Here is a 115343-nt window from a genome sequence, read left to right as displayed (position 1 = left end):
CAAACCGTTGCCGCCACGGGTTCGCGCATGGGTCTACAGCCTATCGCTGGCGGTGTATTGCACCAGCTGGACATTTTTCGGGGCCGTAGGCCAGGCGGCTGAACAACTCTGGTCGTTCTTGCCGATTTATCTGGGGCCCGTGCTGCTGTTGGTCTGCGCACCCTGGGTGCTGCAAAAGATGGTGATGATCAGCAAGCAGGAAAACATCACCTCGATTGCCGACTTTATTGCCGCGCGCTACGGCAAATCTCAGTCTCTGGCAATTGTTGTCGCATTGATCTGCCTGGTCGGGGTGTTGCCTTATATCGCCCTGCAACTCAAAGGCATCGTACTGGGGGTGAACCTGCTGATCGGCGCCGGAGCCGACACCACGGGCACCCGCGCCCAAGACACCGCGCTACTGGTGTCATTGGTTCTGGCGCTGTTCACCATTGTGTTTGGTACACGCAACCTCGACTCCACCGAGCACCACCGGGGCATGGTGCTAGCGATTGCGTTTGAAGCGCTGGTCAAGCTCTTCGCATTTCTAGCCGTCGGCGCGTTTGTGACCTACGGCCTCTATGACGGTTTCGACGACCTGTTTAGTCAGGCCATGCTGGCGCCGCGGCTTGAGCAATACTGGAAAGAAACCGTCAACTGGCCATCGATGGTGGTGCAAACCGGCGTCGCCATGATGGCAATCATCTGCCTGCCCCGGCAATTCCACGTAACCGTGGTTGAAAACATTGAGCCGCAAGACCTGCGACTGGCCAAATGGGTGTTCCCGGCCTACCTCATTTTGGCGGCGCTGTTTGTGGTGCCGATTGCCCTGGCAGGGCAAATGATGCTGCCAAGCTCCGTGCTGCCCGATTCGTTCGTGATCAGCCTGCCACTGGCGCAGGCGCATCCGGCGCTGGCAGTGCTGGCGTTCATCGGCGGCGCCTCGGCAGCCACCGGCATGGTGATTGTGGCCAGCGTGGCGCTTTCAACCATGGTGTCCAACGACATGCTGCTGCCCTGGTTGTTACGACACAAGAACGCCGAGCGTCCGTTTGAAGTGTTTCGACACTGGATGCTGTCGGTACGCCGCGTTTCGATTGTGGTCATTCTGCTGCTGGCCTATGTCAGTTACCGCCTGCTGGGCTCAACCGCCAGCCTCGCCACAATCGGACAGATTTCCTTCGCCGCCGTGACTCAACTGGCGCCTGCCATGCTCGGCGCGCTGTACTGGAAACAAGCCAACCGTCGTGGTGTTTTCGCGGGGCTCGCGGCGGGGACATTCATTTGGTTCTACACCTTGGTGCTGCCGCTGATCGCCCATAGCATGGGCTGGCGCCTGGGGCTTTTTCCAGGGCTGGCGTGGCTGCACAGCAACCCGCTGGGCCTATCCATCACCCCGCTTACCCAAGGTGTGGTGCTGTCGCTGGCGGGTAACTTCACCCTGTTTGCCTGGGTTTCGGTGCTGTCGCGCACACGCGTCTCAGAGCATTGGCAGGCCGGCCGTTTTATCGGCCAGGAAATCAGCAGCCACCCCAGCGGTCGCTCGATGCTCTCGGTACAAATCAACGACCTGCTGACCCTGGCAGCGCGTTTTGTTGGCGAAGAGCGCGCCCGCCAGAGCTTTATCCGTTTTGCCTATCGACAGGGCAAAGGCTTTAACCCCAATCAAAACGCCGACGGCGAGTGGATCGCCCACACTGAACGGCTGCTGGCCGGGGTACTCGGCGCGTCATCAACCCGCGCGGTGGTTAAAGCGGCCATTGAAGGCAGGGAAATGCAGCTTGAAGACGTAGTCCGCATTGCGGATGAAGCGTCAGAAGTCTTGCAGTTCAACCGTGCATTGCTGCAAGGCGCGATTGAAAACATCACCCAAGGCATCAGTGTGGTCGATCAATCACTGCGGCTCGTGGCCTGGAACCGCCGCTATCTGGAACTGTTCAACTACCCCGAAGGGCTGATCAGTGTCGGTCGGCCGATTGCCGACATTATTCGTCACAACGCCGAACGCGGCCTGTGCGGCCCAGGTGAAGCCGAAGTGCACGTGGCACGTCGCCTGCACTGGATGCGCCAAGGCCGGGCGCACACCTCTGAGCGCTTGTTCCCCAATGGCCGGGTGATTGAGCTGATCGGCAACCCCATGCCGGGCGGCGGGTTCGTCATGAGTTTTACGGACATTACCGCGTTCCGCGAGGCCGAGCAGGCACTCACCGAAGCCAACGAAGGCCTGGAGCAGCGGGTAGCCGAACGGACGCGCGAGCTGTCGCAACTCAATCAGGCACTGATCGAAGCCAAAGGCATAGCCGAAGCTGCCAACCAATCGAAAACCCGCTTTCTGGCTGCCGTCAGCCATGACCTGATGCAGCCCATGAACGCCGCACGGCTGTTCTCGGCGGCCCTGTCGCATCAAGAAGATTTAAGCCCCGAAGCGCAAAAACTGGTGCAGCACCTGGACAGTTCGTTGCGCTCGGCCGAAGACTTGATCAGCGACTTGCTGGATATTTCCCGCCTGGAAAATGGCAAGTTCACACCTGACATCAAGCCTTTTGCGATCAATGATCTGTTCAACACCTTGGGTAATGAATTTACCGCCCAGGCACAGGAGCAAGGCCTCAAGTTCAGGGTTCGCGGCAGCCGCTTGCGGGTCAACAGCGACATCAAATTGCTGCGGCGTATTTTGCAGAACTTCCTGACCAACGCGTTTCGCTACGCCAAAGGCCCAATATTGCTGGGCGTACGCCGCCGTCACGATCAGTTATGCCTGGAAGTGTGGGACCGCGGCCCCGGCATCCCGCAAGACAAGCTGCAGGTCATTTTTGAAGAGTTCAAACGCCTGGACAGCCATCAGACGCGCGCCGAAAAAGGTCTGGGTCTGGGTCTGGCGATTGCAGACGGCCTGTGCCGAGTGTTGGGTCACACGATTAAAGTGCGCTCATGGCCAGGTCAAGGCAGCGTATTCAGCGTCAGCGTGCCGCTGGCGTCAGCTCAGAGCGAGCCGAAAAGCATCGCGACTGAACACAAAGGCCAATCCGTCACAGGCGCGCAAGTGCTGTGCATTGATAACGAAGACAGTATTTTGATTGGCATGCACAGCTTGCTGACGCGCTGGGGTTGCCGGGTCTGGACCGCCAGAAACCGTGATGAGTGTGCTGCCTTGCTCAACGACGGCGTGCGTCCGCAACTGGTGCTGGTGGACTACCACCTGGACGATGGCGAGACGGGAACCGATCTGATGGGCTGGCTGCGTGCCCAACTGGGTGAGCCCGTACCCGGCGTGGTGATCAGCGCTGACGGGCGCCCGGAGATGATTGCGCACGTTCATGCGGCAGGCTTGGAATACCTGCCAAAACCGGTGAAACCTGCCGTGCTCAGAGCGCTCCTGAGCCGGCATGTGCCGCTGTAGCAAAGAGCTTGCTCGCGATCAATAAAGATCAAACGATCGCGAGCACGCTCGCACCTATAAAAAGCGCATCAGCTACTCCGCTGGGTGCGCTACGCCGTCAACGTCGGTCATGGCACGCTCCAGCAGATCCGCCGGTAAGCTTTTACTCGCCCGCGCGCCCAGCAACTTGAGCTGCTCACTGCGGCTTACAAGGTTCCCACGTCCGTCTGTCAGTTTGTTGCGGGCCGCTGCGTAGGCTTTGTCCAGCTGTTGAAGGCGATTGCCGACCTCATCCAGGTCCTGGATAAACAGCACGAACTTGTCATACAGCCAGCCTGCGCGCTCAGCAATTTCACGGGCGTTTTGGCTCTGACGCTCTTGCTTCCACAGGCTGTCGATAACCCGCAACGTCGCGAGCAACGTGGTCGGGCTGACGATCACAATGTTGCGATCGAAGGCCTCTTGGAACAGGTTGGGCTCAGCTTGTAACGCAGCAGAAAAAGCCGCTTCGATAGGCACAAACAGCAACACGAAATCCAGGCTGTGCAGCCCTTCAAGGCGCTTGTAATCTTTGCCGGCAAGGCCTTTGACATGGTTGCGCAACGACAATACATGCTGCTTGAGCGCCGCCTGACCGATCACTTCGTCGTCGGCGCCGACGTACTGCTGATAGGCCGTGAGGCTGACCTTGGAGTCGACCACCACCTGTTTGTCACCCGGCAACATGATCAGCACGTCTGGCTGAAAGCGCTCACCGTCCGGGCCTTTCAAGCTGACCTGGGTCTGATATTCACGCCCCTTTTCAAGCCCCGCGTGTTCAAGCACCCGCTCCAGAATCAACTCACCCCAGTTGCCCTGGGTCTTTTGACCTTTCAAGGCACGAGTCAGGTTGGTGGCCTCATCACTCAGACGCAGGTTCAGTTGCTGCAAGCGTTCCAACTCTTTACCCAGTGAGAAGCGCTCACGGGCTTCCTGCTGATAGCTTTCCTCGACACGTTTTTCGAACGACTGAATCCGCTCTTTGAGCGGGTCGAGCAATTGCCCGAGGCGTTCATTACTGGTCTGCGCAAAACGCTGCTCGCGCTCATCGAAAATTTTGCCTGCCAGCTCCGAAAACTGCGCCCGCAGCTCATCTCGCGAACCTTGCAAGTCGCTCAGACGTTGCTGGTGGCTGTCTTGCTGCTCGCGCAACTCGGCGCTTAGCGCAGCGGCTTGGGCGTCAAGACGACGTAACTCGGACTCTTTCTGCGCACGCTCCAGGCTCCAGGCATGGGACGTATCACGGGCGTTGTCGCGCTCCAACTGGAGTAACTCGACCTCGCGACGCAGCGCGGCCAGCTCCGCTTGCTTGGCGGCATTGGCCTGCCCCAGATCACTGATCTCATCACGACTGGCATCCAGTTGGGCATTCAAACCTTCTTGAGCCAACTGCGCCATGTTCAAGCGCTCATCCAGCAGAATCAGCTCTGCCTGATGCCCGCTGGCACGCCGCTGCAACTGCCAGACAAGCGCCAGCAACGGCACACCTGCCAGCGCCAGGCCCAGCAAAACGCTGTTCAGGTCCAAGGCCATAACCACTCCGCACACAGTAAAAGAGCAAGGTTAACCAAGCTCAAGGATCGAAGACAGCTCAGTCTTCGATCTTGCTCAGTTCCTGCTGTGCAAGGCGGTCGCCAGCACGTGCGGCCTGACGCAACAGTTCGTAACCAATGCGCTGATCACGGGCACTCCCGCAGTCACGGCACATCAATTGCCCCAAACGGCTTTGCGCCAACACAACGCCTTGGCGGGCGGGCTGCTTGAGCAAATGACCGGCCACATGCTTAACGCTGGGGTTAGCGCCCAGGCGAGGGTTGTCCAGCAACCAGACCGCAATCCGCAAAGAAAAGCGTTTTGGGGCTTCGGGTGGTGTGTTGGAACGAGCAACAGAGGAAGTAGATGTGCGAAACTTCATAAAACACTGTAGGGCAGAACAGAAGGCGCGCCACTCTACTCCTTTTTTCGCTGGGGTAAAGCCGTAAAAAGTCTATACCCGCGTTCTAGAGCAAGTGCGCGGGACAATCCACAGATCCTGTGGATAAGTCAGTGGACAACCCCCGATTACCCCCCGCAAACGCCCACCCAGCGGGGCTTCGAGTCAAACTGTCGATTTTTTCACCAATTAAAAAAAACGATGTTTTTCATTGACTTAAATTTGCATAACAGGCTAGACGCCTGTGTAGATCGTTATCAGAAGCGGTTTTGGCAACTGCACTGCAAATGTGCACAAGTTCACATCCCACTCAATGAAGGGGGCAGCAGCAGAGCTGAAAATGTAGGAACACGCGCAGGCAAAGCTCCAGGAGCAAAGTGCATTGCAGCAGCTAATACCTCAGCCACCACGCTGGAATAAAGTACAAAGTCGGCTACTACCAGAGTCAACAACACGGGAAATCAACGCTGCCATCACCTTGCACCCCTCGCACTTCGCGACGGTGACAGCATGTATTTTCACTAGCACACTTGCATTTCAAATTTCAACCGGATAGTATCCGCAACGTTAGTACCAAGCTGAAAGTCAATTCGGGCCGAACAAATCCCTCAGCGACCTCCGAAAAAGAGAAGTCACGCTGATAAAACGGGATCGACCCCCTCGATGGTTTACAGGTAAGTCTTGCGTCGATACAGCCTTTGAGCACACAAAGGGTATCGCGAAGTTTTTAATCTGACCGAACCAACCTGCAAATTGATCAGGATCTTCACCCGGAGCACGGAACCTTAGCTCCTGTTGTGATTGCCTGCCCTCCTAAGTACCTACCTGCCAGCACAAGCGCCACATACTTAATGCGCTCCAACTGGCGGCTTTGTTCCAGTCAGGTTCTTCGTCCAGCCAAAGAAGGCGCGACGTCACTGGAACGTTTTAACGCAGCACGGATCATATCCGTGTCATTTGTAGGAACACCTAATAACTATGTCTACTCAAATCCACACTCAGGATGCCATTCGCACCCTAACCAACGCCTTTGCTCCAATGAACTGTCTGATTATGGCCGCTCGCAAAGGATGCTTCAGCTTTACCCTGGTCAACGAACACGGCATCGCTCGTCACAGCGAGCGCCTGTATCCCGATCAATATTCCAGCGCAGAACCTCTGCAGGCTGTGATCGAGCGTACTCGTCAGGCATTGACTGCCTAAGTACCCAGCAAGCGTTTACACAACAAGCCCTGCCTGATTAGCAGGGCTTTTTGTTGCCTGCGATTTGTGACATATCCAGCATCGCTTAAGTACTTGCGGATATATCGCCAACACCTAGAAGCTATAAATGATTTAAAAACATAACTTTACAGCATTAATATGACACTACACTTCAACTCAAGCGGCCTGTTCCGCTTCCGGCTCCCCCACACGACTCATTGCTGCCAAGCACTCGAGGGTCGCCGGCCATTTTCAGCCGTCGAGGACGATATGGGGATCGCTGCCAGGGAGTTGAGCCTTTATGTCATTCGGCCAACGCTTCTTTATCTAGGCCAAACCAACCCGGATGCCGAAGCTTTGTTACTGGGCATTGCAGCCAGCCAATCGAGTTTGGGATCGGCGCTGCATAACCGCCGCGGTCACGGCCTTTACGGCATCCGCGAGCCTCGCCACAGCGCATTGTGGGATGTGTATCTGGCCCACGATCCGGATTTGGCCAGTCAGGTACGTGGACTGGCCAGTCAGCATGCTTTTCTGCGCAGCCCTCATCTGGAATTGACCGTTAATTTGCGTTACGCCACCGCCATTGCCTGGCTGCTTATTGAAGAACAAAAAACCGCCATTCCGCACCTCGATGACGTACTCGGCATGGCAAGAATATGGCGCCAAGTATTTGAGCCACAAGGACGTTTACGCGATTACGTCAAAGCTTGGCATAACTGCGTTACCCCCCTCAATCAGGTTGCTTGATGTGCAAGCCTCCTACAAAAAACTACAAATGACCCAAAACCGGTCGGATTGTCCTACAAAACAACGTGATCTTCTGCGATTAAGCCTATAGCGCTTACACAAAAATGTTGGTAGTTTTCGTCCGGTGATCAAAAGGAGTTCTAATAATGAAAAAAGTAATGCTCAAGACCACACTTAGCCTCGCCGTTACTTTGGCTTCCAGCCAGATTTTCGCCAGCGGCTTCGCCCTGAACGAACAAAGCGTTAGCGGTATGGGGACCGGTTTCGCGGGTCGTTCATCTGCTGCTGACGATGCAAGTACCGTTTTCGGCAACCCTGCCGGTATGGCGCGCCTTGATGGACAGCAAATCACAGGTGGTTTCGCCGTCATCGACGCGTCGACTGACATCAAAGATGCCAAAGGCAGCATCTCCGGCACCAACAAAGGAGACATGGTCCCGTTTACCGGCGTGCCAATGGGCTTCTACACCAACAAGCTTAATGATCAATGGTCTGTCGGTTTCGGTGTCTACGCACCGTTCGGTCTCGTCACAGACTACGAAAGCAGCTTCCAGGGCCGCGGCTTTGGCAGCAAAAGCGAAGTGAAAGTTGTCACCCTGCAGCCAACTGTCAGCTACGCGTTTAACGACAAGGTGTCTATCGGTTTCGGTCCGACCATCAACCGAATTTCCGGCACCCTTGAGTCCGAAGTCAGACTCACTCCTAACCCGTTAGCTGGGGCAGGGGATAACAATGTGAAAATCAAGGGTGATGACACAGCTCTCGGTTTCAACGTTGGCGTACTGGTACAAGCAACCGACACAACGCGTGTGGGCTTGACTTACCACTCCCAGGTTAAATACAAACTGGAAGGCCACACTGAAATCACAGCCAGCAGCGACCCTTTCACTGCGGCACGACTGAAAAGCGACCGCTATGACGCCTCGCTGAAAATCGACACGCCAGAGTCCTATGACCTCTCGGTAACTCAAGACCTGAGTGATGCCTGGAAAGTGTATGCAGGTACCACCTGGACTCGCTGGAGCCGTCTGAAAGACATTACCGTTGAAAACAAAGGCGTTACAGGCGCAACCAACTCCGCCCTGTTTAGCACCATCACGGAAGAACAGAACTGGCACGATACGTGGGCCTATGCCATTGGTACTTCGTATCAGTTGAACAAGCAGTGGGTATTGCGTACCGGTCTGACTTGGGACCAATCGCCTACCAACAATGAAAACCGCTCGCCACGTATCCCGACCGGCGACCGTACTATTTTCAGCTTGGGTGCCGGCTATGCCGTCAATGACAACCTGGTTATTGACGTGGCTTACTCTTACCTCAAAGAAGAGTCGGTCAAGGTTAACGACGCCAAACCCGCTCTCGGCAGCTACTACAGCTCCAAGTACGAAAACAGCGCTAACGGCTTCGCAGTGGGCGCAACGTACAAGTTCTAATTCACCACGAGCCTGAACCACTCGCCGGCTGAACCAAAAAACCCCGCTCTCTTCATTGAGGCGGGGTTTTTTGTGTAGGAACTAAGGCTTTGAGGCGATGGCTTTTTCTATAGCTTCAACCAGTTCCGGGTTGTCCGGCTTGGTCAGACTAGAGAAGCTGGCAATGACCTTGCCTTGTCGGTCGACCACGTACTTGTAGAAATTCCACTTCGGCGCGCTGGTTTGCTCCGCCAGCACCTTGAACAGATGAGTCGCGTCAGCGCCGCGAACCTTTTGCGGCTCAGTCATGGTGAAGGTTACACCGTAATTGACGTAGCAGACCTTGGCGGTCTCCTCGCCATCCTTGGACTCTTGCTTGAAGTCATCCGATGGCACACCAATCACTTCCAGCCCCTGCCCCTTGAAGCGTTGATTCAACGCCTCCAGCCCTTTGAACTGCGGCGCAAAACCGCAAAAGCTCGCCGTGTTCACAATCAACAGAGGCTTGCCAGCGAAGTGCTGGCACAGATCGATAGACTCTTTGGCACGCAGCTTGGGCAACGAGCCCTCCAGCAATGGCGGGCAATCGGCCGCCCAGACAGAACCGGCGCACGCTAACAGCAGTACAGGCATCGCAATCCAGCGCTTTAGCATCATAAGTGTCCTTTAACGAAGGGGCAGGGACAGAACTTACTCGTCCCCGCCCTCCCCTAGCAAGCACCCATGCCTAACTGAAGCAATGCGAGTCCGCCCTGATGCCACCCCCACCACGTCAGCGCCAGCAGCACAAAGCCCGCAGTGGCTGCACCGAGCCAAAGCCACGTTGAATTCACGCCGCACTCCCTTGTGCTTGTAAACGCGCTACCGGGCGCTCACGTATCGGCCAATTCAAGGCTGCTGCCAACAAGCTCAGCAAAATGGAACCTTGCCAAATCAGGTCATAACTGCCGGTTCGATCATAGACCACCCCGCCCAGCCAGCCACCCAGGAAGGCACCCAACTGGTGGAACAGGAAGACGATCCCGCCCAGCATCGATAAGTTGCGCACTCCAAACAGAGTCGCAACCGTACCGTTGGTCAGCGGTACCGTCGACAGCCACAAAAAGCCCATGGCCATGCCGAACAGGTTAGCGCTGAATTGCGTCAGCGGCGCCCACAAAAACAGCACGATCACCACGGCTCGCGCCAGGTACAACGCCGTCAGCAAGCGGGGTTTGGAGATACGCCCGCCCAACCAGCCCGCCGTGTACGTACCAAAGATATTAAACAGGCCAATCAACGCCAAGACGGTGGTACCCACGGTGGCAGGCAGATGCTGGTCAACCAGATAGGCCGGCAAGTGGATGCCGATGAACACCACCTGAAACCCGCACACAAAAAACCCAAACGCCAACAACCAGAACCCCGAGTGACTGCACGCTTCGCGCAGCGCCTCTTTAAGTGTTTGCTCGCCGCCCAGACTTGGCATCGGACGATCCTTGAGCATGCTCACCAACGGCACAATCAATGCCACCATCAGCCCCAGCACCAGCAATGCCGACGACCAGCCGAGCCAGCCGATCAGGCCCAGCGTACCCGGCAACATGGCAAATTGGCCAAAGGAGCCAGCAGCACTGGCGATCCCCATGCCCATGCTGCGCTTTTCCGGGGGCAAGGCACGCCCTACGACACCCAATATGACCGAGAACGAAGTGCCAGACAGACCGATACCGATCAACAAACCAGCACTGAGCGATAACGTCAGTAACGAATCAGACATGCCCATCAGCACCAGGCCTGCGGCGTACAACACGCCACCTATCAGCACGACTTTGGCCGCGCCAAAGCGGTCGGCCAATGCACCGGTAAACGGCTGGGCCAGACCCCAGATCAAGTTCTGCAGGGCAATGGCAAAGGCAAAGACCTCACGCCCCCAGCCAAACTGCGCACTCATTGGCGGCAAAAAAAGGCCGAAGCCATGCCTGACACCCAACGACAGCGCCAAAATCAGCGCACTGCCCACCAACACCCACAGACTCGCCCGCCACACCGATGTCATTATTATTCTCCGCAAGCGGGTATATACCCATTTTTATTCGTACAACGGGTGCTTAATCAGCACCCGCCAGCTCATCCAATAACTGCAAGAGTTGTTCGCGCCGCTCTTCGCCCAAACGCTCGATCAAACGTTGCTGCGCGGCCTCCCAGGCTGGCCAGGCAGCGCTGAAACACTTTTCCCCTTCTGCCGTCATGCACACCAGCCGATTACGCTGGTCCCGGCCCTCAGACAGCTTCACCAGCCCGGCGCTTTCAAGCACCCGCAGGTTACGCCCCAACGTACTGCGATCCAGCCCCATGGCCTCAGCCAGGCTAGAAATGCTGGGCTGATCAAGTCGTTTGAGATTACTCATCAACGAAAACTGGGCAACATTGATTCCGAAGCCATCCAGGGCCCCGTCGTAATGCTTGCTGATGCCCCGCGACGCACGCCGCAGGTTGGTACATAAACACTGGGTTGGTAACATTTTTTATGTATATACCCGCAATAAAAGAGAATCAATATTTAAAACACCCTTCGGCAGCACCCAAGGGGTTATCAAGCAACGATTAGTGCCACCCCTACCAAGACCAGCACTTCAAGCAACTCCAGCAGTGCACCCGCCGTATCACCGGTGGTGCCGCCCAAGCGCTTGATCATCACGCGGCGCAGCCATACAAAGCCTGACGCTGCCAACACCATGACCCAAAACCCGGCCAGCGCGACACTGGCCAACGCACTCACCCCCAACACCCACCAGCCCGCCTTACGCGGTAAATGGTCGGCCAGGGCTTGCCCCAAACCACCCGGCCGTACATAGGGTGTGGTCAGAAACACGGCCAGCAAGGCGCTGCGCCCGATCAGCGGGACGATCAACAAGACAGCGGTGTGCTGCTGCTCGATCAGCGCCAGCAACGCGCAAAACTTGAGCAGCAACACCAGGACCAGCGTGACCACGGCAATCGGACCGCTGCGAGGGTCTTTCATGATGGTCAGGGTGCGCTCGCGATCCCCGAAACCACCCAACCAGGCGTCCGCGCTGTCCGCCAGACCATCCAGATGCAACCCGCCACTGAGCAATACCCAAGCCGTTAGCAGCAGCGCCGCGTGCAACATCAACGGCGTGCCCGTCAGTACGCTGTTCAACGCCCATAACAACAGACCAAACAGCAGCCCAACCAGCGGATAGAACAACAGCGAACGCCCCAGTTCCTGAGGCTGCGGCATGCCAGGCAAGCGAATCGGCAGGCTGCTCAAAAACTGCAAGGCGATCCACAGTGGCAGCATGCTCAGCGCCCCTCGCTCAATACACCATGCGCGTCGACCTGCAACTCGAACAGCGCCCCATTGACCACGTGGATCTGTAGCAACTGTTCACGGGGCAAGCCACGTGCCTGTGCCAGCAGCAACTTCATCACCCCGCCATGACAGACCACCAACACCCGTTCGCCCGGATGCGCTTGCTGCAGGCGATTGACAGCTGACAACACACGCCTCGAGAACTCATGCACCGGTTCGCCATCAGGCGGAGTGAATGCGTAGGGGTCAGACCAAAACAAGCCCAGTGCCTCGGCATCGGTTTCCATCAGCGCGGCTGCGCTTTGCCCTTCCCATGCGCCAAAGTGCAGCTCTTGCAGGTCTTTGTCGAAGGACACGGGCAATCGGAGTTGCTCGCCCAACTCTCGGGCGAATAAGGCACAACGCTGCAAGGGCGAGCTGACGATACGGTCCCACGGGCCTTGCCCCTGAACGGCTGCACGCATTTGCGCCCAGCCCGGCGCAGTCAGCGCATCATCCAGGCTGCCGCGCAGGCCGCCGCCCAATTCGGTTTCACCATGACGCAGCAAGTCCAGGGTGATGCTCATGCCGAACGATCCGCGACAGCGGCTTGGGCAAAAGTTGCCATCTGCCCGTGCAGCTCACAGGCCAGACGCACCAGCGGCACCGCCAGCGCCGCGCCACTGCCTTCGCCCAGGCGCAACCCCAGATCAAGCAACGGCTGGGCCTGCAAACTGTCGAGCACATGGCGATGCCCCTGCTCGGCGCCACGATGGCTGAACACCAGCCACTGGCGGCACTCCGGGTTCAAGCGCACGGCCACCATGGCCGCGACAGTGCAGATAAAGCCGTCGACCAGCGCCACGATTCCGGCTTGCGCGCACGCGACATAGGCACCGGCCAAGGCCGCGATCTCAAACCCGCCCAAACGAAACAGCGTCTGCAACGGGTCGTCGAGGTAACCCTCATGAAACGCCAGCGCCCGCTCAATCACCTGCGCCTTATGGCTGACCCCGGCCGCATCCAGCCCTGTGCCCGGCCCGGTCAGCAAAGAGGCAGAACAGTTCAGCAAGGCACTGGCCACAGCACTGGCCGAGGCGGTGTTGCCGATGCCCATCTCGCCGCCGACAAACAGTTCAGTGCCCTGCTCTTTCGCCCGCGCGATACTCTCGCGACCGGCAGCCAGCGCTTTCAAGCCTTGCGCATCGCTCATGGCCGGGCCCGTGGCGAAGTTCGCCGTGCCCGCACCCAGTTGTAAATGCCGTACACCCGGCAGATTGAGCATCGGCGTCACTGTGCCCAGGTCCACCACATCCAAATGCGCGCCCAACTGGCGGGCCAACACGCTGATTGCCGCACCACCGCTGACAAAGTTGTGCAACATCTGCCCGGTGACCGCCTGCGGATAAGCCGACACACCTTCGGCGACAACGCCGTGATCACCGGCAAAAATTGCAATCCACAACTGATCAGCTCGCGGCTTCACACGCCCTTGCAACCCGGCCAGCTGCACAGCCAGGGTTTCCAGTTGCCCCAGCGAACCGGCAGGTTTGGTCAACTGCTGCTGGCGCTCGGCCGCGGCTGCTTGCATGTCATGGTCAACCGGTTTGCACGGGTGCAGCCACCACGGAGTATTCATAGAGCAGTTCCTTTCAAGGTCAGGGGCAGGCCCGCCACGGTCAGCACCACTCGCTGACAACGCTCGGCCAAGGCTTGATGCAACCAACCGGCTTCATCGACATAGCGGCGAGTCAATTCGCCCAGCGGCACGACACCCATTCCGGTTTCGTTGCTGACAATAATAATCTCGCCCGGCAATTGAGCCAGGCAGTCCAGCAGCGCATCGCGCTCGGTGCTCAAACGCTGCGGGTCTTCAAGCATCAGCAGGTTGGTCAGCCACAACGTCAGGCAATCCACCAACAGGCACGTATCGGCCCGCGCGTTGTCACGCAGGACACGCGCCAGTTCGAGCGGCTCTTCAATCAAGCCCCACTGTTGAGGACGACGTTCACGATGATGGCGCACCCGCTCGCTCATCTCACCGTCCAGCGGTTGGCTGGTCGCAATATAAATGACGGGGCAGCCCGAATCGGCTGCAAGCTTCTCGGCCAAGCGACTTTTACCCGAGCGGGCGCCACCCAAAATCAGTTGCAGCATGTCAATAAACCTCTAAAGGCTGACGCCTCCCCTGTAGGCGCGAGCTTGCCTCGCGATCTTTTATTCTTCAAAACGATCGCAAGGCAAGCTCGCGCCTAAACGGGATTTAACGTTTCAGATCCCGCACAGTTCGCGCAGGTACGCGGTATCAAGGTGTTTCTCGACCATGTCTGCCAGGCGCTCGATGTCGCGCTCGCGCAGGGCGTGGTAGTCCACCTGCTGCACGTCCTGCAAACCGGCCCAGCGCAACAAGGCGCTACAGGCGGCGGGCGACTCGAATAAGCCGTGCAGGTAGGTGCCAAGGATTTGCCCGTCAGCACTTTGCGCACCGTCACAACGGCCATCATCCAGACGCACCACCGCTTGTTCCAGCGCCACGCCCGTGGTGACGCCAGCGTGAATTTCGTAGCCGCTGACCTCGGCGTTCTCCAAGACCAAACGTCCACGCACATTACGCAGTTGTTTCTCGGCCGCCAGTTCGGTGCGCAATGCCAGCAAACCCAAGCCATCGCTGGAGCCCGCCGTGCCTTCTAGCCCCAGCGGATCATCCACCTGCTCGCCGAGCATCTGCAAGCCGCCGCAAATGCCCAGCACTTTGCCGCCGTAGCGCAAATGCCGACGGATCGCCGCGTCCCAACCATTGGCGCGCAAATAGGCCAAATCACTGCGCACGCTTTTTGAGCCTGGCAGGATGATCAAGTCCGCGGGAGGAATAGGCTGACCCGGCCCGACAAACTGCAAGTCCACCTGCGGGTGCAGGCGCAACGGGTCGAAGTCAGTGTGATTGCTGATGCGCGGCAACACCGGCACCACCACTTTGAGCACCTGGTCAGCCTTGTCGGTCTGGCGCTGATCGATGCCGTCTTCGGCTTCAAGGTGCAGGTCCAGCACGTAAGGCAGCACGCCGATCACCGGCTTGCCTGTGCGCTGCTCCAGCCAGTCGAGGCCCGGTTGCAGCAAAGCAATGTCACCGCGAAAGCGATTGATGATGAAACCTTTGACCCGCGCCTGCTCGGTCTCTGACAGCAGTTCAAGCGTGCCAACCAAATGCGCAAACACCCCGCCTCGGTTAATGTCGGCAATCAGCACCACCGGACAATCCACCGCTTCGGCAAAGCCCATGTTGGCAATATCACCGGCGCGTAAATTGATTTCGGCCGGAGAGCCCGCGCCCTCAACCATGACCACCGGGTACGCGGCGCTCAAGCGTTGATGCGAGGCCAGCACTGCCTGCATGGCGATGGCCTTGTAGTCGTGGTAGGCCACTGCATTCATGCTGGTGACCGCGCGACCATGAATAATCACTTGCGCGCCGGTATCGCTATTGGGCTTGAGCAGCACCGGGTTCATGTCGGTGTGCGGCGCCAGCCCGGCAGCCTGCGCCTGAACGGCCTGGGCGCGGCCAATCTCGCCACCTTCAGCCGTCACGGCACTGTTGAGCGCCATGTTCTGCGGCTTGAAAGGCACGACGCGCACACCTTGGCGGGTCAGCCAGCGGCACAAGGCCGTGACCAACGTACTTTTTCCGGCATCGGACGTGGTGCCCTGCACCATCAATGTGCTCATGACACTCCCTTAGTGGACACTTGGGTATAGGCCTGCAACGCCTGTTCCAGCCTCAACCAGTCGGCCTCATCGCCAGGCAGGCCAAACCGTACGCTGCTGTTGCTGGTAAACAGGCGCAGCAAAATCCCGCGCTGCGCCATAAAGTCGTAAAGACGCTCGGCATGCGGCGTGATCAGCCACTGGAACAGGGCGCAACCGCCTTGCGCAAGCAAATCATGCAGGCCCAGCAATCGCTGCAAGCGCCCACTGGCCAGCGCCGTGCGTTCGCGCTGCAGGGCTTGGTTAGCGGTGTCCAGCAGGCACGCCTGCCCCACAATGCGGGTCGGGCCACTGACAGCCCAGGGCCCGACCTGTTCGGCCAACAGCTTGAGCAACCTGAGTTCGGCCAGCACAAAGCCTAAACGCACGCCTGCCAGGCCAAAAAACTTGCCGAATGAACGCAACACAATCAACCCGGTGCGCCAGGTCTCAGCCGCCAGGCTCAAGTCGGGGGTGTTGTCCATGAAGGCTTCGTCCACCACCAGCCAACCACCGCGCTGCGCCAGCCGTGCGTGCCATTCCAGCAAACGCTCGGGGGACAGGTTCAAGCCCGTGGGATTATTGGGGTTCACCACCACCAGCACATCCAGCGTGTCGAGGTAAAAGTCGACTTCCTGATCCATAACTTCGCGCACGATGTGTCCGCTGCGCCGCCAGGCTTCGGCATGTTCGGCGTAACACGGCGACAGCACGCCCACCTTGCCACTGCGGCGCAGCCGCGGCAGTAATTGGATCGCACATTGCGAGCCCGGCACCGGCAAGACATTTTGCGCGCCGTAATACAGGCAGGCCGCTTGCTCCAGCCCGTCATCGGTTTCCGGCAAACGCGCCCAGGCCCGTTCCGGGATAGGAGGAATCGCAAAAGGCCAGGGTGCCAGACCGCTGGACAAGTCCAGCCAGGCCGACTCGGCAATGCCGTAGTGCAAGGCCGCCTGACGTAAACGCCCGCCGTGCTCAAGCATAGAACTCACTCCCCACACACAGGATCAGTAACCACAGCCACACACCGCGTTGTACCAACTGCCAGCCGCGGCCGATTGAGTCAGCGTCGGCCGGCACGCCTTCACCCAGCTGTGGACGTTCGTGCAGCTCACCGTGATAAATCGCCGCACCGCCCAGCTCGACACCCAGCGCACCTGCCCCCGCCGCCATGACCGGCCCGGCATTGGGGCTGTCCCACTGCGGCGCCTGTTCACGCCAGCACTTCATCGCCAAGCGCGTCTTGCCCAGCAAGGCGTAGGTCAACGCCACCAGTCGTGCAGGAATATAGTTAAGTACATCGTCAATGCGCGCGGCGGCCCAGCCAAAACGCTCAAAACGCTCGTTGCGATAGCCCCACATCGCATCCAGGGTGTTGCTTAAACGGTAGAGCACCACGCCCGGCGCGCCAGCCACTGCAAACCAGAACAAGGCGGCGAACACCGCATCACTGCCGTTTTCCAGCACCGACTCTGTGGCCGCGCGCGCCACTTCGGTCGAATCCAGCTCACTGGTTTGCCGACTGACCAAATACCCGACCCGCGTGCGGGCCTCGTCCAGATCATTGGCGCGCAACGCCTCGGCAACCGGCTGCACGTGTTCACCCAGGCTGCGCATGCCCAACGCGCAGTACAGCGCCACAATCTCCACCAGCCAGCCGATATAAGGCAGCCACGACAAAGCGGTGGCCAGAAGGGTCAGAGGCAATACCGCCAGCACCCAGGCGGTCACGCCATGGCTACGCCAGCCCCGCCCACCCGAATTGAAACGCTGCTCGATACGGTCAGCCATGCGGCCAAACGCAACCAGCGGATGCCAGCGTTTAGGCTCGCCGAGCAGCGCATCCAACGCCACCCCGGCAACGCACAACAACGCCACACTCATGGCTTTACTCCCCAAAAATTCTCGTAGACCAACTCACTCAGCGGACGCGCTTGCGCCCACCCCTCCAGCACCAGCATGGGCGCCGGATAAAATGCCTCGACCGGGCCCAGGCACAACACCGCCAGTGGCTTGGCACCTGCGGGCAACCCCAGTAAATCCGCCAGGGCCTGCGGCTCGAACAACGACACCCAGCCCATGCCCAGGCCTTCCACGCGCGCGGCCAGCCACAGGTTTTGAATGGCGCAAGACAACGACGCCATGTCCATTTCCGGCAGCGTACGGCGGCCGAAAATATGCTTTTCGCGGTCATCCATCAACGCCGCCACCAGCACCTCGGCGCAATCGTTGATGCCTTCAACCTTGAGGGTCATGAATTCATCCGACCGCTCACCCAGCGCCTCGGCGGTGCGGACCCGCTCGTCTTCAACGACCGCTTGAATCTTGCCGCGCAGTTCGCGGTCAGTGATGCGGATAAACCGCCACGGCTGCATCAGGCCCACACTCGGCGCCTGATGCGCGGCTTCCAGCACACGTGCCAACAACTCAGGGGCCACGCTGCCCCCGCTGAAATGCCGCATGTCGCGGCGCTCAGCAATGGCCCGGTACACCGCGGCCTTCTCTTCAGGACTAAATGCGTTGTCGCTCATGACACCTTCACGGCGCACGGCGCGAACAACGCAGCCATGGCCTGGGGATTGGACGGAAAGTAAAAGTGCACATAAGACGCTGTCATACGCCCTTCGCGATACACCGCCTCCGCACCACGCCCGCCATTGGGGCTCAGGCCACGTGCGACAGGCTCAAGTTCGGTGCTGGTCAGCGAGTGATGATAGGTGTGTCCGCGCAACAGGCCTTCGGGCATCTCAACGGCCTGCAAAGCCAGAGCCGCCAAGCGTTTTTGCATGGTCGCCTCGCCCTTGAGCAGGCCGACCAACTCGGCGCGCTGACCGTCGACGTCGGTCAAGGCATCCAGCAGATAGAGCATGCCGCCACATTCGGCCAGCAAGGGCTTGCCTGCTTGATGGTGAGCACGGATTGCATCCAGCATCGACGTGTTGCGCGACAGCTCAAGGTGATGCAACTCGGGGTAGCCGCCCGGCAAATACAGACTGTCAGCGCCAGGCAGCTGCGTGTCGCGAATCGGCGAGAAAAACACCAGTTCGGCGCCCATGTCGCGCAACAGCGCCAGGCTCGCGCCATAGGTAAAGGCAAAGGCTTCATCGCGCGCCACAGCAATCCGCACCCCGGCCAGTAACGGCTCAACGGCAACAGGTTGCGGGGCTGCAAACTCCACCGCCGGTGGCAGCGCTACCTCGCAGGTGCTGGCCAGGGCGTTGGCCGCCGCATCGAGGCGCGCATCCAGGTCATTCAATTCGCTGGCTTGCACCAGACCTAAATGCCGGCTTGGCAGCTCAATCCCGGTCTCGCGGGACAATGCGCCGTACCAGCGCAAGCCTTCAGTCAGGCTGCCTTCGAGCAACTGCGCATGACGCACCGTACCGACCCGGTTAGCCAGCACCCCGGCAAACGGCAGGTCCGGCTGATAACGCGCCAGCCCCAAGGCCAACGCGCCGAAGGTCTGGGCCATGGCGGTGCCATCAATCACCCCCAACACCGGCACGCCGAAATGACGCGCCAGATCGGCGCTGGACGGCGTGCCGTCGAACAGCCCCATCACGCCTTCGATCAGAATCAGGTCCGCTTCACCGGCCGCTTCCCACAGCAAGCGACGGCTTTCATCGGCGCCAACCATCCACAAATCCACCTGATACACCGGCGCACCGCTGGCGCGCTCGAGGATCATGGGGTCGAGGAAATCCGGGCCACATTTGAATACCCGTACCTTGCGCCCTTGATTGCGATGCAATCGGGCCAAAGCGGCGGTGACGGTGGTCTTGCCCTGACCGGAAGCCGGCGCGGCGATCAGTACCGCCGGGCAATGACGCGACTCTCTCATGCTTGAACACTCACAATTCAATGCCTTTCTGGGCCTTGATCCCGGCCTGAAATGCATGCTTGATCACACCCATTTCAGTTACGGTATCGGCCAGATCAATCAGCTCAGGTTTAGCGCCACGCCCGGTGACCAGCACATGCTGCATCGGCGGACGGGCTTGCAGGTCGCTCAGCACTTGCTCGAGGTCGAGGTAGCCGTGTTTGAGTGCAATGTTCAGCTCATCCAGCACCACCAGCCCAATGGACGGATCACGCAGCATCTCGCGAGACACTTCCCACGCCGCCTCAGCTGCCACGATGTCACGCTGGCGGTCCTGAGTTTCCCAGGTAAAGCCTTCGCCCATCACGTGATAGCGCACTTGTTCAGGAAAGCGACGGAAAAACATCTCTTCGCCGGTGCTGTTACGGCCCTTGATGAACTGCACCACGCCGCATTGCAGGCCATGGCCCATGGCCCGGGCCAACATGCCAAAAGCCGAACTGCTTTTGCCTTTGCCATTGCCGGTCAACACCAGCAACAGGCCACACTCGTTAGGGGCACTGGCAATGCGCTCGTCCATCACTGCTTTTTTGCGCAACATGCGCGCCAGATGACGCTCGTCGCGTTCGGGGGATTCGTTCATGGCAGCTCTCCGTTGGGGCTGAATTAAGCAAACGGGAGGCGGGAGGATTCATTAAAAAACGACACACCTACGCCCGCCGCGAGGGTGCTGGATGGATCAGGCCGGTCTCCGGGCTCATGAGCGGGGCGTTTTTACACATAAAACGCAGCCTCACCACGCGCCTTCCCGTGCATTAAACACAGTGGCATCGGGCGTGATGTTGACTCATTTACCGTTGCGGGGGCAGCGCCGGGATCAAAGCGGTTGTGTGGTTAAACACGCTTTCACCGGCTTCCCTGTTTCACTCGGCCAACCTTGAGTTGCAGAGCACCTGAAACAAGCCGCGAAGGTTAGAGGGTTGGGGGTGGAGCGTCAATTAAAGGTGCGGGTCCGCTTGCCAAAGGATTACTGCGACCTGAACCTTCGCCAACTACGCTCCTCTATGACTAACACGACAAAAAAACTCATGGAGATCCACATGCTTAAACGCCAGCACGCTGTTGTCATCGTTTTAGCGGCAGGGTTGGCAGCCTGCGGCGAGAGTTCGACGCTGCAAGTCACCGACGGCACCGGCCCCTCACCCAAGCTGCCAGAGCCGAACAAGACGCTGATACCCACCGTTAACATCGCCCCGGCCATTGGCTGGCCAGCGGGCACCAAGCCGGTGGCAGCAGAAGGTTTGCAAGTGCAGGCGTTTGCAGATGGCCTTGACCATCCGCGCTGGCTGTATGTGCTACCCAATGGCGATGTACTGGTCGCCGAGACCAACGCGCCCCCCAAGCCCGATGACAGCAAAGGGATTCGTGGCTGGGTGATGGAAAAAGTCATGGGCCGGGCCGGGGCGGGTGTTCCGAGCGCGAACCGGATCACCCTGCTGCGCGACGCCAATCACGATGGCGTGGCTGAAACCCGTACGGTGTTTATCGACAACCTGAACTCACCATTTGGCATGACCCTGGTGGGCAACGACCTGTATGTAGCGGATGCAGACAAGCTGCTGCGCTTCCCTTATCAAACAGGTGAGAACTCGATCAGCGCGCCACCGACCAAAATTGTCGACCTGCCGGGCGGACCGATAAACCATCACTGGACCAAAAACGTCATCGCCAGCCCCGACGGCAAAAAGCTCTACGTGAGCGTGGGCTCCAACAGCAACGTTGGCGAAAACGGCCTGGACAACGAAGAAGGTCGCGCCGCGATCTGGGAGGTCGACCCCGCGACGGGTAGCCACCGTATTTTTGCCTCAGGGCTGCGCAACCCTAATGGCATGGACTGGGAGCCCAAGACCGGCAAACTGTGGACCGCAGTGAACGAACGCGACGAAATTGGCAGCGATCTGGTGCCCGACTACATCACCTCCGTGAAGGATGGCGGCTTTTACGGCTGGCCCTACAGCTATTACGGGCAACATGTCGATACGCGGGTCAGCCCGCAAAACCTCGATTTGGTCGCCAAAGCAATTGCGCCAGACTACGCAGTGGGCCCGCACACGGCCTCGCTGGGCCTCAGCTTTGCTAAAAACAGCCAGTTGCCGAACTTTACCGACGGGGCGTTCATTGGCCAGCACGGCTCATGGAACCGCAAGCCGCACAGTGGCTACAAGGTGATTTTCGTGCCGTTTACTGACGGTAAACCTGCAGGCATGCCGATTGATGTGCTGACCGGATTCCTCAGCGCAGACGAAAAAGCCATGGGCCGACCGGTTGGGGTTGTGATCGATAAGCAGGGGGACTTGCTGGTGGCCGATGATGTCGGCAACAAGATTTGGCGGGTGTCGGGCAAGTAAGCCCTAAGATCAAAAACGCCCTCACCCCAGCCATCTCCCGAAGGAGAGGCCTGGGGTGAGGAGCTTGTGCTTTAGATTAAGGCAACTGCGCCAAATGCTGCTCGGTCGGCAGGACGCGCTTGGCGTTCAAATAGGCTTTTTGCCAGTAGGCTTTGTTCAGGCTGTCCAGCTTGACCGTGCCGCCCGTGGCGGGCGCATGCACGAAGCGGCCTTCACCCACGTAGATTCCGGCATGGCTAACCTGCGTGCCGCCGCCTGTGGCGAAGAACAGCAAGTCACCCGTTTGCAGTTGATCCTGGCCGACACTCTGCGCCCGCATCACGATCATTTCGCGCGTGGTTCGCGGCAACGAGATACCCGCGACGTCGTTATAGACGTACTTGATCAAGCCACTGCAATCAAAACCCGAGTCCGGAGTATTACCCCCCCAGCGATAAGGCGTGCCGACCAAACTGAAGGCACGGAACAACACATCCGCAGCCATCGGAGACGTTTCATCGGGTTTGGAAAATATCGGCTTTTGGGCGACCACAGGGGCTGGCGCCGGACGGTTGGCGCAAGCACTGAGCAGTGCTGCTAACGTGATAAGTGCAACGCGAGCCATAGTCGACATAAACAGAACGTTCCTGCTTCTGGATACGGCTACTGGGGCCGCGAAACCTGAAGCCGCGACAGGGGGCACCTGCGCGGCTTCAAGAATTTAACATTGCGACTGAATTCTAGACCTTAGAGGCCAAACTTCAAGTAAGACTTTAACTTTACTTGCGGGCCACTACGCTGGTTGGCGCCATCGCCAGCGCGCGCTTGGCTTCAATAAAGGTCTTGTTCCAGTAGCTGTCACCCAGGCTGTCGATCCGCACACCACCGCTGCGGCGGCTGCTGGAGTGGATAAACTGGTCGTCACCCAGGTAAATCCCGGCGTGGCTGACGCGCCCACGGCCATTGGTGCTGAAGAACAGCAAGTCACCTGGTTTAAGGTTGTTTCGTGCGACCAACGGTGCATTTACGTTGATCATTTCACGCGTCGAGCGCGGCAATTGCATGCCCGCCTCTTCTTTGAACAGATAGCCGATGAAGCCACTGCAATCGAAACCGGCTTCAGAGGTGCCGCCAAAACGGTAACGGGTACCGATCAAGGACATACCGCGCTCAAGAATGCTGTCAGCCAAGGCTGGCAGTTCGTAAGGCTTGCTGTTTGCGGCAAATTGAGCCAGTTCTTTTTCAGTCGCCAGTTCTTCCTGATAAAGAGCGGAAGCCTGCGACGAAGATGACTTTTGAACCTGAGTGTCGGTCACTTGCTGGGACACTGGCGTGTGCGCAGCGCAGCCGAACAGCAGGGTAACAAGTGCGAGAGGCACGAGGGGTGCGAAGCGCTTTAGCATGGGCACGACCGTGGCTTGTCAGAAAAGTAGCCGCGACTATGCCTTCTATGATCCTCATTTGCAAATTCAATCGATATAAATGTGACTTAGTCGATTTCACGTGACATCTAAGGTTTTACACCCCTGACAATAGATTTTGCGTAGACACCCCGTCTGACACGCAGGTTTTCTGGCGCCTGAAAGCTGCCAACCCCTGCGCAATCAGCTTGTCTGACGATCTTTTATGCCAAAAAAAATCGCCAGCACGCTCGCGCCGACAGGGAATGTTTTCAGCACTTACCAGCCAAGCGTTTCTTTCAAGAAGGGGATTGTCAGCTTGCGCTGTGCCTGCAAGGAAGCCTGATCGAGGCGCTCGAGCAATTCGAACAACGCACTCATGCTGCGCGTACCGCGAGTGAGGATGAAATGCCCGACTTCATCAGTCAGGTGCAGCCCGCGGCGCGATGCGCGAAGTTGCAAGGCACGCAATTTGTCTTCATCAGACAAGGGGCGCATTTGAAAAACCAGCGCCAGGGTGAGGCGTGATTTGAGGTCGGCCAGTTTGATCGGCAGTTCACGCGGCGAAGCCGACGCGGCGATCAACAGACGGCGCCCGCTGTCACGCAGACGATTGAACAAGTGAAACAGCGCTTCTTCCCAGTCAGCCCGTCCGGCCACCGCCTGAAGGTCATCCAGGCAAACCAGCTCGTACTGTTCAAGATTGTCGAGAATCTCGATGCCGCGATCGAGTAACTCAGCCAACGGCAGATACACCGCTGGCTCGCCCAACTGCTCAAAACGCAGGCAGGCGGCCTGCAACAAGTGCGTGCGTCCTACACCCTGCTTGCCCCACAGATAGATCAGACTTTCAGTCCAGCCGGCGTCGGCTTCGCACAGACGCTCGACATAGCCGAGTGCAGCGGCATTGGCGCCTGGATAGTAATTTATGAAGGTAGCGTCATCACGCAGACGCACACCTAGGGGCAGCTGAATCGGTTTCATGCTGACTGAACAGTTCAAACGAACCGTTAGTGGCCTCTGTGTAAAGTTTGCAAAGTTTATACCCGTGTAGCCGGGCGCACAATGTAACAGACCACGAGCAAAATCAAAGGTTTGCGTTAGCGTCTTGAATTGAATGGTGTTTTTTTGGCAAAACTGGCCAGACAAGAAGCAAAAAGACGAGCCCATGGAAAATGAACTCGCCTCTTATTAGGGTTGGATGGCGCTACAACTCAGGTTCTTCATCCCCTTTGTAAGCCTGCGAATCCTTGTACATATCGTGCATATGGCGCACCAGCACCATAATCACTGCCGCCACCGGCAATGCCAGCAACACGCCGGTAAAGCCAAACAATTCGCCACCCGCCAGAATTGCAAAGATCACGGCCACTGGGTGCAGGCCGATTCGGTCGCCCACCAGCAACGGTGTAAGCACCATCCCCTCCAGCGCCTGACCGACCATAAACACCGCAACAATCCCCAACATCGGGTAGAGGTCGCCGCCGAACTGGAACAGGCCCGCGATCAGCGCCGCACCAATACCGATGATGAAGCCCATGTACGGCACGATGGCTGCCAGACCCGCCATCAAACCAATCAACAGCCCCAACTCCAGCCCGACCAGCATCAAGCCTGCCGAGTAGATAACGCCCAGCGCCAGCATCACCAGCAACTGCCCGCGAACAAAGGCACCGAGTACGTCGTGACACTCTTTGGCCAGCGACACGATTTGCTCTTCGCGATCACGCGGCAGCAGATTACGGATCTTGGCCAGCATGATGTCCCAGTCGCGCAGCAGGTAAAACGCGACCACCGGAATCAGTACCAGATTGGCCAAAAAACCCACCAACGCAAGGCTCGAAGCGGTCGCCTGCGACAACACCACACCGACGATGTCGCCCGCCTGGCCCATGTGCTCGGTAATCGCTGCCTTGATCTTGTCGAAGTTCCAGAAACTATCGCCCAGACCAAACTTGGCTTGCACCCACGGCATGGCCGTGTGCTGCAACCAGTCGAGCACCTGCGGCGCCAGTTGATAGAGTTTCATCAATTGCTTGGCCAAAAGCGGAACCAACACCAACAGCAACGTCACCAGAATGACGGTAAACACAGAGAAGACTGTAATAGTCCCCCAAGTTCTTGAAATGCCGAACCTTTCGAGACGGTCGACGACCGGATCGAACATGTAGGCAAGAACGATGGCTATCAGAAAAGGCGTCAGGATCGGGTGCAAGAAATACACAAACAGCGCTGCCACCAGCGCTCCCCCCCACCACACCCACCGGCGCGAATCCGTCATAAATGCCTGTCCTTATATATAGAAGAGAAAGATCTACCAGCTAAAGCGTAGCTTCGGCCCTGACGCGGCCACTGCACCCGGGGCATGCCCATCAGCCGCCACCGACTGAACCTGATCTGCCGGCACTTCATGCAACTGTGCAAGCCCCAGCTGCGAACGCAATTGTTCGGTGCTGCCGTTGACCTGATAAACAATACGATCGCCGTCCACGCTAATAAGTTGCCCACCAAACGGCTCAAGCAGACGACCCAGCTGGGCATAGCGCTCCAGCGTCATGCCCTGCACCTGAAGCAACTGCTCGGTTGAAACGCCCGGCTTGACCGCATAATGCGCAGCCAGTCGTTCACTGACCTGCAGCAGCACGGCATCCGCCAATGCCGCCTGATCGGCAGCCGATGCGCTGCCTTGCTCTTGCTGATCCCCCACCCACAGGCGCCATTTGGCTTGCCATTGGCCGCCGTCTTCATGGGCATGCACCGCCAACAGCGCATCGGCGCCGTAGCGCTCGGACGCTTCTTTCAACGGCGCCGGGTTAGAGCCTTCAAGGTTTTCAGGCGTGCCGACCAGTTGCTCGCTCAGGTCAGCCAGCGGCAAGCGCAGCGGCAGCCCGCGATGTTGCGCCGCACGACGCAAGGGCTCGGCAGCCGACTGGCCGTCACCGACCAGGCTGGCACCCTCGACCGAATCGTTGAGCCACCAGCCCAGTAGCGCGGGCCGGTTGGTGCCCCACAGCGACAAACCGGCCTGGCGCAAGGCGCGATCGGTGCTCACCGGGTCAAAGTCCACTTGCAGGGCTTCAGGCGGGCCAGCGTCATAGCCGTACTGGCTGATGATTTGCTGCGGGTCTTTGCGGATCGCTTCCAGCGCCGGGCTTTGGATCGCCTTGGCATCGCCCGTAAGGCGCAACACCAAGGTTTCAAGGGCTTTTTGAGTGGCTTGTGCGCGCTCATCCGGCGACTGACTAGCCACCGGCTCACGCACTTGATACAGACCCGTCAGGATTTGGGCATGACTCGCAAGACTAAACAATGACAAACAGCCTACAGCTATAAATTGATGAAAACGCATGAAAGATTCCTGACGGCAAAAGGCAATATTAAAAGGCCGCATAAAAACACTCGATAACGCTTCAGACAGGCTTTAGGCCAAATCATTCACGTCCAGATTGCAGTTTTATGCGGTCATAAACACTCAAAACTGATTGGCTATACCTTATACAGGGCCGCGCAAAGCAACCAGTACGTCTAAAAAAGGTTTTTTTCGACAGATATAACCCTGCCTGTCGGCCCGAGGATGGCCGCTGCCCTTCAAGCCTGATAAAATCGCGCGCCTTCGCAGACCGGCGACAGCCGGGCACCCTGCAAATGCTCTGTTCCATGAAGTGAGCACTTGCAAGCGGGCCCCCTGAGATCGGTCGATACCCCCGAATCCCCCCTAAAGGCCTGGATTATGAGCAAGCAACCCTCCCTGAGCTACAAGGACGCCGGTGTAGACATCGACGCCGGTGAAGCATTGGTCGAACGCATCAAGAGCGTGGCCAAGCGCACTGCGCGCCCGGAAGTGATGGGCGGCCTCGGCGGTTTTGGCGCCCTCTGCGAAATCCCGGCGGGTTACAAGCAGCCTGTTCTGGTTTCCGGTACCGACGGTGTAGGCACCAAGCTGCGTCTGGCACTGAACCTGAACAAGCACGACAGCATCGGCATCGACCTGGTGGCCATGTGCGTTAACGACTTGATCGTGTGCGGCGCAGAGCCTCTGTTCTTCCTCGACTACTACGCCACCGGCAAGCTCAACGTAGAAACCGCGACCCAAGTGGTCACAGGTATCGGCGCTGGCTGCGAATTGTCCGGTTGCTCGCTGGTAGGCGGCGAAACTGCAGAAATGCCAGGCATGTACGAAGGCGAAGACTACGACTTGGCCGGTTTCTGCGTGGGCGTGGTCGAGAAGTCAGAAATCATCGACGGCTCCAAAGTGGCAACCGGTGACGCCCTGCTCGCCCTGCCATCTTCGGGCCCGCACTCCAACGGCTACTCACTGATCCGCAAGATCATCGAAGTGTCGGGTGCCGACATCGAAAACATCCAGCTCGACGGCAAACCACTGACCGACCTGCTGATGGCCCCGACCCGAATCTACGTCAAGCCGTTGCTCAAGCTGATCAAAGAAACCGGCGTTGTCAAAGCCATGGCCCACATCACCGGTGGTGGCCTGCTCGACAACATCCCGCGCGTTCTGCCTAAAGGCGCACAAGCAGTGGTTGACGTGGCTAGCTGGCAGCGCCCGGCCGTCTTCGACTGGCTGCAAGAAAAAGGCAACGTCAACGAAACCGAAATGCACCGCGTGCTGAACTGCGGCGTGGGCATGGTGATCTGCGTGGCTCAGGCCGACGTTGAAACCGCACTGAACGTACTGCGTGAAGCAGGCGAGCAGCCTTGGGTTATCGGCCAGATCGCTGCCGCTGCCGAAGGTGCACCACAGGTTGAGCTGCAAAACCTCAAGGCGCACTAATGCCTGATACCTGTGATGTGGTGGTGCTGCTTTCCGGCACCGGCAGCAACTTGCAGGCCTTGATCGACAGCAATGACGTCAAGGACAGTCCGGCCAACATCCGCGCGGTGATCTCCAACCGCGCAGATGCCTACGGCCTGCAACGCGCTAAAAACGCGGGTATCGACACCCGCGTACTGGATCACAAAGCATTCGAGGGCCGCGAGGCCTTCGATGCGGCACTGATCGAAATCATTGACACCTTCAACCCGCAACTGGTGGTTCTCGCCGGATTCATGCGCATCCTCAGCGCAGGCTTCGTGCGGCACTATCAGGGTCGCCTGCTCAACATCCACCCTTCCCTGCTGCCTAAGTACAAGGGTTTGCACACGCATCAGCGGGCGCTGGAAGCCGGTGACAGCGAGCATGGTTGCAGCGTGCACTTTGTAACCGAGGAACTCGATGGCGGGCCTCTGGTCGTACAGGCAGTGATTGCGGTAGAGTCCAACGACTCGCCGCACAGTCTGGCGCAACGGGTTCACACCCAGGAGCACCTGATTTATCCGCTTGCAGTGCGCTGGTTTGCCGAAGGTCGCTTGTCACTTGACGAGCAAGGCGCATTATTAGACGGTCAATTACTCGCGGCCAGCGGCCACCTGATACGAACCTAGGAGACATTATGCGTCGTGCCCTGCTCCTCGCCCTCAGCCTGCTGGCTATTCCAGCAGTGCAAGCGGCAGAACTTAAACCTTTCCAGGCCAGCTACACCGCTGACTGGAAACAGTTACCCATGAGCGGCTCTGCCGAGCGCAGTCTGACCAAAGACGCCAACAACGTCTGGACCTTGAGTTTCAAGGCCTCGATGATGATCGCCAGCCTCACGGAATCCAGCACCTTCACCGTCAAGAACGACAGCCTGATCCCAACCACCTACACCTTCGAGCGTGGCGGTCTGGGCAAGACCAAAAAGATTAGTCTGGACTTCGACTGGGCGGCCAACATGGTCACCGGCCTCGAAAACAAAACCCCGGTCAAGGTTCCGCTGCTCAGTGGCATGCTCGACAAGTCGACTTACCAGTTGGCCCTGCAGCGTGATGTCGCTGCCGGCAAAAAAAGCATGAGTTACCAGGTAGTGGAGGGAGAAGACGTAGACACGTATGACTTCCGCGTCCTTGGCAGCGATAAAGTCCAGACCAAAGCCGGCACGATTGACGCCATCAAGGTTGAACGCGTGCGCGACCCGACACAAAACAAACGCACCACCATTATGTGGTTCGCCAAGGACTGGAATTATCTGCTGGTCGCCTTGCAGCAGGTCGAAACTGACGGCAAGGAATACAACATCATGCTGCAAGACGGCACGGTGGACGGCAAAACGGTCAAGGGCAACTGAGGCCGCTACACGCCTTAAGCTGCAAGCTTCAAGATAAACCTCGCTTCGGCGGGGTTTTTTGGTTTTTGGGTTCGCGCGCAATTATCCCCTGTAGAAAGCTCGCTGCGCAGGAGCGATTGAGTGATCTACACGGCCTTGAACATGAAAGATTTGTCATAAAACTATCGGCAAAACACGTAAACACCACGCCGTTAAAGGGCTGTAGAGTTTTGCGGTTTTTAACAACATGACAGCGCTGCAAAAAGCTATTTACTTAGGAGGCTAACAAATTCTATAAAGAAGTCCTGCGACGTCTTGCCGCAGGCCCTTATCAGAATTTGGAGCAAGCAGATGACTATCAAAGTAACTGAACGCGACGATTCACGTATGTTCCATCAGCTTGTCGCTCACGGCGTGCACCTGTGGGATGTTCACCAGGAAGACGTATTGGTTGGCATGTTCCACCGCGAGAGCGACGCTCATAACTATAAAGCTGAGCTGGAAAAGCTTGAAGCGCAGAAAAAAAACCACGCCTGAGTCACTGAAACTACTGTCTTGAAAAACACAAACCCCGCCGAAGCGGGGTTTGTTTTGTCCGGTTTACAGGCTGGCTGCACCCAACTACCCGGTTACCACATCAGGTCGTCAGGGATCTGATACGCCGCGTACGGATCGTCTTCTTCTGGTGTCTTCGGCTCTACCAGAATGTTGAGCTGGACGATCCGGCGCGGATCGCGCTCCTGGATCTTCAGCGCCGCCTCACGCGGGATCACTTCGTAGCCGCCCTGATGCTGCACAATCGCCAGCGAGCCATTGGCCAGCTTGTTACGCATCAAGGTGTTGACCGACAGGCGCTTAACCTTTTTGTCGTCAACAAAGTTGTAGTAATCCTCGGTGTTCAGCTTGGGCAGACGCGACACTTCGATCAATTGCTTGATCTGCGCAGCACGAGCCTTTTGCTCGACCTTTTCCTGTTGCTGACGATTCAATTCCTGGTCGCGCTTGACCTTCTCGGCCTTGGCTTCTGCGGCCAGGCGCTGTTGAGTATCGTCCAGCTCGATCTGGCCTTTGTGGGCCAAACGCTGCTGCTTTTGCTTTTCTTTGCCTGCCTGTTTGGCCTGCTTCTCGTTGACCAGTCCGGCTTTGAGCAACTGGTCGCGTAGGGAAATGCTCATCTACTTACTCACTTAGGCAAACTCAGCCGCAGCTGGGTACATTCTTTTCCTGGCGCTTGGCTTCGCCCCACAGAGCGTCCAGGTCTTCAAGGGTGCAATCTTCTATGGGACGCAGGGTATCGCGCAATGCCTGCTCGATAAACCGGAAACGTCGGTCAAATTTAGCATTCGCGCTGCGCAAAGCAGTTTCCGGGTCAACTTTTAGATGCCGCGCCAGATTGACCACCGAAAACAGCAGGTCGCCAATCTCATCGTGGATCGCGGCCGTATCGTCTTCAGCCATGGCCTGGAGCACTTCATCCAGCTCTTCACGCACCTTGTCCAGCACAGGCAAGGCCGCTGGCCAGTCAAAACCGACCTGCGCCGCACGCTTTTGCAACTTGGCCGCACGGGACAAGGCAGGCAGCGCCACCGGCACGTCATCGAGCAACGACAACTGCTGCGGCGAGTCAGATTTTTCTGCGCGCTCCTCAGCCTTGATTTGGTCCCAGCGCTCCTTGACCTGCTCTTCGCTCAGGCGCGGTACATCCAGCGGTGCATACAGATCGCCGGTCGGAAAAACATGGGGATGGCGACGAATCAACTTGCGGGTAATGCAGTCGATCACCCCGGCAAATTCAAAGCGTCCTTCCTCGCGGGCCAGTTGGCTGTAATACACCACCTGAAACAGTAAATCCCCGAGCTCACCCTGCAGATGCTCAAAGTCGCTGCGCTCAATGGCGTCAGCCACTTCATAGGCTTCTTCCAGGGTGTAAGGGACGAGGGTAGCGTAGGTTTGTTTGATGTCCCACGGGCAGCCAAATTGCGGGTCACGCAGGCGGGCCATGAGATTGAGAAGGTCGTCGAGGGTGTACATCAATAGTCCTTGTACAAAACCCTGTAGTCGCTGCCGCAGGTTGCGATGGGTTGCGTAGCGACCCTGCTTTACAAAGCGAAGGTCCTTCGGCCCTTATCGCAGCCTGCGACAGCGACTGCACGGGTTGGCGCTGTTTGGCTAACGCGGCTCGCTACGCCCGATACGGCGGGTTTCGATGATGTTTGGCAGTTGCGAGATTCGCCCCAGCAAACGCCCCAATGCATCCAACCCCGGAATCTCGATGGTCAGGGTCATCAGCGCCGTGTTGTTCTCTTTGTTCGAGCGGGTGTTGACCGCCAAAACATTGATGCGCTCGTTAAGCAGCACTTGCGACACGTCGCGCAGCAGGCCAGAACGATCGTAGGCACGGATTTCAATGTCGACCGGGTACGTCGACACCGGGATCGGCCCCCAGTTGACCTGAATGATCCGCTCCGGCTCACGACTGCCCAGTTGCAGCACCGAGGCGCAGTCTTGACGGTGAATGCTCACGCCACGCCCTTGAGTGATGTACCCGACAATCGCATCGCCCGGCAGCGGCTGGCAGCAGCCAGCCATTTGGGTCAACAGGTTGCCCACGCCTTCGATCTGGATGTCGCCGCGCTTGCCCGGCTTATAGCCCGTGGCTTTACGCGGGATGAGCTCCATCTGTTCGCTGCCGCGTTCCGGCTCAACCAGTTGCTGCGCCAGATTGATCAGCTGTGCCAGGCGCAAGTCGCCGGCACCCAACGCCGCGTACATGTCCTCCGCGGTTTTCATGTTGGCTTTTTCGGCGAGTTTTTCGTAATCCACCGCTGGCAAGCCCAGACGGCCCAGCTCGCGCTCAAGCATGGTTTTACCGGCCGCGACGTTTTGATCGCGGGCCTGCAATTTAAACCAGTGAACAATCTTTGCCCGCGCCCGCGACGTGGTGACATACCCCAGGTTCGAGTTCAGCCAGTCGCGGCTCGGCGTGCCGTGCTTGCTGGTGATGATCTCGACCTGCTCGCCGGTTTGCAGGCTGTAGTTGAGCGGCACAATGCGCCCGTTGATCTTGGCGCCTCGGCAGTTATGGCCAATTTCGGTGTGAACCCGGTAGGCGAAGTCCAGCGGAGTCGCGCCCTTTGGCAAGTCGATGGCATGCCCGTCGGGCGTAAAGATGTACACCCGATCCGGCTCGATATCGACCCGCAACTGATCGGCCAGACCGCCGATGTCGCCCAGTTCTTCGTGCCATTCCAGCACCTGACGCAACCACGAGATTTTCTCTTCGTACTGGTTGGACCCGGCCTTGACGTCGGTGCCCTTGTAACGCCAGTGCGCGCACACACCCAACTCCGCCTCTTCGTGCATGGCGTGGGTGCGAATCTGCACTTCCAGCACCTTGCCTTCAGGCCCGATCACCGCCGTGTGCAACGAGCGATAGCCGTTCTCTTTAGGGTTGGCGATGTAGTCGTCGAACTCTTTGGGAATGTGTCGCCACAACGTGTGAACGATCCCCAGCGCGGTGTAGCAATCGCGCATTTCCGGCACCAGCACTCGCACCGCACGCACGTCATAGATCTGGCTGAAAGCCAGGCCCTTGCGCTGCATTTTGCGCCAGATCGAATAGATGTGTTTGGCCCGGCCGCTGATGTCAGCGTCAACCACCCCGGTGGCTTCAAGCTCGGTGCGCAACTGGTTCATCACGTCGCTGATAAAGCGCTCGCGATCAAGGCGGCGCTCATGCAGCAACGTGGCAATCTGTTTGTACTGCTCAGGTTCGAGGTAGCGGAAGGACAAGTCCTCCAGCTCCCATTTGATATGGCCAATGCCCAGGCGGTGCGCCAGCGGCGCATAAATATCGAATACCTCGCGCGCAACGCGAATGCGCTTTTCGTCCGAGGCACTTTTGACTTCACGGATTGCGCAGGTACGTTCAGCCAGTTTGATCAGTGCTACGCGCACGTCATCAACCATCGCCACGAGCATTTTGCGCAGGTTTTCGACCTGGCCCTGAGAGCCCATGACCATGGATTGACGAGGGCTAAGACTGGCGCTGATAGCCGCCATGCGCAGCACGCCATCAATCAGCTTGGCCACGACCGGGCCAAAGCGCTGGCTGACCGCCGGCAGCAGGATCTGCCCTTCGCGCACGCCGCGATACAAAATTGCAGCGACCAGAGAATCCTGGTCCAGCTTGAGATCAGCCAGGATTTCAGCGATTTCCAACCCGGTTCGAAAGCTCGACGCGCCCTCCGACCACAGGTTTTTCGCGGCATTGGCTTGCTGTTCGGCCTCACGTGCAAACTCACACGCTTCTTTCAAGGCTTCACGGTCCAGCGCCACATCGACACTCACCGCATGATCAAGCCATGCCTCGAGGTTGAGACTGCCGTCGGTGTTGATCGGCTGGTGTGCTCTGACCTGTACCATCTTGCTTACCTTCCCTACAGCGCACGTTTAATACGCTGATATCACCGACCCGAATCCCAACCGCACGCCCCTGGGTAAAGCAGCGTACGGTTGCGGGCCCGTCGAAATAGACAGACGTCCTAGTCTGCTTCAAATAACGCCATCGCCTCGACATGCGCGGTTTGCGGGAACATATCGAGGATTCCGGCACGTTTTAACCGATACCCCTGTTTCATCAACTCAACCGTGTCGCGGGCCAACGTGGCCGGGTTGCACGACACATACACCACACGCTTGGCCCCAAGGCCCGACAACTTGCGCACCACCTCATACGCCCCGTCACGCGGCGGGTCGAGGAGCACGGCGGCAAAGCCCTGCCTGGCCCATGTTGCATCCACCAAAGGCTGCGACAGGTCGGCCTGAAAAAACGCTGCATTATGCAGCTTGTTACTGGCCGCGTTTTGCGCGGCACGTTCGACCATCGTCGCAACCCCTTCGACGGCCACCACTTCGCGCACCTGACGCGCCAACGGCAATGCGAAATTACCCAGCCCACAGAACAAGTCAAGAACCCGTTCGTCGGCCTGTGGCGCCAGCCAGTCCAGCGCTTGCGCAACCATGGCTTCGTTGACCCCGGCGTTGACCTGAACAAAGTCACCCGGCCGGTACGCCAACTCCAGATCCCATTTCTCTAAACGGTAGCCCAAGGTCTGGCTCAAATCGACCGGTTGTGGCTCGCCGTCTCCATGTAGCCACAATTGGGTATGATGGGTGGCGCAAAAATTCTGTAAAACCTGCAGATCGGCTTCGCTCAGCGGCGCCATATGGCGCAGCAACACCGCTATCGCCGAGCCGCTGAACAACTCGACATGCCCAAGGGCTTTCGGATTGCTCAACTGACGCAACATGGCCGGCAACCCACTCATGATAGGTTGCAAAGCCTGTACCAGTACCAAACAGTGGTCGATGGCGACGATGTCCTGACTGCCTGCGGCCCGAAAACCGACATCCAGTCGCTTGGCCCGCGCATCCCAACGCACCGCAATGCGGGCACGGCGGCGGTAGCCAAATTCAGGTCCGGTCAACGGCTGCGCCCATTCTTCAGGCTCGACGCCAGCAACACGGTTCAACTGCTCGCTGAGCATGCGCTGTTTCAGTGCAAGTTGCTCGTTATGGGGCAGATGCTGAACGCTGCAACCCCCACATTTTCCGGCATGCACACACGGCGCAACGCGACGAATATCGTTGGCCTTGAACACGCGTTCGGTGCGCGCTTCGACGACTTTGCCATGCGCACCCAAAACCCGAGCTTCGACCTCTTCACCGGCCAAAGCCCCCGATACAAACCAGGTACGGCCTTCAACAAAGGCAATACCACGGCCGTCGTTGGCCAGACGTTCGAGGGTCAAACGCTGTTTTTTGCCGGTAGGCACTGGCGTGGCCTTGGTCCCGCCAGTGGGCTGAAAACGCAGGCCTCTCTCTTGCTTAGCCATCAGTTGGGCGCATCGTAAAGGCCGGTCGACAAGTAACGGTCGCCACGGTCACAAATGATGCCGACGATCACGGCGTTCTCGACTTCTTGCGACAAACGCAACATCGCTGCCACCGCACCGCCCGAAGACACACCGCAGAAAATGCCTTCTTCGCGAGCCAGTCGACGCATGGTGTCTTCGGCTTCGCGCTGGGCCATGTCGACAATCCGGTCAACCCGACTGGCTTGATAGATTTTCGGCAGGTATTCGGTCGGCCAGCGACGAATACCCGGAATCGCGGCGCCTTCCATTGGTTGCAACCCAATGATCTGCACGTTGGGGTTTTGCTCTTTGAGGTAACGCGAGACCCCCATGATGGTACCCGTGGTGCCCATCGAGCTGACGAAGTGGGTGATCGTGCCTTGGGTCTGACGCCAGAGTTCCGGGCCGGTGCTGGTGTAATGCGCCTCTGGGTTATCACCATTGGCGAACTGATCGAGCACCTTGCCGCGGCCTTCGGCCTGCATCCTGTCGGCCAGGTCGCGGGCGCCTTCCATCCCTTCTTCCTGACTGACCAGAATCAGCTCGGCACCATACGCGGTCATGGCCGCCTTGCGCTCGGCACTGGAGTTGTCGGGCATGATCAGGATCATCTTGTAGCCCTTGATCGCGGCAGCCATGGCCAGCGCAATCCCGGTATTACCCGAGGTGGCCTCAATCAGAGTATCGCCCGCCTGGATCTGCCCACGCGTTTCAGCGCGGGTAATCATCGACAGTGCAGGACGATCCTTGACCGAGCCCGCCGGGTTGTTCCCTTCGAGCTTGAGCAACAAGGTGTTAGACGTGTTTCCAGCCAGGCGCTGCAAGCGCACCAGCGGAGTGTTGCCGATGCAATCGGCGATAGTGGGGTACTGCAAGGTCATGGCGTATTCGCAATCCAGACTGCGGGGTCGCACATCATACCGGCAAACGCTCAGAGCCCATATCACGCAAAGTGCGAAGCTTATGGCTAAAGGCTATAAGGCGCGCATCCCATGGTCGCGGCCCAGGGAGGAAGGCTGCGATCGATTGCGAAGCGATGGTAAAGCTCAATACCCACTTCACCTGATACACCGCAGTGCCTGAACTTACGACTGCCAGGCAGCCAATCGCAGCCTTCGTCCCTCGGCAGCGACTACAGAGCGGCACGCGCCGGCATCCGCAGATGCACGCGCAACCCTTGTCCGGTGTTTTCGGCCCACAAGCTGCCACCCTGCAAGCGCAAGGCGTTGCGGGCGATACTCAAACCCAGACCAAAGCCACCATCCCCAGGCCGCGAGCCGTCCAGGCGAATAAACGGGGCGAACATTCGTTCCAACTCTTCAGGGGCAACGCCTGCACCCTGATCATCGAGCCATAAGTGCCACTCGTCGCCTTCACGTTGGCCGTTGAGGCTGACGATGCCATCCACCGGAGAATGACGAATGGCATTGCGCAAAATATTTTCCAGCGCCTGAGCCAGGCTATTGAGATGGCCTTTTACCCAGCAACTGGCGTCGACCCGGCACGGCAGCCGCGATTCTGGCCAGTGACTTTCAAAACGCGCATTTTCAGTGAGCATCTCCCACAGCGCCGGAATCTGGATGTCTTCGACCGGCAACGGCCCCCGCTCGGCATCCAGCCAGGCCAGTTGCAAGGTGTCTTCGACGAGCCGCTGCATGCCATCAACCTCTCGACTCAGCCGTTCGCGCAGGGCTTCGAGCCCTTGCTCGCTGTCGCATGCCACCCGCAGGCGGCTCAAAGGCGTACGCAGTTCGTGGGACAAGTCGCGCAGCATTTGCTGTTGCTGGCTGACCGTGCCTTGCAAACGCTCGGACATCTGATCGAACGCACGGCCCAAATCACCCAACTCGTCTTGTCGGCTGGTGGTCTGGCTCGACAGCCGCGTGCCCAGTTGATCAGCGCGCCAGGCATTGGCCTGTTCACGCAAGTGGTTCAGCGGCACGATCAACAGCCGGTACAAGCCCACGCACAAGAGCAACGTAAACAGCCCAGGGATCACACCATTAATAAGAATGCGCCACACCCATTGAGAACGGCCCGGCATATAACGCTGGGGCAGTTCGATAACCAGGTAACCCGCGGAAGGGTCTTTGGGAAACGGCACCTTGATCCACGGCCGCACCGCATTGATGTGGCTGATAGGCCAATCCAGCCCGCGCAGAAAAGTCAGCCGCTGGGTTTCGGAGCCATTGAGGGGGTAGCTGCTCAGCGCCTGCAGGTCTTGGCCAACCACTGCGACCCAAGCGCTTTCGACCTGGCCAAAGGCCTGCAACCACTGATCGACGCCCGTTTGCTGGCCTTGGTTCCAGGCCTGCTCCGCTTCACCGGCATAGCGTATCAATGTGCTTTTAGCCTCTTCGGTTAAAAAGCCCGTGCGCTTGTCCATGTAGCGGCCCCAGGACCAACTGAGCCAGATCATCAGCAAACAGAAGGCCACCAGCAGACACGCCAGTTTCCAGAACACCGACTGCTTGCCCGGGACTCTAGAGCGCATCGCTGGCGCTCAAGACATAACCTTTGCCCCATACCGTGCGCACTTCCCGCTCAAGATAGCCAATAGCCTTGAGCTTGCGGCGTATCTGGCTGATGTGCATGTCCAGGCTGCGGTCATGGGCCGCATAACCGCGCTGCAACACCTGTTGATAAAGAAAGGCTTTGCTCAGCACTTCGTCGGCGTTGCGTTGCAACGTGTCGAGCAATCGGAATTCACTGCGGGTGAGCCCCGCCCATTGCTGGCCATAGCGCACATCCGCTGTGACTTCGTCCAGAAACAGTGCATTCTGGGCCTGCACCGGGTCGGGTTGCAGGCTGAGCCGAGGCATACGGTCCAGCGCTACCCGGCGCAAGATGGCCTGAATACGCACCCGCAACTCAGCCATGCTGAACGGCTTGGGCAGGTAGTCATCAGCGCCCAGTTGAAAACCGCTGATACGGTCGGCCTCAGCCCCCAGAGCCGACATCAAAATGACGGGCAGCGCATGGGTCTGACGCAATTGTGTGAGCACCTGCAAGCCATTCATGCCCGGCAGCAAAATATCCATCAGCACCACATCAAACGGCTCATTCCGGGCGCGGCTCAACCCATCCTTGCCGTTTTGACACCACACGACCTCAAACCCGAAGCGCCCCAGTTGCTCATGCAAATAGGCCCCCAGGATGGGATCGTCTTCGATGGCCAAAAGGCGCGAGGGTTGAACAACTACGGGATTCATTAGCGTCTGCAAGTCATTCTCAATCGTCGATTATTCAAGATTGAGCCCGCGCGAGCAACCGGCACAGACTTTGCAAAACTTGATTAAGCGCACTGCGCACTGCGTTAAGGGCAAATATTCAAAGATTTGCACGACCTCAACTGGCTACACTGCGACCTGACCTGCGCGAAATATAGGCTCAGGACACTTTCGACAATGCTGGGCTGGAGAGTTGCGTGCTGACAAATTTGGGTATTAAAGGCCGCGTATTGCTGCTCACATTGCTACCCGTCACCTTGATGGCGATGGTATTGGGCGGCTACTTCACGTGGCTGCAGCAATCGGAGTTGCAAGCGCAACTGTTGCAGCGTGGCGAGATGATTGCCGAGCAGCTTGCCCCTCTGGTCGCCCCGGCCATGGGCCGCAAAGACACCCAACTACTGGAACGCATCGCTTCTGAGTCCCTTGATCAGCAAGATGTACGGGCGGTGGCATTTCTGGATGCCAACCACGTTCCCATTGCACATGCCGGCCCCACCATGCTCAATCAGGCCCCGCTGGGTAACAGCACCCAGTTGCTGCAACGCACTGACAACGATGCCACGCGCTACTTGCTCCCAGTGTTTGGCCGTCATCGCAACCTGGCTGGAGAGGTGATCCCCAACGAAGCTCATCGTCTGCTGGGTTGGGTCGAGCTGGAACTGTCGCACAACAACATGCTATTGCGCGGCTATCGCAGCCTGTTTGCCAGCCTGCTGCTGATTGTCACCGGTCTGGTCTGCACCACCCTGCTGGCGTTACGCATGAGCCGCACGATCAATGCACCGCTGGACCAAATCAAGCATGCCGTGTCGCAACTCAAAGACGGCCAGTTGCAAACCCGTTTGCCGCCGCTGGGCAGTCGTGAGCTGGATGAATTGGCCTCAGGCATCAACCGCATGGCCGAAACCCTGCAAAATGCCCAGGAAGAACTGCAACACAGCGTCGACCAAGCCACCGAAGATGTGCGCCAGAATCTTGAAACCATCGAAATCCAGAACCTGGAGCTCGACCTGGCGCGCAAGGAAGCCCTGGAAGCCAGCCGTATCAAGTCCGAGTTCCTGGCCAATATGAGCCACGAGATCCGCACCCCGCTCAATGGCATCCTGGGTTTTACCCACTTGCTGCAAAAAAGCGAGCTGACGCCCCGCCAGTTCGATTACCTGCACACCATCGAAAAGTCAGCCGACAACTTGCTCGGCATCATCAACGAAATTCTCGACTTCTCGAAAATTGAAGCTGGCAAACTGGTGCTCGACAGCACGCCCTTCAACCTGCGCGATCTGTTGCAAGACACCCTGACTATCCTGGCGCCCTCCGCGCACGAAAAAGGCCTGGAGCTGGTGAGTCTGGTGTACCGCGACACGCCGTTGTCATTGATCGGCGACCCGCTGCGACTCAAGCAAATCCTCACCAACCTGGTCAACAACGCGATCAAGTTCACCCGCGAAGGCACGATTGTGGTGCGGGCCATGCTTGAGGATGACGACGACAATAAAACCGACGGGGGCGTGCAACTGCGCATCAGCGTGCAGGACACCGGCATTGGCCTGACCAGCCAGGATGTCCGGGCGTTGTTCCAGGCGTTCAGCCAGGCCGACAACTCGCTGTCACGCCAGCCCGGCGGAACCGGATTGGGGCTGGTGATTTCCAAGCGCCTGGTCGAACAAATGGGCGGCGAGATCGGGGTCGAAAGCGTGCCCGGTGAAGGCTCGGTGTTCTGGATCAGCGTCAACCTGCCCAAAGCCCAAAACGATATCGAAGACTTGCCCCTGACACAGTTGCTCGGTCATCACGTGGCCTTGCTGGAAAAACACGACCTGGCGCGCCAGGCCCTGTTGCATCAACTCGAAGACTGCGGGCTGAGCGTTACCCCGTTCCTGACCCTGGAAAACCTCACCAATGGCGTGACCAGCGCCCATCAGACCGAACATGCCATTGATCTGGCAGTGCTGGGTGTCACGGCCAACGACATACCGCCCGAGCGCCTCAACCAGCACATCTGGGACCTCGAACACCTGGGGTGCAAAGTCTTGGTGCTGTGCCCGACCACCGAGCAGGTGCTGTTCAATACCTCAGTGCCCAACCCCCACAACCAGCTTCAGTCCAAGCCCGCCTGCACCCGCAAATTGCGCCGGGCACTGGTTGACCTGATCAACCCGCAGCAAGCCCGCGTCGAACCCGGCGAGATACTGGCCAGCCGTGCGCCGCGTATTTTGTGTGTCGATGACAACCCGGCCAACCTGTTGCTGGTGCAAACCCTGCTCGAAGACATGGGCGCCAAAGTCCTCGCGGTCGACAGCGGGTATGCGGCCGTTGACGCGTTCAAGGCCGAAGCGTTCGATCTGGTGCTGATGGACGTGCAAATGCCCGGCATGGATGGCCGCGAAACCACCGAAGTGCTGCGCCAGTGGGAGCACGAACGCCAATCCTCGCCGATGCCGATTGTGGCCCTCACCGCCCATGCAATGGCCAACGAAAAGCGTGCCCTGCTGCAAAGCGGCATGGACGACTACCTGACCAAACCCATCAGTGAGCGCCAACTCGCACAAGTGGTGTTGAAGTGGACCGGCCTGGCCTTGCGCAACCAAACCAACGACAGCCAGCCGGAACCCTTGAGGCAGGCGCCCAAACTGGCCGTGCTGGATGCCGACGAAGGCTTGCGCCTGGCGGCGGGCAAAGCCGACTTGGCCGCCGACATGCTGGCCATGTTACTGGCTTCGCTGGAGGCCGATCGCCTGTTGATTCTCGAAGCGCGAAACGCCAAGGACAACGCCCTGCTGATCGAGCGCGTACACCGCTTGCACGGGGCGACCCGTTACTGCGGCGTGCCGCAATTGCGCGCCGCCTGCCAACGCAGCGAAACCCTGCTTAAACAAGACAACCCGCAAGCTGAAGCCGCCCTCGACGAACTGGACCTTGCCATCATCCGCCTGGCCGAGGAAGCACGCAGCATGGCCTGACGCATACTCGCGCCTGCAAAAGCCTTAGAGGCAACCTTTTAAAGCCACACACCAAGGAAGAACAGATGCGCACCATTCTTTTCAGCAGCCAGACCTACGACCGCGACAGTTTTATCGCTGCACCGCAGCCCGACGATCTTGAGCTGCACTTTCAACCTGCGCGCCTGAGCATCGACACCGCCGCCCTGGCCCACGCTCACGAAGTGGTTTGCCCGTTTATCAACGACGACTTGAGCGCCCCGGTACTCGAACAACTGGCCGCAGGCGGCACCCGCCTGATTGCCCTGCGCTCGGCGGGCTATAACCACATTGACCTGCCCGCCGCCAAACGCCTGGGCTTGAGCGTGGTGCGGGTGCCCGCGTACTCACCGCACGCCGTCGCCGAACACGCCGTGGCCTTGATTCTGGCGCTGAACCGCCGCCTGCACCGCGCCTACAACCGCACCCGTGAAGGCGACTTCACGCTGCACGGGTTGACCGGATTTGATCTGGTGGGCAAAACCGTGGGCGTCGTCGGTACCGGCCAGATCGGCGCAACCTTTGGCAAGATCATGGCTGGATTCGGCTGCAAGTTGCTGTGTTTTGATCCCTACCCAAACGCCGAGCTGCTGGCCTTGGGTGCGCAGTACGTGAGCCTGCCAGCGTTACTGGCCAACTCACACATCATCAGCCTGCATTGCCCGCTGACGGCCGACAACAAACACCTGATCAATAGCCAGTCGCTGGCCACCTTGCAGCACGGCGCCATGCTGATCAACACCGGACGCGGTGCGCTGGTCAACACACCGGCACTGATCGAAGCACTCAAAAGCGGGCAATTGGGGTATCTGGGGCTGGATGTCTACGAAGAAGAAGCGCAGCTGTTCTTTGAGGACCGCTCCGACTTGCCCTTGCAAGACGATGTGCTGGCGCGCCTGCTGACCTTCCCTAACGTGATCATCACCGCTCACCAGGCGTTCCTGACCCGCGAGGCGTTGAGTGCAATTGCCAGCACCACGCTGAACAACATCGCCGCCTGGCGTGAAGGCACGCCACAAAACCTGATCGAAGGCTAGCGTGCGCAGGGTCTGTTCCCGTTTCATTGCCGCCGCGACGCGGGTTGCAATGAAACGGGAACAGACCCTAGCATAGCGGCCTATTTGGAGGACCCATGGTCGAACACGATTTTCGCTATAACCTGCTAAGCCCGCAGCACACCCTGATTGAGTGCCGCGCCCTCGTACCCGGCCGCTACCAAGTCACCGGCAACGGTGGCTCGATCCAGAACAATGACGTACTGATTGTGACCCTCAAAGGCAGCAAGGATTTGTCCATGCGCCTGACCGTCGAAAAAGTCCGTCACCTGATCAACCCGCGCGGTCAGTGGGTGGCTGTCGCCAGCGGTCCGGTATTCGGCGAACTGGCTATTCACCAATGGCAAGTCAATTGCGACGCGTGCGCCAAAGAACTGAAATTCGAGTTCGCGGTCGACGCCAAGCTGGGCACCAAAGCGCAAAAGCCAGCGGCCAGTGCGCGTATTGCCGAACTGGGCTGGAGCACGGAAGGCGCCAAGCATCTGTGTCCACACTGCCAAAAGGCCGCGCTATGAAACGCCCCTTCCTGTTAGCGTTGCTCGGCGCCAGCCTGGCAGGTTGCGCAGGGAACTCACCGCAGTTGCAGCACAACCACACCTACGTGGTGGAGTGGATTGGCGAACGCCCCTTGATGGACGACAGCCACCTGACCGTGACCTTCGACGATGCAGGTCGGGCCTACGGCAATGGCGGCTGTAACCATTGGTTCGCCCCCTACACCCTGGAAGGCGACAAGCTGACCTTCGGTGGTGTGGGCAGCACCCGCAAAGCCTGCGCCCCGGCGCTGATGGAGCAAGAGCAACGGTTCTTCAAAGCCTTGCAGACCGTAGAGCGCTGGGACATTTCACCGATCGAGCAAGTGCGTTTTTGGCCTGCCGAAGGTCTGCCGTTGCGGCTGTGGCCTGAAGACCGCTAACACACAAAACGTGTAGCCGCTGTCGCAGGCTGCGATAAGAGCCGCAGGAACTTCGATCTTTCTAAAGCGCGACGCCTGCGGATTCGATCGCAGCCTGCGGCAGCGGCTACAGGCAACCTGACGCCCTTAACCCTTCAATTCCTTGATCTTGGCCAACACCCCGGCCGCCGTCTGTTCGCCCAGCATCTGGGCCCGCACCTTGCCCTTGTCATCAACGATGTAGGTCACCGGCAACGCTTCACTGCGCGGCAGGTCAAAGATTTCCGCAGGGTCCTGCGCCAGCACGGTAAACGTGATGCCCAGCGCGGCGCTCGCATCGCTCAGTTCCTTGCCCTGCAAGCCATCAAAATTGACCCCGAACACACCGACCGATTGCCCCTGCAATTGGCTTTCCAATGCATTGAGCTCCGGGATTTCAACTCGGCACGGCCCGCACCACTCGGCCCAGTAGTTGATGACCTTCCATTGCTTGTCCAGACGTTCGGACGCGACCTTCTCTCCATGTTGATCGACCCCGTAATCATTGCCACAACCGGTCAGCAGTAACGTGGCGGCGACGGCAGCTACCGCCATAAGTCGCTTGAACATGCATTGATCCTTATCGGTAAAGACATTAACAGGCGGCCAATGAGCGCACAGGGTTCAGGCGCGCCTGCGAGGTGAGTAGAATAGCCGCCTCCTTACGCAAGAAGCGACCCGCTCATGACCGATCTGACGCTTTATCACAATCCGCGCTGCTCGAAATCACGCGGTGCGCTCGAACTGCTCCAGGCCCGCGGCCTTGCACCGACGATCGTGCGCTACCTCGACACCCCATTGGACGCCGCACAGTTGCACGATCTGCTGGGCAAGCTGCACATCAGCGCCCGCCAACTGCTGCGCACCGGCGAAGACGCCTATACAACCCTGAACCTGGCCGACGCCAGCCTCAGCGATGAACAATTGATCGCTGCCATGGCCGCTCACCCCAAGCTGATCGAACGACCGATTTTGGTCGCTGGCGACAACGCTGTCATCGGCCGCCCGCCGGAAAAAGTGCTGGAGATCCTGCCATGAGCACACCCTACATTCTGGTGCTGTATTACAGCCGCAACGGCTCCACCCGTGACATGGCCCGGCACATTGCGCGCGGTATTGAGCAAACTGGCCTGGAAGCACGTCTGCGTACCGTCCCGTCTATCTCGACCGAATGCGAAGCCGTGGCACCAAGCATTCCGGCAGAAGGTGCAACGTATGCCAGCCTGGACGACCTTAAAAACTGCGCAGGCCTGGCCTTAGGCAGCCCTACCCGTTTCGGCAACATGGCCGCGCCGCTTAAATACTTTCTGGATGGCACCAGCAATCTGTGGCTGACCGGTGCCCTGGTGGGTAAGCCGGCAGGCGTGTTCACCTCCACCGCCAGCCTGCATGGTGGCCAGGAAACCACCCTGCTGTCGATGATGATGCCCTTGCTGCACCACGGCATGCTGATCACCGGCCTGCCTTATAGCGAATCGGGCCTGCTCAACACCCGCGGTGGCGGCACGCCTTATGGGCCCAGCCATCACGCCGGGCCAGACGGCAAGCGCAAGCTTGATGAACACGAAATCGCCTTGTGCCGTGCGCTGGGGCAACGCTTGGCCACAACCGCACTGAAGCTGGAGAGCAACCGTGGCTAAAAAGCCCAAAGTGCTGCCGTCAATCGAGTGGCTGGCGCCACGCGTTCGGCTGATGCGGGTCTTGAGCCTGGTGTGTTTTTTCGGCCTTATCGGCTTACTCAGCGCCTATTACCTGATGTTTGCCGACCTGCACGGCGCACGCCCGTGGGTGATCTTGCTGATCGAACTGGTGCCGCTGCTGATTCTGCTGCCCGGTATGCTTAAAGGCAGCGCGCGCGGGCACTCGTTCACCTGCTACGTGGTCAATTTGTACTTGATCAAAGGTGCGCTGGCCGCCTTCGATTCGAATCGCCACGTATTCGGCCTGCTGGAAATAGCCGCCAGCGTAGCGGTGTTCATCAGCGCGATGTTGTTTGTGCGCTGGCGCTACCAGTTGGATCGCCGGTTGGCGGGAGAATGATGTGCAGGCTGCGCCTTTGAAAAAAACGCAGCCTGCAGGCGCGGTTTTAGTGATTGACCGTAAATGCCAGCATCTGTGACAGCTGGCACATCGGCCGACCGCTTTCAGCGTGCCATTGGTTGAAAGCGTTTTGCACAATCGCCAGATCCCGCAGGCTGGTCGGGGCCTTGTCCACCAGCTTCTGCGCGTTCAGCGCTGCCACCACGTCATAGCTCGGCACAAAAGTATCCTTGCCGACCATGCGCAAAAAGCGCGGTGCCGACAACCCGCCCAACTGGTGGCCGTGCTTGGCCAGATACTTCCACAATCCGACAATGTCGGTCACCGGCCAATCGGCGATGAATGCGCCAAAGCTGCCGTGTTCGTGAGCAATATCCAATACCATCTGCGCGTTGCGCGGCACGCTTTTGAGCTTGCCCAAGTGGCGAATGATCCGCGCATCCTGCATCAGCCGCTCCAGATGCTCCGCGCCCATCAGCACCACTTTTTCAGGGTCGAAGCCAAAGAACAGTTGCTCAAATACCGGCCATTTGGCATCCACCACGCTGTGCTTGAGCCCGGCACGAAACACTCGCAACGCCAGGGTCGACAAATAACGGTCATCCGGGATCTGACGCAGTTGCGCCGAGGTGTAGGGAACGGGCAACTCGGCTTCCAGCGCGGCTGACGAACCAAAACGATTCAAACAATATTCGTGCAGCCATTTGTAGTCGCGCATGCCCTCTCCTCGTGGAAGTTACAAATTCAGCAGATTGACGAAACGCGGCGTGGCGCTTTCATCGATTTTCAGGCTGGCAAAGTCAAACAGATTACGATCAGCCAATTGCGACGGGTTTACGTGTTGCAGGCTGCGGAAGATACTCTCGGTGCGCCCCGGCGTCTTGCGGTCCCACTCTTGCAACATGTCTTTGACCACCTGGCGTTGCAGGTTTTCCTGCGAGCCGCAGAGGTTGCACGGAATAATCGGGAACTGCTGCAAGTCCGAGTACGCCTGGATGTCCTTCTCGTTGCAATACGCCAGTGGGCGGATCACCACGTTGCGCCCGTCATCGGAACGCAGCTTGGGCGGCATGGCCTTGAGGGTGCCGTTGAAGAACATATTGAGGAAGAAGGTTTCGACGATGTCATCACGGTGATGCCCCAGAGCCATCTTGGTCGCACCAATTTCATCCGCGAAGGTATACAGCGTGCCACGGCGCAGGCGCGAGCACAGCGAGCAAGTGGTCTTGCCTTCCGGGATCAGTTCCTTGACCACCGAGTAGGTGTCTTTTTCGACGATGTGGTACTCCACACCCAGTGACTGGAGATAGGCCGGCAGCACGTCCTCGGGGAAGCCCGGCTGCTTCTGGTCCATGTTCACCGCCACGATTGAAAACTGGATGGGCGCGACCTTTTGCAGGTGCAGCAGTACATCCAGCAGCGTGTAACTGTCTTTGCCGCCCGACAGACATACCATCACTTTGTCGCCGTCCTCAATCATGTTGAAGTCAGCCACTGCCTCACCGGTCAATCGGCGCAGGCGTTTCTGGAGTTTAATTTGAGAGACCGAAAGAGTGCCCATAGCGCTTCAATTCCGCGAGTTAAGACCAAAAGCCTGCCATTTTACTTAAAAAATCTCGCACACAAACCCCCTGCGCGCCCCTAAAGACCCCAACGTTATAGGCGCTCAGCTAATAAGGAATTAGCGCGAAAGGTCTAAGGCGAAGGGCACAAGGCTTTCTATACTGAAGATAAGGCCGCATGCCTACACACTGGATCTGTCTTTCTGGCCGGGCGACCGCGAGCATCCCGCTCGGGTGATGCGTACCTACAGGAGCGAGCACCATGATCCATCATGTTGTAGGTCTGTTTACCCATCCCGACCAAGAGTGGCGTGAGATCCGTGTTGATGCTGAAGAAAGCGTCAGCCACATGTACCTCACCCATACCTTGATATTGGCCGCGATCCCGGTCATTTGCGCCTTTATTGGCACCACCCAGATCGGCTGGATAATTGGCGGCCGGGAGCCGGTCATGCTAACCGCAAACAGCGCGCTGTGGATGAGCTTGATGTCTTATCTGGTGATGCTGGGCGGGGTAGCGGTGATGGCGTCTTTCATTCACTGGATGGCCCGCACCTACGACGCACTGCCGAGCATGTCGCGCTGCGTAGCCTTTGCCACTTATACCGCCACACCGCTGTTTCTTGGCGGGCTGGCGGCGCTGTATCCAAATATGTGGCTGGCCATGCTGGTCGGTACTGCAGCCATTAGCTACACCGTTTATTTACTGTACGTGGGCTTACCGACGTTCATGAACATTGACCCGGATGAGGGTTTTCTGTTTTCAAGTTCGGTACTTGCGGTGGGCTTGGTGGTGCTGGTCGCGATCATGGCACTGAGCGTGATTATCTGGGGCCTGGGCATCGGCCCGGTCTACACCAACTGATAATCCGTATCGCCGCTGGCGCAGCCAGCGATAAGGGCCGAAGGACCTTCAATGCAGGTTCGCCAAGCGCCCCATCGCAGCCTTCGACAGCGGCTACAACGTCTCGTGTCTATTGACCGCTCAGCACCTTCTCGCTTCGGTAGTTCAGTCGCTTGCTGCATAATTGCGGCTTCTGGAGAACCGAACCGCATGCCCGAGTCACTCAACACCCGTGTCGAAGATTGTTTCAAACAGGCCGAAGTGTTTTTCAAACGGCCTTTCAAACGCCCGATGGTCAGTTTCAAGCTGCGCGGCCAAAAAGCCGGTGTCGCTCATTTGCATGAAAACCTGCTGCGCTTCAACCCGCAGTTGTACCGCGAAAACAGTGAAGACTTCCTCAAGCAAACCGTTCCCCACGAAGTCGCCCACCTGATTGCCCATCAATTGTTTGGTGACCGTATCGCGCCCCACGGCGAGGAATGGCAATTGATCATGCGCGGAGTCTACGAGCTGGCGCCCAATCGTTGCCACACCTACGCGATCAAGCGCCGAAGCGCCACGCGGTATATCTACCGCTGCCCATGCCCGGACAGCGACTTCCCCTTCTCGTCGCAACGCCACGGCCTGGTCAAGCAAGGCCGTCGCTATTTGTGCCGTCGATGTCGACAGACGCTGGTGTTCAGCGGCGAAACCCGAGTCGAATAAGGCCCATAAAAAAACCCATCCGAAGATGGGTTTTTTATAGGCTGAAACTTACTTCAGCAGTGCAGAAGGCGCCGGGCCTTCAGCAACATGCAAGTCATCTTCAGGACGAGTGTCGTCCAGCGGACGACCACCGGAGTTCAGTTCAACTTGCAGTTGGTCTTCGTCCAGCTCTTTCACCCACTTGGCAACCACCAGGGTGGCAACCGCGTTACCAATCAGGTTGGTCAGGGCGCGGGCTTCGGACATGAAGCGGTCGATACCCAGGATCAGCGCCAGACCGGCAACCGGCAAGTGGCCTACAGCCGACAAGGTGGCCGCCAGTACGATAAAGCCGCTACCGGTCACGCCAGCAGCACCTTTGGACGACAGCAACAGCACCAGCAACAGCGTGATCTGGTGGGTGATGTCCATGTGCGTGTCAGTCGCTTGGGCGATGAACACTGCCGCCATGGTCAGGTAGATCGAAGTCCCGTCGAGGTTGAACGAGTAGCCAGTCGGAATGACCAGGCCTACGACCGACTTCTTCGCACCCAGACGCTCCATCTTCACCAGCATGCGTGGCAGTGCCGATTCGGACGAAGAGGTGCCCAGTACGATCAGCAGTTCTTCACGGATGTAACGGATCAGTTTGATCACGCTGAAGCCGTGAGCGCGAGCGATGGCGCCCAGTACGATCAGAACGAACAGCACGCAAGTGATGTAGAAGCAGATCATCAACTGACCCAACTGCACCAGCGACCCTACGCCGTAGGCACCAATGGTGAACGCCATCGCGCCCAATGCGCCCAGTGGGGCCAGCTTCATGATCATGTTGATGATGTTGAACATCACGTGTGCAAAGCGATCAATGAAGTCCAGCACCGGCTTGCCGTAGGCACCCAGTCGATGCAGGGCGAAACCGAACAGCACCGAGAACATCAGCACTTGCAGAATGTCGCCATTGGCAAAGGCGCCAACGATGGTCGACGGGATCACGTTAAGGATGAAGCCCACGATGCTCTGGTCCGCACCGGCCGTCACGTAGGCCGCGACTTTAGAGGCGTCCAGGGTGGAAACGTCAATGTGCATGCCAGCGCCAGGCTGCACAACGTTGACCACAACCAGGCCAATCAGCAGGGCAATGGTCGACACAACTTCGAAGTAAAGCAACGCATAGCCACCGGTCTTACCGACCGATTTCATGCTCTGCATGCCGGCAATACCGCTCACCACCGTACAGAAAATAATGGGTGCGATGACCATTTTGATCAGCTTGATAAAGCCATCACCCAAAGGTTTGAGCGCAACCCCGGTTTGCGGGTAGAAGTGGCCCAGCAAAATACCGATAGCAATCGCTACGATTACTTGCAAATACAGGGATTTGTACAGTGGCTGACGAGTCGTCATTGCAAAGTTCCTCAAGTGCATCACTCCATCGTCATTCCATCTGAGACGGGTGATACCTAAAGCGCGAACCCTCCTGTACTCGGAGGAATTTGTTTTTTCGAGCTGCTCTAGCGGCAGACCTCTTGCAGCAGTCTTTGCAAGGCACGGGCCACATTGCACAAAGGCAGTGCAACAGCCCATCTCACCTGCGCCTGTAGGAATTTTTCTTAAGATTGAGTAGGACGGGATATGGCGGATTCCCGCCTTTTGGCGGAATTGGGAGGGGATGAAGTGGCGGATACCCGCCTTTTCGACGGATCCCTTGTGGTCACTTGTGGGAGCTGCCGAAGGCGGCGATCTTTTGATTGGCGCTGTTTGGAAGATCAAAAGATCGCAGCGTCCGGCAGCGCCTACTCAGAGGTACGGGTCACTCTGTGGCAAAGCGAATCCGAAACGCCGCACCGCCCAGCGCCGAATCCTCAAGGATCAATTGGGCGTCGTAACTCTCGATGATGTCCTTGACCACCGCCAAACCAATCCCCTGCCCAGGGTGCTGACGGTCCAGACGTTCGCCGCGCTGCAGAATGCGCGCTCGCTGATCGGGCGGCACCCCTGGGCCGTCGTCTTCCACGCACACTTCAATGCCGTGGGCATTGCGGTGCAAGCTGACCCGCACTTGCTTGAGGCACAGCCGATAAGCGTTTTCCAGCAAGTTGCCCAGTAACTCGAGCAATGCATTCTGCTCGATGGGGACATGGCTGAGCAGCGCAATGTCGTAGCTGACCTTGACCTCTTTATCGCGATACACCTTGTCCAACGTGTTGCACAGGCTTTCTACCACCGGCAGCAACTCCACCTGATGGCGCACCAGACCACTTTTGCGCAGGCTCGCACGTTGCAACTGGTAGCTGATTTGCTGGTTCATGCGCTCGATCTGGGTTTGCAGCACCCAGGCCTGCTCACGTTCTGTCGGGCGTTGCGCCATGCTCTCACTCACGCCCTGCAACACCGCCAGCGGCGTTTTCAAGCTGTGGGCCAGATCATCGAGGGAATCGCGGTAGCGCGAACGTTGTTCACGCTCGCTTTGCAGCAAACGGTTCAGCGAGCCGGTCAGACGCAGCAACTCTCGAGGGTGCTGCTCACTCAGACTCTCGCGTTCGCCGGTTTCGATTTCATCCAGTTCCTGACTTAAGCGCCGCAATGCTTTTAACCCCCACGTCAGACCAATCCACAACAACGCCAGCAGTACAAAAAGGGCTGCACCAAAACCTAAATAAAGGTTGTCACGCAATCCGGCGAGTGTCTGGTTGTATTCACGCATGGGCTGCAGCGCCACAAAACTAAACGCTGCGCTCTTGCCGCCCAGCAGTTTCACCTCAACGTCGTAGACGAAAAACTCTTGGCCGTTGTCTTCGCGGATGCTGGCAAATTCATTGCCCCGCCCGTCGTAACGCGGCTTGTAGTTGATGTTTTCTTCTTGCGTGGCCCTGGAGCGCCACACCAAACGTCCCTCACGGTCGTAGATGTAGCCAAGCAAGCGGCTGTCCGGCAGGTTCAACTGCTCATCCGGCAGCAGGGTCGGCATTTTGAGGTGATTTTTTTCCACCTTCGCCGCTGAGATCAGCGTCGTCACATCAGAAGCCAAACGCTGCTCAATGGCATCTTTGAGCGCAAGACTGAATGCACCCTGCATCGCCGGCAGCAGCGCGAGCATAAACAGGACGGCCAACAACGTGGCCGCCAACATCAAACGGATGCGAAGCGAACGTATCAACGACAGCGCTCGGTAAACAGGTACCCCAAACCGCGTACCGTATCGATTGGCTTAAAGCCGTTTGCCCCCTCCAGCTTGCGTCGCAGGCGCCCAACCAGCACCTCGATCACATTCGGATCACGCTCCTCGTCATCCGGGTACAACTGTTCCATCAGGCGGTCCTTGGCCACCACCTGCTGATGATGGCGCATCAGGTATTCGAGAATCCGGTACTCATAGGCGGTCAGTGCCAGAGGCTCCCCGTCAAGGACCGCTTGTTTGCGGTTGATATCGAGCACCAACGCACCTGCAACGATGGTCGACTGGGTAAAGCCGCTGGAACGGCGCAACAAGGCATTGAGCCGCGCTTCCAGTTCCTCAAATTGAAACGGCTTGACCACGTAGTCATCGGCACCGGCTGCCAGCCCTTCGACTTTGTCCTGCCAGTTGCCGCGCGCCGTGAGAATCAGGATCGGGAAGGTCTTGCCTCGCGCCCGCAATTGACGAATCAATTCCAGCCCGCCCATGCCCGGCAGGCCAAGGTCAATCATCGCCAGATCGTGATTAAACTGCTCGGTCTGGTACAACGCCTCGTCGGCATTGGCCACCGCCTCGACCACGTGGCCGCTTTCTGTCAGACGGGTTTGCAAGTGATGACGCAACAGCGCCTCATCTTCAACCACCAGCAATTTCATCGCGCTCTCCCAAGCCTATCGCGTCACGAAGGACGTGCGTCCCATCTCGTCATCTACCACTCTAGCCCTTACACAATAAGACGTAGGCCCTGAACACACTCTGAACAATTGCACAGCCCGGTGCAGCCCCGCAGAATGCACGCCATGAACAGATTTCCCGACTTACCCGCCTGCTGTACTGCGCTTCGCCAGGACTGGCCCTTGCCCATCGCGCTGCCAGGTTGCGTGTGGCGCAGCACCGAGTTCAACCCGGCGCATTTGGCCGCAGACGATTTTGCCCGCTGTGCAATAGACGCACCGACGAGTATTCAACGATCCGTGGCCAAACGCCAAGCCGAATTTTTGGCAGGTCGCCTGTGTGCACGCGATGCCCTGCTGCACCTTGATGGCACCCGTGCCACGCCGGGCATAGGCGAAGACCGCGCGCCGCTATGGCCCGCGCACGTCAGCGCCAGCATCACCCACAGCCAGGGCCGTGCAGCGGCCCTGGTGGCGCTCAAGCGTGACTGGCTGGGGCTGGGCATCGACCTGGAAAACCTGCTCAGCACCGAACGCGCCCAGCGTCTGGCCAAAGAAATCCTCACCCCAGCCGAACTGCAACGCATGGCCGCCGGGCCTGCGCAACATATCGCGCAGTTGGTGACGCTTACCTTTTCGGTTAAAGAAAGCCTGTTCAAAGCGCTGTTCCCCCTCGTTCAGCAGCGGTTCTACTTTGAACACGCCGAAGTCGTGAGCTGGACACCCGAAGGCCATGTGCGCCTGCGCCTGCTCACTGACTTGAGCGCAGACTGGCAGCATGGCCGTGAACTGGAGGCTCAATTTGGCCTGTATGAAGGGCAAATGCTGAGCGTGGTGGCGATCAGGGGGAATGCTCCCCCTGTCGCCTGATGACTGACTCAGGGGGCTACCGAGGTGGCGCCCGTTGAAGGGGCAGGCTGATAGACCTGCAGGGTCAGTTGTTCAATCAACAGGTTGACCCGTTGATCCCTGACGATCGTAAGCTCAGCCCCCCTTTGCGACTCAACCTCAGGTGAAAGATCGGTTTCTTGGGAAAGTTGCACATAATCACGCTGATAATCGGCCTCAATGGCTGCGAAGCCGTCCGGGTAGGTGTTCATGAGAAAGTTACGCCAAAACTTTTCCTGCGTGATGGCGTGCATAAACGCCGGGCTGCCATCCATGGCCAAAATGCTGTCTCGTGCCGCTGCAATTTGCTGAGGTGTCACACCCGCTGTGGCCGCATACAGCATCGACCTCGCCTGAGTCGGTAAACCAAGCGCGTCCGCCAGCTCGATACGGTAGAACAGAATCACTTCAGCGGCATCAGGATTGCCCCCTTCCCTAACACGCCGTGCGACTTCGGCGCCCGACAAGCGATCAACTTGCCTCAAACGGAACAGACTCTTGGCCAGCCTGAACAGCTCAGCCTCACGCTGGACCTCACCCGCATTGTTATGGGCTTCGTGAATCAGCACTGCAACTTCCATGTTTTCCAGAAGCACCATGGCGCCGTCACCACAACTGCGCTCTTCACGGAAGACCCTGTTGAGCAGGGATTCGCGCAACGCGGTGTCGGCCAGCATTTGATCAATCAGTGTCCATACCCGATTTGTCAGTCGCGCCCACACCTGCGGCGTCATCTTGTTGCGGTCGTTGGCAAACAACGCCAAGGTCCCGAAAAACTCACTTACGCTCTCCCCTGCCCCTTGCAGTAATTGCCACTGTTGCGTTCTGGTTGAGGTTTGATCCGCCGTGAAATCGAGGGATAACCAGGGCGAAACATCATTCATCGTTACCTGTACTTGAGCATTATGGTTAACCAGATCAAGTGCATGAGAGATCGCCGGCCCGTAGCCAAAATCACTGTTGCCATGGGCCCAGTAAACAATGATGCGATCACGACTCGAGTCATTGATCGGGTTCCCGGAAATAGTAGTCACACGATTGGCGCCTGCACTCCAATCAGGCTCAAACACAGCGGGCGAGATGTTGGTTATCGCGTTGTTCCTCAGACCCGCCCACTCCACATGAGTGAGTGTCCATAAACCATTCGGCCACTCTGTAATCCCGGTATTGTTCAGGTTCAAGCTGCGCAAGTTCTGCAACTGGCTGACGTCCGGTGTGATGCCCAAGGGATTGTTACTCAGGTGCAGTATTTCCAGGCTTGAATGATTTGCCAGTTGCTGTGCCGTTTCTGGCGTCAGGCTAATGCGATTGCCCGTCAGATCAAGGGCGGTCAGGTGAGGCATGTCAGCAATTGCCGACGGCAGGCTTTGAAGGCGATTACTGGACATCCCCAGCATGCGCAATTGGGTGAAACTGCTGAGAAACTCATTCGATCCACTGCGTAAGTTCATATCCTCCATGCGCAATACGCTGACATGACTGAAATCGCCAGACAGGGCCGGAAGATCACCCACATCAAGCCCGGCCAAATTGAGTACGTAACCGATTTCATTGCCATCTTCTGCCAAGGCAATGTCGGCTTCACGGCGCCAGGCCCGCTCAATTCTCTCTCTGACCTGCTGTCGGTGGCCCGGAGCAGCCATCCCCATGTGACTCGTGCCAGAAGGATAGAGCTGGACTTGCGCCCAGGCTTGCAGTTGGCCTTGCAACATTTGAAACTCCGTGTGCCTCTGCGCCAATGCCGCCTGCCGTTCGGCCTGGGTATTGCCCAGCCCGTCCAGCAAGCTGATCGCCTGTTCATAGCTCAAGCTTGGGTACAAAGCCCGCGCTTCGCGGATCATCGACAAAGGGTGGCTGGAGTTGTTGATGGTCACCGTCAGCGGGTAAGCGATAAACGAGCTATCGATATTCATCGGTGGTTTACGCGGCGGCGCGGGCGGCGCCAGGCCTAGCAGTGTTGCCATGCTGGCTCGTTGCGCGATGGCCAGTGCCCGGATCTTTTGGCTCAGGGTTTGAGTGTCACTGGCATCCTTGACCTTGATCGCCGCCAGTTCAGTGGGGGTCAGCACATGCAGAATGGACGACAACAGATTGTTGTCATTGGTCGACTCCGGGTTGAGCGCATGGCCTTCAGATGACCAGGCCCGATAACGGCCCTCGTGCAGAACCAAAATCCGAGGCGTTGGGGCATCCGCCGCGCCAATGCGGTCAAGCACCTCGCCGCTCACATGGTCGCGATGAACCTCAATACTCAGCGTGCTCGGCCACCCCGGCAGAGATTGCAACAGATGCAGCGTGAGCTTTTCGCTGTCCGGCGTGGCCGTGGCGTCCAGATATAAGCCTTCGTAAGCGCGGGCCAGCCTGATCTCTTTGGCCGTCCACTGTATTTGCTCAGTGACGCGGGGCGGCACCAGGCCTTTGTCCAGGTAGTGTTCGCGTTCTTTTCCAGAGGTGTGAAGGATCAACTGCTCGATGACGCTTGTCGGTAACTGCGGGTGATTTTTTTGCACCAGCGTCACGTGTGGGTCTGCGCTGTGTTCCAGGCTTTCGTACACCGACCTGAATAAATTGGCTTCACGTTTTAGGGCGTGCGCGGCGATTTTTTTAGCCAGTGCGAGCATCCGGGTCTCAATGACCGGGCTGTATTCGCCCACTAACGCACGGGTATCGGCCTCGTTCAGGTTCATGAGCAAGGTGCGCAAAAAACCGCCATTGCGTGTGGCGTCGATGGAAAGCCGAATCCGCGGCAATGCACTGTCCAGATCAACGCCATACTCTTTTAACGTAGTGCCTTGTGCATCGACAATCTGCAGCACTTTGTCACGCGGCCAGCCCGGCAAACTTTGAATCAGCAACAATTGAAAATCACTGCGCGCCTCAGACAATGTGTGGTGGGCCTGCAGTTTATGGACAAAGCCCTTGATGTCTTGCTCGATCTTGAAACGCTTCCAGGTGTCCATCAACAACGGCGGCGGGGCCAGATTGTTCATGTGCACCTGACGCAACACCCCTTCATCGGTGTTGCTCACCGCCAGGATCTGCTGCCCCACCTCATCGCTGAAGGTGGTCGGCTCGGCGCGTAAGCGGCGTAATAGCTGGAGCCCTTCCCACTGCTGCGGGTTCTCTATTTGTTGACGCCAGGCGCCTTTGTAGTTGTGTTCCAGAACAGGGGTGTTCACCCCCGGCTTATCGGGGTGAACCATGCGCCACTTGTGCACCGTCGGGTCAAATGCGACTTGGTAGACCGCACCATACAAGGACACATAGTGCTTACCCTGTATTTCGTAAAGCCCAAGCTCACTCGGGTTGTGCCCTGCTGGCAAGGAGACCTTGCGTTCGTACTGGGCCGTGGTTGTGTCCCACAGGCTGACCTCCCCATTCGCCTGACGATTGGCGAGCATGGCATCGCCCAGGTGTTTGCGCACACCGTCGACACCGACACCGCTCTCCATGCCCAAGGTGCTGCGCTCTTGCTCGCCAAGAAACCAGGTGAGCGCCAGAAAAAAGCTGTCCGGGGTCAAGCTAAACGTGACCATCCCACCGTCACCGCGACTGGAAACCCCGTAAACGCCATTACCGTGATGCCTGAGCGCCACGGTGGTGTCCGTTGGCCCGGTATGCACGTAGGCCGGCATGTCGGCCTCAGTGATCACTAATCGACGATTCAGCGTGTCGTGCAAGGCCCCCCGGGCAAATTCACGCACCCAATGGTCACTGTCCTGGTTGAAGACTCGGCGGTGATAAATACCGTCCAGCGCCTGATCGACCCGCAGTTTTATTTTTAGCCGATCGGCGGCCTCGGCAAACGGCAGAGGCTGAGCGTTATGCTCCAATGCACGGGTGACCTGCGCCGCGCTGAACGGGTGTGCGACCAGTAACGTCTCAAGGCACTCAATCGACAAGGATGGGTTGAGCGCGTGCAACTTGGCCAACAACGCAGTGGTCGAGTCTGACAGGGGCGCAGACAGCAACGGTAAATACTTTCGGGCTGGGTCTGAACTGGCCACGGGATCGCTGCGCTTGTGCCCTTCGAGCCCGGTGAGGGCCTTGAACAACAAGGGCCTGTCCTCATGAGCCAGGTTGGCTATTTGCTCGCGAACAGAGGCAATTCTGCCAGCCTTGCTGATCTCGGGATTGCCCTCACGCCCCAACGGTGAGGTGGCCGGCAGTTGATCAAGAATCAAGGTAAACAACTGCTCCACTTCAGCGCTGCCTTGGGTGGCATCGTCCTTGGCAACATAGCTGCCATGATCCAGGCGCTTAAGCTCGACGTGCCGCTCAAGTGATCCGGGCTGCAGATCAGGGCCCCAGGTTTCAATCAACTGCCCTTGCTGGTTGAACACATCAAGGACAGTGTCGACAGGCCAGTGGGGCAATTGGGTCAACAGGGCTAACACCGCGCTGTCTGCGTTTTCAGGCATTTCACCGCGCAACGGCAAGTCACTGTTGATCCGATCAATCAGTTGATCAGCCTGCAAGCGGCGAACGCCCTCGGCCAACGGCCCCGGAACCAGCCCGCCTTGCCACACAGCCAGCAACTGCTCCCGGGAGGTACCGGTAATGCTCAGCATCCGCTCTATGTCCACAAGGGCCGAGTCGGGCGTGTCCCCTGGCAACATCCGCTGCAACAACTGTTTAGCATCCAGCGCTTGAACATCGTCCAGCACCAGGCTCCAGCGTTGCCGGGCGGGATCGAATTTCACAGACGGCTTGAACGCCAGCGGGGTCTGCGTTTTCAGTACGTAAGACTGGGACTGAGTGTCGAAGATGACTTCAATCGCCAACGTCTGATCACCCTCTTGAAACTGGGCGTACAGCTTGCCATCACGCGCGTAAAGGCCCTCGGAAGTGGGCGCCAGGTTATCGAGTGCGCCCGGCTCCAGGTGCGGATAAGCCTTCAGATCCGGATGCCACAATCCGACAGAACCGTCAGCTTGAGTGACCTTGCGCGGTTGGCCCACGGTGTTCCATAGCGTGAGCATACGCTGGCGGTGGACCTTGGCGGCCACCCCGATCAATCGGGCATTGATTAACAGGTCTGCGGTATCGGCCAAGGCACTGGCGAAAGTGTTGGCCTCACCTTTGATGGCTTCGCTCACACCTTGCGCCAGGCTGTAGGCCAAAGAGCCGAAAACGGCCGCCTGCATGATCGCATTGAGGCCCAGCACCCCTCCCGGTACAGGCGTGGTCAGCAAACTGAGCACTTCACTGCCCAGATCGCTCAGCGCCTCTTTGAACGCTTGCCAATCGCGCACCGATTTACTCGTCGCCAATTGGCTCAAGTTAGCGCGATAACGGTCCAGTTGACGTTTTGTGATGACTTGCGCAAGGGGCAATGACGCGCGGTCATCGACCTCGATATACAGTTGCAAACTGTCCAGGTCAGGCTCGGGAAACACGCCTTTGAATGCGTCATACATCACACCGGCCAACCAGGTCAGCCCTTCAGGCCTGGGCTCCTTGCTCAGCAACTTGCTGAAAAAACCAATGTCTTTCAACGCCAGTTGGCGCATAAACCAACCTAATTGCCCTTTGCCATGATCCGTCTTGAGCTGTTGTCGAAAATGGGACAACGCGCGGGGGGCATCCACATGCCATAACAACGCCCCGCCCAACCGCTGCGGGAAATAGCTGAAAACACCCTTTTCGTCTTCGACCTTGATGATGAACAGCGGGATGGGCACCTCGCCATACCACACGTGGTTAAAAGGGTCTTCGTTGCCAAACAGCAACTGATGATTTTTGCCCCTGGGCCCGGGTCCATGAATGACCATGTTTTTTTTAGTCAGGCTCATTGAAACCGGCCAAATGTGCGGGGGAGTTTTCCCCTTCAACATCAAGAACAGTTTGTCGTGCTCTCGGCTGAATATTTTTGAGTGCTGCCTGTTACGTAACGCTTCCAGCAAGTCGAATTCCAAGCTGGCACGCGCCACGGCCCAGGTACTTTGAGTCAAAGGCCCACTGGTGCCGATCGCCTGCTCCAGCGCAGCGCTCAAGCGGGTCCCTAAATCGAGCTGGCGCACAATCGCGATGAACGGCCCCGCCGGTTGGCCTTTCAAATCACTGTTGTAATCAATGTAACTGGCTTGCTCATAGCTAAAAGGCTTGAGCAGCACGGAGTCGGTGCGGTAGCTGAAGTTCTCGCACGCCGCCTCCCACAAAGACACCGACTTAACGTGCTCTTTAAACCTGGACTCATCCACTGCGCGGCGCGTACGCGGGGGGCTGAACGTGAATTTGGAATCCTGAGCGGCGCTCTGCTCACCGCCCATTCGCGCCAGAAACTCAATCAAATCCTCCTCAACATTTTCACGATAGCGGGTATAAATCCGCGCCTGCTCCGGGTCGATATCGACCCCCAGGAGCGTTTTCAGCGCGCTCTTGAGCTGCGCCATATGAGTGACCTTGAACGTGTCTCTTACGAGCGAGAGCTCATAGTCCAGGCTCTCCATCGCCAATTGGTAGTTTTCGAAAAGCTTGGGATAGCGCTTTCTTTGCTCAAGCGTCAGTGCAGAGAAGTTTTCTTCATAAATGGCTGATAAATAAGAAATGGCTTCTTTCTGAGCCCACTGTGTACTGGACAGAAGCAACGGTGCGCGTTGGCGAACCGGAGGAAATTGTGCGGTCATTAACATGACTCCGTTGGGTGATGCACCAACGTAGCAACCCCGACTTCAAGACCTGCACTACATAGATAAGCCACTGAAAAAGCGCTGCCGCGCACACCCGGACTGCGATCTATAGCGCTTGGGTCAGAGCGGTCCTGGGGAAAGGAATGCTTTTAGAGGCAGGCTTATTGGTCGATGAGCAATCACCACCACCTGCCTGTCGCCAAACGATAGGTGGCAGTTGGACACAGGTTGGCGAACCGGGCAAATGAACCGACAGCCCCGGTCGCCATTACGGCGACCACCGCACTATAAGCTTAAGAATGGCAAGGCCTCACTCGGCACCTCTAACGATTGCCGTTAAATAACTCGGTGGCTCAGAAGCATCGTCTACTGAACGATAACTAATCCCTGCACGATAAGAAGGCAATGCAGCAGAACTATAGTATTTAACCTGGTCAGCCACTGTCCGTGTTTCATTGAGTATCATACGTGCGTACTCAAGTTCCTCCCTGGAAGCGTCAAGTCAACTTCCGTATTTTTTAGTGCCTTTCTCCAGAATTTTAGAACGGGACTTTGGAAAAAAACCTGACCCCAGTTTTTGCTTATATATGTCCGCTTTATTAATCAGAGATGTATTTTTGATATCCCTATGCCGGACTAACTCGCTCATCAGGGAAATATCATTATCTAAATTATTCAAAACAGTCGCTTTGTCGCCATACACACCCCCATCGTCAAGAATTCCATACTTTTTTCTCAAAAAAATAGTGAAGCCCGCTGAATCCAGCGCCGCGCCCTGGGTTTGTCGAGCCTGCGCCAAAAAAGCAGTCACCCAATTTGTCCCCTCCGGATCCACGCGCCCAATTGGATTACCTGAACAGTAGGCATACGCGTTAATTCCCCCCTTACCCAATGGACTCAAGCGATCCGGGCTGTTAAACCTCATCAAGACAGGGTTATAAGCGCGATAACCATTACCCAATAAATAATGACCTGTGAGCGAATCAAACTTTTCACCATTGAAACCCAGCAACGACATTAATCCGGTGTGTGCAGGGTGATGGCCATACTGTGAATAGGCCAATCTGTGCTCCCCTTCGGCACTCGACAGGCTCATGACAGAGCCTTGAATATCAGTCCCTAATAAAACAGTGGCACGCGGCATGCCATATCGATGTCGTCCCAATAAAAGATCGCCGTGCTGAAAAACACTAAACAGTGAAGCACCCTGACGCTGCGTGACTAATCGATTGTTGTTATAAAAAACTGTTTGGCGACCTCATGTGCCACACCCCAACTCGACACCCTGTCTAAAGGATCATAGGAATATCGGCCTAAAAACACTCTCTGGGGGGACGCCATCGGGTATGCCTAAGAATAAATAATGAGCCATCAGCATTGAGATATTTTCAGTATTTGCCTACTGGTACATCTGATAGGTCGACCGCCGCCATGCTATGGTTTGCGCCCCATAATCGAGCCCCTCGTCGCTATGCCTGTGACTTCCCGCTACCTGCGCCTGGCCTTGTACACACTGCTGATTTTGATCGGAGCAGCTCTGGCTGGCGGCTGGGCAATGCATCAGGCCGAACGCCATGCACTGGAAGAAAGCGCCAGGCGCGGGCCCGAGCAGCTCAACTTGTACGCCAACTCGCTGCACACCTTGATTGAACGCTATCGCGCCCTGCCCGCCGTACTGGCGCTGGACGCCGAGTTTATTGCGGCCTTGAGCGGCCCGATCAACAGCGACGTGCAATGCGCCCTCAATCGCAAGCTGGAACGAATCAATGGCGCAGCGCAATCCTCAACCCTGGAGTTGATGGACCGCACAGGGCTGGCCGTGGCGGCCAGCAACTGGAATACCTCCAACAGTTATGTGGGCCACAACTACGCCTTTCGCCCCTACTTTATGCAAACCCGGATCAAGGGCAGCGGCAGCTTTTATGCCGTAGGGGTCACCTCCGGGATTGCGGGCTACTTTTTATCCAGCGCCATCCATGACGCCCAAGGCCAGTTTTTAGGGGCGATGGTGGTCAAGCTGGAGTTCCCGCAGTTGGAGCGCGAATGGAGCCAGGGCAACGACATTCTGCTGGTCAGCGATGCGCGAGGCATTGTGTTTATCGCCAATCAACCGGGTTGGCGCTATCGCTATTTACGGCCGTTGTCTGACGTGGACCGCAGCGAAATCTCTAACACTCGCCAATATGACAAACAGCCGCTGACGCATATGAAGACGCGCACCTTGCGCAGTTTTGATGACAATAGTTTTCTGACCCGCACTGAGGGCCCCGACGGCCCGCAAGATTATCTGTGGGAGTCGTTGCCGCTCAACACCGAAGGCTGGACGTTGCACCTGCTGCGGCGCCCGGATATTTCAGCTGAAGACAGCCGCAATGCCGCATTGGCGGGGATTGGCCTGTGGCTGACGGTGGTATTTTCAGGGTTGTTTTTGCTCCAGCGCTGGCGCCTGTCGCGCTTGCGCCAGCGCAATCGTGAAGAGCTTGAACAATTGGTCGACGTTCGCACCCGCGATTTGCGCACCGCGCAAGACGGCCTGGTGCAGTCGGCCAAGCTGGCGGCGCTGGGGCAAATGTCCGCCGCCCTGGCCCATGAAATCAATCAGCCGCTCACTGCCCAGCGCATGCAGTTGGCTACGATGCGCCTGCTACTCGATCACGGCCGCATCGACGATGCCTATAAAGCCCTGATCCCTCTGGAGCACATGCTGACGCGCATGGCGGCGCTCACCGGGCACCTGAAAACCTACGCCCGACAAAGCCCCAGCGGCATGCGCGAAAAGCTCGATCTGGCCAATGTGGTCGATCAAGCCCTACAACTGCTGGAGCAACGCGTGCGGGAAGAAGCCATCGAGCTGCACGTTGAATTGACCCGCCCGGCCTGGGTGCGCGGTGACGCCATCCGTCTGGAGCAAGTGCTGATCAACCTCCTGCGCAATGCACTGGATGCCATGCGCGACACGCCGCGCAAACGCCTGGAGATTCGCATCGAGGCCGATCAGCAGCTGTGGCACTTGATAGTCAGCGACACAGGGGGCGGGATTAGCGAGGAACATTTGGGTAAGATTTTCGACCCGTTTTTCACCACCAAGCCTGTGGGTGACGGGCTGGGACTGGGATTGGCGGTGTCTTACGCCATTGTTCACGAACTCGGCGGTCGCCTGACGGCGAGTAACCATGCCGAAGGCGCACTGTTTACGCTGACGCTGCCTATCGCACAGGACGATTGAAGATGCTCAATTCGGTGATCGTGGTCGATGACGAAGCCAGTATTCGCACGGCAATAGAGCAATGGCTGAGCCTGAGCGGGTTTGAGGTGCAACTGTTCAGTTGCGCCGAAGCCTGCCTGAGCCAGCTATCCCCGCATTTTGCCGGGGTTGTCGTCAGTGACGTGCGCATGCCGGGCATGGGCGGTCTGGCTCTGCTGACGCGCTTGAAGCAACTGGACCCGGATCTGCCGGTCATTGTGCTGACCGGGCATGGCGATGTACCGATGGCGGTCGAGGCCATGCGCGATGGCGCTTACGACTTTCTGGAAAAACCCTTCAGCCCCGAAGCGCTGCTCAGCAGCCTGCGGCGGGCGCTGGAGAAGCGTCAACTGGTGCTGGAAAACCGCCGATTGCATGAGCAGGCCGGCCTGCGCGAGCAGATCGACGGGCGCTTGCTGGGCGTGTCGCGCAGTTTACAAAAACTGCGCCGTCAGATCATCGATTTGGCCCCCTTACCGGTCAACGTGCTGATCCGGGGCGAAACCGGCAGCGGCAAAGAGTTGGTCGCGCGCTGCCTGCACGACTTTGGCCCGCGGGCAGACAAGCCCTTTGTGGCGCTGAACTGCGCGGCGATTCCGGAGCAACTGTTTGAGGCCGAATTGTTTGGCCATGAAAGCGGTGCCTTTACCGGCGCGCAAGGCAAGCGCATCGGCAAGCTCGAATACGCTGACGGCGGCACGTTGTTTCTTGATGAAATCGAGAGCATGCCGCTGGCCCAGCAAGCTAAATTGCTGCGGGTATTGCAAGAGCAAAAGCTTGAACGCTTAGGCTCAAACCAAAGCCTTCATGTGGATTTTCGGGTGATAGCCGCCACCAAGCCCGACCTGCTCGATGAAGCACGCGCCGGGCGTTTTCGCGAAGACCTGGCGTATCGCCTGACCGTGGCTGAACTGCGTCTGGCGCCGCTGCGTGAGCGGCGCGAAGACATTGCATTGCTCTATGAAGCCTTTTCCCGCAGTGCGGCCGAACGAATGGGGCGCAACGCTGCGCCATTGTCCAGGTCGCAGTTGTCGCATCTGCTGAGCCACGACTGGCCGGGCAACGTGCGTGAACTGGCGAACGCCGCAGAGCGACATGTAGTGGGCATGGGCGATCCGCAGCTCGACGACAGCGATGCAGGTCCATCGCTGGTGGCGCAACAGGAAGCTTTCGAGGCGCAATGTTTGCGAGCGGCTTTGAGTCGGCACAAAGGAGACATCAAAGCGGTGCTCAACGAACTGCAACTGCCGCGTAGAACCCTGAATGAAAAGATGCAGCGGCATGGCTTGGTACGTGAAACGTTTTTGAGCAGCGAATAAGACTTACTGGCTTTGTGCGAGCGTACCCGTCGGCGGATTTGCGCTCATCCCTATCGCCCAGCCAGCGGATTCCCGCTCACTTCCTGATGGAAACCCCTGTAAATAGGGCGTTTAAGCCTTGGCACAAGTTCTGCTATAGCCCCCACACGCTCGCGTTTACCGCGCTATAACAAAACCAAGAAAACAAGGATCCATTCAATGGATAACTCAAGCACCCTGACTGCCGGGGCAGCGTCTTCTGCACCCATCAAAGTAAAATCCACCTCCAGCCGGATCAAATCCATTTTCAGTGGTTCGGTCGGCAACATGGTCGAGTGGTACGACTGGTACGTCTACGCCGCGTTCTCGCTGTACTTCGCCAAGGCCTTTTTCCCCAAAGGCGACACCACGGCTCAACTGCTCAATACCGCTGCCATTTTTGCCGTGGGCTTTTTGATGCGCCCGATCGGTGGCTGGCTGATGGGGCTGTACGCCGACCGCAAAGGCCGTAAAGCCGCATTGATGGCCTCAGTGCTGCTGATGTGTTTCGGCTCGCTGATGATTGCACTGTCGCCAGGATACGAAACCATTGGCGTCTGGGCTCCGGTCCTGCTGGTGTTCGCCCGCTTGCTGCAAGGGTTGTCGGTGGGTGGCGAATACGGCACCTCGGCCACTTACCTCAGTGAAATGGCCACGAAAGAACGCCGTGGCTTCTTCTCCAGCTTCCAGTACGTGACCCTGATCTCGGGTCAGCTCATTGCCCTGGGCGTGTTGATCGTGCTGCAACAAACCCTCACCGAAGAACAGCTGTACAGCTGGGGCTGGCGGATTCCGTTTGTGATCGGCGCGCTGTGTGCGGTGGTCGCGCTTTATCTGCGTCGAGGCATGGAAGAGACCGAGTCGTTTAAAAAGACCAAGGTCAAGCCAAAAGAAAGCGCCATGCGCACTCTGCTGCGTCATCCAAAAGAACTGATGACCGTGGTCGGCCTGACCATGGGCGGTACGCTGGCCTTTTACACCTACACCACGTACATGCAGAAATACCTGGTGAACACGGTCGGGATGAGCATCTCCGACTCCACCACGATTTCCGCCGCTACGCTGTTTCTGTTCATGTGCCTGCAGCCGCTGGTGGGCGGTTTGTCTGACAAGATCGGGCGTCGTCCGATTCTGATTGCCTTCGGCGTTCTGGGCACGCTGTTCACCGTGCCGATCCTGACCACGTTGCACACCATTACCACGTGGTGGGGCGCGTTCTTCCTGATCATGGCAGCACTGATCATCGTCAGCGGTTACACCTCGATCAACGCGGTGGTGAAGGCAGAACTGTTCCCGACCGAGATTCGCGCGCTGGGTGTTGGCTTGCCTTACGCACTGACAGTGTCGATCTTCGGTGGCACCGCTGAATACATCGCGCTGTGGTTCAAAAGTGCAGGCATGGAAACCGGATACTACTGGTATGTGACGGCGTGTATCGCCTGCTCGCTGCTGGTGTACGCAACCATGAAAGACACCCGCACTCATTCTCGGATCGAGACGGACTAAGCACCCGCGCGCCCCCCAATTGGATCTTGCATAAGCACTCGCTTGTGCAAGGTCATCAATGCCCCTCCTCCCCTCTCTAGTTCTCTCAACGCTTGAAAGCCTTCGCCCAGAAGGTCGTTTTTTACAGAATTAATTGTCAGTTAATTCTGAAAGCTCACTCTCTCCTTAAACAAAATCTCTATTGGCAGGCACGTTCGGTGTGAGCATTTCTCACTCAATACGCCCTGTGAAACAGCATCGAGAGCGGACAAATATATCTAATAAATAGATATTTATACGCCAAATTATGCGCTTTTTAATCGGATTGATCGGCGTAACATTCAATCCATAGACAACACAAACCTCATCACGAAACACAGGAGCACCCTCATGAAAACCCAATTAATCCTCGCCGCAGTCCTGTCAGCCCTGGCTTTCAACACATTTGCCGCTGATGGTTTTGATCGCACTCAGTCTTCGAGCTTTGCTGAGGACGGTTACAACAGCACTCGCTCGGCAACCTTTGCAGAAGATGGCTACAACAAAACTCACTCGGCAACCTTTGCAGAAGACGGCTACGACAAAACCCATTCGGCGACCTTTGCAGAAGATGGCTACGACAAAACCCACTCGGCAACTTTTGCTGAAGATGGCTACGATCGCACCAAAGGCGCCAGCATCAGCTAACACCTGACGATGGCATCCCAGCCCGGCTTCGGCCGGGCTTATTTATTTTGGAGGGAGGGTTTATCAAGATCACACGCCAGATCAAAAGCATCGCGCCCCTCAAGAGCGACGGCAGCTCCAACCAAAGTCGGGGCGGGTTGGACCTTTTGAAGAAAGTGAGTCGCCGAAAGGCTAAAAGCGTAAAAAAACGATGGGCATCAGGCAGTCAAGTACACGATCTTTTCCCGCAAAACGGCTAGCCCGGCATTTGTGTTCATGGAAAATGGCTTGCACTATATAGCCCCTCTATCTCAGCTGTTTGCGGAAGCCTTCCATGCATGACGATACCCACTTTTACGAGCCATCCCAGGGCCACGGCCTGCCCCATGATCCGTTCAATGCGATTGTCGGGCCACGCCCGATTGGCTGGATTTCGTCGCAGGATGCTCAAGGTCGGCTGAATCTTGCGCCGTACAGCTTTTTTAACGCGTTTAATTACATCCCCCCCATCATTGGGTTTTGCAGTGTGGGCCGCAAAGACAGTCTCAATAATATTGAGCAAACCGGTGAGTTTGTCTGGAACCTGGCCACCCGACCTTTGGCCGAGGCGATGAATCAAAGCTGCGCGCCTGTGGGGCCCGAGGTGGATGAGTTCGCATTGGCGGGCCTGACGACGGTCGCCTCACGCGTGGTGAGCGTGCCACGAGTGGCCGAAACACCGGTGTCGTTTGAGTGCAAGGTGACGCAGATTATTCAGTTGCAACGCGCCGACAAAGAGCCGGTGCCAAGCTGGCTGATTCTGGGAGAAGTGGTCGCGGTGCATATCGCCAAGCACCTGCTTAAAGACGGGATTTACGACACGGCCGCCGCCGAACCGATTTTGCGCGGCGGCGGTCCGGCAGATTATTTCCAGCTCGGCCCAGAGGCGTTGTTCAAAATGCACCGCCCACGCTAACTACCAGACCAACTCGCCGTCTTCAGTGACGTCCTGCAGGTTTTTCAGGTGGTGTTCCGCTGCGGCATCGGCTGCCGTGGCGGTTGCAAAGGTCTGGTCGATCAGGACTTTGTGAAAGCGCGGCGCTCCACCTTCGTACAAGGCTTTGACCGCAATCGCTGCGTTGTAAGCACCCGGAACACCCAGTTCTACCGGGACAACCGCCGATACTGCTTCAAATTGTGCAAATTCTTTACGCGCCATGCTTCACATTCCGGCCAGTGAAAAGGCGGCATTCTACCCGCTTAACTGGCCTGCTGGTGTATTTGGGCAGACGCTTGCTCGTTGAAGGTCTGAAAGTCCAGGCTGTCGACCACTTGCTGGTTGAGCAGCACACTGAAGACGTCCATAAGCGGTGAATTGAAGTACGCCTGCATCGCACGCTCACTCTCCCAGTAACCGCAGATATGCCACAGCAACGGGTCACTGTCGCAATGCTGCAGGGCAAAGTGCAGGCAACCGGGCGTTTGCCGCGACGGTTCGATCAGCGGGCTCAAACAGGTGTGGACCTGAGCCGAACACCCGACGCGAGCGCGAACCAAAGTCAGATGACTGACAGCCGTGTGCTGTGGCATGAAGGCCTCCACAAAGGAAAGTGACATTAGAGGGGAGGTTCAAAGCTTAAGGCCCCGCGCCCGACGCCGTTAGTCGATTTCTGCCCAAGGCTTGCACGATTCTGCAAAACCTCGTCTTCGCACTTCGTCACCTGTTAACAGGCCGCCCGCCCCTCAGATCAAGGTTTCGAGCAATACTCCACGTCTACCACGCCATCGCCAGGCGCTTAACACCTGGCACTCGCAGGATCAGGCAAGCCTTGGGCAGAAATTGGCTACCCCCTCGCCTTGCACAAACTTAAGCTGTGCCTACACCGCGTCTGTTATGAGGAAACGTCAAATGTCACTGCAGGAACCGCCGCGACCCGCGCTCGACCCCGCACTTGAAAAACAGCGTGTGGAACTGGCCGACCTGATTTACCGGCACACCCACGACGACGGTACGTTCGAAACGGGTATTGAGGCACTGTTTGTGTCGCGCTACTGCCAACCCAGCGGTTTTTCACCCAGCCTGCCGAAACCCGCGCTATGCATCATCGCCCAGGGCCGCAAAGAGGTTCGCTTGGCAGATGAGTACTTTGCCTACGACCCGCTCAACTACCTGGTGGTTTCGGTGTCGATGCCCATCAGCGGGCGCGTGGTAGAGGTGTCTTGCGAGAAACCGATATTGGCCTTGCGCCTTGATATTGATCCGACAGAAATCACCACTTTGCTCAATGATGCAGGCCCCATGGGCGTGCCTTCGCAACCTACCGGGCGCGGGCTGTATGTGGAGCCCATCGACCAAGCGATGCTCGACGCCTTGTTGCGCCTGGCGCGCCTGCTCGATACGCCGAAAGACATCGCCATGCTCGCCCCCCTCATTCGTCGCGAGATCTTGTATCGCTTGTTGCGCAGTCCGCAGGGTTATCGCCTGTATGAAATTGCCAGCGAGAACAGTCAAACCCACCGCGTCAGCCGGGCTATTTCGTGGCTCAACGGTAACTTCGAACAACCGCTGCGCATCGACAACCTAGCCCGTGAAGCCAACTTGAGCGTGTCGACGCTCCACCACCGGTTCAAGGCCGTGACCGCCATGAGCCCGCTGCAGTACCAAAAGCAATTGCGCCTGAACGAAGCTCGGAGACTGATGCTCAGTGAGGGGCTAGACGCTTCGGCGGCAGGTTATCGCGTGGGTTATGAAAGCCCTTCGCAATTCAGCCGCGAATACAGCCGACAATTTGGCGCGCCACCGGTACGGGATCTGGCGCGCCTGCGCATGAGCTTATGACGCCAGCGACTGCTGCCAGTGCTGCTCGTCGATTTCAATCAGGGTCGGCCCTTGACGGTCGGCCGCAGCGGCCAACGCAGCGCGCAATTGTGCTTGGCCCTCGACGGTCAACGCCGTGCACCCCAGCGCTTTGGCCACGCCGATAAAATCCGGGGTGTAGATGTCGACTCCGACCGGCTCGATGGCGCGATTGAGCATGTATTTTTTGATTTCGCCGTAGCCTTGGTTGTTCCACAGCAACACGATAATCGGCGTGCGCGCTTCAACGGCACTGGCCAGTTCTGACAGGGTAAATTGCAAACCGCCATCGCCGATCAGGCACACCACCGGGCCCGCGGGCTGGCCCTCAGCGCAACGCCCCAGCCACGCGCCGACAGCTGCCGGCAAGGCGTAACCGAGGGTGCCGTAACCGGTTGATGAGTTAAACCAGCGGCGTGGCTGCTCCGGGTTAAAGGTCAGGTTGCCCGTGTACACCGGTTGGGTCGAATCGCCCACGCACACGGCATCTGGCAATACGTCGAAAACCGTCTGCAAGAAGTGGGTTTGCGCGAGGGTCGGCGCATCCCAGTCCATGGCCAGTTCAGTACACAAGCGGGCGGCCCGCGTCGCCCCCCAGTCAGCCGTGCGCTCAGGCAGGGGGTGTGCGTTGATGCACGCCAGCAATGCTTCGGCGGCCAGTCGGGCGTCGGCCACCAGCGCCAGCGCGGGCGTGTAATTGCGCACGGTCTGGTCAGGGTCAATGTCGATGCGCAGCAAAGCCCCGGGAATTTCAAAGCCACCGGCAAAGGTCACGTCGTAATCGGTTTCGGCCAACTCGGTGCCTATTGCCAACACCACGTCAGCCTCTGCCACCAAAGCCCGGGTCTTGACCAGCGTTTGGGTCGAACCGATCAACAGTGGGTGAGCCGAAGGCAGCATGCCTTTGGCATTGATGGTCAGTGCCACTGGCGCTCCGAGACGCTCAGCCAATTGCAACAGCGCCGGGGCCGCGTCGATCGCCCCGCCGCCCGCCAGAATCAGCGGGCGCTTGGCGTGGGCCAGACGCTCACTCATCTCCTCGACGGCAGCGGGCGCGGCACCAGGACGCTCGATATTGACCGGCTGACGGGTGAGCAAGGCATCGGCGTTTTCTACCAGTACGTCCAGCGGGATTTCAATATGCACCGGCCGTGGCCTGCCCGCCTGAAACAGGGCAAAGGCGCGCGCCAGCACGCCCGGCAACTCGGCAGCCGACATCAGGGTGTGGGAAAAAGCGGCGACGCCGGCCACCAGCACACTCTGATTCGGCAATTCATGCAACTTGCCACGCCCACCCCCCAACTGGCTGCGCGACTGCACGCTGGAGATCACCAGCATCGGGATCGAGTCTGCGTAAGCCTGCCCCATGGCCGTGGTGATGTTGGTCATGCCCGGTCCGGTGATGATGAAACACACCCCCGGCTTGCCGCTGGTCCGCGCATAGCCATCGGCCATAAAACCCGCGCCCTGCTCGTGGCGCGGGGTCACGTGGTTGATTCGCGAACCGGCCAGCCCGCGATACAGCTCGACCGTGTGCACGCCAGGGATGCCAAACACCTGCTCCACCCCATACGCTTCCAGCAACTTGACCAATACTTCGCCGCACGTTGCCATGTGTCCTGACCTCTTCTTGTTCTCAAGTAATGAGCCATTGAAGCGAGCGCGTGTAGCGTGCACAACGCAAACCTGCTCATACTAGCCATGTCCTGGACTCATGGCTGACCTCACATGAAACGCCTCCCGCCGCTGCCCGCGCTGCATACCTTTTTGATTACGGCCCAATGCTGCAACTTCACCCACGCCGGTGAACAATTGCACATCACCCAAGGCGCGGTCAGTCGACAAATAGCCGGGCTCGAGGCGCATCTGGGCTACCCCCTGTTTCATCGACTGGCCCGCGGCCTCAGCCTGACCGAACAGGGGCAGGCGCTGTACCCGCGAATCGAGCAGGTCTTTGACTTGATCGGTGAAGCCGTCGAATACGCCAGCATCCGCCGCTCCCCCCTGCAAATCAAAGCGCCGACCTGCATGCTGCGCTGGCTGCTGCCCAAGCTGATGCAATGGCAAAAACTGCGCCCGGACGTGCCCGTGGAGCTGACCAGCAGCGTGCAGCACGGGGTCGATTTTCGCCACGAAGCCTTCGATGCCGCCGTGGTTTACAGCCCGCAACCGGGGCCGAAACGTGTGGGGCAACACCTGTTTGAGGAACTGCTGACCCCGGTCTGCGCCCCGCATTTACTGGAAGGCCGCGATGCGCTCAATTCTTTGAGCCAGCTTGAGCACCACACCTTGTTGCACCCCAGTCGGGACCAACGGGACTGGGCTCACTGGCTAAGTGTGGCCGGGGCAGACGCCTCAATCATTCGTCAGAGCCAATACTTCGACACCCTGGATCTGGCCATGACAGTGGCGGCGCAAGGTAACGGCGTTGCCATGGGTGACTGGTCATTGATAGGCGATGACTTGCAGGCCGGGCGGCTGGCGGTGCCCTTTGATTTGAAGGTGCACACCGGCGCGGCCTACCTGCTGGTGAGTTCACCGCGCAGCGAGCCTACCGCGCCTTTGCGCGAATTGATGGAGTGGCTGGTGTTGCAGGCCGAAAAACAGCCATGACCATTAGCCGCTACGCCGCCTGCGTCAGCGGCTACACAGTCAAAGCAGGGTCAATAACCTACGGTGAACCGCTGACGCGAGTGCTTGGGCTGCTCGACCTCATCCAGCATGGCGATGGCGAAGTCAGCGAAGGTGATCCAGCTTTTGCCTTCGGCGCTGACCAACAGGTGGTCTTTGCCCAGACGGAAGGTGCCCGTGCGCTCGCCTTCAACAAATTCGGCCGACGGCGAAATAAAGGTCCAGTCCAGGTCTTTTTCGTGGCGCAACGTTTCCAGGTACACGCCGCCGGCCGATGCTTCTGGCAGGTATTCTTTCGGGAAGCCCTTGCTGTCGATGACTGGGGTATTGTCCGGCAGTAACAGCGACCCCGCGCCGCCTACAAACAGCAGCCGTTTCACCCCGGCCTTTTTCACCGGCTCGATGATCGCTTCTGGTTTCAGTGTCGAAAAATGCGCGGCGCTGAGCACCACGTCACTGCCGGCTAGGGCCGCTTGCAATGCCTGAGCGTCGTTGACGTCAACGTCCTTGGTCACGACATCTGCACGTTGGCCGATGTTGGACGAAGCATGACGGGCAATGGCTGTCACGTGATGACCACGACGCAGCGCTTCTTCCAGCAGTTGGCCACCCGCACGACCGGTGGCTCCGATAATTGCAATGTTGCTCATGATGTTCTCCTGTTGGATGGGTTTCGTAGGGGCCAGCGTTGAATCACCACTTCATTTCACCTTTCGCCACTTTGGCGCTCAGTTCCAACGAAGACGCTTCACCCAGATTCGGGTAGCGTTTTTTCATCGCACCGATCAGCTCATCCGAGTTCTTGGCTTTGAGGGTTTCCTCATCAAATGCCTTGATGTAATCGCGAGTGAAGGTCACTGAGTTTAATGAATGGTCGTTTTCGCCCAGGTAATGCCCCGGCACGACAATACTCGGTTGCAGGCTGGTGATGCGTTTCAAGGTGGCCAGCCATTGCCGGTGCGACTGCGGGGTCTGGGTGTCGGCCATCCACACGTGCAGGTTGTCGGCCACGACCACGCCACCGACCACCGCTTTAAGCGATGGAATCCAGACGAAGGTACGCTCTGGCTGCCGGCTGGTCAGCCCGACGACATCCAGTTCATGGCCTTCAAGCACCAGAGTGTTGCCTTTCATGACCTGCGGCACGATTAACCGGCTCGGCGCATCGGCGCCCATTTTCGGCCCCCAGAACGCCAGCTTGGCGTCTTTGGTCTGGTTGATGTGCTCAACGGTTGGAGCCGTGGCCAGCACACTGGCATCAGGGAAAGCCTGGGTCAGGGTTTCGAGGCCAAAGTAATAGTCCGGGTCGCCGTGGCTGATATAGATGGTCGTCAGGTGCTTGCCACTGGCGCGGATTTTGTCGACCAGTTGCTGGGCCTGCGCCTTGGCAAACTGCGCATCGACCAGAATCGCGTCTTTCTCGCCGCTGACCAGCACTGACGACACAGGGAAAATCGCCTCGGCGCCGGGGTTGTAGACGTCCAGGGTCAAGGGTGCCGGGGCCGCCGCCGCATGCGCAGCGAAGCCCAGAGCGACAGCGCTGAGGCAGAAACGGCGAAGAGCAGAAAATACGGTCATGGATACGTCCTGAGGCTGGGTCAGCGATGGACAGAGCTTAGTCGCACAATAGGCGACAAAAAATGCGATGCTCAGACATAGTTTGTTTCAGTAATCGGGCAAATCATGGATCGTCTTATCGCAATGCGGGTATTTGTCTCAGTGGTCGACCTGGGTAGCCAGTCTGCGGCAGCCGATCACCTGGACTTGTCACGCCCGTGGTGTCTCGCTATTTGGCAGAACTCGAAGCGTGGGTGGGCGCGCGCTTGATGCATCGCACCACGCGCAAACTGAGCCTGACCGCCGCCGGTAATGAAACCCTGCCCCGCTGTCGGCAGTTACTGGAGCTGGCAGATGACATGCAAGCCGCCGTCAGCGTGCCCGATGATGCACCGCGCGGGCGGTTGCGCATCAGCGTCAGCACCTCGTTCGGCCAGGCGCAGTTGGCCACCGCCGTCACCGAGTACGTGCGACGCTACCCCGACGTGTGCATTGACCTGCAAATGCTCGACCGCACGGTGAATCTGGTGGATGAGCGCATCGACCTGGCGATTCGCACCAGTAACGACCTGGACCCGAGTTTGATCGCTCGCAAACTGACCGTTTGTCGCTCCGTGCTGTGCGCGGCCCCCCGGTATTTGCGCGAGCATCCAGCGCCGCAGCAGGTGGACGATCTCAGCCAGCACAACTGCCTGAGCCACTCTTACTACGGCAAGAGCCTGTGGCATTTCACCGCTCATGGCGAAGCGGTTTCGGTGCCGGTGCAGGGCAATATCAGCGCCAACGAAGCCAGCACGCTGCTCAGTGCCACCCTGGCCGGGGCGGGCGTTTCGCTGCTGCCCACTTATCAGGCCGGGTGCCACGTTCGCAGCGGTGAGTTGGTACGCCTGTTGCCAGACGCTGAACCGTTGCCGATGAACATTTACGCGGTCTACGCCTCGCGCAAGCACATGCCTGCAACCTTGCGCAGCATGCTCGACTTCCTGGCGGAGCGTTTCACTGAGAATCCTGCGTGGGACACAGGCTTGTAAGGCGTAGTCCATTTGGAGGATGACGCTGCGCATGTCCGCTCGTACAACTGGCATGGCAAGTGGAAGGGTCTGAGCTAGTCTCAAGGGTGTGAAGTCTAGGTCTGACTCCGATAGTAAGAGGAGAGATGAAAGCCATGACCACTAAAACAAAAACCAGATGCATGACCTTTTTTGTCGTTTTAGCTGCTGCTGTCCTGTTCGCTGGCGCGTGTTATCGCGCAGAGCAAACACGGTTATCAACAGGATTGGCCGCCAGTTGCTATGGCGGGCACTGCAACGCAATGTTCAGCGCTCTGAGGTAAGGATGCTTTAGAGCATCAGACCGGGCTGACGCTGTCAGTCCGGTCTGTTCGAAACCCGCTGGGCGAGGTGCCCGTCAGGCGCCGGAAGAACCGTGCAAAATATGCCGGGTCGACAAACCCCAGGCTATCAGCCACTTCGCTGATACTCATGGGGGTATAGATCAAATGACGCTTGGCCTCCAACAACAGCCGCTGATGAATGATCTGCAAAGCCGACTGCCCTGCCAGCTCGCGGCAGATGCTGTTGAGGTGCGCCACCGAAATCCCTACCCGATGTGCCAACTGCTCAACGCTGGGCTGTTCGCGAAACAGCGCCTCGACCTGCTGATTGAACAGGTTCAGGTACTCACGCCCGCGTTGCGGTATCTGCCGGGCTTCACGGCGCTGAATAACCTGACGCGTGACCCACACCAACAACACGCTGATCAGTGATTGCAGGAGCATGTCGCGGGCAGGCTGGGCGCTGACATACTCACTTTGCACCGCGCTGAACAGGCTGTTGAGGTAGCTCCGATCCTTGCCCGCCGGATAGCTGGCAACCCGCTGCAGGGCACTCATCGAGCCACCTAACTGCGCTTGCAGTTGCGCCACCAGCGGCGCGGCCAGGGTCAGCACAAAACCTTCAACGTTGGGCGAAAACTGAAATCCGTGCACGCACAGCGGCGGGATCACCTGAATCGCCGACTGCGCCAGTTCATGGTATTGACCTTCAATTTCGACCCGCGCACGGCCTTTGTGCACGTACAGCAACTGGCACAAATCAGCATGCCGATGGGTGCGTATTTCCCAGTCATGGACACGGCTGCGCAACGAAATGGTCTCGCAGTGCAGGAGATCGGGGCTGAGCCAGTCCTGCTGTTCGCCGTACAGCTTGAACACCGGGATCGACGCAGGGGTAGAGGCGGTCATGGGGCACAACCTGTAGAGGTGTGAATGGGCCGATAATCGCACCAATTAGCGAAAAATACCGGTAATAGCGCATTTATCACCTTCATTTGCCACGCTCGCAAGCGAAAAATACAAGCACAAATGATAAAAACCACTTCGTCCTGTAGTGCGAAGCCGGTGTGGGAGCTACCGATGGCTGAGATCTTTCAAGAGCAAAAGATCGCAGCCTTCGGCAGCTCGCACGAGGTTGATCACGTGACGACGCTTGCGAGAGAGAACAACAATGAAAACTCAAGTCGCTATTATCGGTGCCGGCCCTTCAGGGCTGCTGCTCGGCCAACTGCTGCACAACGCAGGCATTGATAACGTCATTCTCGAGCGCCAGAGCGGTGACTACGTACTCGGCCGAATTCGCGCCGGAGTGCTGGAGCAAGGCATGGTCGACCTGCTGCGTCAGGCCGGTGTCAGCCAGCGCATGGACGCCGAAGGCCTGGTGCATGATGGCTTTGACCTGGTGCTCGATGACCGCCAGGTCCATATCGACCTCAAGGGTCTGACCGGCGGCAAAAGCGTCATGGTGTATGGCCAGACCGAAGTCACCCGCGACCTGATGGCCGCACGCGAAGCCGCTGGGGCGCAAACCCTGTACAACGCCAGCAACGTGCAACCGCATGGCTTGAAAACCGATGCACCCTACGTGACCTTCGAAAAGGACGGCGAAACCTGGCGCCTGGACTGCGACTACATCGCCGGTTGCGATGGCTTCCACGGCGTCGCGCGTCAGTCTATTCCCAGCGATGTGCTCAAAGTCTTTGAACGGGTGTACCCGTTTGGCTGGCTCGGCGTGTTGGCAGACACGCCACCGGTCAACGATGAACTGGTGTACGCCAAACATGAGCGCGGCTTTGCCCTGTGCAGCCAGCGCTCTGCCACCCGCAGCCGCTATTACTTGCAAGTGCCCCTCGAAGAGAAGGTTGAGGACTGGTCGGATCAACGCTTCTGGGACGAACTGAAGGTCCGCCTGCCCTCCCCCTTGGCCGAGCGCTTGGTGACCGGGCCTTCAATTGAGAAAAGCATCGCGCCCCTGCGCAGTTTTGTGGTCGAACCCATGCAGTTCGGGCGTCTGTTTCTGGTCGGTGACGCCGCGCATATTGTGCCCCCCACTGGCGCCAAGGGCTTGAATCTGGCAGCCAGCGATGTCAGCACACTGTTCAACATTCTGCTTAAGGTCTACGCCGAGGACCGCACCGATTTGCTGGAGCGCTACTCCGAGATTTGTCTGCGGCGTATCTGGAAAGCCGAGCGATTCTCGTGGTGGATGACCTCAATGCTGCACCGTTTTGCCGACAGCGATGATTTTAGCCAGCGCATTACCGACAGCGAACTGGCGTATTTCGTCGACTCTGAGGCCGGGCGCACAACCATTGCAGAAAATTACGTCGGCCTTCCTTACGAAGCTATCGAATAGCGACCTATCGAGTACACTTCGGGCATCCCGCCACATGTCTTGATGCCCGCAGGTGTATTTCGTGACCAGCCTTAACCCGCCCCCACAAGCCAAACCCGCCATTCGCAGTATCCTCGTCGCCCTGATGCTGGCGATTTTTCTGGGGGCGCTGGACCAAACCATCGTTGCCGTATCGATTCCCGCCATCTCTGCGCAATTCAAGGATGTCAGCCAGCTGGCGTGGGTGATTTCCGGCTACATGGTGGCCATGACCGTGGCGGTGCCAATCTATGGCAAGCTCGGCGACTTGTACGGCCGCAGGCGCCTGATGCTGTTTGGCATGGGCCTGTTTACGCTGGCCTCGGTGTTTTGCGGGCTCGCGCAGAACATGGAGCAACTGGTAGTGGCGCGGATCCTTCAGGGGATTGGCGCCGGCGGGATGATTTCGGTAAGTCAGGCGATCATCGGTGACATCGTGCCGCCTCGCGAACGCGGGCGTTATCAGGGCTACTTCAGCAGCATGTACGCGGTGGCCAGTGTCGCCGGGCCGGTGCTGGGTGGCTACATGACCGAATACTGGTCGTGGCGCTGGGTATTTTTGATCAATTTGCCGCTGGGGCTGGTGTCGTGGTGGATCGCGCATCGCACCTTGGTCGGGCTACCTGTCCCACAACGTAAACCGATAATTGATTACCTCGGCACGGTGCTCATGATTGTCGGGCTGACCTCATTGCTGCTGGGTATCACCTTTATTGGCCAAGGCCACAGTTGGCGCGACGATCAGGTGCTGGGCCTGCTGGCGGCTGCGTTGGTGGCGCTGGCGCTGTTTGTCTGGCATGAGCGCCGCAGCCCTGAGCCGTTGCTGCCCATGCACCTGTTCGCCAATCGCAACGCAGTGCTGTGTTGGTGCACCATTTTCTTCACCAGTTTCCAAGCCATTTCGCTGATTGTGCTCATGCCGCTGCGCTACCAAAGCATCACCGGCGCCGGCGCCGACAGTGCGGCCCTGCACTTGTTGCCATTGGCCATGGGGTTGCCCATGGGTGCCTACTTTGCCGGGCGCATGACCTCTGTGACCGGATATTACAAACCCATGATTCTAGGGGGGGCGGCGCTGATGCCGCTCTCTATTGTCGGCATGGCCTTATGCCCACCGAGCGCGGAAGTATTGAGTGGCGTGTTTATGCTGCTCAGCGGGATCGCGGCAGGGATGCAGTTTCCGACGTCCCTGGTGGGCGCGCAAAACTCAGTGCAGCAACACGATATTGGCGTCGCCACCAGCACCACTAACCTGTTCCGCTCGTTGGGCGGCGCGGTGGGCGTGGCGCTGATGTCGGCTTTGTTGCTCGCGTTGCTGCATGATTCATTGCTGGCGCCAGCGGCGGGTCAGCCGCTGCTGGGTGAAGGCAGTTCAGGCAATGTGTTGCTGGACGGACTCAACGCCGTACAAGGCCCGGCGCTGGATAACCTGCGCAGTGAATTGCTGATGACCTTCCGCACCTTGCTGCTGGTCAGTGCCGCGATTTCACTGCTGGGACTGTGTGCGGCGATCACGATGCCGAACAAGGTACTGCGTGGGCGCGAAGATAAGGCGAAGTAATGCCTGAGCGGGCTTGCCAGCGAGGCAGGCGATGCGGTTCTTCTGTTAAGTCGCGCCGATACCGTGGCGGGCAACCCTGTGCCCACACGATTAAGGCCGGCCGCTGATTTGCTTTTGCAGGTTCTGGATCTGGCTTTGCAAGGTGTTGATGTTGCGTGTCACTTGGGCACGGAACACGTCGAATTCTGCTGTGCTGGCTCCTTGCGACGGCGCCGGGCGGTTTTCCAGCTGGCTCTTGAGCACGATCATGTCTTGCTCCAGGCTCGCAACCGCAGCGCTCGGATTGCCCTGTTTTTTCAAGGCTGTGACGTCACCTGCCTGCTGGGCGACGGTAGCTTTGAGGGTGGCCAACTCAGTGCCCATGGCTTTCAGATCGGTCTCAAACCTGGTCTGGTTTTCTTTCTGTGCGGTCACTTGCAGCAACATCGCGGCGTTGATTTGCTCAAAACGCTGGTCCAGATCCCCTTGCTGCCCTGCCACCAGGCCTTGTTGGTGTTTGCCCTGCTCCAGGAGTTGCTCTTCAAGCTGCTTGATCTTCAACTTCAAGGCTTCGCTGTCGTTGTTGATACTCGACTCGCTGGCCACGACCTTGCCTGAGATGGCCTGCAGACGCCCCGCCGCTTCTTCGCTGATGCGAGCAAAGCTTTCCTGAGTCGCCACCAACTGTTGTTCCATCAAAGAAATCTGCTGAAAGCTCCACCACGCCAACCCGCCAACCGCGACCAGCAAGGCCACGATCAATGCCCACAGAGGCCCCGTGCTCGGGCCCTTGACCTTGATCACAGGCGTATTGCGCGAGTACACCGTGGTGCGCTCGCGCGCGCCGCCGGTCGAGGCCAGGTCATCATCGTCATCCGCATTGGCACGCAGGGTCGGAACATTGTCGAAGTCGTCACGAGCATCGTTACGCATGGCAAAACCTTATCTGAATCCTGAAGAAAATTAGCGGTACGGCGATTCCTGGGCTTTCCACCAGCCGCAAAACTCGTCCAGCGCTGCCCACAGGCTGACTTTGGGGTCGTAGTCGAGGTAATGTCGGGCACGGCTAATGTCGAGAGTAAAGTCTTTGTTCATCACCTGCACCCCCAAACGCGAGAGTGTCGGCTCCGGCTGACCCGGCCACAACTTGCACGCGACCTCACTGAGTGCGCCGACACTATAGGCCATGCCATAGCCCCGATAACGGGTGACTTGCGGCACATTCATCTGACGCATGACGTAATTGACCACATCCCACACCGGGATCGGCGCGCCATTGCTGATGTTATAGGCCTTGCCCAGGGCCGAGCCGCTCACCAGTACGCTGCTCATGAGCGCTTCGTTGAGGTTTTGCATGCTGGTGAAGTCGACCTTGTTCAGGCCGTTGCCAATGATCGCCAATCGGCCTTTGCGTTGCTGCTTCAACAAACGCGGAAAGAGGCTCATGTCCCCTGCCCCGGTGACAAAGCGCGGACGCAAGGCGATCACTTCAAGACCGAACTCCTGAGCCCCGAAAACCTTTTGCTCAGCCAGGAATCGGGTCTCGGCATAAGGGTGCTTGAAACGCTTGGGCACGTCTTCTTCGGTCAGCCCGAGGTGCGAGCGTCCGTCGAAATAAAGCGAAGCAGATGACAAGTGCACCAGACGCCGCACCCTCTGTTTCAAGCAGGCTTCGACCACGTTCTCGGTGACCAGCACGTTGTCGCGAAAGAAATCCTGATAACGCCCCCAGGTGCCCACATGCCCCGCGCAATGCACCACGACATCGACATCGACGCACAGGTCACGCACCAGCAGGCCATCGGTCAAATCACCCGGGATAAATTCAGCACCGCGTCGCACCAGGTGTTCAACCCCTTCGGCCCGACGCCCGCTGACCCGTACGTCAAAGCCCTGCTCCAAGGCAAAACGCGCAAAGCGTCCGCCAATAAAGCCGCTCGCGCCGGTGACCAGAATCTTCATCAATTGCTCCAAATGCTGTAATTCTTGTTGCCTGCTGTTTAAACGCTATTTATCAGGCCAAAGGCACTAACCAGCGAGATGCCGAACGCGATAAATGCGCCGTCAGTTGCTCCAGCAGTTGTCCGCCATTGCGCCAATGATGCCAGTACAGTGGCACGTCGATCGGTTTATCTGGCAAAAGCTCCAGCAATGCCCCGCTGGCCAACTGCTCACGTACTTGCAGCTCTGGCACCAGCCCCCATCCCAGACCTGCTTCCGTCAGACGAATAAAGCCCTCTGATGACGGGCACAAATGGTGCTCGAATCCGCCGTCTACGCCCAGTGCAGCCAGGTAACGATGTTGCAGAAAATCATCCGGACCAAACACCAGTGCCGGGGTTTTAGGCAATCGTTCAGCACTCACGCCAGCGGGAAAGTGCCGGGCAATAAAACCAGGGCTCGCCAGCGCGCGGTAACGCATCGCGCCCAATAATACGCTGCGCGCCCCCGCCACCGGGCGCTCGCTGGCGCACAGGCAAGCGGCGACTTCTCCGGCGCGCATGCGTTTGAGGCCGACGGTCTGGTCCTCTACCACCAGGTCCAGCAACAGGTGCTGGTCGGCGCAAAAATCGCCGACTGCCTGCGCCCACCACGTGGCCAGACTGTCGGCATTCAACGCAATGCGCAGCCGCTCGGGCAGGCCTTCATCATCCAGCGCAGGTACAACACTTTGCAGATCACGCTCAAGCAAGCGCACTTGTTGCACATGGTTGAGCAAGCGCCGACCAATATCGGTTGGGCTCGGCGGCGTGGCACGCACCAGAACCGGCTGCCCGATCCGGGCTTCCAGCAGTTTGATGCGCTGGGAAATAGCCGATTGTGACAAGCCCAGCACCTGCGCCGCACGCTCAAAACCGGCCTGTTCTACCACGGCAGCGAGGGCCGAGAGCAATTTATAGTCGAACATCAGTTTTCCTAATGGGCGATCAGCAATATTGGTTTTTCTTATACATCCATGGGCCCGACAATAGCCAGCAACAAACCTCACTTGCGTAGACACTTCGACGAGTACTGCTTATGTGGCAAAGCTACCTTAATGGCCTGTTGGTCGCGTTTGGCCTGATCATGGCGATCGGCACCCAAAACGCTTTTGTGCTGGCGCAAAGCCTGCGCCGTGAACATCACCTGCCAGTGGCGGCCTTTTGTGTGATCTGCGATGCGTTGCTGGTGGCCGCCGGCGTGTTCGGCCTGGCGACGATTCTGGCGCAGAACCCGGTTTTGCTGAGCATCGCCCGCTGGGGCGGCGCGGTGTTCTTGCTGTGGTACGGCACTCAGGCTTTGCGCCGGGCTTTTTCGGCGTCGAGTCTGGAGCAGTCGGCGGGTCAAACCGCCCGTTCACTCAAAGCCGTGATGCTGAGTGCACTGGCGGTAACGCTGCTCAACCCGCATGTGTATCTCGATACGGTGCTGCTGATTGGTTCACTCGGCGCCCAGCAAAGCGTGCCGGGCGCTTATGTCGTGGGCGCAGCCAGTGCTTCGCTGCTGTGGTTTTTCACCTTGGCCCTCGGCGCAGCATGGCTGGCACCCTGGCTGGCCCGTCCCGGAACGTGGCGCCTGCTGGACCTGCTGGTGGCGGCGATGATGTATGCGGTGGCGGTGCAGTTGATTGTGGCTGGCTGAGTCACAGCAAGATCAAAAGATCGCAGCCTGCGCCAGCTTCCACACAGGCACCTGCCCCTCATTAAAATCATCAAGTTTTTGAATCAATCGAGCTGAAACGTCTATTCCACACAGTTGTCGCGTGGTTAAGCCGCAACCCCGGTGCTATGATCCAGCGCTTGCGCCGCAAAGAGTACAAACTCCCCGGCGCGTGTTTGGCCGCCCGTGATCGGCCTTGCGCTCATCGCAACTGACCTGATTAGGAGAATCATCATGGCTTTCGAATTGCCGCCGCTGCCGTACGCACACGATGCCTTGCAGCCGCACATCTCCAAAGAAACCCTGGAGTTTCACCACGACAAGCACCACAACACCTACGTCGTGAACCTGAACAACCTGGTGCCAGGCACCGAGTTCGAAGGCAAAACCCTGGAAGAGATCGTTAAGACTTCTTCGGGCGGTATCTTCAACAACGCCGCTCAAGTGTGGAACCACACCTTCTACTGGAACTGCCTGTCGCCAAACGGCGGCGGCGAGCCTACTGGCGCTCTGGCTGACGCCATCAACGCTGCGTTCGGTTCGTTCGACACGTTCAAAGAAGAGTTCAGCAAAACCTCTATCGGCACCTTCGGCTCCGGCTGGGGCTGGCTGGTGAAGAAAGCTGACGGTTCCCTGGCTCTGGCCAGCACCATCGGCGCCGGCAACCCGCTGACCAGCGGCGACACCCCACTGCTGACCTGCGACGTGTGGGAACACGCTTACTACATCGACTACCGCAACGTACGTCCGAAGTATGTCGAAGCGTTCTGGAACATCGTTAACTGGAAGTTCGTTGCAGAGCAGTTCGAAGGTAAAGCCTTCACTGCCTGAATCTGACTTCAGGTAAAAAACCCGGCGCTGCCGGGTTTTTTTTGGCTCAATCAAAAGTAGCGCGAGGCCGCTCTTCAACATCAGCGCCAGCTAAGATCAACACACAGATTTTTTCATTCAGTGGCTCAAGTTCACAAACCCATGGACCGACACAGTAGCCAGTGTTGAAGTCCCCCTGATAGCACCCCTGAAAAGGTGCCATGATTACCCGGCCCCATGACCACAGACATCTGGGCAGGAAACAAGGAATAGCCCTTTGAAGCTGGAACTCAAGAACAGCTTGGCGATCAAGTTACTCCGGATCGTGCTGCTATCGGCATTGGTCGTGGGAGGCGTACTTGGTTGCGCGCAAATTGTGTTCGACGCCTACATCACACGGCAATCCGTAACGGAAGATGCCGACCGTATCCTCAACATGTTTCGCGACCCATCCACTCAGGCGCTGTACAGCCTGGACAGCGATATGGCGATGCAGGTGATTGAGGGGCTGTTTCAGGATCAGGCCATTCGTCACGCGTCTATCGGGCACCCCAATGAACCGGTGCTCGCTGAAAAATCCAGAGGGCTGCAGAAGACGTCGAGCCGCTGGCTGACCGACCTTATTCTGGGCAAGGAGCGCACCTTCAGCACGCCACTGACGGGCAGCGGGCCGTACAGCGAGTATTACGGCGACCTGAGCATTACCCTCGATACTGCCACCTACGGCAAAAGCTTCCTGACCAACGCCGGGGCCCTGCTGCTCTCGGGTGTGCTGCGGGCCCTGCTGATGAGCCTGGTGTTGTATCTGATTTATCACTGGCTGCTGACCAAGCCCTTATCAAAAATGATCCAGCACCTGACCAGCATCAATCCGGACCACCCAAGCGAGCATTTGATCCCGCAGCTCAAGGGCCATGAAAAGAACGAACTGGGGGTGTGGGTCAACACCGCTAACCAATTATTGTCCTCGATTGAGCGCAATACCCATTTGCGCCACGAAGCCGAAAATTCCTTGCTGCGCATGGCCCAGTACGACTTTTTGACCGGCCTGCCCAATCGTCAGCAATTGCAAACCCAGCTCGGCAAAATCCTGACCGATGCCGGCCGCACACAGCGCCGCGTGGCCGTGTTATGTGTGGGCCTGGATGACTTCAAAGGCATCAACGAGCAATTTGGTTATCAAACGGGCGACCAGCTATTGCAGGCCCTGACCGACCGGATCCGCGCCCACAGCGGTAGCCTGGGGGCATTGGCACGTTTGGGTGGCGACCAGTTTGCACTGGTTCAGGCGACTATCGAGCAGCCTTACGAAGCGGCCGAACTGGCGCAAAGCATTCTGGATGACCTTGAAACGGCGTTCAGCGTGGGCAAGAAAAACATCCGCTTGCGCGCCACCATTGGCATCACGCTGTTTCCGGAAGATGGCGACACCTCAGAGCAGTTGCTGCAAAAAGCCGAGCAAACCATGACCTTGGCCAAAACCCGCTCGCGCAGTCGCTATCAGTTTTACATCGCCAGCGTGGACCGCGAAATGCGCCGCCGGCGTGAGCTGGAAAAAGACCTGCGTGATGCCTTGCGCGGCAATCAGTTGTACCTCGTCTATCAGCCGCAGATCCGTTACAGCGATCATCGTGTGGTCGGAGTCGAGGCATTGTTGCGCTGGCAGCACCCTGAACACGGCATGATCCCACCGGACATATTTATCCCGCTGGCCGAAAAAAACGACACCATTATTGCCTTGGGCGAATGGGTTCTGGACCAGGCGTGCCACCAACTGCGCGAATGGCACGACCAGGGCTTCATCGAGCTGCGCATGGCCGTCAACTTGTCCACGGTGCAGTTACACCACGCAGAATTGCCCAGGGTGGTGAATAACCTGCTGCAGGTGTATCGCTTGCCGCCGGGCAGCCTGGAGCTGGAAGTGACCGAGACCAGCCTGATGGAAGACATCAGCACCGCCGCCCAGCATTTGTTGAGCTTGCGCCGCTCCGGTGCACTGATCGCCATTGACGATTTCGGCACTGGCTATTCATCGCTCAGTTATCTCAAAAGCTTGCCGCTGGACAAAATCAAGATCGACAAGAGTTTTGTGCAAGACCTGATTGATGACGACGACGATACCACCATCGTGCGCGCCATCATTCAGCTCGGCAAAAGCTTGGGCATGCAGGTGATTGCCGAAGGTGTGGAAACACTCGAACAAGAAGCCTATGTGATCGGCGAAGGCTGCCATGAAGGCCAGGGTTATTTGTACAGCAAGCCCCTGGGAGCACGGGAATTGAGCGCTTATTTGAAACAGGCTCAGCGCAACAATGCACTCAATGTGTGATTTTATATTTCATGATTTTTACACACGCCGCGAGAGACAAGGCGGGCCGGCAAAGTAAATAGGAAATATTTACAACAGTAACCCTTTACACAAAATGCAAATCTTTCGCATTATGTCGCACGTTTTGCGTGCCATCGCACGTTTGTCCCACCTCTCGAAGCAGGATTTTCGCCATGATTCGTATGCCCCTGGCCACCGCCAGTCTGCTGGCCATTGCTATTTCACTCGCCGGTTGTGGCGACAAAGACAAAGAAAAAACAGCAGCAGCCCCTACGCCAGCAGCAGCGACTACGACTGCCACGCCAGCCACTGATGTCACGGCAGCCCACGTCGACGAAGCTGCCGCCAAGGCGGTTGTCGCGCATTACGCCGACATGGTCCACGCCGTGTACAGCGACGCCGAATCCACTGCGAAAAAACTGCAAACCGCCATCGACGCGTTTCTGGCCAAGCCAAACGACGACACCCTCAAAGCCGCTCGCGCTGCCTGGGTTGAGGCGCGCGTGCCTTACCTGCAAAGTGAAGTGTTCCGTTTCGGCAACACCATCATTGACGACTGGGAAGGCCAAGTGAACGCCTGGCCGCTGGACGAAGGCCTGATCGACTACGTTGACGCCAACTATGCTGGCGCACTGGGCAACCCGGGTGCCAACGCCAACATCATCGCCAACACCCAGATCCAGGTCGGCGAAGACAAAGTCGACGTGACCGACATCACACCGCAAACCCTGGCTAGCCTGAATGAGCTGGGCGGTTCCGAAGCCAACGTTGCGACCGGCTACCACGCCATCGAGTTCCTGCTGTGGGGCCAGGACCTGAACGGCACAGGCCCTGGCGCGGGCAACCGCCCTGCTTCTGACTACCTGGAAGGCGAAGGCGCCACCGGTGGCCACAACGACCGCCGTCGTGCCTACCTCAAGGCCGTGACCCAACTGCTGGTTAACGACCTCAACGAAATGGTCGGCAACTGGGCACCGAATGACCCGCAAAACTACCGCGCCACTCTGGAAGCAGAGCCGGTACAGAACGGTCTGCGCAAAATGTTCTTCGGCATGGGCAGCCTGTCGTTGGGCGAACTGGCCGGCGAGCGCATGAAAGTGTCGCTGGAAGCCAACTCCCCTGAAGACGAGCAAGACTGCTTCAGCGACAACACCCACAACTCGCACTTCTACGATGCCAAAGGTATTCGTAACGTGTACCTGGGCGAGTACGTGCGCGCTGACGGCACCAAAATGACCGGCCCAAGCCTGTCTTCTTTGGTGGTAGTGGTTGATCCAGCTGCAGACGCAACCCTGAAATCAGACTTGGCTGACACCGAAGCCAAAATCCAGGTCATGGTTGATCGCGCCAACAAAGGCGAGCATTACGACCAGTTGATCGCAGCGGGTAACGAAGCGGGTAACCAAGTCGTTCGTGACGCCATTGCCGCACTGGTCAAACAGACCGGCGCGATCGAGCAAGCCGCTGGCAAACTCGGTATCAGTGACCTGAACCCGGATAATGCTGATCACGAGTTCTGATCTGCAGGTTTAAGTGAGTAAACAAAAAGGCGGCCTTTGGGCCGCTTTTTTTGGGCTCTATCCAGTAGGTGTAATCACTATCGAGCAGCTATCTGAAGAGAAGCTGTTGTAATTTTGTTTTTATAATTTTCGTCAAATAGACACCCCACCCAATAAACATTTAGGCTTTCACAGCAGTATACATATACCGCCACCTCCCCACTCTAACTAGATTTAATTAAGACCCAACAAGCTATTACGCGAGAGAAACATGACCATAACTTATACTCCATTTCAATCGAGCGGCTCCCTCTTACTACCACCGAACCAAATAATGTCTCCAGGACAATATCTTATGTCTGAAAATGGGCGTTTCAGACTGGTACTACGCTGATGGGAATCTGGTAATTACTGAGGGCGCAGCTACCATCTGGTCAGCAGATAGCAATCAGCCTTACAGCAAAACTTTGCAGCGTAAGAAAATGCGCGAGCGTCTTCATTTCGTCATCAGTAATAGTGGTTTTCTCTATGATCCGTCCAGAAGACGCTTATGGATTGCTGAAAGCACTCACAGTACTGATAAATCGCTCTGGTACAACGCGTGTATGGTTATACAAAACGATGGGAATTTAGTCATCTATGATCAACGTACTGGAAATCTATGCTGGGCTCGGTTTGGATTTATCCCAGGTCGCATGCCAAAAAGAACATTCAGCGTCATAAATATACTACCAAGTGGAATACCCTTTACCATCTGGGAATTTTAATCAACACAGACTCCAACTACGGAAAACCATATTTAGCAAAAATTAATTATGAAGCACTGCAGGAGGGTGCAAACAATCAAAACCGTACGGATCTGTCTGACATTTATGAGCAAGCTCTGGACTGTACACTTTAGGAAATGGCTGAGTATTTATACAACCAGAAATCGCAACCAACATTAAAACCGCTAAAAATATTTTCATGTTTACTCCGTTTTTTTAGAAAGCATAGAGTATTCGAAGAAAAATTTGTATATCGCTCATCTCTGATTAACCTGTAGGAAATACCTTTTATATTTTCAAGCCATACAAGATTTAACTCATGTGAGTCAGCGACGAACCTTTTGCCAGTCAGTCAAGCTGATTGGCATTTTCAATCATGATCAGTTTAACCTCCAGGCCGCACTGCCCCCCCTCACGAGCAAGCTGAATCTCATGAGCTTGCCTGTCACAAATCAAACCAAACGCTAATTCCTCTTATTTCAATTCACCTTCCCTGATAAACTTTGCGCCCTCGATTTTGCTCGCTGATCTGGACGCTTGATGCCTTCGCTGCCTCTTCGCCTGTCTCTGTTGCTGTTGGCCCTGGGCCTTGGCGGCTGTGATGATGCCCCGCGCTTCACCAAACCCGAGCCCGGCGAAGCCCGCTCAGGCGGTGCCGCGACTGTGCGCAAAAGCGATCAAAATGCGTTTTCCATGCCGTCCGCCAACCTTTCGCCTACGCGCCGTCTGGATTTCAGCGTCGGCAACAGCTTCTTTCGTAACCCTTGGGTAATAGCGCCCTCCACCACCACCGCACGTGATGGTCTGGGCCCGCTGTTCAACACCAATGCCTGCCAAAACTGCCATATCAAAGACGGACGCGGCCACCCGCCTGCACCGGACGCTATCAATTCCGTTTCGATGCTGGTGCGTCTGTCGATTCCCAACGACCTCGCTTACCGCGAATTGATCGAGAAAGTCGGGATTGTTCCCGAACCGGTCTATGGCGGCCAGTTGCAGGATATGGCCGTGCCCGGTGTTGCCCCCGAGGGCAAGGTGCGAGTTGATTACACACCTGTGCCGGTGCGCTTCAAAGACGGCACCGAAGTCCAGTTACGTAAACCGACGCTGCAAATCACCCAGCTGGGTTATGGCCCGATGCACCCCGACGCCCGTTTCTCGGCACGCATTGCGCCGCCAATGATTGGCCTGGGGTTGCTTGAAGCCATCCCCGATGAGGCGATTCTGGCTAATGCCAACCAGGGCGGCGGCCTCAACGGGCGCCCGAATCAGGTGTGGGATGACGCTCAGCAAAAGACGGTTTTAGGCCGATTTGGCTGGAAAGCGGGCCAACCGAACCTCAATCAACAAAATGTTCACGCCTTTTCTGGTGATATGGGGCTCACTACCCGCCTGAGGCCGTTTGATGACTGCACACCCGCACAAACCGACTGCCTGGCAGCGCCCAACGGCAACGGTCCGGATGGAGAACCCGAGGTCAGTGACAATATTCTGCGCCTCGTCGAGTTCTACACCCGCAACCTCGCGGTGCCTGCTCGCCGCGATGTGGGTTCGCCGCAGGTGCTAGCCGGTAAAAATCTGTTCTACCAGGCCGGTTGCGTGTCGTGCCATACGCCGAAGTTCACCACGTCAGCCCATGCGGCCGAGCCCGAACTGGCCAATCAGGTCATTTACCCTTACAGCGATCTGCTCTTACACGATATGGGCCCGGGTCTTGCCGATAACCGTACCGAATTCGCCGCATCAGGCAGCGATTGGCGCACACCGCCACTGTGGGGCATCGGTTTGACTCAGGCGGTGAGTGGTCATACCCAGTTTCTGCACGACGGGCGTGCCCGCAACCTGCTCGAAGCCGTGCTGTGGCATGGCGGTGAGGCCGAACCGGCCAAGCAGCGGGTTTTACAATTTAATGCCGAGCAGCGCGCTGCGTTGCTGGCGTTCCTGAACTCTCTTTAACGCCTTATAAGATCGGGGACCCCGACATGTTTAGACCCAAGCTTCTGTTCACCAGCCTTGCCGCTATTGCCTTGGCCGCCTGCTCGCCACAAGACCCGCAAGCCGTCACCTCGGCCGCCATCGCCAAACAAGTGATCCTGCCGACTTACAGCCGCTGGGTTGAGGCTGACCGCCAGTTGGCGGTCAGTGCACTCGCGTACTGCGAAGGCAAAGAATCGCTCGACACCGCTCGCGCCGACTTCTTGCACGCGCAAAAGGCCTGGGCCGAGTTGCAGCCGTTGCTGATTGGCCCATTGGCCGAAGGCAATCGCTCGTGGCAAGTACAGTTCTGGCCAGACAAAAAGAATCTGGTCGGACGCCAGGTTGAGCAGTTGGTCGTGGCCCAGCCGCAGATCGATGCCGCTGCTCTGGCCAAGTCCAGCGTGGTGGTGCAAGGCCTGTCGGCTTACGAATACATTCTGTTCGACAGCAATATCGACCTGGCTGACGCGGCACAAAAAGCCCGCTATTGCCCTCTGCTGACCGCCATTGGCGAACGTCAAAAACAACTGGCCGAAGAAATTCTGGCGAGCTGGAACAGCACTGACGGCATGCTGGCGCAAATGACCAAGTTCCCGAACCAGCGTTATGCAGACTCTCACGAAGCCATCGCTGACCTGCTGCGTGTACAAGTGACCGCACTCGATACGTTGAAGAAGAAGCTCGGCACACCAATGGGCCGCCAGAGCAAAGGCACTCCACAGCCCTTCCAGGCGGACGCGTGGCGCAGTCAGGGGTCGCTGCAAAGCCTGGCGGCCAGTCTCGCGGCCGCTCAGACCGTATGGGTGGGAGTCGACAACAAAGGCTTGCGTGGTCTGTTGCCCGCCGAGCAAAAGCCACTGGCTGACAAGATCGATGCCGCCTACGTCGCCTCGCTCAAGCTGTTCAACGACAACTCGCGCACGCTCAATGAGCTGTTGGCTGACGACGCAGGCCGCGCTCAACTGGATGCCATCTACGACAGCCTTAACGTGGTTCACCGTCTGCACGAAGGCGAACTGGCCAAGGCGCTGGGCATTCAACTGGGCTTTAACGCCAACGACGGCGATTAATGAAGGATGGTTCGATGATGCGCAGGCAAGCTCTCAAGCTCGGCGGTTTATTACTGAGCGCCGTGACGCTGGGCGGTTGGTCGCTGTTTAAACACAAAGGCCAGAGCCCGCTGCTGCTCAGTGCCCGCGACGATGTGGACGGCAAACACTTTGCCGTCGGCTATCGACTGGATGGTACCCAAGTGTTCAGCACTCAGGTCGGCCAGCGCTGCCACGACATCATCAACCACCCAACGCTGCCTATTGCGTTGTTTGTGGCGCGACGTCCCGGCACTGAAAGTTACCTGATCAGCCTCAAGGACGGACAACTGCTGCAAACCCTGACATCGCTGCCCAATCGGCATTTTTATGGTCATGCAGTGATTCATAAAGACGGCGAATGGCTATACACCACCGAGAATGACACCACCGATCCGGGGCGTGGCTTGCTGGGGGTGTACCGCTTTGAAGGCGAACGCCTGATTCACAGTGGAGAAATCCCCACTCACGGCGTGGGCCCGCATCAAGTGTCATGGATGCCCGATGGCGAAACGCTGGTGGTGGCCAACGGTGGCATACGCACCGAGGCCGAAAGCCGGGTTGAAATGAACCTCAACGCGATGGAGCCCAGTCTGGTGCTGATGCAACGTGACGGTGCATTGCTGAGCAAGGAAACATTGAGCCAGCAGATGAACAGCGTGCGTCACCTGGGGATCGCCAGCGACGGTACCATCGTTGCCTGCCAGCAATTTATGGGGGATGCCCATGAGTTGTCCGAGTTACTGGCGATCAAACGTCCTGGCCAGCCATTTGAACCGTTTCCGGTAGCCGAACAGCAACTGCGTGCCATGGGACATTACACGGCCAGTGTGGCGGTACACAGCGAGCTGCGGCTGGTGGCCTTGACGGCGCCAAGGGGTAACCGGTTTTTTGTCTGGGACCTGGACAGCGGTGCGGTGCGTCTGGACGCCCCCTTGCCGGACTGCGCAGGCGTGGCCGCAGTGAAACACGGATTTGTAGTGACGTCCGGCCAAGGCCGTTGCCGCTTCTACGATTGCCGTCAGAATGAGTTGACTGTCAAACCCCTGGATTTACCCTCGGGTCTTTGGGACAACCACTTGCATGTGATGTAAAGCCTGCCTTTTACCTGCTGCAACAACGAACTCGCCTCGCGACCCTTTGAAAAATAAAAGATCGCGAGGCTCGGTTTCATTGCAAGCCGCGTCGCTGGGTTCAACTTTGAGGCTTCATGCCTTGCGTCATTCCGAACATAAACAGCAAGAGTTCGTGATCGGGTTTGGCGTCTGCAACAACTTTGGTCACACGAGGAATCGGGCAATGCGCACCGCTCTGCGTTGCACTCAACACTTGCATCACTGGCGGTTGCCAGGCGGCCATTGCCACAGAAGCAACGACCAGAGACCCCAGCAAAAATAAACTTCGTGCTATTTCTCGCTTCATCACCATAACCCTTTGATAGCGCTGCCAAACACCTTTTCATAAAAGTAGTTCAGTTTGGTCCAGTCGTCGGTATTCCACGACGAGTGGCGGCGTAGCTGTTTCAAGTCATGCGAGGCTGCCTTGCGGGCTGTCAGCCGTTGCCGGCTTTTTTCAAAATCCAGCAGGGCCACATCGACCTGCGCACTGTCACCCTTGCCTGTTACTCGAACGAACACATGCTTGGCATACAGACAACCATGCTGCCAGCGCCCCAGGTGCATACGCGCCAATGTGGCGGCAATGCTTTCAAGCACGCGGTCATGGATCGCCTCACCCTGCACGTCACGCTCACCAGCAGCGTACCAACTGTCTATTTCAACAAAACGTTCCAGCGCGGCGGTCACTAGCAATGCGCGCCATTGTTTATCCGCCCCTTGCTGAGCCCCGCAGTACACCAGTTCAGGCACGCCCACCGATAAACGGTTCATCGCAAGCAGTGCATCCCGCTCGCGCAATACCGTTGGGCGACCCAGCGGGTAGCGCCAACTACGATAGGTGTGCTCAACCTGACGCTTGACATACAGCGTGCGTCCTTTGGCATCGTGGATGCGTTGTACGCCACTCTCACCACCGCGACGCTGATTTGGCTCCTCAACCCACTCGCCTTGTTGCTGCCAGTAGAAATCAAAACGGTCTTCAGTTGCAGCTGGGTGTGGCGACACAGAATCAACGGCCATGCATTACCTCTTACGTAATATGTAAACCCGCCACATCGAATAGAGCGGGAGAAAATCCAGATGCTCCTGAACAGTAAAACCAGCCTTTTTAAACTCGGCTTCAACGATCGCCGCCGGTAACACAAAGCGATTTTGGTAACCATGCGACCCAGCATCCGCAGTCCGCTGACGCTCAAGTCGCTTGCGTTTAAAGGCTTTAACGTTGCCATCAACCCACAATGAAATAATCACGCTGTCTCGACTGACCCGGTGAAACTCCCTTAATAGAGCCATCCGGTGACTTGCATCACCAATGTGGTGCAACAGGCGCATGCAAAAAATGCTGTCTACGGCGTTGTCCGCAAGTTCTATCTCAAATGCAGATGTCTGCAAGCACCGTACCCGTTTAACCACCTCAGCCGACTGAGCGATCGACGCCACCTCAAGCATGGACGCCGAATTGTCTGCACCGATGATTTCCCGGTTTGGATTTTCAGCCAACAGCGGCCAAAAACGCCCCGCCCCGCAGGGTAGATCTAAAACCTGGCAAGGGTCGCCAACCAGTGCCAAGGCTTAACGCGCCAGCTGAACATCTCGTTTATGCGAGAGGCGCCGCGCAAGCCCGTCCTGGTGTTTAAGCAAGTATTCGGTTGCGTGTTGCTGGTTATACTTTTCAGAAAATTTAAGTTTGATGGTGCTGCTCATGATGAGTCTCCTGAAGCCATTAAGCGCCACCTTAAACAGGAGGGCGTTCGCATCAGGTCATCATCAGGTGAAAATTTTGTACCATTGAGTCCATAAACAGTGCAGGGTTTTACAGGCTCAAGATACTGGCTTAGGGCCATCCAGCCAACTAAACAATTGCAGGAAGAGCGACCCACTGACGTGGGTCACGACAGGATTTTCAGAGGTCTGCGGGGTTCAGCTCGACGTGGAAGCGGCAACCGTTGGGCTCCATGGTGGTCAACGTTACACGCCACCCCTGGCTGTCGCAGATCCGCTGCACCAGTGACAGCCCCAGGCCAAGCCCCTCACCGCGCTTTTCACTGCCGCGAACAAAGGGCTGAAACATGGCCTGACGCTTCTCTTCGGGAATCCCGACGCCGCTGTCTTCGACCACAAACCCGGTAGGTTCCAGGCTCAGACGAATAAAGCCAGTGTCGGTGTAATGCAGGGCATTGCGCAGCAAGTTGCCCATGACCGCATGCAAAAACGTCGCGTTATAACGGGTGTCGAGCGGATTACCCGGATCGTAAATCAGTGTCAGGCCTTTCGCCTCAATAGGACCGCGCCACAAGCTGATCAATCCCTGCGCCACAGTGGTGAGAGTGACCGTGGGCGACATGCTGGCATCTTCATGCTGTGCGCGAGCCAGCATGAGAAAGGTCTGCACCAATTCACGCATTTCTTCACAGGCCCGGGAGATACGTTCCACTTGTGAGCGGCTGCGCTGATCCAGCGACGGACTTTCGAGCAGTAACTCGCAGGAGCTGGCCAACACCATCAAGGGCGTACGCAACTCGTGACTCACATCACTGGTGAACAACCGCTCGCGGGTCAAGGTGTCACGCAGGCGGCCTAGCGTGGCGTCGAAGGCCACCGCCAATTCGCCGACCTCGTCGGCCGCATAATCCGGTGCCAGTGGCGGTGCCAACCCCAGCAACTGATCTCGATGCCGCACCTGGCGGGCCAGTCGCACCACGGGTGCCATCACTCGACGCGCAAGCACCCACCCCAGGAACACTGCCAGCGCCAGCGCCAGCACGAAGCCAACCAGCACCACAGCAAACAACACCCGCTCGCGCTCTTCAAAATCGCTTTGGTCTTGCAGCAATACGTAGCGCCGACCATCGACTACTTCGACCATGGCGTGATACGACAACTGATCGCGGAACACCTCATGAAACCCTGGTTCCAGATGGCGCAGATCCTTGGGCAAGGCAAAGTCGCCACGGCCGCCACTGTAGTAAAACAGTTGATCCGGCTCGGGGCGATGGTTCCAGTCGCTCACGTTGTCCATCAACAGCAGCCGTTGCAGATCGCCGCCCAGCCCGGCTGAGATAAGTTTTTCTTCGACCAGGTGCACGGTGGCAACAATGCCCATCGCAAACGTTCCCGCCACCAGCGCACTCATGAGTGCGAACGCGATGATGATCCGTTGGGCAAGGCTTTGCTTAAACTCCATCGCGACTCTCGGCGAGGCGGTAGCCCACGCCATGCACGGTTTGCAATAAAGGTTTGTCGAAGGGTTTGTCGATCACCTGGCGCAACTGGTGAACATGGCTGCGCAGGCTATCGCTGTCGGGGCAGTCGTCGCCCCACAGCGCTTCTTCCAGCACTTCACGACGCAGTACATGCGGGCTTTTTTGCATCAGCACGGCCAGCAACTTGAGACCGACCGGGTTGAGTTTGAGCAGGCGCCCTTCGCGGGTCACTTCAAGGGTGTCGAGGTCATAGCGCAAGTCGCCGACCTGCAACTCACGACGACCACCGCCTTGAGCACGGCGCAGTACCGCTTCGATTCGCGCCGCCAGTTCTGACAGGGCAAACGGCTTGAGCAGGTAGTCATCGGCACCGGATTTGAAACCTTGCAGGCGATCATCCAATTGATCGCGGGCGGTCAACATGATGACTGGGGTATCACGACGCGCGTCTTCACGCAGGCGTTTGCACAAGGTGTAGCCGTCGATACCCGGCAGCATGATGTCGAGCACGATCAAGTCGTAATGTTCGGTTGCCGCTAGGTGCAAGCCTGACAAGCCGTCCTGCGCGCAATCAACGGTATAACCTTTAAGCCCCAGGTAGTCCGCCAGATTGGCGAGGATATCGCGGTTGTCTTCAACCAATAAAATTCGCATGGGCACTTTTCTCCGTACGCAGTAACGGCCGTCTTGGCCCGCGCAGCTTAAGGCCAAGAACCGCTGAGGGCTAGCGCCACTGGGCCTTTAGAAGATTTAGTTAACAGTCAGACGACTTTAACAATTATTTCACTAACGATTCACATACCGCATACAGTGGCGTGCGCACACTCGCGCCCCCCCAGGGTTTAAGGAAAGACACTCATGCGTTTGCTACACACCGCGCCAATGCGCTACCTGCTTCTGTTGACTGGCTGTTGGCTGGCGACCTTTCTGATGACTCGAGGCGTTCTGCTAATCACCCATCTAGGAGAGGCCGGCAACCATTGGCTGCCCGTGTTTGGCATCGGTTTACTCTACGACCTCGGTTTTTTAACCTACGCGGCCGTACCGTTGGGTCTTTATCTGTTGCTGTGCCCTCCCGCTCTGTGGCGTCGCCGCGGGCATCGCTGGTTCCTGCAAGGCCTGCTGACCGTCAGTGTGTTCGCGATGCTTTTCACCGCAGTGGCCGAATGGTTGTTCTGGGATGAGTTCGGCGTTCGCTTTAACTTTATAGCAGTGGACTACTTGGTTTACTCCGACGAAGTACTGAACAACGTCATGGAGTCCTACCCGATAGGTTTGCTGCTGAGTGCCATCGCCGTGGTGGCCATTGCGTTGAGTGTTGCCTTGCGCAAAGCATTCAATACGGCCATCAACTCCCCGCTCCCGAACGTCAAGGGTCGCCTTGCTACAGCGGCTGGCCTGTTGCTGGTGGCCGGACTGAGCCTGCAAGTGCTTAATCAAGATAGCCCACGAGGCCAGGGCGGCAACGCTTATCAACATGAACTGGCAAGTAATGGCCCCTATCAGTTTTTCGCCGCGTTCCGGAATAACGAGCTGGACTACCAGCAGTTTTATACCAGCCTGCCCACTCCGGTGGTGGCCAACCAATTGCGCGCCGAGCTGACGGAACCCAACGCAACGTTTGTCGGCAAAGACCCGCTGGATATTCGCCGCAATATCGACAACCCGGGCACCCCGCGCCAGCCCAACATTGTGCTGGTGACCATCGAGAGCCTCAGCGCCAAGTACCTGGGCAGCAACGGTGACGGCCGTAACCTGACGCCCAACCTTGATCAGTTGCGCAAAGAGAGTCTGTACTTCAATAACTTCTACGCCACCGGCACCCGTACCGATCGTGGGCTGGAGGCGATCACCCTGGCCATTCCGCCAACGCCGGGGCGCTCTATCGTCAAGCGCATCGGCCGCGAAAGCGGCTTCGCCAGCCTGGGTCAGCAGCTAAATGCTGTGGGATATGACAGCGTATTTGTGTACGGCGGGCGCGGCTACTTTGACAACATGAACGCCTTCTTCAGTGGCAACGGCTATCGCGTGGTCGACCAAAGCAGCGTCAATGAAGCGGACATCCATTTTAAAAACGCGTGGGGCATGGCTGACGAAGACTTGTACCGCGAAACACTGAAACTGGCCGATACCGATTACGCCCAGCAAAAGCCGTTTTTGCTGCAACTGATGACCACCTCAAACCATCGCCCTTATACCTACCCGGCAGACCGAATCGACATCAAATCAGGCAATGGTCGCGACGGCGCGGTGAAGTACACCGACTACGCCATCGGCCAGTTCCTTAACGATGCGCGTAAAAAGCCGTGGTTCGACAACACGATCTTTATCTTCGTCGCTGACCACACTGCAGGCAGCGCTGGTAAAGAAGACTTGCCGATAACCAACTACCAGATCCCGCTGTTTATCTATGCACCTAAGTTGATTGAAGCACGTGAGAATGGGCAACTGGCCAGCCAGATTGACCTTGCGCCGACATTGCTGGGCTTGCTGAACCTCGATTACCAGTCGACCTTTTTTGGCCGCAACCTGCTGCAAGAAAACTCGCTGCCCGCCCGAGTGGTGGTTGGTAACTATCAGCATTTGGGTCTGTTTGACGGTAAAGACCTGGCGATTCTGAGCCCGCGCCAAGGCTTGCGTCGTCATGATGAAGCCCTGACAGACAGTATCGAGTCCAAGGTTACAGCGACCGACCCGCTGATTGAGCGGGCGATTACCTACTACCAAGGCGCCAGCTACGACTATAAGCAACAATTGTTGAGTTGGAAGCCAACGGTCACTGTGCCGGTGGTATCGCGCTAACAGCGCTATCGCTGAGCGCGAGCAAGCGTTACCACTGAGTGAGCTTGCTCGCGCTTTTACTGGATCAAAAGATCGCAGCCTACGGCAGCTCCCACAAAGCAGTGCAGTGCCCCCGTTTTTTTGAGCCAAAGGACCCAGCCGCACAAGGGCAAAACCTGTTGAAATGGGCTTGCTCGCGAGCTTTAAAGATCAAAAGATCGCGAGCAAGCTCGCTCCTACAATTAACAAAGCCACAAAAAAGCCCCGCCTGATGACTCAGGCGGGGCTTTTGCGTATCGGGGTAAGGCTGGCTTACATCATGCCGCCCATACCACCCATACCGCCCATGTCTGGCATACCGCCGCCAGCTGGTTTGTCTTCCTGGATCTCAGCGATCATCGCTTCAGTGGTGATCATCAGGCTGGCAATCGACGAAGCCGCTTGCAGAGCCGAACGAGTCACTTTAGCTGGGTCAAGGATACCCATTTCGATCATGTCGCCGTATTCGCCAGTGGCTGCGTTGTAACCGTAGTTACCCGAACCCTGCTTCACTTTGTCGACTACTACGCTTGGCTCGTCACCGGAGTTGGCAACGATCTGACGCAGAGGTGCTTCAACAGCACGGCGCAGCAGCGCGATACCAACGTTCTGATCAGCGTTGTCGCCTTTCAGTTCGGAGATGGCTTGCAGAGCGCGAACCAGTGCCACGCCACCGCCAGGTACCACGCCTTCTTCAACGGCTGCACGGGTAGCGTGCAGGGCGTCTTCAACGCGGGCTTTCTTCTCTTTCATTTCTACTTCGGAACCAGCACCAACCTTGATCACTGCAACGCCGCCAGACAGCTTGGCCAGACGCTCTTGCAGTTTTTCACGGTCGTAGTCCGAAGTGGTATCAGCTACTTGGGCACGGATCTGAGTGACACGTGCCTGAATGTCAGCTTCTACACCAGCACCGTCAATCACGGTGGTGTTTTCTTTGGTTACGGTTACGCGTTTGGCATTACCCAGGTGTTCCAGGGTAGCGCTTTCCAGGCTCAGGCCGATCTCTTCGGAGATAACGGTACCGCCAGTCAGAACAGCGATGTCCTGCAGCATTGCCTTGCGACGGTCACCAAAGCCTGGTGCCTTGACAGCAACAACTTTAACGATGCCGCGCATGTTGTTCACAACCAGAGTCGCCAGGGCTTCGCCTTCAACGTCTTCGCTTACGATCAACAGTGGGCGACCTGCCTTGGCAACAGCTTCCAGAACTGGCAGCAGTTCACGGATGTTGGAGATCTTTTTGTCGACCAGCAGGATCAGCGGACCGTCCAGCTCTGCGGTCATGGTCTCTGGCTTGTTGACGAAGTACGGGGACAGGTAGCCACGGTCAAACTGCATGCCTTCAACAACAGACAGTTCGTTTTCCAGGCCCGAGCCTTCTTCAACGGTGATCACGCCTTCTTTACCGACTTTTTCCATGGCTTCGGCAATGATGTCGCCGATGGAGCTGTCGGAGTTGGCGGAGATAGTACCCACCTGAGCGATGGCTTTGCTGTCAGCGCATGGTTTAGCCAGCGATTTCAGTTCTTTGACAATAGCGATGGTCGCTTTGTCGATGCCGCGCTTCAGGTCCATCGGGTTCATGCCGGCAGCGACGGCTTTCAGGCCTTCGTTGACGATCGACTGAGCCAGAACGGTAGCAGTAGTAGTACCGTCACCGGCGTCATCGTTAGCACGGGAGGCAACGTCTTTAACCAGCTGCGCGCCCATGTTTTCGAAGCGATCTTTCAGCTCGATTTCTTTGGCTACCGAAACACCGTCTTTGGTGATGGTCGGAGCGCCGAAGCTCTTCTCGATGATCACGTTACGGCCTTTAGGGCCCAGGGTCGCTTTAACTGCGTCAGCCAGGACGTTTACACCGGCGAGCATTTTTTTACGGGCGGAATCGCCGAATTTAACTTCTTTAGCAGCCATGATCGTTCTTCCTTAAATACTTTGTAGTAGCGGGAAAAGGAGCGGGAAATCAGCCTTCGATAACAGCGAGAATCTCGTTCTCAGCCATTACCAACAGGTCTTCGCCGTCGACTTTCACAGTGTTGCTGCCGGAGTAAGGGCCGAACACAACCTTGTCACCCACTTTCACGGCCAGCGCACGCACTTCACCGTTGTCCAGAACGCGACCAGTACCCACAGCGATCACTTCACCGCTGTTAGCTTTCTCGGCAGCAGAACCAGGCAGAACGATACCGCCAGCGGTTTTCTTTTCTTCTTCGCTGCGACGGATTACGACGCGGTCATGCAGAGGACGAAGCTTCATTGTCGATCTCTCCTAATTGTGGTGTTCATCGGCCGGTGTCAATACCGGCTGGGTTTACAAGTCCGGAAATGCCGGGGGTGAATCGCTAAAGGAGCCTGCTGTTGCCAGCAAAATCCTGCGGTGTCAGTTACATAAGGGCGCATCCAGTGATTACAAGGGCGCCCCAATGAAATTTTTTACCTTTTTGTGCGACCCAAAAACAAACACGGCACCGTAGGTGCCGTGCCAAAGCCTTTGAAGAAACGTTTACTTATCGCGGTGTTCGAACTCGCCTTCAATCACATTGGGTTCTCGCCCCAACGGTTGATGCGTGCCTGGTCGACGTGCCGCCTCAAACTCATCAGCAAACGCGCGCTGACGAATGGCCTGCTCTTCTGCGCGCTTGCGCAGACGATTGACCAGAAAACGGCGAACCGGCGGGAACAGCAACAACAGACCTGCGATGTCGCTGACAAAACCTGGAAGCACCAGCAAGCCCCCCCCCAACGCCATCATCAGGCCATGCAGCATTTGCTGGGCAGGCAGCTCACCACGATTAAGACTCTCGCGTGCACTCAAGGCGGTAGCCAGCCCTGCAACGCGAACCACCAGGACACCCAACATGGAGCCTGCAATGATCAGCAACAACGCAGGGAAAAACCCGATTGCGGTGCTGACCTTGAAAAAGACGTACAGCTCTAGCACTGGAAACAACAGAAAGAGCAATAAAAAAGCACGCATCAAATGATTCCTCTCCGGAAGAATATCTTCCAACCCAGCTTAGATGACGGCGCGCCTTTGTGAATTCAAGACTGTACGGTTTCTTTTTTCGGCCATTCACTCGCACGGGCCAGAAGAACCAAGGCCTCGCGCACTTGTGTCGAAGTGTTACAAGCCTCTGGGAAGCCCAGCCAATAGAGGGCCTGACCAATGCGCAAATGCATGCCTTCGCTGTCGAGCCCGACCATTTCTGCCGGCTCGGTGCGGGGCAGCCCGCTCAGTTCAACGTAATGAGCGATGGCGTTGGCGTGGTCCTCGTTCATGTGATCGACCATGCGCACTTCGGCCAGCCCGGCAAAAGGGTTGGCCAAGGTGACTTGATCCAGCCAGTGAATAGCGCCAAAGCCTGCGATATAGCGATGCCTGACCGGGTGTAGCACCCAGAAGTCGAAATCATGCGCCGTGTGATAACTCTGCGATTCAGGGAAGTAACGGTAATAACGTTCAGCCGCCGCTTCAACGGCCGCCGGGTCTGTCACTTGCTCCGCTTCGGCCAGATACGTCAGGCGCCCGACGGCCTGTACATCTTCTGCGCCGCGCTCGCCGACCATCAGGGAACACTTGGGGTCTTTGCGCAAATTGTGGGTGTGTTGAGCGATCCGGCTGATCAGTATCAGTGGCCGCCCCTGCTCATCCAGGCAATAGGGCACGACCGAGCCAAAAGGAAACCCCGGCATCGCCTTGGAGAGCGTGGACAGCGCCCCACGGTATTCCTTGAGCAATAATTCTCGGGCATGCTTGGCAGCTTCAACGCTCAACTTATGACTCCTCAATAAAAAACCCGTCGAAACGGTCGAGATCAGGGCACTCATGCAACTAAAAGACAAAGTAATCATTATCACTGGCGGCTGCCAAGGGCTAGGTCGCGCAATGGCTGAGTATCTCGCAGCCAAGGGCGCAAAACTGGCATTGGTCGACCTAAACCCGCAAAAGCTCGAGCAGGCTGTTGCCGCCTGCCAAGCCCACGGTGTCGAGGCTCGTGCTTACGTGTGCAACGTGGCGGACGAAGAGCAGGTTACACAAACCGTGGGGCAGATTGCTGAAGACTTTGGCGCGATCAATGGCCTGGTCAACAATGCCGGAATCCTGCGTGATGGCCTGCTCTTAAAGGTCAAGGACGGGGTCATGACCAAGATGAGCCTGGCGCAATGGCAGGCCGTCATCGACGTCAACCTGACCGGGGTGTTCCTCTGCACCCGTGAGGTGGCGGCGAAAATGATCGAGTTGAACAGCCAGGGCGCGATTATCAATATTTCATCGATCTCGCGGGCGGGCAACGTGGGCCAAACCAACTATTCAGCCGCCAAGGCTGGCGTAGCGGCTGCGACCGTGACCTGGGCCAAAGAGCTGGCGCGCTACGGTATTCGCGTGGCCGGGATTGCTCCCGGTTTTATCGAAACCGAGATGACGCTGGGCATGAAGCCCGAGGCTCTGGAAAAAATGACCGCAGGCATCCCACTCAAACGGATGGGTAAAGTTGAGGAGATCGCCCATTCGGCGGCGTACATCTTCGAAAACGATTATTACACCGGGCGGATTCTGGAACTGGACGGCGGATTGCGGATTTAACATCCGGCGTACGGGAACTGCTGAAGGCTGCGATCTTTTGATTTTTGCAAGGATCGCAGCCGCGACAAGAATTACCACATCACGCCAAACCCTGCGGTGTAACGGGTTTTATTGAGTGCGTTGTCCGAACCACTGCCGGTGCCGATCAGGTCTTTTTCGGCCTTGAGGTTGAGCGATGCCCATTCAGTCACTTTGTAACGCAAGCCGATTTCAGCATCGAGGCTGTAATCCGATGCCCCTTCCAGCGGTTTACCCAACTCGCCATTTGTAAAGATCGACACCATTTTGCCTATAAGGTACCGGTTGTAATCCCACTTCATGGCCAAGGAGTAGAAGTTGTTTTTCTTACCGTCTGAGTACTCGTAGTCGGCACGATTGAGCAATGCACCCAGTGAGAAGGCGCCCAGTTCGTCATCCCAAAATTGATAACCCGGACCCGTACCCACTGTGCGCTGACGAGAAACGTCTTCGACCCTGTCTCGGGTGTACCCCAAACGCCCCTGCCAATACCACTTGTCATCAATAAAGTGGTCGAGCGCGTATTCTGCGTTCCAGTTGTCGGTTGTGACGACATCGTTCTGGAACTCGCGGTTATATGAACCCTCTGCGTGATGACGCCAGGCGCCATGACGAGCGGTCGTCTTGAAGTCTATGTCGTAGTCATCGGTATCTTTGTCCGCACGCTTGTAGTCCAGTGCAACATCCACATTCCCTTTCCAGACGAAGTCCTCGATAAGCGGCTTGGGCTTCATGATTTGCTCGATACTGGCCAGCTCGACCGTTTTGGGGGCCTCGCCATTGGCCAGCGTGACTTGGCCGTCTTCGGCGGCTATCAGCGACTTGGCCTTTTCACCGACGTAAGCATCCTGCTTGACCAGCAGTTCCTGATCACTTTCCAGGGTTTTGACTTGTTTCCAGTCAATCGCAATGGCGCCTGCATAATCGGTCTGAATGAGCAACTTGCCACCATCAAACACTTTGATTTTGCCGCTCAGTCGATCACCGTTCTTCAGCCAGACAGTATCGGCAAGTAAAGGCGTGGACACATTCAAGACGGCAAGGCATAACAGGGTTCTGGACAACATAAGCAGATGCGAAACTCAGATTTTCGAAAGAATGTTGGCATTATCCCGATGGACACACCCCGGACAAAGAAAGACCGGCTGATAATCATGTAGTTCCTTGATTGGAACTGTTGCCGCAAACCTCTGATTTATTGACGCCATGAACTCGTATAACTGCCCATGAAGACACCGCCCCACGCGGAACCAACACCCGCCGAGATGCGCCGCACAGCTCTTTATTCAACCTTGATGCTGGTGCCATCAGGCAAAGTTGTGACCTACGGCCAACTCGCTGACTGGGCGGGCCTGGGGCGAGCAGCACGCTGGGTCGGGCGCACGCTGAGCCAACTTCCCGAAGACACCCGATTACCCTGGCATCGGGTGCTGGCAGCTGGCGGCCGGATCAGCTTGCCCGCAGGCAGTGTGTCGGGTGACGAACAGCGTGCGCGCCTGCGCAGCGAAGGATTAAGGATTGTTAATAATCGTGTGGATATACAAGTCCATGGCTGGCGCCCAATAGAGCACTGCGGTTAGAGTGCGCCCTTTGTTTCCGTAATCAGAGGCAGACTCAAGTCCATGCCCCGTAAAACCTGGCGCGAAGCGCTAGCTGCCTATTCCAGCCCATCAACCCTTGTGCTGTTGCTGCTCGGTTTCGCCGCCGGTTTACCGTACATGCTGGTGTTTTCGACGCTTTCTGTCTGGTTGCGCGAAGCCGGTGTAGCGCGCGAAACCATTGGTTATGCAAGCCTGATCGGACTCGCCTACGCCTTTAAATGGGTGTGGTCGCCGCTGCTTGATCAGTGGCGCCTGCCATTGCTCGGAAAACTGGGCCGTCGCCGCTCCTGGCTGGTGTTGTCCCAGACGCTGGTGATACTCGGCCTGGTCGGCATGGGTTTTTGTGACCCGCAAAAACACCTGTCCTGGCTGATTGCAATCGCCGTTGTCGTGTCTTTCGCATCTGCGACCCAAGACATTGCCATCGACGCCTACCGCCTGGAAATCGCCAGTGACAACCGCCAAGCCGCGCTCGCCGCCAGTTACATGTCCGGCTATCGGGTTGCTGCGTTGCTGGCCACAGCGGGTGCACTTTTTTTTGCTGAGGGCTTTGGCTCGACAGGCTACAACTACAAACACTCAGCGTGGACCGGCACCTATGTGCTTTTTGGGCTGCTGATGGTTCCAGCGCTGCTCACCACCTTTTTCATGCGCGAACCGCCGGTAACCTTGCGGACTCAGTTATCAGCAGGGCGCTATAGTTTTGTTCATCAATTAGCCTCGGTTTTCGTACTGATTGTGCTGCTGGTTTCCGTCCCCGCCATGTTCACTCAGCTGTATAACACCGACTTTGCAGGGGTGTTATTTGAAGGTGTAAGCCTGATGAAGCTGGTGATGGAGGATCGGGCATTTCTGCGTGCCATCCTCTACACCTTGCTGACTGTGTTGTGTTTGTCATCCATGGGACGACGCGGGTTGGCACCGGTTCTGACGCCGGTAAACGACTTTATCGTGCGCTATCGCTGGCAAGCGTTATTGCTGCTCGGCTTGATAGCGACCTATCGCATGTCGGACACGGTCATGGGCGTGATGGCCAACGTGTTCTATATCGACCAAGGCTTTACCAAAGATCAAATAGCAGGCGTGAGCAAGATTTTCGGCCTGATCATGACCCTTCTCGGGGCAGGCATGGGCGGTTTGCTGATTGTGCGCTTCGGTATTTTGCCGATTCTGCTGATTGGCGGAGCCGCGTCCGCGGGCACCAACCTTCTATTTATGCTGCTGGCCGACATGGGCCCGAACCTGCAGATGCTGATTGTCACGATTTCGCTCGACAACTTCAGCTCTGGCCTCGCCACCTCAGCCTTTGTGGCCTACCTGTCGAGCCTCACCAACCTCAAGTTTTCCGCTACCCAGTACGCCCTGCTCAGCTCGATCATGCTGTTACTTCCGCGTTTGATGGGCGGCTATTCAGGGGTCATGGTCGAGAAGTTTGGCTATCACAACTTCTTTATCATTACCGCATTGATGGGTATTCCAACACTGCTGCTGATCAGCTTGCACTGGTATCAGGAAACCCGCAGGGCGCGCCTGAAACCCGACGCAGGCTTCGACAAACACCCCGAATAAGCACAGGGAGCACCGCTCCCTCCCCTGGCCTGTACGCAAACAGATCTCGCCCGTACAATGCCCAATCACTTTTAGTCACCAGCAACGGCAACGACTACTCATGCGCACCAGTCAATATTTGCTCGCCACACAGAAAGAAACGCCTTCGGACGCGGTCGTTATCAGCCATCAGCTGATGCTGCGCGCCGGCATGATTCGCAAACTGGCTTCAGGCCTGTACACCTGGCTGCCCATGGGCTTGCGGATTATGCGCAAAGCTGAAGCCATCGTTCGCGAAGAAATGGACGCTGCAGGCGCTCTGGAAGTGCTGATGCCGAGCATCCAGCCAGCTGAGTTGTGGCAAGAGTCCGGTCGCTGGCAAGAATACGGCCCAGAGTTGCTGCGCCTTAAAGATCGCCACGGTCGCGAGTTCTGCGTGGGCCCAACCCACGAAGAAGTTATCACCGACCTGTGCCGCAACGAGCTGAACAGCTACAAGCAGTTGCCGATCAATCTGTATCAGATCCAGACCAAGTTCCGTGACGAAATCCGCCCACGCTTCGGTTTGATGCGCGGTCGCGAATTCATCATGAAGGATGCCTATTCGTTCCACGCAGACCAGGCATCGTTGCAGATCACTTATGACCGCATGCACCAAGCCTACTGCAATGTGTTCACTCGCCTGGGCGTAAACTTCCGCCCGGTTGAAGCCGACAACGGCTCCATCGGTGGCGCTGGCTCCCACGAGTTTCACGTACTGGCCGAGTCCGGCGAAGACGATATCGTATTCAGCAACGGCTCTGACTACGCCGCCAACATCGAGAAGGCCGAAGCTGTTCCAGCCGAAACCTCGCGCGGTCCGGCCACCCAAGAGCTGCGCCTGGTCGACACCCCGGACGCCAAAACCATTGCTCAGTTGGTAGAAGCCTACAACCTGCCAATCGAAAAGACCGTCAAGACCCTGATCGTTCATGCTAGCGAAGAAGGCAAACTGATCGCCCTGGTGATCCGAGGCGACCACGAACTCAACGAAATCAAGGCCGGCAACCATCCTCTGGTAGCAAGCCCGTTGACCATGGCCTCAGACAGTGAACTGCGTGAAGCGATCGGCGCCGGTGCTGGCTCCCTGGGCCCTTTGAACCTGCCGCTGCCGTGCATCATTGACCGTTCGGTCGAGCTGATGAGCGACTTTGCCGTGGGTGCCAACATCGACGACAAGCATTACTTCGGCGTGAACTGGGAGCGCGATCTGCCAGTTCCTGTGGTTGCTGATCTGCGTAACGTGGTCGCGGGCGATCCAAGCCCGGACGGCAAAGGCACACTGGAAATCAAGCGCGGCATCGAAGTCGGCCACATTTTCCAGCTGGGCACCAAGTACAGCGAAGCGATGAAGTGCCAGGTACTGGGGGAAAACGGCAAGCCTGTGACCCTGACCATGGGGTGCTACGGCATCGGTGTTTCTCGCGTAGTGGCGGCTGCCATCGAGCAGAACAACGACGAGCGCGGGATCATCTGGAGCGACGCGCTGGCACCTTTCCATGTCGCCCTGGTACCCCTGCGCTACGAAACTGAAGCCGTGCGTGAAGCCACGGACGCGCTGTATGCACAACTGACCGCTGCAGGCTTTGAAGTGCTGCTGGACGACCGTGACAAGAAAACCAGCCCGGGCATCAAGTTCGCTGACATGGAACTGATCGGCATCCCGCACCGGATCGTTGTCAGTGACCGTGGTCTGGCCGAAGGCAATCTGGAATACAAGAGCCGCACCGAAGCAGAGCCACAAGCCCTGCCTGTTGCTGACGTGCTGGCCTTCCTTCAGGCGCGCATTCGTCGCTGAACCCAGATTAGAGACGCCATGTTCAATCGAAGTACCTTAACCCTCGGGGGCGCCGCCATGTGCGGCGCCCTGCTGTTGAGCGGCTGTGCCAATCACATGTCGCAACGCAGCGAACACGAGGAGCGCATCGAGCGCAAACTGATCGCACATAACCTGCAGATTGATGTGGGCTCACCGTCTGTGCTGGAACTGCCGCAACGTCGTGTGCGCATCAATGAACAAAAGACGTTTGAAGTCACTGAGTTCGATGTCACGCGTCATTACGACCGTTACACCCCCTACCAGCCCTGGCGTGAAATCTATGAAGTCCCCATGGGCGCGGTCGCGATTGTGGCCGGTGTCGGCGCCAATGTGCTGAACGTTTTCATGTTTGGGCAATTACCGGACAGCGTGACCAAAGACTGGATCAGTTACGGCTTTGCAGGCATCAACCCGGCCATGAACGTGCAATCCCATGGCCGCGCCGAACAGAATCTGGCTGGCATTGACGAGGTCCAACGCGACAAGCGGCTGGAGTATTCAAGCCTGCCGTGGGCTGAACGCCCGATCATAGTCAGCGCAGGCAAGCAAAGCCATGAACTGACCACTGACCGCAATGGTGTGTTGCGCCTCAACTTGCTCGATAGCCCGTTTGCCGAGCAAGATCTGAATCACGTGACCAAACTGACCATTACAGTCGAAGATGCCCAGGACGAAACCCACTCAAACTCGACCCTGTCGATCAGCAGCAACCTGCGTGGAAAATTGCTCGAAGCGCACAACCTGATCTATGACGACCTTGAGGGTGACGACGTCAACCAATGGGTTCACCGGGTCAAACGCTTGTCAGAACTGGGCTTGGAAGAAGAAGCCAGCGAACTGGAACAAAGCCTGATCGAACTCACACGCAACGATCCCGAGTTGCAACGTGAATTCCTTCAGTCTTTGACCAAGAACGCGGGTCGTCTGGTAGCAGACCCTGGGGTAAGCTGAGCCAACACCGCTATTGGCTGTAGACCTGTGGGAGCTGGCAAGCCAGACTCCCGCAACGCCTACGGGAGTCTGGCGAACAATTCCAGCTGTTCATGACCACTGCTCAGATCATGTAAACGCACGCCCAGCCCCAACAATCGAACAGGCTTGGCGCCACGTGCAAATGCCTGACTTAACAAGCCCTGATAACTTTCAAGGTCCCGCCCTGCTCCGGACTGCTCCAGCGTGGTTTGGGTAAAGTCGTGAAACTTAACTTTGACGAACGGTTTGCCGGGACGATAGCTGCTGTCGATTCGACTAATACGCCTGTTCAACGCCTCCAGAAGCTCGGGAAGCTTTTGCAGGCAAGTGGCAAGATCCGGCAAGTCTGTGTCGTAGGTGTTTTCGACGCTCACGGACTGACGCCGACTGTCACTTTGCACCAGCCGATCATCAATCCCACGTGCCAACCCCCACAATCGCTCACCAAAACTGCCGAATTCACGCACCAGCGCCAGCTTGTGCCACTCGCGTAAGTCGTGGCAGGTTTCAATCCCTAGTCGCCCCAGCTTGTCCGCCGTGACCTTGCCCACCCCATGCAGCTTGTTGACCGGCAGCGCAGAGACAAAGTCTTCGACCTGATCAGGGGTAATCACAAACAGCCCGTTGGGCTTTTTCCAGTCACTGGCGATCTTGGCCAGAAATTTATTCGGCGCCACCCCCGCTGATACCGTGATGTGCAACTGATTCGAGACCCGGCGCCGAATGTCTTGAGCAATGCGCGTGGCGCTGCTACCAAAATGCGGGCTATCCGACACGTCCAGATAGGCTTCATCCAATGACAGTGGCTCAATCAGCTCGGTGTAATCGCGCAAGATGCTATGGATTTCTTTAGAGGCTTCTTTATAAGCATCCATCCGGCCATTAACGATGATCAGGTCCGGACACAGCTTGAGAGCATGCCGAGACGCCATCGCCGAACGAACGCCAAACGCCCTTGCTTCGTAGTTACAGGTTGAGATCACACCGCGCCGGTCGGCAGAGCCCCCGACGGCCATTGGCTTGTTCGCCAGGCTCGGATCATCACGCATCTCAATAGCGGCATAGAAACAGTCACAGTCGACGTGGATGATTTTGCGCTGCGTCATGTAAGGCGATGTTCTTCAAAGAAGTAGGCAATGCAGGCGGCCAGTATGTCACCGATAACTGTATATAGCACCAGTGGTGTTGATTACTCCGACCAGCGCCGCCGAACCGGCATGAATTTGTTTTTCTAATCAATGTTGCGTCCCTAATAGCGCTGAATCCCTTGCGCTACAGGGCTTGCAGCCATTTCGATCACCTAAGTTTTTGCCTAAGCGATTGAAGCAGAAGACTTTTTTCAAAATTAAGGTTTGACAGCCCTACGTATCACTGTAGAATCCGCCCCACAGACGCGGGATGGAGCAGTCTGGTAGCTCGTCGGGCTCATAACCCGAAGGTCGTCGGTTCAAATCCGGCTCCCGCAACCAAACATCGAAAAAGGCTACTCGAAAGAGTGGCCTTTTTTGTGCGCGTACCTTTTGCAGGCATACACAGACTTTGCAGGAGCGAACCCACTCGCGATCTGCTGATCTTTTCCAGCCCGCCCCTAAAGCCCGCTTTCGCTTTGCCATCCCCCAAACGAAGCTTATTTCGTACTTTTGAACATTAAAGGTTGACTCACTCGCTCATCACTGTAGAGTGCGCACCTCAGACGCGGGATGGAGCAGTCTGGTAGCTCGTCGGGCTCATAACCCGAAGGTCGTCGGTTCAAATCCGGCTCCCGCAACCAAACATCGAAAAAGGCTGCTCGTAAGAGCGGCCTTTTTTGTGCGCGTGTATTTCTGCCCTCCTCCACCTGTCCGAGCTGAAGGATTAAAACTGGGGATTTCAATCAGTTACGCGATTTATGGTTGACAACCCAGTGTTCATCTGTAGAATGCGCCCACACAGACGCGGGATGGAGCAGTCTGGTAGCTCGTCGGGCTCATAACCCGAAGGTCGTCGGTTCAAATCCGGCTCCCGCAACCAAACATCTAAAAAGGCTACTCGAAAGAGTGGCCTTTTTTGTGCGCGATCGAAAAGTGCCTTCCGGCCTGCTCAGGCTTCTGTCATATAACTGAACACTGGCTCGTCTATGCTCAGCGGCAGCAATTACCTTTTTTTCACAGACCAAACCTGAACATCAGGCAAACAGTTGAAAGTATTTTCAAATATTTTGACCAAAAGGATTGGTAACTTGAGTCTATGCCTCCATCCTATCGCGCACGATTCACGAGGTGATTGATGCCCGATAATTCGCCAGAACTTAAAGACACCGTTACAGCAGCCCACCCGATTGCCGCAACACGCCTGCATTGGCTGGATCTGCTGAGCAAGTATCGCCAGCCTATTGGGCTCGCTCTCACTTTATTGCTGTTTGCCATAGCCCTGATTGCTTGTCGCCATCTGCTCAGCGAACTCGACCTGTACGCGCTGCACGACTCAATCCTGGAAGTGCCTAAACCCGCCCTGCTTGGCGCCGTTGCTGCCACAGCGGTAGGGTTTTTGATTCTGCTCGGCTACGAGTGGTCGGCCAGTCGCTATGCCGGGGTCAAATTGCCCCCGAAAACCTTGGCGCTAGGCGGCTTCACTGCGTTCGCCATTGGCAACGCCATTGGCTTGTCGCTGCTGTCTGGCGGCTCGGTGCGTTATCGCTTATACGCACGTCACGGCGTCGGCGCGTCTGAAGTCGCGCATATGACGCTGTTTGCCAGCCTGTCGCTGGGTTGCGCCCTACCGCCTCTTGCGGCCCTGGCAACCTTGAGCAATCTGCCTGCAGCCGCTGCAGCGCTGCATATCCCGGCTTACCTGCTCGGCACGATAGCGGTGGCAGTGCTGGGACTGTTTGGCTTACTGGCGCTAGGGATTTATCGTCGACGCCTGCCCGATCAACCCATCCCGGACAACCTACTGGTCAAGGCCGGCCGCCGGACGCTGCGCCTGCCAAGCCCGCGTCTGACCTTTCTGCAATTGGTAATTACCGCCCTGGACGTCGCCGCTGCGGCCACCGTGCTGTACTTGCTGCTACCGGAAGCCCCGCCTTTTGGCCCCTTCCTGCTGGTTTACCTGCTGGCGCTGGCCGCAGGCGTGCTCAGCCATGTACCCGGCGGTGTCGGGGTTTTTGAAGCGATTCTGCTGGCGGCCTTTGCCGACAAACTGGGCGCTGCACCTTTGGCTGCCGCCTTACTGCTGTATCGCATGATCTATGTGATTCTGCCGCTGCTGCTCGCCTGCCTGATGCTGCTGATCAACGAAGCCCAGCGCTTGATTCAAACGCGCCAGAGTTTACGCGTAGCCTCCGGCCTTGCCGCGCCGGTCTTGGCAGTGCTGGTCTTTATGTCTGGCGTGGTCTTGCTGTTTTCAGGCGCCACCCCAGAAATCGACAGCCGCCTTGAACACATAGGTTTTCTTATCCCGCCCGGCCTGATTGACGCTTCTCACTTCGGCGCCAGCTTGATCGGCGTACTGTGCCTGCTGCTGGCCCAAGGCCTGCGTCGGCGCCTCTCAGCCGCCTGGATGCTGACCACTGTACTGCTGTTGGTCGGCGCCGTACTGTCCCTGCTTAAAGGTTTCGACTGGGAAGAGGCAACCATTCTGGTGCTCACCGCGAGCTTGCTGGGCCTGTTCCGGCGCTCGTTCTACCGCCCGAGCCGCCTGACCGAGTTACCGTTCTCGCCGCTGTATCTGGTGGCCAGCGCCTGCGTGTTGGGCGCCTCGATGTGGCTGCTGCTGTTCGCCTATCAGGACGTGCCTTACAGCCATCAACTGTGGTGGCAGTTCACCCTCGACTCGGATGCCCCGCGCGGTTTGCGCTCCCTGATGGGCGCTGCCGTGCTGCTGGTGATCGTGTCACTGACCTGGCTACTGCGCACCGCCCGCCCGACAATGCACCTGCCTGACGCCGCTGAGCTGGAAAAAGCCGAGAAGATTCTGCTGGCTTCTGACCAACCCGATGGCGGACTCGCACTGACCGGCGACAAAGCCTTGCTGTTTCATCCGGACGACAGCGCATTCCTGATGTACGCACGTCGCGGCCGTAGCCTGGTGGCGCTGTACGACCCCATCGGGCCTCCCCAGCAACGTGCCGAGCTGATCTGGCAGTTCCGTGACCTGTGCGACACGCTGCATGCCCGCCCTGTGTTTTATCAGGTGCGCGCCCAGAGCCTGCCGTTTTATATGGACATCGGCCTGACCGCCATCAAGCTGGGCGAAGAAGCCCGGGTCGATCTGCATCGCTTTGATCTTGAAGCCAAGGGCAAAGAGATGAAAGACCTGCGCTACACCTGGAACCGTGGGACCCGTGACGGCCTGTCGCTGGAAATCCACGAGCCTGGCGAAGCACCGATGGATGAGCTAAAGATAATTTCCGATGCCTGGCTGACCGGCAAGAACGTCCGGGAAAAAGGCTTCTCCCTGGGCCGCTTCAGCGAGGACTACATCAAGCATTTCCGGGTCGCTATCATTCGTTTTGAAGGCAAGCCAGTGGCGTTTGCCAACCTGCTTGAAACTCACAGCCACGAACTGTCGAGCCTCGACTTGATGCGCGCCCACCCGCAAGCCCCAAAGCTGACCATGGAGTTCATGATGGTCGGTTTGATCCAGCATTATAAAAAGCATGGATACGCACGTTTCAGCCTTGGAATGGTCCCATTATCCGGACTGCAACCACGCCGCGGCGCACCACTGACCCAGCGTTTGGGGTCGATGTTGTTCCAGCGCGGTGAGCACCTGTACAACTTCCAGGGTTTGCGCCGCTTTAAAGATAAATTCCAGCCCGACTGGGAACCTCGTTATATGGCCGTGCCCGCCGGGCTTGACCCGCTGGTTGCGCTGGCTGATACCGCCGCCCTGATTGCAGGTGGCTTGACTGGATTGGTGAAACGTTAATGAAACATCGTTCCTGGCGTTTTTTACTGCTGACCCTCGTTGTATTGGCTGCACTTGCAGCTGGCGGCTACTGGTTCTGGAATCGCCCTGTACCGCAACCGACAATTGAACACCTGCCCCAGGCCGATGGCTCAACCCTGACCAAAGTCACGCCTGGCCAGTCCGCTCGCGCCCATGTCGTGATTGCAGCCCCGATCGAGGATGCGCTCAACGATCAGCAACTGATGGCCCTCAGCCGCAGCGGCGCAGCGCAATTGGTGCAAGTGATCTTGCCAAAGGATGATTGCGCCTTGCAGCAGCAAGCCCTGCAAACAGGCCTGCAACAACTGAACGGCCCCGCCACGCTTGTAAGCGGCATTGGCCCGGGCGCAACACTGGCCTGGCGCTGGCTGGCCGAACAGACCAATGACAAGGCGCAAGCCGTGTCGGTCGGTTTTGCGATGACACCGAAAGATTGCGGCCCGCCGGTACCCAAGTCGGCCGCTCACGGGCATTGGCTCGTGGCCTGGAACGAAGAACCCGAAGATTCTGACGCTGCCTTTGTTCGCGATCAGGCAAACGCTCAAACCAGCATCAGTGATTACGATATTGCGCAGCCACAAGTGTTGAGCAATGAGCTGCGCAAGCTGTTGGTCAGCGATGACAACGGCGGCCTAAACATCCCCCTGATGGAGATACCGGCCAGCAAACCCAATGACACACTGGTGTTGTTCCTCTCGGGTGACGGAGGCTGGCGCGCTGACCTGGACCACGTTATCGGCGACGAAATGGCCAAGGCGGGCTACCCCGTGATCGGTATCGACACCCTGCGCTATTACTGGCAACACAAAGCCCCGGAACAAACCGCTGCCGACCTGACAGAACTGATGCAGCACTACCGTCAGAAGTGGGGCACCAAGCGTTTTGTACTCGTGGGGTACTCGTTTGGCGCGGATGTCTTGCCCGCCGTCTACAACCGCCTGCCGGAAGCGGAGCAAAATCGAGTCGAGAGCATTATCCTGCTGGCCTTTGCACGTACTGGCAGCTTTGAAATCCATGTCGATGGGTGGCTGGGCAAAGCCGGGGCCGAAGCCGACACCGGCGTTGAAATGGCCAAACTGCCCGCAGCCAAAGTGTTGTGCGTCTATGGTGCAGAAGAGATCGACGAGAGCGGCTGTACCGCCAAGACTGCGGTCGGTGAAACCATGAAGCTGCCGGGCGGGCATCACTTTGATGAAAACTACCCGGCACTGGCCAAGCGCTTGGTGGACTCCATCAAAAAGCACGAAGCGGCCCCCGAGTAACGCCGGCAGCTGAAAAGCCTGTCGCCGCTGCCGAGAGGTGCGACAGATTGCGTAGCAACGCCACCCCCTAGAACCCAAAAAGCCCCGACTCTCACGAGCCGGGGCTTTTTTATGTCGCTTGTCCCGTCCTGAATAGGGTTTACACCTTCTGACCTATCTTCAGGAGGACTCAATGGATTCGGGAAAAAGGCGCAGTCAGCGTGATTACACGCT

Annotated in this window: 97 protein-coding genes, 3 tRNA genes, 2 pseudogenes and 1 riboswitch (1 of these 103 running past the window's edge); of the genes and pseudogenes, 47 read left to right on the top strand and 55 right to left on the bottom strand. The window is 57.6% G+C overall.

Annotated features, from left to right (window positions below; translation table 11 throughout):
• Window positions 1-3379: the 3' portion of a NahK/ErcS family hybrid sensor histidine kinase/response regulator gene (locus tag ACIQYF_RS15810; RefSeq protein ID WP_402863506.1), read on the top strand. Its footprint begins 89 nt before the window's first position; the window shows 3379 of its 3468 coding nt (coding positions 90-3468); its start codon lies beyond the left edge, outside the window; its stop codon occupies window positions 3377-3379.
• 72 nt (window positions 3380-3451) lie between these two features.
• Here the strand turns inward: ACIQYF_RS15810 and rmuC are convergent, their stop codons facing one another.
• Window positions 3452-4816, bottom strand: a complete 1365-nt coding sequence (rmuC, locus tag ACIQYF_RS15805) for a DNA recombination protein RmuC (RefSeq protein WP_402863661.1) — start codon at window positions 4814-4816, stop codon at window positions 3452-3454.
• 172 nt (window positions 4817-4988) lie between these two features.
• Complete coding sequence (locus ACIQYF_RS15800) at window positions 4989-5312, bottom strand: sel1 repeat family protein (protein ID WP_402863503.1); 324 nt, start codon at window positions 5310-5312, stop codon at window positions 4989-4991.
• Between the two features lie 996 nt (window positions 5313-6308).
• Between ACIQYF_RS15800 and ACIQYF_RS15795 the strand changes: the two genes are divergently transcribed.
• The 3 genes from ACIQYF_RS15795 (at window position 6309) to ACIQYF_RS15785 (ending at window position 8719) form a co-directional block, all read left to right on the top strand.
• Window positions 6309-6533, top strand: coding sequence for a hypothetical protein (locus tag ACIQYF_RS15795; RefSeq protein ID WP_071482924.1), 225 nt, complete (start codon window positions 6309-6311; stop codon window positions 6531-6533).
• A 270-nt stretch (window positions 6534-6803) separates the two neighbouring features.
• Window positions 6804-7283 carry a hypothetical protein gene (locus ACIQYF_RS15790; RefSeq protein WP_402863498.1) on the top strand — a complete coding sequence of 160 codons (480 nt, stop codon included), beginning with the start codon at window positions 6804-6806 and terminating at the stop codon, window positions 7281-7283.
• 146 nt (window positions 7284-7429) lie between these two features.
• Complete coding sequence (locus tag ACIQYF_RS15785) at window positions 7430-8719, top strand: OmpP1/FadL family transporter (protein WP_402863495.1); 1290 nt, start codon at window positions 7430-7432, stop codon at window positions 8717-8719.
• Window positions 8720-8800: 81 nt separating this feature from the next.
• On the opposite strand, the gene ACIQYF_RS15780 is transcribed toward ACIQYF_RS15785, so the two are convergent.
• From ACIQYF_RS15780 to cobO, 13 genes are all read right to left on the bottom strand, one after another.
• Entirely contained in the window at window positions 8801-9352 is a 552-nt protein-coding gene (locus tag ACIQYF_RS15780; RefSeq protein WP_402863492.1) for a glutathione peroxidase, read from the bottom strand.
• A 175-nt stretch (window positions 9353-9527) separates the two neighbouring features.
• Window positions 9528-10727 carry an MFS transporter gene (locus tag ACIQYF_RS15775; RefSeq protein ID WP_402863658.1) on the bottom strand — a complete coding sequence of 400 codons (1200 nt, stop codon included), beginning with the start codon at window positions 10725-10727 and terminating at the stop codon, window positions 9528-9530.
• 61 nt (window positions 10728-10788) lie between these two features.
• On the bottom strand, window positions 10789-11202 hold the full coding sequence (locus tag ACIQYF_RS15770) for a MarR family winged helix-turn-helix transcriptional regulator (protein ID WP_402863489.1): 414 nt from the start codon (window positions 11200-11202) through the stop codon (window positions 10789-10791).
• 71 nt (window positions 11203-11273) lie between these two features.
• Entirely contained in the window at window positions 11274-12002 is a 729-nt protein-coding gene (locus ACIQYF_RS15765; protein WP_402863486.1) for an adenosylcobinamide-GDP ribazoletransferase, read from the bottom strand.
• Between the two features lie 2 nt (window positions 12003-12004).
• The gene (cobC, locus tag ACIQYF_RS15760; protein ID WP_402863483.1) at window positions 12005-12580 is read right to left on the bottom strand and encodes an alpha-ribazole phosphatase family protein; all 576 of its coding nucleotides are present in this window, start codon (window positions 12578-12580) and stop codon (window positions 12005-12007) included.
• Window positions 12577-13632: a nicotinate-nucleotide--dimethylbenzimidazole phosphoribosyltransferase gene (gene cobT / locus ACIQYF_RS15755; RefSeq protein WP_402863481.1), complete on the bottom strand. Its 1056-nt coding sequence runs from the start codon at window positions 13630-13632 to the stop codon at window positions 12577-12579. Before cobT ends, cobC begins: the two co-directional genes overlap by 4 nt.
• Entirely contained in the window at window positions 13629-14150 is a 522-nt protein-coding gene (gene cobU / locus ACIQYF_RS15750) for a bifunctional adenosylcobinamide kinase/adenosylcobinamide-phosphate guanylyltransferase (protein ID WP_402863478.1), read from the bottom strand. The genes cobT and cobU overlap by 4 nt, the downstream gene beginning before the upstream one ends.
• A 114-nt stretch (window positions 14151-14264) precedes the next feature.
• Window positions 14265-15716, bottom strand: a complete 1452-nt coding sequence (locus ACIQYF_RS15745) for a cobyric acid synthase (RefSeq protein ID WP_402863475.1) — start codon at window positions 15714-15716, stop codon at window positions 14265-14267.
• A complete protein-coding gene (cobD, locus tag ACIQYF_RS15740; protein ID WP_402863472.1) occupies window positions 15713-16717 on the bottom strand; it encodes a threonine-phosphate decarboxylase CobD in 1005 nt (334 codons plus the stop codon). The genes ACIQYF_RS15745 and cobD overlap by 4 nt, the downstream gene beginning before the upstream one ends.
• A complete protein-coding gene (cbiB, locus tag ACIQYF_RS15735) occupies window positions 16710-17618 on the bottom strand; it encodes an adenosylcobinamide-phosphate synthase CbiB (protein ID WP_402863469.1) in 909 nt (302 codons plus the stop codon). The genes cobD and cbiB overlap by 8 nt, the downstream gene beginning before the upstream one ends.
• Window positions 17615-18265 carry a 5,6-dimethylbenzimidazole synthase gene (gene bluB / locus ACIQYF_RS15730; RefSeq protein WP_402863466.1) on the bottom strand — a complete coding sequence of 217 codons (651 nt, stop codon included), beginning with the start codon at window positions 18263-18265 and terminating at the stop codon, window positions 17615-17617. The genes cbiB and bluB overlap by 4 nt, the downstream gene beginning before the upstream one ends.
• Entirely contained in the window at window positions 18262-19575 is a 1314-nt protein-coding gene (locus ACIQYF_RS15725; RefSeq protein ID WP_402863463.1) for a cobyrinate a,c-diamide synthase, read from the bottom strand. The genes bluB and ACIQYF_RS15725 overlap by 4 nt, the downstream gene beginning before the upstream one ends.
• Before the next feature lie 10 nt (window positions 19576-19585).
• Window positions 19586-20197 carry a cob(I)yrinic acid a,c-diamide adenosyltransferase gene (cobO, locus tag ACIQYF_RS15720; protein WP_402863460.1) on the bottom strand — a complete coding sequence of 204 codons (612 nt, stop codon included), beginning with the start codon at window positions 20195-20197 and terminating at the stop codon, window positions 19586-19588.
• 81 nt (window positions 20198-20278) lie between these two features.
• A riboswitch (cobalamin riboswitch) is annotated at window positions 20279-20526 on the bottom strand.
• Between the two features lie 128 nt (window positions 20527-20654).
• Here cobO and ACIQYF_RS15715 point away from each other — a divergent pair.
• Window positions 20655-21962 (top strand): PQQ-dependent sugar dehydrogenase, encoded by a 1308-nt coding sequence (locus ACIQYF_RS15715; protein ID WP_402863457.1) that lies wholly within the window; start codon window positions 20655-20657, stop codon window positions 21960-21962.
• Window positions 21963-22038: 76 nt separating this feature from the next.
• On the opposite strand, the gene ACIQYF_RS15710 is transcribed toward ACIQYF_RS15715, so the two are convergent.
• The 5 genes from ACIQYF_RS15710 to ACIQYF_RS15690 all read right to left on the bottom strand — a co-directional run bounded on the left by ACIQYF_RS15710 (window position 22039) and on the right by ACIQYF_RS15690 (window position 26690).
• On the bottom strand, window positions 22039-22575 hold the full coding sequence (locus tag ACIQYF_RS15710) for an NlpC/P60 family protein (protein WP_402863454.1): 537 nt from the start codon (window positions 22573-22575) through the stop codon (window positions 22039-22041).
• Between the two features lie 145 nt (window positions 22576-22720).
• Complete coding sequence (locus tag ACIQYF_RS15705; protein WP_402863451.1) at window positions 22721-23344, bottom strand: C40 family peptidase; 624 nt, start codon at window positions 23342-23344, stop codon at window positions 22721-22723.
• A gap of 276 nt (window positions 23345-23620) precedes the next feature.
• Complete coding sequence (gene hda, locus ACIQYF_RS15700) at window positions 23621-24325, bottom strand: DnaA regulatory inactivator Hda (protein ID WP_322238808.1); 705 nt, start codon at window positions 24323-24325, stop codon at window positions 23621-23623.
• A gap of 223 nt (window positions 24326-24548) precedes the next feature.
• On the bottom strand, window positions 24549-25622 hold the full coding sequence (locus ACIQYF_RS15695; protein ID WP_402863447.1) for an AI-2E family transporter: 1074 nt from the start codon (window positions 25620-25622) through the stop codon (window positions 24549-24551).
• A gap of 33 nt (window positions 25623-25655) precedes the next feature.
• A complete protein-coding gene (locus ACIQYF_RS15690) occupies window positions 25656-26690 on the bottom strand; it encodes a DUF2066 domain-containing protein (RefSeq protein WP_402863444.1) in 1035 nt (344 codons plus the stop codon).
• A 381-nt stretch (window positions 26691-27071) separates the two neighbouring features.
• Between ACIQYF_RS15690 and purM the strand changes: the two genes are divergently transcribed.
• The 4 genes from purM (at window position 27072) to ACIQYF_RS15670 (ending at window position 30018) form a co-directional block, all read left to right on the top strand.
• Window positions 27072-28130, top strand: coding sequence for a phosphoribosylformylglycinamidine cyclo-ligase (purM, locus tag ACIQYF_RS15685; RefSeq protein WP_322238802.1), 1059 nt, complete (start codon window positions 27072-27074; stop codon window positions 28128-28130).
• Window positions 28130-28780 (top strand): phosphoribosylglycinamide formyltransferase, encoded by a 651-nt coding sequence (purN, locus tag ACIQYF_RS15680; protein ID WP_402863439.1) that lies wholly within the window; start codon window positions 28130-28132, stop codon window positions 28778-28780. The genes purM and purN overlap by 1 nt, the downstream gene beginning before the upstream one ends.
• An 8-nt stretch (window positions 28781-28788) precedes the next feature.
• Complete coding sequence (locus ACIQYF_RS15675) at window positions 28789-29502, top strand: DUF3108 domain-containing protein (RefSeq protein WP_402863436.1); 714 nt, start codon at window positions 28789-28791, stop codon at window positions 29500-29502.
• A gap of 330 nt (window positions 29503-29832) precedes the next feature.
• A complete protein-coding gene (locus tag ACIQYF_RS15670) occupies window positions 29833-30018 on the top strand; it encodes a hypothetical protein (RefSeq protein ID WP_402863433.1) in 186 nt (61 codons plus the stop codon).
• Window positions 30019-30110: 92 nt separating this feature from the next.
• On the opposite strand, the gene ACIQYF_RS15665 is transcribed toward ACIQYF_RS15670, so the two are convergent.
• The 7 genes from ACIQYF_RS15665 to ACIQYF_RS15635 all read right to left on the bottom strand — a co-directional run bounded on the left by ACIQYF_RS15665 (window position 30111) and on the right by ACIQYF_RS15635 (window position 38611).
• Entirely contained in the window at window positions 30111-30656 is a 546-nt protein-coding gene (locus ACIQYF_RS15665) for a DUF2058 domain-containing protein (RefSeq protein ID WP_016779855.1), read from the bottom strand.
• A 22-nt stretch (window positions 30657-30678) separates the two neighbouring features.
• On the bottom strand, window positions 30679-31512 hold the full coding sequence (gene mazG / locus ACIQYF_RS15660; RefSeq protein WP_402863429.1) for a nucleoside triphosphate pyrophosphohydrolase: 834 nt from the start codon (window positions 31510-31512) through the stop codon (window positions 30679-30681).
• A gap of 138 nt (window positions 31513-31650) precedes the next feature.
• Window positions 31651-33906: a GTP diphosphokinase gene (relA, locus tag ACIQYF_RS15655; RefSeq protein ID WP_402863426.1), complete on the bottom strand. Its 2256-nt coding sequence runs from the start codon at window positions 33904-33906 to the stop codon at window positions 31651-31653.
• Between the two features lie 119 nt (window positions 33907-34025).
• Complete coding sequence (gene rlmD / locus ACIQYF_RS15650) at window positions 34026-35378, bottom strand: 23S rRNA (uracil(1939)-C(5))-methyltransferase RlmD (protein ID WP_402863423.1); 1353 nt, start codon at window positions 35376-35378, stop codon at window positions 34026-34028.
• On the bottom strand, window positions 35378-36280 hold the full coding sequence (gene cysM, locus ACIQYF_RS15645; protein ID WP_402863655.1) for a cysteine synthase CysM: 903 nt from the start codon (window positions 36278-36280) through the stop codon (window positions 35378-35380). The genes rlmD and cysM overlap by 1 nt, the downstream gene beginning before the upstream one ends.
• 251 nt (window positions 36281-36531) lie before the next feature.
• Window positions 36532-37893 carry a histidine kinase sensor domain-containing protein gene (locus tag ACIQYF_RS15640; RefSeq protein WP_402863420.1) on the bottom strand — a complete coding sequence of 454 codons (1362 nt, stop codon included), beginning with the start codon at window positions 37891-37893 and terminating at the stop codon, window positions 36532-36534.
• Window positions 37883-38611 (bottom strand): response regulator transcription factor, encoded by a 729-nt coding sequence (locus ACIQYF_RS15635; protein WP_402863417.1) that lies wholly within the window; start codon window positions 38609-38611, stop codon window positions 37883-37885. The genes ACIQYF_RS15640 and ACIQYF_RS15635 overlap by 11 nt, the downstream gene beginning before the upstream one ends.
• Before the next feature lie 215 nt (window positions 38612-38826).
• Here ACIQYF_RS15635 and ACIQYF_RS15630 point away from each other — a divergent pair, with 215 nt between their 5' ends.
• From ACIQYF_RS15630 to ACIQYF_RS15615, 4 genes are all read left to right on the top strand, one after another.
• Entirely contained in the window at window positions 38827-41592 is a 2766-nt protein-coding gene (locus tag ACIQYF_RS15630; protein ID WP_402863414.1) for a response regulator, read from the top strand.
• Between the two features lie 65 nt (window positions 41593-41657).
• Window positions 41658-42647: a 2-hydroxyacid dehydrogenase gene (locus tag ACIQYF_RS15625; protein WP_402863411.1), complete on the top strand. Its 990-nt coding sequence runs from the start codon at window positions 41658-41660 to the stop codon at window positions 42645-42647.
• A 95-nt stretch (window positions 42648-42742) separates the two neighbouring features.
• A complete protein-coding gene (locus tag ACIQYF_RS15620; RefSeq protein ID WP_402863408.1) occupies window positions 42743-43180 on the top strand; it encodes a hypothetical protein in 438 nt (145 codons plus the stop codon).
• On the top strand, window positions 43177-43581 hold the full coding sequence (locus ACIQYF_RS15615) for an META domain-containing protein (RefSeq protein WP_402863405.1): 405 nt from the start codon (window positions 43177-43179) through the stop codon (window positions 43579-43581). The genes ACIQYF_RS15620 and ACIQYF_RS15615 overlap by 4 nt, the downstream gene beginning before the upstream one ends.
• A gap of 126 nt (window positions 43582-43707) precedes the next feature.
• Here ACIQYF_RS15615 and ACIQYF_RS15610 read toward each other — a convergent pair whose 3' ends face one another.
• Window positions 43708-44169 (bottom strand): TlpA disulfide reductase family protein, encoded by a 462-nt coding sequence (locus ACIQYF_RS15610; protein ID WP_402863402.1) that lies wholly within the window; start codon window positions 44167-44169, stop codon window positions 43708-43710.
• A gap of 114 nt (window positions 44170-44283) precedes the next feature.
• Between ACIQYF_RS15610 and arsC the strand changes: the two genes are divergently transcribed.
• The 3 genes from arsC to ACIQYF_RS15595 are packed head-to-tail and all read left to right on the top strand — an operon-like array spanning window position 44284 to window position 45639.
• Window positions 44284-44637, top strand: coding sequence for an arsenate reductase (glutaredoxin) (gene arsC, locus ACIQYF_RS15605; RefSeq protein ID WP_402863399.1), 354 nt, complete (start codon window positions 44284-44286; stop codon window positions 44635-44637).
• Complete coding sequence (wrbA, locus tag ACIQYF_RS15600) at window positions 44634-45239, top strand: NAD(P)H:quinone oxidoreductase (RefSeq protein ID WP_402863396.1); 606 nt, start codon at window positions 44634-44636, stop codon at window positions 45237-45239. The genes arsC and wrbA overlap by 4 nt, the downstream gene beginning before the upstream one ends.
• Window positions 45232-45639: a DUF2069 domain-containing protein gene (locus ACIQYF_RS15595; RefSeq protein ID WP_402863393.1), complete on the top strand. Its 408-nt coding sequence runs from the start codon at window positions 45232-45234 to the stop codon at window positions 45637-45639. The genes wrbA and ACIQYF_RS15595 overlap by 8 nt, the downstream gene beginning before the upstream one ends.
• Window positions 45640-45685: 46 nt before the next feature.
• On the opposite strand, the gene ACIQYF_RS15590 is transcribed toward ACIQYF_RS15595, so the two are convergent.
• Together ACIQYF_RS15590 and ttcA are read right to left on the bottom strand one after the other, a co-directional pair.
• Window positions 45686-46357, bottom strand: a complete 672-nt coding sequence (locus ACIQYF_RS15590; protein ID WP_402863390.1) for a DNA-3-methyladenine glycosylase I — start codon at window positions 46355-46357, stop codon at window positions 45686-45688.
• Window positions 46358-46375: 18 nt separating this feature from the next.
• Window positions 46376-47200, bottom strand: coding sequence for a tRNA 2-thiocytidine(32) synthetase TtcA (gene ttcA / locus ACIQYF_RS15585; RefSeq protein ID WP_402863387.1), 825 nt, complete (start codon window positions 47198-47200; stop codon window positions 46376-46378).
• Window positions 47201-47463: 263 nt separating this feature from the next.
• Here ttcA and ACIQYF_RS15580 point away from each other — a divergent pair, with 263 nt between their 5' ends.
• Together ACIQYF_RS15580 and ACIQYF_RS15575 are read left to right on the top strand one after the other, a co-directional pair.
• On the top strand, window positions 47464-48066 hold the full coding sequence (locus ACIQYF_RS15580; protein WP_402863384.1) for a Yip1 family protein: 603 nt from the start codon (window positions 47464-47466) through the stop codon (window positions 48064-48066).
• A 189-nt stretch (window positions 48067-48255) separates the two neighbouring features.
• Window positions 48256-48750, top strand: coding sequence for a SprT family zinc-dependent metalloprotease (locus ACIQYF_RS15575; protein ID WP_402863381.1), 495 nt, complete (start codon window positions 48256-48258; stop codon window positions 48748-48750).
• A gap of 48 nt (window positions 48751-48798) precedes the next feature.
• Here the strand turns inward: ACIQYF_RS15575 and ACIQYF_RS15570 are convergent, their stop codons facing one another.
• The 3 genes from ACIQYF_RS15570 to ACIQYF_RS15560 all read right to left on the bottom strand — a co-directional run bounded on the left by ACIQYF_RS15570 (window position 48799) and on the right by ACIQYF_RS15560 (window position 52563).
• Window positions 48799-50136: a dicarboxylate/amino acid:cation symporter gene (locus tag ACIQYF_RS15570; RefSeq protein ID WP_402863378.1), complete on the bottom strand. Its 1338-nt coding sequence runs from the start codon at window positions 50134-50136 to the stop codon at window positions 48799-48801.
• Between the two features lie 406 nt (window positions 50137-50542).
• Window positions 50543-51889 carry an ATP-binding protein gene (locus ACIQYF_RS15565; RefSeq protein ID WP_402863375.1) on the bottom strand — a complete coding sequence of 449 codons (1347 nt, stop codon included), beginning with the start codon at window positions 51887-51889 and terminating at the stop codon, window positions 50543-50545.
• Entirely contained in the window at window positions 51886-52563 is a 678-nt protein-coding gene (locus ACIQYF_RS15560) for a response regulator (RefSeq protein WP_402863372.1), read from the bottom strand. The genes ACIQYF_RS15565 and ACIQYF_RS15560 overlap by 4 nt, the downstream gene beginning before the upstream one ends.
• A 144-nt stretch (window positions 52564-52707) precedes the next feature.
• On the opposite strand from ACIQYF_RS15560, the gene ACIQYF_RS15555 reads away from it, so the two are divergent.
• Window positions 52708-53451 (top strand): 4'-phosphopantetheinyl transferase, encoded by a 744-nt coding sequence (locus ACIQYF_RS15555; protein ID WP_402863369.1) that lies wholly within the window; start codon window positions 52708-52710, stop codon window positions 53449-53451.
• A gap of 8 nt (window positions 53452-53459) precedes the next feature.
• On the opposite strand, the gene ACIQYF_RS15550 is transcribed toward ACIQYF_RS15555, so the two are convergent.
• Both ACIQYF_RS15550 and ACIQYF_RS15545 read right to left on the bottom strand, forming a co-directional pair.
• On the bottom strand, window positions 53460-60098 hold the full coding sequence (locus ACIQYF_RS15550; protein ID WP_402863366.1) for an NEL-type E3 ubiquitin ligase domain-containing protein: 6639 nt from the start codon (window positions 60096-60098) through the stop codon (window positions 53460-53462).
• Window positions 60099-60603: 505 nt separating this feature from the next.
• The gene (locus ACIQYF_RS15545) at window positions 60604-61245 is read right to left on the bottom strand and encodes an RHS repeat-associated core domain-containing protein (RefSeq protein WP_402863363.1); all 642 of its coding nucleotides are present in this window, start codon (window positions 61243-61245) and stop codon (window positions 60604-60606) included.
• Window positions 61246-61572: 327 nt separating this feature from the next.
• Between ACIQYF_RS15545 and ACIQYF_RS15540 the strand changes: the two genes are divergently transcribed.
• The 5 genes from ACIQYF_RS15540 (at window position 61573) to ACIQYF_RS15520 (ending at window position 67788) form a co-directional block, all read left to right on the top strand.
• Window positions 61573-63327, top strand: coding sequence for an ATP-binding protein (locus ACIQYF_RS15540; protein ID WP_402863360.1), 1755 nt, complete (start codon window positions 61573-61575; stop codon window positions 63325-63327).
• A 2-nt stretch (window positions 63328-63329) separates the two neighbouring features.
• Entirely contained in the window at window positions 63330-64664 is a 1335-nt protein-coding gene (locus ACIQYF_RS15535) for a sigma-54-dependent transcriptional regulator (protein WP_402863357.1), read from the top strand.
• Window positions 64665-64862: 198 nt separating this feature from the next.
• Window positions 64863-66188: an MFS transporter gene (locus tag ACIQYF_RS15530; RefSeq protein ID WP_402863354.1), complete on the top strand. Its 1326-nt coding sequence runs from the start codon at window positions 64863-64865 to the stop codon at window positions 66186-66188.
• A 369-nt stretch (window positions 66189-66557) separates the two neighbouring features.
• A complete protein-coding gene (locus tag ACIQYF_RS15525) occupies window positions 66558-66854 on the top strand; it encodes a hypothetical protein (protein ID WP_402863351.1) in 297 nt (98 codons plus the stop codon).
• 313 nt (window positions 66855-67167) lie between these two features.
• On the top strand, window positions 67168-67788 hold the full coding sequence (locus tag ACIQYF_RS15520) for a flavin reductase family protein (protein WP_402863348.1): 621 nt from the start codon (window positions 67168-67170) through the stop codon (window positions 67786-67788).
• Here ACIQYF_RS15520 and ACIQYF_RS15515 read toward each other — a convergent pair whose 3' ends face one another.
• Together ACIQYF_RS15515 and ACIQYF_RS15510 are read right to left on the bottom strand one after the other, a co-directional pair.
• Window positions 67789-68031: a hypothetical protein gene (locus ACIQYF_RS15515; protein ID WP_402863346.1), complete on the bottom strand. Its 243-nt coding sequence runs from the start codon at window positions 68029-68031 to the stop codon at window positions 67789-67791.
• Between the two features lie 41 nt (window positions 68032-68072).
• Window positions 68073-68402 (bottom strand): putative quinol monooxygenase, encoded by a 330-nt coding sequence (locus tag ACIQYF_RS15510; RefSeq protein ID WP_402863343.1) that lies wholly within the window; start codon window positions 68400-68402, stop codon window positions 68073-68075.
• Window positions 68403-68721: 319 nt separating this feature from the next.
• Here ACIQYF_RS15510 and ACIQYF_RS15505 point away from each other — a divergent pair, with 319 nt between their 5' ends.
• Complete coding sequence (locus ACIQYF_RS15505) at window positions 68722-69651, top strand: AraC family transcriptional regulator N-terminal domain-containing protein (protein WP_402863340.1); 930 nt, start codon at window positions 68722-68724, stop codon at window positions 69649-69651.
• On the opposite strand, the gene ACIQYF_RS15500 is transcribed toward ACIQYF_RS15505, so the two are convergent.
• A complete protein-coding gene (locus tag ACIQYF_RS15500) occupies window positions 69646-71283 on the bottom strand; it encodes a 5-guanidino-2-oxopentanoate decarboxylase (protein WP_402863337.1) in 1638 nt (545 codons plus the stop codon). The two genes, ACIQYF_RS15505 and ACIQYF_RS15500, sit on opposite strands and share 6 nt — an antisense overlap.
• Window positions 71284-71397: 114 nt before the next feature.
• Between ACIQYF_RS15500 and ACIQYF_RS15495 the strand changes: the two genes are divergently transcribed.
• Window positions 71398-72282: a LysR substrate-binding domain-containing protein gene (locus tag ACIQYF_RS15495; protein WP_402863334.1), complete on the top strand. Its 885-nt coding sequence runs from the start codon at window positions 71398-71400 to the stop codon at window positions 72280-72282.
• A gap of 50 nt (window positions 72283-72332) precedes the next feature.
• Here the strand turns inward: ACIQYF_RS15495 and ACIQYF_RS15490 are convergent, their stop codons facing one another.
• Both ACIQYF_RS15490 and ACIQYF_RS15485 read right to left on the bottom strand, forming a co-directional pair.
• Entirely contained in the window at window positions 72333-72950 is a 618-nt protein-coding gene (locus ACIQYF_RS15490) for an NAD(P)-dependent oxidoreductase (protein ID WP_402863331.1), read from the bottom strand.
• A gap of 43 nt (window positions 72951-72993) precedes the next feature.
• Window positions 72994-73878 (bottom strand): MBL fold metallo-hydrolase, encoded by an 885-nt coding sequence (locus ACIQYF_RS15485; RefSeq protein ID WP_402863329.1) that lies wholly within the window; start codon window positions 73876-73878, stop codon window positions 72994-72996.
• A 105-nt stretch (window positions 73879-73983) separates the two neighbouring features.
• Between ACIQYF_RS15485 and ACIQYF_RS15480 the strand changes: the two are divergent.
• Window positions 73984-74888, top strand: a pseudogene (locus tag ACIQYF_RS15480) (LysR family transcriptional regulator).
• 317 nt (window positions 74889-75205) lie between these two features.
• Here ACIQYF_RS15480 and ACIQYF_RS15475 read toward each other — a convergent pair.
• The gene (locus ACIQYF_RS15475; protein WP_402863326.1) at window positions 75206-76099 is read right to left on the bottom strand and encodes a helix-turn-helix domain-containing protein; all 894 of its coding nucleotides are present in this window, start codon (window positions 76097-76099) and stop codon (window positions 75206-75208) included.
• Between the two features lie 262 nt (window positions 76100-76361).
• Here ACIQYF_RS15475 and pobA point away from each other — a divergent pair, with 262 nt between their 5' ends.
• Window positions 76362-77546 (top strand): 4-hydroxybenzoate 3-monooxygenase, encoded by a 1185-nt coding sequence (pobA, locus tag ACIQYF_RS15470; protein WP_402863323.1) that lies wholly within the window; start codon window positions 76362-76364, stop codon window positions 77544-77546.
• A gap of 61 nt (window positions 77547-77607) precedes the next feature.
• On the top strand, window positions 77608-79125 hold the full coding sequence (locus ACIQYF_RS15465) for an MDR family MFS transporter (RefSeq protein ID WP_402863320.1): 1518 nt from the start codon (window positions 77608-77610) through the stop codon (window positions 79123-79125).
• Between the two features lie 90 nt (window positions 79126-79215).
• On the opposite strand, the gene ACIQYF_RS15460 is transcribed toward ACIQYF_RS15465, so the two are convergent.
• The 3 genes from ACIQYF_RS15460 to ACIQYF_RS15450 are packed head-to-tail and all read right to left on the bottom strand — an operon-like array spanning window position 79216 to window position 82012.
• A complete protein-coding gene (locus tag ACIQYF_RS15460) occupies window positions 79216-80037 on the bottom strand; it encodes an ATPase (protein WP_402863317.1) in 822 nt (273 codons plus the stop codon).
• A gap of 30 nt (window positions 80038-80067) precedes the next feature.
• Window positions 80068-81066 carry an NAD-dependent epimerase/dehydratase family protein gene (locus ACIQYF_RS15455; RefSeq protein ID WP_402863314.1) on the bottom strand — a complete coding sequence of 333 codons (999 nt, stop codon included), beginning with the start codon at window positions 81064-81066 and terminating at the stop codon, window positions 80068-80070.
• Window positions 81067-81118: 52 nt separating this feature from the next.
• Window positions 81119-82012 carry a LysR family transcriptional regulator ArgP gene (locus ACIQYF_RS15450; RefSeq protein WP_402863311.1) on the bottom strand — a complete coding sequence of 298 codons (894 nt, stop codon included), beginning with the start codon at window positions 82010-82012 and terminating at the stop codon, window positions 81119-81121.
• A gap of 110 nt (window positions 82013-82122) precedes the next feature.
• On the opposite strand from ACIQYF_RS15450, the gene ACIQYF_RS15445 reads away from it, so the two are divergent.
• The 7 genes from ACIQYF_RS15445 (at window position 82123) to ACIQYF_RS15415 (ending at window position 92307) form a co-directional block, all read left to right on the top strand.
• Window positions 82123-82725 carry a LysE/ArgO family amino acid transporter gene (locus ACIQYF_RS15445; RefSeq protein WP_402863308.1) on the top strand — a complete coding sequence of 201 codons (603 nt, stop codon included), beginning with the start codon at window positions 82123-82125 and terminating at the stop codon, window positions 82723-82725.
• Between the two features lie 252 nt (window positions 82726-82977).
• Window positions 82978-83574, top strand: coding sequence for a superoxide dismutase (locus tag ACIQYF_RS15440; RefSeq protein WP_402863305.1), 597 nt, complete (start codon window positions 82978-82980; stop codon window positions 83572-83574).
• Window positions 83575-83830: 256 nt separating this feature from the next.
• A complete protein-coding gene (locus tag ACIQYF_RS15435; RefSeq protein ID WP_402863302.1) occupies window positions 83831-85882 on the top strand; it encodes a putative bifunctional diguanylate cyclase/phosphodiesterase in 2052 nt (683 codons plus the stop codon).
• Between the two features lie 173 nt (window positions 85883-86055).
• A complete protein-coding gene (locus tag ACIQYF_RS15430; protein ID WP_402863299.1) occupies window positions 86056-87402 on the top strand; it encodes an imelysin family protein in 1347 nt (448 codons plus the stop codon).
• Between the two features lie 1286 nt (window positions 87403-88688).
• A complete protein-coding gene (locus ACIQYF_RS15425) occupies window positions 88689-90104 on the top strand; it encodes a di-heme oxidoredictase family protein (RefSeq protein WP_402863296.1) in 1416 nt (471 codons plus the stop codon).
• 26 nt (window positions 90105-90130) lie between these two features.
• On the top strand, window positions 90131-91195 hold the full coding sequence (locus ACIQYF_RS15420; protein ID WP_402863293.1) for an imelysin family protein: 1065 nt from the start codon (window positions 90131-90133) through the stop codon (window positions 91193-91195).
• 14 nt (window positions 91196-91209) lie between these two features.
• Window positions 91210-92307 carry a DUF1513 domain-containing protein gene (locus ACIQYF_RS15415; protein WP_402863290.1) on the top strand — a complete coding sequence of 366 codons (1098 nt, stop codon included), beginning with the start codon at window positions 91210-91212 and terminating at the stop codon, window positions 92305-92307.
• 100 nt (window positions 92308-92407) lie between these two features.
• Here ACIQYF_RS15415 and ACIQYF_RS15410 read toward each other — a convergent pair whose 3' ends face one another.
• From ACIQYF_RS15410 to colR, 5 genes and pseudogenes are all read right to left on the bottom strand, one after another.
• The gene (locus ACIQYF_RS15410; protein ID WP_402863287.1) at window positions 92408-92635 is read right to left on the bottom strand and encodes a hypothetical protein; all 228 of its coding nucleotides are present in this window, start codon (window positions 92633-92635) and stop codon (window positions 92408-92410) included.
• Window positions 92635-93351 (bottom strand): lipopolysaccharide kinase InaA family protein, encoded by a 717-nt coding sequence (locus ACIQYF_RS15405; protein WP_402863284.1) that lies wholly within the window; start codon window positions 93349-93351, stop codon window positions 92635-92637. The genes ACIQYF_RS15410 and ACIQYF_RS15405 overlap by 1 nt, the downstream gene beginning before the upstream one ends.
• A 3-nt stretch (window positions 93352-93354) precedes the next feature.
• Window positions 93355-94035, bottom strand: a pseudogene (locus tag ACIQYF_RS15400) (class I SAM-dependent methyltransferase).
• A 199-nt stretch (window positions 94036-94234) separates the two neighbouring features.
• Window positions 94235-95515 (bottom strand): sensor histidine kinase, encoded by a 1281-nt coding sequence (locus ACIQYF_RS15395; RefSeq protein ID WP_402863281.1) that lies wholly within the window; start codon window positions 95513-95515, stop codon window positions 94235-94237.
• Window positions 95505-96188: a two-component system response regulator ColR gene (colR, locus tag ACIQYF_RS15390; RefSeq protein ID WP_019409768.1), complete on the bottom strand. Its 684-nt coding sequence runs from the start codon at window positions 96186-96188 to the stop codon at window positions 95505-95507. Before colR ends, ACIQYF_RS15395 begins: the two co-directional genes overlap by 11 nt.
• A gap of 204 nt (window positions 96189-96392) precedes the next feature.
• Here colR and ACIQYF_RS15385 point away from each other — a divergent pair, with 204 nt between their 5' ends.
• Complete coding sequence (locus tag ACIQYF_RS15385) at window positions 96393-98336, top strand: LTA synthase family protein (protein WP_402863277.1); 1944 nt, start codon at window positions 96393-96395, stop codon at window positions 98334-98336.
• Window positions 98337-98627: 291 nt separating this feature from the next.
• On the opposite strand, the gene groL is transcribed toward ACIQYF_RS15385, so the two are convergent.
• The 4 genes from groL to ACIQYF_RS15365 all read right to left on the bottom strand — a co-directional run bounded on the left by groL (window position 98628) and on the right by ACIQYF_RS15365 (window position 102131).
• Window positions 98628-100271: a chaperonin GroEL gene (groL, locus tag ACIQYF_RS15380; RefSeq protein ID WP_019409767.1), complete on the bottom strand. Its 1644-nt coding sequence runs from the start codon at window positions 100269-100271 to the stop codon at window positions 98628-98630.
• Window positions 100272-100320: 49 nt separating this feature from the next.
• Complete coding sequence (locus tag ACIQYF_RS15375; RefSeq protein ID WP_016779794.1) at window positions 100321-100614, bottom strand: co-chaperone GroES; 294 nt, start codon at window positions 100612-100614, stop codon at window positions 100321-100323.
• Window positions 100615-100860: 246 nt separating this feature from the next.
• Entirely contained in the window at window positions 100861-101334 is a 474-nt protein-coding gene (locus ACIQYF_RS15370) for an FxsA family protein (protein WP_402863272.1), read from the bottom strand.
• Window positions 101335-101399: 65 nt separating this feature from the next.
• The gene (locus tag ACIQYF_RS15365) at window positions 101400-102131 is read right to left on the bottom strand and encodes a HugZ family protein (protein WP_402863269.1); all 732 of its coding nucleotides are present in this window, start codon (window positions 102129-102131) and stop codon (window positions 101400-101402) included.
• 52 nt (window positions 102132-102183) lie between these two features.
• Between ACIQYF_RS15365 and ACIQYF_RS15360 the strand changes: the two genes are divergently transcribed.
• Window positions 102184-102942: an SDR family oxidoreductase gene (locus ACIQYF_RS15360; RefSeq protein ID WP_402863266.1), complete on the top strand. Its 759-nt coding sequence runs from the start codon at window positions 102184-102186 to the stop codon at window positions 102940-102942.
• Window positions 102943-103013: 71 nt separating this feature from the next.
• Here the strand turns inward: ACIQYF_RS15360 and ACIQYF_RS15355 are convergent, their stop codons facing one another.
• Window positions 103014-104027: a DUF481 domain-containing protein gene (locus tag ACIQYF_RS15355; RefSeq protein ID WP_402863263.1), complete on the bottom strand. Its 1014-nt coding sequence runs from the start codon at window positions 104025-104027 to the stop codon at window positions 103014-103016.
• Window positions 104028-104186: 159 nt separating this feature from the next.
• Here ACIQYF_RS15355 and ACIQYF_RS15350 point away from each other — a divergent pair, with 159 nt between their 5' ends.
• From ACIQYF_RS15350 to ACIQYF_RS15335, 4 genes are all read left to right on the top strand, one after another.
• A complete protein-coding gene (locus ACIQYF_RS15350) occupies window positions 104187-104540 on the top strand; it encodes an MGMT family protein (protein WP_402863260.1) in 354 nt (117 codons plus the stop codon).
• Between the two features lie 42 nt (window positions 104541-104582).
• Window positions 104583-106130: an AmpG family muropeptide MFS transporter gene (locus ACIQYF_RS15345; RefSeq protein ID WP_402863257.1), complete on the top strand. Its 1548-nt coding sequence runs from the start codon at window positions 104583-104585 to the stop codon at window positions 106128-106130.
• A gap of 100 nt (window positions 106131-106230) precedes the next feature.
• Window positions 106231-107946 carry a proline--tRNA ligase gene (locus tag ACIQYF_RS15340; protein WP_402863254.1) on the top strand — a complete coding sequence of 572 codons (1716 nt, stop codon included), beginning with the start codon at window positions 106231-106233 and terminating at the stop codon, window positions 107944-107946.
• Window positions 107947-107964: 18 nt separating this feature from the next.
• A complete protein-coding gene (locus ACIQYF_RS15335) occupies window positions 107965-108918 on the top strand; it encodes a hypothetical protein (RefSeq protein WP_402863251.1) in 954 nt (317 codons plus the stop codon).
• 59 nt (window positions 108919-108977) lie between these two features.
• On the opposite strand, the gene dinB is transcribed toward ACIQYF_RS15335, so the two are convergent.
• Window positions 108978-110045, bottom strand: a complete 1068-nt coding sequence (gene dinB, locus ACIQYF_RS15330) for a DNA polymerase IV (RefSeq protein WP_402863248.1) — start codon at window positions 110043-110045, stop codon at window positions 108978-108980.
• A 286-nt stretch (window positions 110046-110331) separates the two neighbouring features.
• Here dinB and ACIQYF_RS15325 point away from each other — a divergent pair.
• The 5 genes from ACIQYF_RS15325 (at window position 110332) to ACIQYF_RS15305 (ending at window position 115130) form a co-directional block, all read left to right on the top strand.
• A tRNA-Met gene (locus tag ACIQYF_RS15325) sits at window positions 110332-110408 on the top strand.
• Between the two features lie 225 nt (window positions 110409-110633).
• A tRNA-Met gene (locus ACIQYF_RS15320) sits at window positions 110634-110710 on the top strand.
• A 162-nt stretch (window positions 110711-110872) separates the two neighbouring features.
• A tRNA-Met gene (locus ACIQYF_RS15315) sits at window positions 110873-110949 on the top strand.
• Between the two features lie 255 nt (window positions 110950-111204).
• Window positions 111205-113847 carry a bifunctional lysylphosphatidylglycerol flippase/synthetase MprF gene (mprF, locus tag ACIQYF_RS15310; protein ID WP_402863245.1) on the top strand — a complete coding sequence of 881 codons (2643 nt, stop codon included), beginning with the start codon at window positions 111205-111207 and terminating at the stop codon, window positions 113845-113847.
• Window positions 113847-115130 carry a virulence factor family protein gene (locus ACIQYF_RS15305; RefSeq protein WP_402863242.1) on the top strand — a complete coding sequence of 428 codons (1284 nt, stop codon included), beginning with the start codon at window positions 113847-113849 and terminating at the stop codon, window positions 115128-115130. Before mprF ends, ACIQYF_RS15305 begins: the two co-directional genes overlap by 1 nt.
• The last annotated feature ends 213 nt before the right edge of the window (window positions 115131-115343 follow it).

It is taken from the genome of Pseudomonas sp. NPDC096917, assembly GCF_044762555.1.
Classification (GTDB): Bacteria; Pseudomonadota; Gammaproteobacteria; order Pseudomonadales; family Pseudomonadaceae; genus Aquipseudomonas.
Note: the sequence above shows the minus strand (reverse complement) of the source record. Positions and strands in the feature narration are given on the sequence as shown.

What these genes read in the sequence shown, in the direction of transcription:
- ACIQYF_RS15800 (WP_402863503.1), bottom strand. Translation starts at nt 5,312, where the DNA reads ATGAAGTTTCGCACATCTACTTCCTCTGTTGCTCGTTCCAACACACCA.
- ACIQYF_RS15795 (WP_071482924.1), top strand. Translation starts at nt 6,309, where the DNA reads ATGTCTACTCAAATCCACACTCAGGATGCCATTCGCACCCTAACCAAC.
- ACIQYF_RS15790 (WP_402863498.1), top strand. Translation starts at nt 6,804, where the DNA reads ATGGGGATCGCTGCCAGGGAGTTGAGCCTTTATGTCATTCGGCCAACG.
- ACIQYF_RS15785 (WP_402863495.1), top strand. Translation starts at nt 7,430, where the DNA reads ATGAAAAAAGTAATGCTCAAGACCACACTTAGCCTCGCCGTTACTTTG.
- ACIQYF_RS15780 (WP_402863492.1), bottom strand. Translation starts at nt 9,352, where the DNA reads ATGCTAAAGCGCTGGATTGCGATGCCTGTACTGCTGTTAGCGTGCGCC.
- ACIQYF_RS15770 (WP_402863489.1), bottom strand. Translation starts at nt 11,202, where the DNA reads ATGTTACCAACCCAGTGTTTATGTACCAACCTGCGGCGTGCGTCGCGG.
- ACIQYF_RS15765 (WP_402863486.1), bottom strand. Translation starts at nt 12,002, where the DNA reads ATGCTGCCACTGTGGATCGCCTTGCAGTTTTTGAGCAGCCTGCCGATT.
- cobC (WP_402863483.1), bottom strand. Translation starts at nt 12,580, where the DNA reads ATGAGCATCACCCTGGACTTGCTGCGTCATGGTGAAACCGAATTGGGC.
- cobT (WP_402863481.1), bottom strand. Translation starts at nt 13,632, where the DNA reads ATGAATACTCCGTGGTGGCTGCACCCGTGCAAACCGGTTGACCATGAC.
- cobU (WP_402863478.1), bottom strand. Translation starts at nt 14,150, where the DNA reads ATGCTGCAACTGATTTTGGGTGGCGCCCGCTCGGGTAAAAGTCGCTTG.
- ACIQYF_RS15745 (WP_402863475.1), bottom strand. Translation starts at nt 15,716, where the DNA reads ATGAGCACATTGATGGTGCAGGGCACCACGTCCGATGCCGGAAAAAGT.
- cobD (WP_402863472.1), bottom strand. Translation starts at nt 16,717, where the DNA reads ATGCTTGAGCACGGCGGGCGTTTACGTCAGGCGGCCTTGCACTACGGC.
- cbiB (WP_402863469.1), bottom strand. Translation starts at nt 17,618, where the DNA reads ATGAGTGTGGCGTTGTTGTGCGTTGCCGGGGTGGCGTTGGATGCGCTG.
- bluB (WP_402863466.1), bottom strand. Translation starts at nt 18,265, where the DNA reads ATGAGCGACAACGCATTTAGTCCTGAAGAGAAGGCCGCGGTGTACCGG.
- ACIQYF_RS15725 (WP_402863463.1), bottom strand. Translation starts at nt 19,575, where the DNA reads ATGAGAGAGTCGCGTCATTGCCCGGCGGTACTGATCGCCGCGCCGGCT.
- cobO (WP_402863460.1), bottom strand. Translation starts at nt 20,197, where the DNA reads ATGAACGAATCCCCCGAACGCGACGAGCGTCATCTGGCGCGCATGTTG.
- ACIQYF_RS15715 (WP_402863457.1), top strand. Translation starts at nt 20,655, where the DNA reads ATGCTTAAACGCCAGCACGCTGTTGTCATCGTTTTAGCGGCAGGGTTG.
- ACIQYF_RS15710 (WP_402863454.1), bottom strand. Translation starts at nt 22,575, where the DNA reads ATGTCGACTATGGCTCGCGTTGCACTTATCACGTTAGCAGCACTGCTC.
- ACIQYF_RS15705 (WP_402863451.1), bottom strand. Translation starts at nt 23,344, where the DNA reads ATGCTAAAGCGCTTCGCACCCCTCGTGCCTCTCGCACTTGTTACCCTG.
- hda (WP_322238808.1), bottom strand. Translation starts at nt 24,325, where the DNA reads ATGAAACCGATTCAGCTGCCCCTAGGTGTGCGTCTGCGTGATGACGCT.
- ACIQYF_RS15695 (WP_402863447.1), bottom strand. Translation starts at nt 25,622, where the DNA reads ATGACGGATTCGCGCCGGTGGGTGTGGTGGGGGGGAGCGCTGGTGGCA.
- ACIQYF_RS15690 (WP_402863444.1), bottom strand. Translation starts at nt 26,690, where the DNA reads ATGCGTTTTCATCAATTTATAGCTGTAGGCTGTTTGTCATTGTTTAGT.
- purM (WP_322238802.1), top strand. Translation starts at nt 27,072, where the DNA reads ATGAGCAAGCAACCCTCCCTGAGCTACAAGGACGCCGGTGTAGACATC.
- purN (WP_402863439.1), top strand. Translation starts at nt 28,130, where the DNA reads ATGCCTGATACCTGTGATGTGGTGGTGCTGCTTTCCGGCACCGGCAGC.
- ACIQYF_RS15675 (WP_402863436.1), top strand. Translation starts at nt 28,789, where the DNA reads ATGCGTCGTGCCCTGCTCCTCGCCCTCAGCCTGCTGGCTATTCCAGCA.
- ACIQYF_RS15670 (WP_402863433.1), top strand. Translation starts at nt 29,833, where the DNA reads ATGACTATCAAAGTAACTGAACGCGACGATTCACGTATGTTCCATCAG.
- ACIQYF_RS15665 (WP_016779855.1), bottom strand. Translation starts at nt 30,656, where the DNA reads ATGAGCATTTCCCTACGCGACCAGTTGCTCAAAGCCGGACTGGTCAAC.
- mazG (WP_402863429.1), bottom strand. Translation starts at nt 31,512, where the DNA reads ATGTACACCCTCGACGACCTTCTCAATCTCATGGCCCGCCTGCGTGAC.
- relA (WP_402863426.1), bottom strand. Translation starts at nt 33,906, where the DNA reads ATGGTACAGGTCAGAGCACACCAGCCGATCAACACCGACGGCAGTCTC.
- rlmD (WP_402863423.1), bottom strand. Translation starts at nt 35,378, where the DNA reads ATGGCTAAGCAAGAGAGAGGCCTGCGTTTTCAGCCCACTGGCGGGACC.
- cysM (WP_402863655.1), bottom strand. Translation starts at nt 36,280, where the DNA reads ATGACCTTGCAGTACCCCACTATCGCCGATTGCATCGGCAACACTCCG.
- ACIQYF_RS15640 (WP_402863420.1), bottom strand. Translation starts at nt 37,893, where the DNA reads ATGCGCTCTAGAGTCCCGGGCAAGCAGTCGGTGTTCTGGAAACTGGCG.
- ACIQYF_RS15635 (WP_402863417.1), bottom strand. Translation starts at nt 38,611, where the DNA reads ATGAATCCCGTAGTTGTTCAACCCTCGCGCCTTTTGGCCATCGAAGAC.
- ACIQYF_RS15625 (WP_402863411.1), top strand. Translation starts at nt 41,658, where the DNA reads ATGCGCACCATTCTTTTCAGCAGCCAGACCTACGACCGCGACAGTTTT.
- ACIQYF_RS15620 (WP_402863408.1), top strand. Translation starts at nt 42,743, where the DNA reads ATGGTCGAACACGATTTTCGCTATAACCTGCTAAGCCCGCAGCACACC.
- ACIQYF_RS15615 (WP_402863405.1), top strand. Translation starts at nt 43,177, where the DNA reads ATGAAACGCCCCTTCCTGTTAGCGTTGCTCGGCGCCAGCCTGGCAGGT.
- ACIQYF_RS15610 (WP_402863402.1), bottom strand. Translation starts at nt 44,169, where the DNA reads ATGTTCAAGCGACTTATGGCGGTAGCTGCCGTCGCCGCCACGTTACTG.
- arsC (WP_402863399.1), top strand. Translation starts at nt 44,284, where the DNA reads ATGACCGATCTGACGCTTTATCACAATCCGCGCTGCTCGAAATCACGC.
- wrbA (WP_402863396.1), top strand. Translation starts at nt 44,634, where the DNA reads ATGAGCACACCCTACATTCTGGTGCTGTATTACAGCCGCAACGGCTCC.
- ACIQYF_RS15590 (WP_402863390.1), bottom strand. Translation starts at nt 46,357, where the DNA reads ATGCGCGACTACAAATGGCTGCACGAATATTGTTTGAATCGTTTTGGT.
- ttcA (WP_402863387.1), bottom strand. Translation starts at nt 47,200, where the DNA reads ATGGGCACTCTTTCGGTCTCTCAAATTAAACTCCAGAAACGCCTGCGC.
- ACIQYF_RS15580 (WP_402863384.1), top strand. Translation starts at nt 47,464, where the DNA reads ATGATCCATCATGTTGTAGGTCTGTTTACCCATCCCGACCAAGAGTGG.
- ACIQYF_RS15575 (WP_402863381.1), top strand. Translation starts at nt 48,256, where the DNA reads ATGCCCGAGTCACTCAACACCCGTGTCGAAGATTGTTTCAAACAGGCC.
- ACIQYF_RS15570 (WP_402863378.1), bottom strand. Translation starts at nt 50,136, where the DNA reads ATGACGACTCGTCAGCCACTGTACAAATCCCTGTATTTGCAAGTAATC.
- ACIQYF_RS15560 (WP_402863372.1), bottom strand. Translation starts at nt 52,563, where the DNA reads ATGAAATTGCTGGTGGTTGAAGATGAGGCGCTGTTGCGTCATCACTTG.
- ACIQYF_RS15555 (WP_402863369.1), top strand. Translation starts at nt 52,708, where the DNA reads ATGAACAGATTTCCCGACTTACCCGCCTGCTGTACTGCGCTTCGCCAG.
- ACIQYF_RS15550 (WP_402863366.1), bottom strand. Translation starts at nt 60,098, where the DNA reads ATGACCGCACAATTTCCTCCGGTTCGCCAACGCGCACCGTTGCTTCTG.
- ACIQYF_RS15545 (WP_402863363.1), bottom strand. Translation starts at nt 61,245, where the DNA reads ATGCCGCGTGCCACTGTTTTATTAGGGACTGATATTCAAGGCTCTGTC.
- ACIQYF_RS15540 (WP_402863360.1), top strand. Translation starts at nt 61,573, where the DNA reads ATGCCTGTGACTTCCCGCTACCTGCGCCTGGCCTTGTACACACTGCTG.
- ACIQYF_RS15535 (WP_402863357.1), top strand. Translation starts at nt 63,330, where the DNA reads ATGCTCAATTCGGTGATCGTGGTCGATGACGAAGCCAGTATTCGCACG.
- ACIQYF_RS15530 (WP_402863354.1), top strand. Translation starts at nt 64,863, where the DNA reads ATGGATAACTCAAGCACCCTGACTGCCGGGGCAGCGTCTTCTGCACCC.
- ACIQYF_RS15525 (WP_402863351.1), top strand. Translation starts at nt 66,558, where the DNA reads ATGAAAACCCAATTAATCCTCGCCGCAGTCCTGTCAGCCCTGGCTTTC.
- ACIQYF_RS15520 (WP_402863348.1), top strand. Translation starts at nt 67,168, where the DNA reads ATGCATGACGATACCCACTTTTACGAGCCATCCCAGGGCCACGGCCTG.
- ACIQYF_RS15515 (WP_402863346.1), bottom strand. Translation starts at nt 68,031, where the DNA reads ATGGCGCGTAAAGAATTTGCACAATTTGAAGCAGTATCGGCGGTTGTC.
- ACIQYF_RS15510 (WP_402863343.1), bottom strand. Translation starts at nt 68,402, where the DNA reads ATGCCACAGCACACGGCTGTCAGTCATCTGACTTTGGTTCGCGCTCGC.
- ACIQYF_RS15505 (WP_402863340.1), top strand. Translation starts at nt 68,722, where the DNA reads ATGTCACTGCAGGAACCGCCGCGACCCGCGCTCGACCCCGCACTTGAA.
- ACIQYF_RS15500 (WP_402863337.1), bottom strand. Translation starts at nt 71,283, where the DNA reads ATGGCAACGTGCGGCGAAGTATTGGTCAAGTTGCTGGAAGCGTATGGG.
- ACIQYF_RS15495 (WP_402863334.1), top strand. Translation starts at nt 71,398, where the DNA reads ATGAAACGCCTCCCGCCGCTGCCCGCGCTGCATACCTTTTTGATTACG.
- ACIQYF_RS15490 (WP_402863331.1), bottom strand. Translation starts at nt 72,950, where the DNA reads ATGAGCAACATTGCAATTATCGGAGCCACCGGTCGTGCGGGTGGCCAA.
- ACIQYF_RS15485 (WP_402863329.1), bottom strand. Translation starts at nt 73,878, where the DNA reads ATGACCGTATTTTCTGCTCTTCGCCGTTTCTGCCTCAGCGCTGTCGCT.
- ACIQYF_RS15475 (WP_402863326.1), bottom strand. Translation starts at nt 76,099, where the DNA reads ATGACCGCCTCTACCCCTGCGTCGATCCCGGTGTTCAAGCTGTACGGC.
- pobA (WP_402863323.1), top strand. Translation starts at nt 76,362, where the DNA reads ATGAAAACTCAAGTCGCTATTATCGGTGCCGGCCCTTCAGGGCTGCTG.
- ACIQYF_RS15460 (WP_402863317.1), bottom strand. Translation starts at nt 80,037, where the DNA reads ATGCGTAACGATGCTCGTGACGACTTCGACAATGTTCCGACCCTGCGT.
- ACIQYF_RS15455 (WP_402863314.1), bottom strand. Translation starts at nt 81,066, where the DNA reads ATGAAGATTCTGGTCACCGGCGCGAGCGGCTTTATTGGCGGACGCTTT.
- ACIQYF_RS15450 (WP_402863311.1), bottom strand. Translation starts at nt 82,012, where the DNA reads ATGTTCGACTATAAATTGCTCTCGGCCCTCGCTGCCGTGGTAGAACAG.
- ACIQYF_RS15445 (WP_402863308.1), top strand. Translation starts at nt 82,123, where the DNA reads ATGTGGCAAAGCTACCTTAATGGCCTGTTGGTCGCGTTTGGCCTGATC.
- ACIQYF_RS15440 (WP_402863305.1), top strand. Translation starts at nt 82,978, where the DNA reads ATGGCTTTCGAATTGCCGCCGCTGCCGTACGCACACGATGCCTTGCAG.
- ACIQYF_RS15430 (WP_402863299.1), top strand. Translation starts at nt 86,056, where the DNA reads ATGATTCGTATGCCCCTGGCCACCGCCAGTCTGCTGGCCATTGCTATT.
- ACIQYF_RS15425 (WP_402863296.1), top strand. Translation starts at nt 88,689, where the DNA reads ATGCCTTCGCTGCCTCTTCGCCTGTCTCTGTTGCTGTTGGCCCTGGGC.
- ACIQYF_RS15420 (WP_402863293.1), top strand. Translation starts at nt 90,131, where the DNA reads ATGTTTAGACCCAAGCTTCTGTTCACCAGCCTTGCCGCTATTGCCTTG.
- ACIQYF_RS15415 (WP_402863290.1), top strand. Translation starts at nt 91,210, where the DNA reads ATGATGCGCAGGCAAGCTCTCAAGCTCGGCGGTTTATTACTGAGCGCC.
- ACIQYF_RS15410 (WP_402863287.1), bottom strand. Translation starts at nt 92,635, where the DNA reads ATGAAGCGAGAAATAGCACGAAGTTTATTTTTGCTGGGGTCTCTGGTC.
- ACIQYF_RS15405 (WP_402863284.1), bottom strand. Translation starts at nt 93,351, where the DNA reads ATGGCCGTTGATTCTGTGTCGCCACACCCAGCTGCAACTGAAGACCGT.
- ACIQYF_RS15395 (WP_402863281.1), bottom strand. Translation starts at nt 95,515, where the DNA reads ATGGAGTTTAAGCAAAGCCTTGCCCAACGGATCATCATCGCGTTCGCA.
- colR (WP_019409768.1), bottom strand. Translation starts at nt 96,188, where the DNA reads ATGCGAATTTTATTGGTTGAAGACAACCGCGATATCCTCGCCAATCTG.
- ACIQYF_RS15385 (WP_402863277.1), top strand. Translation starts at nt 96,393, where the DNA reads ATGCGTTTGCTACACACCGCGCCAATGCGCTACCTGCTTCTGTTGACT.
- groL (WP_019409767.1), bottom strand. Translation starts at nt 100,271, where the DNA reads ATGGCTGCTAAAGAAGTTAAATTCGGCGATTCCGCCCGTAAAAAAATG.
- ACIQYF_RS15375 (WP_016779794.1), bottom strand. Translation starts at nt 100,614, where the DNA reads ATGAAGCTTCGTCCTCTGCATGACCGCGTCGTAATCCGTCGCAGCGAA.
- ACIQYF_RS15370 (WP_402863272.1), bottom strand. Translation starts at nt 101,334, where the DNA reads ATGCGTGCTTTTTTATTGCTCTTTCTGTTGTTTCCAGTGCTAGAGCTG.
- ACIQYF_RS15360 (WP_402863266.1), top strand. Translation starts at nt 102,184, where the DNA reads ATGCAACTAAAAGACAAAGTAATCATTATCACTGGCGGCTGCCAAGGG.
- ACIQYF_RS15355 (WP_402863263.1), bottom strand. Translation starts at nt 104,027, where the DNA reads ATGTTGTCCAGAACCCTGTTATGCCTTGCCGTCTTGAATGTGTCCACG.
- ACIQYF_RS15350 (WP_402863260.1), top strand. Translation starts at nt 104,187, where the DNA reads ATGAAGACACCGCCCCACGCGGAACCAACACCCGCCGAGATGCGCCGC.
- ACIQYF_RS15345 (WP_402863257.1), top strand. Translation starts at nt 104,583, where the DNA reads ATGCCCCGTAAAACCTGGCGCGAAGCGCTAGCTGCCTATTCCAGCCCA.
- ACIQYF_RS15340 (WP_402863254.1), top strand. Translation starts at nt 106,231, where the DNA reads ATGCGCACCAGTCAATATTTGCTCGCCACACAGAAAGAAACGCCTTCG.
- ACIQYF_RS15335 (WP_402863251.1), top strand. Translation starts at nt 107,965, where the DNA reads ATGTTCAATCGAAGTACCTTAACCCTCGGGGGCGCCGCCATGTGCGGC.
- dinB (WP_402863248.1), bottom strand. Translation starts at nt 110,045, where the DNA reads ATGACGCAGCGCAAAATCATCCACGTCGACTGTGACTGTTTCTATGCC.
- mprF (WP_402863245.1), top strand. Translation starts at nt 111,205, where the DNA reads ATGCCCGATAATTCGCCAGAACTTAAAGACACCGTTACAGCAGCCCAC.
- ACIQYF_RS15305 (WP_402863242.1), top strand. Translation starts at nt 113,847, where the DNA reads ATGAAACATCGTTCCTGGCGTTTTTTACTGCTGACCCTCGTTGTATTG.